General features: G+C 70.5%; 95 protein-coding genes and 3 pseudogenes (1 of these 98 only partly in view). 57 read left to right on the forward strand and 41 right to left on the reverse strand.

The features are described from left to right. Positions 1-11 precede the first annotated feature (11 nt). The 3 genes from ACH4KB_RS11505 to ACH4KB_RS11515 form a co-directional block, all read right to left on the reverse strand. On the reverse strand, positions 12-947 hold the full coding sequence (locus ACH4KB_RS11505; protein ID WP_398065765.1) for a hypothetical protein: 936 nt from the start codon (positions 945-947) through the stop codon (positions 12-14). Positions 948-1,001: 54 nt separating this feature from the next. After that, positions 1,002-2,120: an NAD(P)/FAD-dependent oxidoreductase gene (locus ACH4KB_RS11510; protein WP_398065766.1), complete on the reverse strand. Its 1,119-nt coding sequence runs from the start codon at positions 2,118-2,120 to the stop codon at positions 1,002-1,004. 78 nt (positions 2,121-2,198) lie between these two features. Beyond that, positions 2,199-3,524 carry a class II 3-deoxy-7-phosphoheptulonate synthase gene (locus ACH4KB_RS11515; RefSeq protein ID WP_398065767.1) on the reverse strand — a complete coding sequence of 442 codons (1,326 nt, stop codon included), beginning with the start codon at positions 3,522-3,524 and terminating at the stop codon, positions 2,199-2,201. Positions 3,525-3,782: 258 nt separating this feature from the next. On the opposite strand from ACH4KB_RS11515, the gene ACH4KB_RS11520 reads away from it, so the two are divergent. Both ACH4KB_RS11520 and ACH4KB_RS11525 read left to right on the forward strand, forming a co-directional pair. Then, complete coding sequence (locus ACH4KB_RS11520) at positions 3,783-5,153, forward strand: anthranilate synthase component I family protein (protein ID WP_398065768.1); 1,371 nt, start codon at positions 3,783-3,785, stop codon at positions 5,151-5,153. Next, positions 5,150-5,734, forward strand: a complete 585-nt coding sequence (locus tag ACH4KB_RS11525; protein WP_398065769.1) for an anthranilate synthase component II — start codon at positions 5,150-5,152, stop codon at positions 5,732-5,734. Before ACH4KB_RS11520 ends, ACH4KB_RS11525 begins: the two co-directional genes overlap by 4 nt. Here ACH4KB_RS11525 and ACH4KB_RS11530 read toward each other — a convergent pair. Then, the gene (locus ACH4KB_RS11530) at positions 5,712-7,055 is read right to left on the reverse strand and encodes a PLP-dependent aminotransferase family protein (RefSeq protein WP_398065770.1); all 1,344 of its coding nucleotides are present in this window, start codon (positions 7,053-7,055) and stop codon (positions 5,712-5,714) included. The two genes, ACH4KB_RS11525 and ACH4KB_RS11530, sit on opposite strands and share 23 nt — an antisense overlap. Positions 7,056-7,505: 450 nt before the next feature. Here ACH4KB_RS11530 and trpD point away from each other — a divergent pair, with 450 nt between their 5' ends. Beyond that, positions 7,506-8,600, forward strand: coding sequence for an anthranilate phosphoribosyltransferase (gene trpD, locus ACH4KB_RS11535; protein ID WP_398065771.1), 1,095 nt, complete (start codon positions 7,506-7,508; stop codon positions 8,598-8,600). Positions 8,601-8,712: 112 nt separating this feature from the next. On the opposite strand, the gene ACH4KB_RS11540 is transcribed toward trpD, so the two are convergent. Together ACH4KB_RS11540 and ACH4KB_RS11545 are read right to left on the reverse strand one after the other, a co-directional pair. Then, positions 8,713-9,522 carry an indole-3-glycerol-phosphate synthase gene (locus ACH4KB_RS11540; protein ID WP_398065772.1) on the reverse strand — a complete coding sequence of 270 codons (810 nt, stop codon included), beginning with the start codon at positions 9,520-9,522 and terminating at the stop codon, positions 8,713-8,715. Positions 9,523-9,577: 55 nt separating this feature from the next. Continuing rightward, the gene (locus ACH4KB_RS11545; protein WP_398065773.1) at positions 9,578-10,816 is read right to left on the reverse strand and encodes a CynX/NimT family MFS transporter; all 1,239 of its coding nucleotides are present in this window, start codon (positions 10,814-10,816) and stop codon (positions 9,578-9,580) included. Positions 10,817-10,920: 104 nt separating this feature from the next. Between ACH4KB_RS11545 and ACH4KB_RS11550 the strand changes: the two genes are divergently transcribed. Next, the gene (locus tag ACH4KB_RS11550) at positions 10,921-11,757 is read left to right on the forward strand and encodes a helix-turn-helix transcriptional regulator (RefSeq protein ID WP_398065774.1); all 837 of its coding nucleotides are present in this window, start codon (positions 10,921-10,923) and stop codon (positions 11,755-11,757) included. Positions 11,758-11,806: 49 nt separating this feature from the next. Here ACH4KB_RS11550 and ACH4KB_RS11555 read toward each other — a convergent pair whose 3' ends face one another. Further along, a complete protein-coding gene (locus tag ACH4KB_RS11555) occupies positions 11,807-12,268 on the reverse strand; it encodes an ATP-binding protein (RefSeq protein WP_398065775.1) in 462 nt (153 codons plus the stop codon). Between the two features lie 153 nt (positions 12,269-12,421). Between ACH4KB_RS11555 and ACH4KB_RS11560 the strand changes: the two genes are divergently transcribed. From ACH4KB_RS11560 to ACH4KB_RS11575, 4 genes are all read left to right on the forward strand, one after another. Then, the gene (locus ACH4KB_RS11560) at positions 12,422-13,300 is read left to right on the forward strand and encodes a Scr1 family TA system antitoxin-like transcriptional regulator (protein WP_398065776.1); all 879 of its coding nucleotides are present in this window, start codon (positions 12,422-12,424) and stop codon (positions 13,298-13,300) included. Beyond that, a complete protein-coding gene (locus tag ACH4KB_RS11565) occupies positions 13,297-13,542 on the forward strand; it encodes a DUF397 domain-containing protein (protein WP_398065777.1) in 246 nt (81 codons plus the stop codon). Before ACH4KB_RS11560 ends, ACH4KB_RS11565 begins: the two co-directional genes overlap by 4 nt. A 226-nt stretch (positions 13,543-13,768) precedes the next feature. Then, positions 13,769-15,088, forward strand: a complete 1,320-nt coding sequence (locus tag ACH4KB_RS11570) for an SGNH/GDSL hydrolase family protein (protein ID WP_398065778.1) — start codon at positions 13,769-13,771, stop codon at positions 15,086-15,088. Positions 15,089-15,236: 148 nt separating this feature from the next. After that, the gene (locus ACH4KB_RS11575) at positions 15,237-15,719 is read left to right on the forward strand and encodes a hypothetical protein (RefSeq protein ID WP_398065779.1); all 483 of its coding nucleotides are present in this window, start codon (positions 15,237-15,239) and stop codon (positions 15,717-15,719) included. Positions 15,720-15,941: 222 nt separating this feature from the next. Here the strand turns inward: ACH4KB_RS11575 and ACH4KB_RS11580 are convergent, their stop codons facing one another. Further along, on the reverse strand, positions 15,942-16,409 hold the full coding sequence (locus ACH4KB_RS11580) for a MarR family winged helix-turn-helix transcriptional regulator (RefSeq protein ID WP_398065780.1): 468 nt from the start codon (positions 16,407-16,409) through the stop codon (positions 15,942-15,944). Positions 16,410-16,512: 103 nt separating this feature from the next. On the opposite strand from ACH4KB_RS11580, the gene ACH4KB_RS11585 reads away from it, so the two are divergent. Together ACH4KB_RS11585 and ACH4KB_RS11590 are read left to right on the forward strand one after the other, a co-directional pair. Next, the gene (locus ACH4KB_RS11585; protein WP_398065781.1) at positions 16,513-17,727 is read left to right on the forward strand and encodes an amidohydrolase family protein; all 1,215 of its coding nucleotides are present in this window, start codon (positions 16,513-16,515) and stop codon (positions 17,725-17,727) included. 125 nt (positions 17,728-17,852) lie between these two features. Next, on the forward strand, positions 17,853-18,095 hold the full coding sequence (locus tag ACH4KB_RS11590; RefSeq protein WP_398065782.1) for a hypothetical protein: 243 nt from the start codon (positions 17,853-17,855) through the stop codon (positions 18,093-18,095). 195 nt (positions 18,096-18,290) lie between these two features. On the opposite strand, the gene msrB is transcribed toward ACH4KB_RS11590, so the two are convergent. From msrB to ACH4KB_RS11610, 4 genes are all read right to left on the reverse strand, one after another. Next, positions 18,291-18,698 carry a peptide-methionine (R)-S-oxide reductase MsrB gene (msrB, locus tag ACH4KB_RS11595; RefSeq protein ID WP_398065783.1) on the reverse strand — a complete coding sequence of 136 codons (408 nt, stop codon included), beginning with the start codon at positions 18,696-18,698 and terminating at the stop codon, positions 18,291-18,293. 50 nt (positions 18,699-18,748) lie between these two features. After that, on the reverse strand, positions 18,749-20,149 hold the full coding sequence (murC, locus tag ACH4KB_RS11600) for a UDP-N-acetylmuramate--L-alanine ligase (RefSeq protein ID WP_398065784.1): 1,401 nt from the start codon (positions 20,147-20,149) through the stop codon (positions 18,749-18,751). A gap of 68 nt (positions 20,150-20,217) precedes the next feature. Beyond that, complete coding sequence (locus ACH4KB_RS11605; protein WP_398066061.1) at positions 20,218-20,670, reverse strand: indole-3-glycerol phosphate synthase; 453 nt, start codon at positions 20,668-20,670, stop codon at positions 20,218-20,220. Between the two features lie 163 nt (positions 20,671-20,833). Further along, positions 20,834-21,652: a pyrimidine reductase family protein gene (locus tag ACH4KB_RS11610; protein WP_398065785.1), complete on the reverse strand. Its 819-nt coding sequence runs from the start codon at positions 21,650-21,652 to the stop codon at positions 20,834-20,836. A gap of 37 nt (positions 21,653-21,689) precedes the next feature. Between ACH4KB_RS11610 and zapE the strand changes: the two genes are divergently transcribed. The 4 genes from zapE to ACH4KB_RS11630 all read left to right on the forward strand — a co-directional run bounded on the left by zapE (position 21,690) and on the right by ACH4KB_RS11630 (position 25,848). Next, on the forward strand, positions 21,690-22,781 hold the full coding sequence (gene zapE, locus ACH4KB_RS11615; protein ID WP_398065786.1) for a cell division protein ZapE: 1,092 nt from the start codon (positions 21,690-21,692) through the stop codon (positions 22,779-22,781). Between the two features lie 91 nt (positions 22,782-22,872). Further along, positions 22,873-23,298: an OsmC family protein gene (locus ACH4KB_RS11620; RefSeq protein ID WP_030079687.1), complete on the forward strand. Its 426-nt coding sequence runs from the start codon at positions 22,873-22,875 to the stop codon at positions 23,296-23,298. Positions 23,299-23,437: 139 nt separating this feature from the next. Then, positions 23,438-24,811 (forward strand): alkaline phosphatase PhoX, encoded by a 1,374-nt coding sequence (locus tag ACH4KB_RS11625; RefSeq protein ID WP_398065787.1) that lies wholly within the window; start codon positions 23,438-23,440, stop codon positions 24,809-24,811. 317 nt (positions 24,812-25,128) lie between these two features. Then, positions 25,129-25,848, forward strand: coding sequence for a polysaccharide deacetylase family protein (locus ACH4KB_RS11630; protein ID WP_398065788.1), 720 nt, complete (start codon positions 25,129-25,131; stop codon positions 25,846-25,848). 49 nt (positions 25,849-25,897) lie between these two features. Here the strand turns inward: ACH4KB_RS11630 and ACH4KB_RS11635 are convergent, their stop codons facing one another. Both ACH4KB_RS11635 and ACH4KB_RS11640 read right to left on the reverse strand, forming a co-directional pair. Continuing rightward, positions 25,898-28,825: an ATP-binding protein gene (locus ACH4KB_RS11635; RefSeq protein ID WP_398065789.1), complete on the reverse strand. Its 2,928-nt coding sequence runs from the start codon at positions 28,823-28,825 to the stop codon at positions 25,898-25,900. 342 nt (positions 28,826-29,167) lie between these two features. Further along, on the reverse strand, positions 29,168-30,781 hold the full coding sequence (locus ACH4KB_RS11640) for a S8 family peptidase (RefSeq protein WP_398065790.1): 1,614 nt from the start codon (positions 30,779-30,781) through the stop codon (positions 29,168-29,170). A gap of 449 nt (positions 30,782-31,230) precedes the next feature. Between ACH4KB_RS11640 and ACH4KB_RS11645 the strand changes: the two genes are divergently transcribed. From ACH4KB_RS11645 to ACH4KB_RS11655, 3 genes and pseudogenes are all read left to right on the forward strand, one after another. Next, entirely contained in the window at positions 31,231-31,542 is a 312-nt protein-coding gene (locus tag ACH4KB_RS11645) for a hypothetical protein (protein WP_398065791.1), read from the forward strand. Further along, positions 31,458-32,269: pseudogene (locus ACH4KB_RS11650) on the forward strand (IS5 family transposase). The gene ACH4KB_RS11645 and the pseudogene ACH4KB_RS11650 overlap by 85 nt, the downstream one beginning before the upstream one ends. A 94-nt stretch (positions 32,270-32,363) precedes the next feature. After that, the gene (locus ACH4KB_RS11655) at positions 32,364-32,834 is read left to right on the forward strand and encodes a DUF5959 family protein (RefSeq protein ID WP_398065792.1); all 471 of its coding nucleotides are present in this window, start codon (positions 32,364-32,366) and stop codon (positions 32,832-32,834) included. Between the two features lie 63 nt (positions 32,835-32,897). On the opposite strand, the gene ACH4KB_RS11660 is transcribed toward ACH4KB_RS11655, so the two are convergent. The 4 genes and pseudogenes from ACH4KB_RS11660 to ACH4KB_RS11675 form a co-directional block, all read right to left on the reverse strand. Then, positions 32,898-33,101, reverse strand: a complete 204-nt coding sequence (locus tag ACH4KB_RS11660) for a hypothetical protein (protein ID WP_398065793.1) — start codon at positions 33,099-33,101, stop codon at positions 32,898-32,900. Between the two features lie 8 nt (positions 33,102-33,109). Then, positions 33,110-33,778, reverse strand: a complete 669-nt coding sequence (locus ACH4KB_RS11665) for an ABC transporter (protein ID WP_398065794.1) — start codon at positions 33,776-33,778, stop codon at positions 33,110-33,112. 266 nt (positions 33,779-34,044) lie between these two features. Beyond that, positions 34,045-34,884: pseudogene (locus ACH4KB_RS11670) on the reverse strand (ATP-binding cassette domain-containing protein); the annotation flags it as partial. A gap of 2 nt (positions 34,885-34,886) precedes the next feature. Further along, positions 34,887-35,561 (reverse strand): AIM24 family protein, encoded by a 675-nt coding sequence (locus ACH4KB_RS11675; protein WP_397922039.1) that lies wholly within the window; start codon positions 35,559-35,561, stop codon positions 34,887-34,889. 71 nt (positions 35,562-35,632) lie between these two features. On the opposite strand from ACH4KB_RS11675, the gene ACH4KB_RS11680 reads away from it, so the two are divergent. From ACH4KB_RS11680 to ACH4KB_RS11690, 3 genes are all read left to right on the forward strand, one after another. Next, entirely contained in the window at positions 35,633-36,361 is a 729-nt protein-coding gene (locus ACH4KB_RS11680) for a peptidyl-tRNA hydrolase (RefSeq protein WP_398065795.1), read from the forward strand. Between the two features lie 192 nt (positions 36,362-36,553). Next, positions 36,554-37,858, forward strand: coding sequence for a DUF692 domain-containing protein (locus ACH4KB_RS11685; protein ID WP_398065796.1), 1,305 nt, complete (start codon positions 36,554-36,556; stop codon positions 37,856-37,858). A 166-nt stretch (positions 37,859-38,024) separates the two neighbouring features. Then, the gene (locus ACH4KB_RS11690; RefSeq protein ID WP_398065797.1) at positions 38,025-39,587 is read left to right on the forward strand and encodes an alpha/beta hydrolase; all 1,563 of its coding nucleotides are present in this window, start codon (positions 38,025-38,027) and stop codon (positions 39,585-39,587) included. 163 nt (positions 39,588-39,750) lie between these two features. Here ACH4KB_RS11690 and hemQ read toward each other — a convergent pair whose 3' ends face one another. Together hemQ and hemG are read right to left on the reverse strand one after the other, a co-directional pair. Then, entirely contained in the window at positions 39,751-40,479 is a 729-nt protein-coding gene (gene hemQ, locus ACH4KB_RS11695) for a hydrogen peroxide-dependent heme synthase (RefSeq protein ID WP_359617741.1), read from the reverse strand. Between the two features lie 4 nt (positions 40,480-40,483). Continuing rightward, the gene (gene hemG / locus ACH4KB_RS11700) at positions 40,484-41,995 is read right to left on the reverse strand and encodes a protoporphyrinogen oxidase (RefSeq protein WP_398065798.1); all 1,512 of its coding nucleotides are present in this window, start codon (positions 41,993-41,995) and stop codon (positions 40,484-40,486) included. Positions 41,996-42,121: 126 nt separating this feature from the next. Between hemG and ACH4KB_RS11705 the strand changes: the two genes are divergently transcribed. After that, positions 42,122-43,105: a DUF4349 domain-containing protein gene (locus ACH4KB_RS11705; protein WP_398065799.1), complete on the forward strand. Its 984-nt coding sequence runs from the start codon at positions 42,122-42,124 to the stop codon at positions 43,103-43,105. Between the two features lie 67 nt (positions 43,106-43,172). Then, positions 43,173-44,561 (forward strand): FAD-dependent oxidoreductase, encoded by a 1,389-nt coding sequence (locus tag ACH4KB_RS11710; protein WP_398065800.1) that lies wholly within the window; start codon positions 43,173-43,175, stop codon positions 44,559-44,561. 36 nt (positions 44,562-44,597) lie between these two features. Here ACH4KB_RS11710 and hemE read toward each other — a convergent pair whose 3' ends face one another. Continuing rightward, complete coding sequence (hemE, locus tag ACH4KB_RS11715) at positions 44,598-45,695, reverse strand: uroporphyrinogen decarboxylase (protein WP_398065801.1); 1,098 nt, start codon at positions 45,693-45,695, stop codon at positions 44,598-44,600. 92 nt (positions 45,696-45,787) lie between these two features. Here hemE and ACH4KB_RS11720 point away from each other — a divergent pair, with 92 nt between their 5' ends. The 9 genes from ACH4KB_RS11720 to ACH4KB_RS11760 all read left to right on the forward strand — a co-directional run bounded on the left by ACH4KB_RS11720 (position 45,788) and on the right by ACH4KB_RS11760 (position 59,519). Beyond that, on the forward strand, positions 45,788-46,447 hold the full coding sequence (locus ACH4KB_RS11720; RefSeq protein ID WP_398065802.1) for a DUF3000 domain-containing protein: 660 nt from the start codon (positions 45,788-45,790) through the stop codon (positions 46,445-46,447). Positions 46,448-46,659: 212 nt separating this feature from the next. Next, positions 46,660-47,322, forward strand: a complete 663-nt coding sequence (locus tag ACH4KB_RS11725; RefSeq protein WP_018491682.1) for a response regulator transcription factor — start codon at positions 46,660-46,662, stop codon at positions 47,320-47,322. A gap of 114 nt (positions 47,323-47,436) precedes the next feature. After that, positions 47,437-48,708 carry an HRDC domain-containing protein gene (locus ACH4KB_RS11730; protein ID WP_398065803.1) on the forward strand — a complete coding sequence of 424 codons (1,272 nt, stop codon included), beginning with the start codon at positions 47,437-47,439 and terminating at the stop codon, positions 48,706-48,708. 300 nt (positions 48,709-49,008) lie between these two features. Next, positions 49,009-50,235, forward strand: a complete 1,227-nt coding sequence (locus ACH4KB_RS11735) for a thiolase family protein (RefSeq protein ID WP_398065804.1) — start codon at positions 49,009-49,011, stop codon at positions 50,233-50,235. Further along, positions 50,232-52,361 carry a 3-hydroxyacyl-CoA dehydrogenase NAD-binding domain-containing protein gene (locus ACH4KB_RS11740; RefSeq protein ID WP_398065805.1) on the forward strand — a complete coding sequence of 710 codons (2,130 nt, stop codon included), beginning with the start codon at positions 50,232-50,234 and terminating at the stop codon, positions 52,359-52,361. The genes ACH4KB_RS11735 and ACH4KB_RS11740 overlap by 4 nt, the downstream gene beginning before the upstream one ends. A gap of 145 nt (positions 52,362-52,506) precedes the next feature. Then, on the forward strand, positions 52,507-53,574 hold the full coding sequence (locus ACH4KB_RS11745; protein ID WP_398065806.1) for a signaling protein: 1,068 nt from the start codon (positions 52,507-52,509) through the stop codon (positions 53,572-53,574). Positions 53,575-53,873: 299 nt separating this feature from the next. Further along, positions 53,874-55,889: a hypothetical protein gene (locus ACH4KB_RS11750; RefSeq protein WP_398065807.1), complete on the forward strand. Its 2,016-nt coding sequence runs from the start codon at positions 53,874-53,876 to the stop codon at positions 55,887-55,889. A 92-nt stretch (positions 55,890-55,981) separates the two neighbouring features. Then, a complete protein-coding gene (locus ACH4KB_RS11755; RefSeq protein ID WP_398065808.1) occupies positions 55,982-57,478 on the forward strand; it encodes an SDR family NAD(P)-dependent oxidoreductase in 1,497 nt (498 codons plus the stop codon). Between the two features lie 34 nt (positions 57,479-57,512). Next, positions 57,513-59,519 carry a glycosyltransferase gene (locus ACH4KB_RS11760; protein WP_398065809.1) on the forward strand — a complete coding sequence of 669 codons (2,007 nt, stop codon included), beginning with the start codon at positions 57,513-57,515 and terminating at the stop codon, positions 59,517-59,519. Positions 59,520-59,600: 81 nt separating this feature from the next. On the opposite strand, the gene ACH4KB_RS11765 is transcribed toward ACH4KB_RS11760, so the two are convergent. Further along, positions 59,601-60,740, reverse strand: a complete 1,140-nt coding sequence (locus ACH4KB_RS11765) for a hypothetical protein (RefSeq protein ID WP_398065810.1) — start codon at positions 60,738-60,740, stop codon at positions 59,601-59,603. A 339-nt stretch (positions 60,741-61,079) separates the two neighbouring features. Between ACH4KB_RS11765 and ACH4KB_RS11770 the strand changes: the two genes are divergently transcribed. From ACH4KB_RS11770 to ACH4KB_RS11810, 9 genes are all read left to right on the forward strand, one after another. Next, entirely contained in the window at positions 61,080-62,159 is a 1,080-nt protein-coding gene (locus tag ACH4KB_RS11770; RefSeq protein WP_398065811.1) for an LCP family protein, read from the forward strand. Positions 62,160-62,198: 39 nt separating this feature from the next. Beyond that, positions 62,199-62,594 (forward strand): NTP pyrophosphohydrolase, encoded by a 396-nt coding sequence (locus ACH4KB_RS11775; RefSeq protein ID WP_164269853.1) that lies wholly within the window; start codon positions 62,199-62,201, stop codon positions 62,592-62,594. Between the two features lie 389 nt (positions 62,595-62,983). Further along, positions 62,984-63,106 carry a hypothetical protein gene (locus tag ACH4KB_RS11780; protein ID WP_003965535.1) on the forward strand — a complete coding sequence of 41 codons (123 nt, stop codon included), beginning with the start codon at positions 62,984-62,986 and terminating at the stop codon, positions 63,104-63,106. A gap of 314 nt (positions 63,107-63,420) precedes the next feature. Next, entirely contained in the window at positions 63,421-64,617 is a 1,197-nt protein-coding gene (locus ACH4KB_RS11785; protein ID WP_398065812.1) for a glycosyltransferase, read from the forward strand. Then, the gene (locus ACH4KB_RS11790) at positions 64,592-65,578 is read left to right on the forward strand and encodes a DUF6895 family protein (protein WP_398065813.1); all 987 of its coding nucleotides are present in this window, start codon (positions 64,592-64,594) and stop codon (positions 65,576-65,578) included. Before ACH4KB_RS11785 ends, ACH4KB_RS11790 begins: the two co-directional genes overlap by 26 nt. Beyond that, positions 65,575-66,765: a radical SAM protein gene (locus ACH4KB_RS11795; RefSeq protein ID WP_398065814.1), complete on the forward strand. Its 1,191-nt coding sequence runs from the start codon at positions 65,575-65,577 to the stop codon at positions 66,763-66,765. The genes ACH4KB_RS11790 and ACH4KB_RS11795 overlap by 4 nt, the downstream gene beginning before the upstream one ends. A gap of 2 nt (positions 66,766-66,767) precedes the next feature. Further along, on the forward strand, positions 66,768-67,742 hold the full coding sequence (locus ACH4KB_RS11800; RefSeq protein ID WP_398065815.1) for a DUF6895 family protein: 975 nt from the start codon (positions 66,768-66,770) through the stop codon (positions 67,740-67,742). Continuing rightward, positions 67,727-69,172: an MFS transporter gene (locus tag ACH4KB_RS11805; RefSeq protein ID WP_398065816.1), complete on the forward strand. Its 1,446-nt coding sequence runs from the start codon at positions 67,727-67,729 to the stop codon at positions 69,170-69,172. Before ACH4KB_RS11800 ends, ACH4KB_RS11805 begins: the two co-directional genes overlap by 16 nt. Beyond that, positions 69,169-71,331, forward strand: coding sequence for a prolyl oligopeptidase family protein (locus ACH4KB_RS11810; RefSeq protein WP_398065817.1), 2,163 nt, complete (start codon positions 69,169-69,171; stop codon positions 71,329-71,331). Before ACH4KB_RS11805 ends, ACH4KB_RS11810 begins: the two co-directional genes overlap by 4 nt. 21 nt (positions 71,332-71,352) lie before the next feature. Here ACH4KB_RS11810 and ACH4KB_RS11815 read toward each other — a convergent pair whose 3' ends face one another. The 9 genes from ACH4KB_RS11815 to ngcE all read right to left on the reverse strand — a co-directional run bounded on the left by ACH4KB_RS11815 (position 71,353) and on the right by ngcE (position 83,475). After that, a complete protein-coding gene (locus tag ACH4KB_RS11815) occupies positions 71,353-72,819 on the reverse strand; it encodes an amino acid permease (RefSeq protein WP_398065818.1) in 1,467 nt (488 codons plus the stop codon). A gap of 189 nt (positions 72,820-73,008) precedes the next feature. Further along, the gene (gene dxs / locus ACH4KB_RS11820; protein ID WP_398065819.1) at positions 73,009-74,922 is read right to left on the reverse strand and encodes a 1-deoxy-D-xylulose-5-phosphate synthase; all 1,914 of its coding nucleotides are present in this window, start codon (positions 74,920-74,922) and stop codon (positions 73,009-73,011) included. A 162-nt stretch (positions 74,923-75,084) separates the two neighbouring features. Continuing rightward, on the reverse strand, positions 75,085-76,398 hold the full coding sequence (locus tag ACH4KB_RS11825; RefSeq protein ID WP_398065820.1) for a sugar ABC transporter permease: 1,314 nt from the start codon (positions 76,396-76,398) through the stop codon (positions 75,085-75,087). Beyond that, complete coding sequence (locus tag ACH4KB_RS11830) at positions 76,395-77,183, reverse strand: ATP-binding cassette domain-containing protein (protein ID WP_215110527.1); 789 nt, start codon at positions 77,181-77,183, stop codon at positions 76,395-76,397. The genes ACH4KB_RS11825 and ACH4KB_RS11830 overlap by 4 nt, the downstream gene beginning before the upstream one ends. 280 nt (positions 77,184-77,463) lie before the next feature. Further along, positions 77,464-78,576 (reverse strand): sugar ABC transporter substrate-binding protein, encoded by a 1,113-nt coding sequence (locus tag ACH4KB_RS11835; protein ID WP_398065821.1) that lies wholly within the window; start codon positions 78,574-78,576, stop codon positions 77,464-77,466. A 120-nt stretch (positions 78,577-78,696) separates the two neighbouring features. After that, positions 78,697-79,896 carry an ROK family transcriptional regulator gene (locus tag ACH4KB_RS11840; RefSeq protein WP_274034331.1) on the reverse strand — a complete coding sequence of 400 codons (1,200 nt, stop codon included), beginning with the start codon at positions 79,894-79,896 and terminating at the stop codon, positions 78,697-78,699. Between the two features lie 213 nt (positions 79,897-80,109). Next, positions 80,110-81,060 carry a carbohydrate ABC transporter permease gene (locus tag ACH4KB_RS11845; RefSeq protein ID WP_398065822.1) on the reverse strand — a complete coding sequence of 317 codons (951 nt, stop codon included), beginning with the start codon at positions 81,058-81,060 and terminating at the stop codon, positions 80,110-80,112. Then, complete coding sequence (locus ACH4KB_RS11850) at positions 81,060-81,980, reverse strand: carbohydrate ABC transporter permease (RefSeq protein ID WP_398065823.1); 921 nt, start codon at positions 81,978-81,980, stop codon at positions 81,060-81,062. The genes ACH4KB_RS11845 and ACH4KB_RS11850 overlap by 1 nt, the downstream gene beginning before the upstream one ends. 49 nt (positions 81,981-82,029) lie before the next feature. Next, positions 82,030-83,475 carry an N-acetylglucosamine/diacetylchitobiose ABC transporter substrate-binding protein gene (ngcE, locus tag ACH4KB_RS11855; protein WP_398065824.1) on the reverse strand — a complete coding sequence of 482 codons (1,446 nt, stop codon included), beginning with the start codon at positions 83,473-83,475 and terminating at the stop codon, positions 82,030-82,032. Positions 83,476-83,980: 505 nt separating this feature from the next. On the opposite strand from ngcE, the gene ACH4KB_RS11860 reads away from it, so the two are divergent. Beyond that, the gene (locus ACH4KB_RS11860; RefSeq protein WP_398065825.1) at positions 83,981-87,865 is read left to right on the forward strand and encodes a GH92 family glycosyl hydrolase; all 3,885 of its coding nucleotides are present in this window, start codon (positions 83,981-83,983) and stop codon (positions 87,863-87,865) included. 96 nt (positions 87,866-87,961) lie between these two features. Here the strand turns inward: ACH4KB_RS11860 and ACH4KB_RS11865 are convergent, their stop codons facing one another. After that, positions 87,962-88,579 carry a histidine phosphatase family protein gene (locus tag ACH4KB_RS11865; protein WP_398065826.1) on the reverse strand — a complete coding sequence of 206 codons (618 nt, stop codon included), beginning with the start codon at positions 88,577-88,579 and terminating at the stop codon, positions 87,962-87,964. A gap of 97 nt (positions 88,580-88,676) precedes the next feature. Between ACH4KB_RS11865 and ACH4KB_RS11870 the strand changes: the two genes are divergently transcribed. Next, positions 88,677-89,312 (forward strand): hypothetical protein, encoded by a 636-nt coding sequence (locus ACH4KB_RS11870; protein WP_398065827.1) that lies wholly within the window; start codon positions 88,677-88,679, stop codon positions 89,310-89,312. Between the two features lie 141 nt (positions 89,313-89,453). Here the strand turns inward: ACH4KB_RS11870 and acnA are convergent, their stop codons facing one another. From acnA to ACH4KB_RS11885, 3 genes are all read right to left on the reverse strand, one after another. Then, positions 89,454-92,171 (reverse strand): aconitate hydratase AcnA, encoded by a 2,718-nt coding sequence (gene acnA, locus ACH4KB_RS11875; RefSeq protein ID WP_398065828.1) that lies wholly within the window; start codon positions 92,169-92,171, stop codon positions 89,454-89,456. Between the two features lie 311 nt (positions 92,172-92,482). Beyond that, complete coding sequence (locus ACH4KB_RS11880) at positions 92,483-93,397, reverse strand: aminoglycoside phosphotransferase family protein (protein WP_398065829.1); 915 nt, start codon at positions 93,395-93,397, stop codon at positions 92,483-92,485. Positions 93,398-93,499: 102 nt separating this feature from the next. After that, positions 93,500-93,934, reverse strand: coding sequence for a VOC family protein (locus ACH4KB_RS11885; protein WP_398065830.1), 435 nt, complete (start codon positions 93,932-93,934; stop codon positions 93,500-93,502). A 244-nt stretch (positions 93,935-94,178) separates the two neighbouring features. Here ACH4KB_RS11885 and ACH4KB_RS11890 point away from each other — a divergent pair, with 244 nt between their 5' ends. Beyond that, positions 94,179-94,631 (forward strand): RidA family protein, encoded by a 453-nt coding sequence (locus ACH4KB_RS11890; RefSeq protein ID WP_398065831.1) that lies wholly within the window; start codon positions 94,179-94,181, stop codon positions 94,629-94,631. A 292-nt stretch (positions 94,632-94,923) separates the two neighbouring features. Beyond that, positions 94,924-96,453: a UDP-N-acetylglucosamine 1-carboxyvinyltransferase gene (locus ACH4KB_RS11895; protein WP_018956948.1), complete on the forward strand. Its 1,530-nt coding sequence runs from the start codon at positions 94,924-94,926 to the stop codon at positions 96,451-96,453. A 366-nt stretch (positions 96,454-96,819) separates the two neighbouring features. On the opposite strand, the pseudogene ACH4KB_RS11900 reads toward ACH4KB_RS11895, so the two are convergent. From ACH4KB_RS11900 to ACH4KB_RS11910, 3 genes and pseudogenes are all read right to left on the reverse strand, one after another. Further along, positions 96,820-97,056 (reverse strand): annotated as a pseudogene (locus ACH4KB_RS11900) (SulP family inorganic anion transporter); the annotation flags it as partial. A gap of 139 nt (positions 97,057-97,195) precedes the next feature. Continuing rightward, the gene (locus ACH4KB_RS11905) at positions 97,196-98,035 is read right to left on the reverse strand and encodes a helix-turn-helix transcriptional regulator (RefSeq protein ID WP_398065832.1); all 840 of its coding nucleotides are present in this window, start codon (positions 98,033-98,035) and stop codon (positions 97,196-97,198) included. 1,251 nt (positions 98,036-99,286) lie between these two features. Further along, positions 99,287-100,060: a DUF6008 family protein gene (locus ACH4KB_RS11910; protein ID WP_398065833.1), complete on the reverse strand. Its 774-nt coding sequence runs from the start codon at positions 100,058-100,060 to the stop codon at positions 99,287-99,289. A 515-nt stretch (positions 100,061-100,575) separates the two neighbouring features. Here ACH4KB_RS11910 and ACH4KB_RS11915 point away from each other — a divergent pair. From ACH4KB_RS11915 to ACH4KB_RS11955, 9 genes are all read left to right on the forward strand, one after another. Beyond that, positions 100,576-101,382, forward strand: a complete 807-nt coding sequence (locus ACH4KB_RS11915; protein WP_398065834.1) for a p-hydroxycinnamoyl CoA hydratase/lyase — start codon at positions 100,576-100,578, stop codon at positions 101,380-101,382. Continuing rightward, complete coding sequence (locus ACH4KB_RS11920) at positions 101,379-102,929, forward strand: AMP-binding protein (protein WP_398065835.1); 1,551 nt, start codon at positions 101,379-101,381, stop codon at positions 102,927-102,929. The genes ACH4KB_RS11915 and ACH4KB_RS11920 overlap by 4 nt, the downstream gene beginning before the upstream one ends. 35 nt (positions 102,930-102,964) lie before the next feature. Next, positions 102,965-103,663 carry a DUF899 domain-containing protein gene (locus tag ACH4KB_RS11925; protein ID WP_282685283.1) on the forward strand — a complete coding sequence of 233 codons (699 nt, stop codon included), beginning with the start codon at positions 102,965-102,967 and terminating at the stop codon, positions 103,661-103,663. Between the two features lie 139 nt (positions 103,664-103,802). Further along, positions 103,803-104,540, forward strand: a complete 738-nt coding sequence (locus ACH4KB_RS11930) for an SDR family NAD(P)-dependent oxidoreductase (protein ID WP_398065836.1) — start codon at positions 103,803-103,805, stop codon at positions 104,538-104,540. Between the two features lie 275 nt (positions 104,541-104,815). Beyond that, entirely contained in the window at positions 104,816-105,763 is a 948-nt protein-coding gene (locus tag ACH4KB_RS11935) for an alpha/beta fold hydrolase (protein ID WP_398065837.1), read from the forward strand. A gap of 33 nt (positions 105,764-105,796) precedes the next feature. Then, a complete protein-coding gene (locus tag ACH4KB_RS11940; protein WP_398065838.1) occupies positions 105,797-106,981 on the forward strand; it encodes an acyl-CoA dehydrogenase family protein in 1,185 nt (394 codons plus the stop codon). A 57-nt stretch (positions 106,982-107,038) separates the two neighbouring features. Then, on the forward strand, positions 107,039-107,755 hold the full coding sequence (locus ACH4KB_RS11945; protein WP_103516768.1) for an NADPH-dependent F420 reductase: 717 nt from the start codon (positions 107,039-107,041) through the stop codon (positions 107,753-107,755). Positions 107,756-107,850: 95 nt separating this feature from the next. After that, entirely contained in the window at positions 107,851-108,258 is a 408-nt protein-coding gene (locus ACH4KB_RS11950; RefSeq protein ID WP_398065839.1) for a GFA family protein, read from the forward strand. Positions 108,259-108,362: 104 nt separating this feature from the next. Further along, positions 108,363-108,866, forward strand: a complete 504-nt coding sequence (locus ACH4KB_RS11955; RefSeq protein ID WP_398065840.1) for a pyridoxamine 5'-phosphate oxidase family protein — start codon at positions 108,363-108,365, stop codon at positions 108,864-108,866. A gap of 190 nt (positions 108,867-109,056) precedes the next feature. Here the strand turns inward: ACH4KB_RS11955 and ACH4KB_RS11960 are convergent, their stop codons facing one another. Further along, the gene (locus ACH4KB_RS11960; RefSeq protein WP_096627468.1) at positions 109,057-109,398 is read right to left on the reverse strand and encodes a VOC family protein; all 342 of its coding nucleotides are present in this window, start codon (positions 109,396-109,398) and stop codon (positions 109,057-109,059) included. A gap of 471 nt (positions 109,399-109,869) precedes the next feature. On the opposite strand from ACH4KB_RS11960, the gene ACH4KB_RS11965 reads away from it, so the two are divergent. The 3 genes from ACH4KB_RS11965 (at position 109,870) to ACH4KB_RS11975 (ending at position 112,336) form a co-directional block, all read left to right on the forward strand. Continuing rightward, positions 109,870-110,316 carry an SRPBCC domain-containing protein gene (locus ACH4KB_RS11965; RefSeq protein WP_096627469.1) on the forward strand — a complete coding sequence of 149 codons (447 nt, stop codon included), beginning with the start codon at positions 109,870-109,872 and terminating at the stop codon, positions 110,314-110,316. After that, positions 110,313-110,669 (forward strand): metalloregulator ArsR/SmtB family transcription factor, encoded by a 357-nt coding sequence (locus tag ACH4KB_RS11970; RefSeq protein ID WP_096627470.1) that lies wholly within the window; start codon positions 110,313-110,315, stop codon positions 110,667-110,669. Before ACH4KB_RS11965 ends, ACH4KB_RS11970 begins: the two co-directional genes overlap by 4 nt. A 293-nt stretch (positions 110,670-110,962) precedes the next feature. Continuing rightward, positions 110,963-112,336 carry an MFS transporter gene (locus tag ACH4KB_RS11975; protein WP_282685253.1) on the forward strand — a complete coding sequence of 458 codons (1,374 nt, stop codon included), beginning with the start codon at positions 110,963-110,965 and terminating at the stop codon, positions 112,334-112,336. A 139-nt stretch (positions 112,337-112,475) separates the two neighbouring features. On the opposite strand, the gene ACH4KB_RS11980 is transcribed toward ACH4KB_RS11975, so the two are convergent. Continuing rightward, a complete protein-coding gene (locus tag ACH4KB_RS11980) occupies positions 112,476-113,861 on the reverse strand; it encodes a carotenoid oxygenase family protein (protein WP_398065841.1) in 1,386 nt (461 codons plus the stop codon). Between the two features lie 80 nt (positions 113,862-113,941). Between ACH4KB_RS11980 and ACH4KB_RS11985 the strand changes: the two genes are divergently transcribed. Beyond that, the gene (locus tag ACH4KB_RS11985) at positions 113,942-114,592 is read left to right on the forward strand and encodes a TetR/AcrR family transcriptional regulator (RefSeq protein WP_282685251.1); all 651 of its coding nucleotides are present in this window, start codon (positions 113,942-113,944) and stop codon (positions 114,590-114,592) included. A gap of 47 nt (positions 114,593-114,639) precedes the next feature. On the opposite strand, the gene ACH4KB_RS11990 is transcribed toward ACH4KB_RS11985, so the two are convergent. Next, positions 114,640-115,343 carry the 3' portion of a hypothetical protein gene (locus ACH4KB_RS11990; protein ID WP_322983156.1) on the reverse strand. 265 nt of this gene lie beyond the right edge of the window, so only the last 704 of its 969 coding nucleotides appear in the window; its start codon lies beyond the right edge, outside the window; it ends in the stop codon at positions 114,640-114,642.

Consider the following 115,343-nt stretch of genomic DNA (forward strand, 5'->3'; position numbering starts at 1 on the left):
CCTGGGCGTGGTCAGAGGCGGCGCTCCACCGTGAGCCAGGTGAGCTCCTTCGAGCTGAACGTGCTGTCCCATACGGCCTTTCCGACCTCGGCGAGCCTGTCGGTGTGGCTGTCGATCACCTTGCCGAGGACGGGGCTGCTGAGCGTCTCGGAGGTCGGCCCGTACTGGACGATGACCTTGTTGCCCGTGGCCTGGCTGAACCTGAGCCGACCGACCGGCGCGTCGCAGATGCGCTCCCGTACGGGTGTCGGCGCCACGCTGACCAGGGGCGCCCAGGCGTACATCGACTCACCGCTGACGACCGCGTGATCCTGCAGGACCGTGAACGGCAGGGCCTTGAGGACTTCCATGCAGAGCTGCTGGTTGAAGTCGCAGTAGAGCTCGGCGTCGACTTCCACCCCCAAGGGCTGCCACGTGAGCCGGATCGGGATGCGCTGGAGCGGGTCCTCCTCGACGGTGAGCGGCGCGGGGGTACGCTCCGGCGGCGCCCCGGCCCCGTTCGTGGGGTAACGGTAGTGCTCGCCCAGGTTCCACGGGAAGTAGTGGTGCGACCAGGCCGTGAGGCGGTTCGCGTATTCAGTGAACGTAGCAAGCCTGTCCACGAGTTCGCCGCGGCTGCCCGTGGGCTGTCCGACCTGGTCGGCGTACTTGGCCAGTGTCGGGAACCCGTTGTAGCCGAGGAAGGTGCTGTAGATGGGGTCCAGCGTGCGGAAGACCGTCAGCACGTTGTCGACGGAGAGGCTCTCGTCCGTCGCCATCCTCGTCAACTGGTAGAGGTTCATCGAGTAATCGCGGACGATGCTGTTCGAGAAATCCCAGGCGGTGAAGTACTGTCCGTACGATCCCGGCAGCTCGGGAAGGGTTCCCGTGCGTATCTCCTGGATCTCTGGGGGCTCCTCGGACACGAAGCTCGTGATCAGCTCCCGAAGCTCCGGAAATGCAGACATGTTTCCCTCTCACTCGGTGTGCGGCAATGCCGCGACGTGATGGTGCGAGAACTCTTACGACGCCGTCCTCAATCGGTCGGGAGAGCATCGGGCCCACAGCGGGTGGATCTCCCCGGTGGCGATGTGGGTGGTCAGGGTCCGCCCGATGAACGGGGCGAGGGTGATACCGCTGTTGGCGAAGGCCTCGTAGTAGCCGGAAACAGCGGACAGCGCGCCGACACTGGGAAATCCGTCCCCCGGGAACACGGCGGTGCCGATGCGCACCTGGTCGACGGTGGCCGATTCGAGCGTCGGAATCGTCCGGTACACGCGCTCCAGCAGGTCCTTGACGAGCTCGTCGCCGGGTTCGGACCGGATTCCGGCCGGGAGGCGGGCGTCGATCTGGTCGGACCGCACGCGCACGCGCCCCGGCCCCGCCGACCTGGCGTGGACCTGCGCGCCGCGCAGGACGTGCCGCACCGGGTCGTCGCCGGTGAGCAGGTCGATCACGAGGCTGCTGCGCGTCGCCACGCCCTCGATCGGGGCGGTTCCGAGCATCGCGGCCACCGTGGGCGCCTGTGGCCCGGCAGCGTTGACTACTGCGTCGACCTCGATACGGTCGCCGGCTTCGAGTCGGAGGGCCCGCACTTCTCCGGCGTGGACCTCGATGCCGTCGACCGTGCCGTTCCACAGGGTCAGGCGCCCGGTGTCGTCGGCCGCCGCGAGTATCTCGGAGACCAGTTCCGGCCCATCGACCCAGCCCTCGTCGGGGAACAGCACGGCTGGTGTCCGTTCGTGCGGGAACGCGATGGCCGGCTCCCATGCGTGGGTTCCCCGGGACGCGTCGCGCCAGACCGTCCGATAGCCCCACGAGCTGAGGCGGTGGACCACGTCCGCGAACGGCAGGCCGTCGTCCTCGTCGTCGCCCCAGGCGAGGCTTCCGGTGGGGTGCCACCAGGGGGCGGAGTCGAACTGCTGGGCAAACCGGAGGTGTTCGATCATTCCGGTGTGGCTCAGCTCGAACCTCGCGTACGTCGGCTGCTGAAAGGCGCTCAACCGCGCGAAGCTGACATCGGTGGTCAGGCCGCCGGGCTGCGCTCGCTCCACGCAGTGCACCCGCATTCCTCGTTGGGCAAGGCTGAACGCCACGCAGGCTCCGATGACGCCAGCCCCTACGATCCCTACGGTTTTCACAGTCCCCCTCCATGGGTCGGGCGGGCTTGATCGCGCCAGGGCACCCGGTTCGCACCGGGCGCGCTGCCGGTCACGCGGTCACAGCAGTGCGGCGATATCGAAGGCCAGGTCGAGCGACTGGCTGCGGTTGAGCCGCGGATCGCAGGTCGACTCGTAGCGGTGGTGCAGATCGGCGGCCAGGATTTCGTCGCCGCCACCGATGCACTCGGTCACGTCTTCTCCCGTGAACTCGACGTGAATGCCGCCGGGGTGGGTGCCGAGGGCACGGTGGACTTCGAAGAAGCCGCGCACTTCGTCGAGGATGTCGGCAAGGCGGCGGGTCTTGCGGCCGCTTCGCTCCACGTACGTATTGCCGTGCATGGGATCGCAGATCCACAGAGGTGTGCCGTCCGTGCTCCCCGCGGCGCGGATCAGGCCGGGCAGCCGGTCGCGGATCTCGCGCGCGCCCATCCTGGTGATGAACGTCAATCGGCCCGGCTGCCGCTCCGGGTCGAGCAGGTCGATGTAGGAGCGGACCTCCTGAGGCGTTGCCGTCGGCCCGAGCTTGACCCCGACAGGGTTGGAGATGCTCCTCAGGTAGCCGATGTGCGCGCCGTCGGGAGCGCGAGTGCGCTCGCCGGCCCAGAGCATGTGTCCGCTGGTGGCATAGCTGATCCCGTCGGGGTCGGGACGGGTGAGCGCGTCCTCGTAGTCGAGGAGCAGGCTCTCGTGACTGGCGTAGATGTCGGCCGAGCGCAGCATGTCGAGCTGGACACCGCAGGCGCGCATGAACCGGAGCGCGTGGTCGATCTCGTAGGCCACTTCCTCGTAGTGGGAGCCTGCCGGTGAGTTCACCACGAAGTCCCGGTTCCACCGGTGCAGTTGGTCGAGCCCCGCGTATCCGTCGCGCGCGCAGACCGCCATGATCTCCAGGGTGGACCGCGAAGCCTCGTACATCCGCCACAGCCGGGCCGGGTCCGGCACGCGGGCCAGCGGGTCGAACGCGAAGTCGTTGACCGCGTCGCCCCGGTACACCGGCAGCGTGACGCCGCCCCGGGTCTCGAAGGGACTGGATCGCGGCTTGGCATACTGGCCCGCTATGCGGCCGATCTTCACGACCGGTGTCGCAGCCGCATAGGTGAAGATGACGGCCATTTGAAGCAATGTCTTGATCTTGTTGCGGACCGCTTCCGGTGTCACACCGTCGAACGTCTCCGCGCAGTCGCCGCCCTGCAGCACGAACGCCTCGCCGTTGGCCGCCGCCGCGAGCCGCGACCGCAGACCGTCGCATGCGCTGGGGGTGACCAAGCCGGGCGCGGCGGACAGCTGGGCCACCACGTCCTCCAGAGCGGCGCGGTCCCGCCACTCCGGCTGGTGCGTCGCCGGCGCGTCGCGCCAGGAGACAAGCAGGTCGGAATTCGTCATGAATGCAGACCAACACGAGCCCTGTCCGGGGCGCAATGAATTGCTCAAGTGGTCCGGTCGATCGAGCGACCATTGGTCTGGCCAACCACGACCGGGACGATGACATAGTTTTCGAGCAACAACGCCGGCGATCAGGGGTGTTTAGATTTCATTTACTTTTTCTTCTTACGATGGAGGTGTGTCATCTCCGTGATGACGGAATTTCTGGACGTTACCGTGACCGCGATTCCCGTGGCGACAACCGCGAACGCACTGGCTGTGCGCAGTGAATTGTGCCGACGGCTCGGCGCCGAGGAGGTCTTCCTGCTCGACGACCTGCACCCGGACCGGTCCCATGCGGGCACGGGCACCGTGGTGGGCTTCGGCCGGCTCGCCGAGATCTCGGTGACCGGCGACCGGGTCACCGTGCGCGGCAGCGGCCCGGTGGCCGACCTGCTGCGGACCCGCTGCGGGCCGACAGCGGCCAACCCCTGGGACATGCTCCGCCGGGCCACGCGCCTGTTCCGGGTGCATACCGACGTACGCGGCTTCTCTTTCGGCTTCCTCACCACGGTCGGCTACGACGCGGCGGCGTACATGGAGGAGTTGCCGCCGCGGCGCACCGCACCGGGCGTGCCGGACCTAACCCTCACCCTGTTCCAGCACACCCTGTGGTTCGGTCGCGGGGGCGGGCCGCCGGTGCTGCTCCGCGCCACGGGCCCCGGGCTCCCCGAGTCGCTGCCGCACGAGGCGTTGAGCGACATTCCCGACACCGATCTCGAGGTGCCGCCCGCGGCCGTCCCGCTCGCGGTGCACGACACCGTCGACCGGGAGACGTTTCTCGGCTGGGTCGAACGCTGCCTGGACCACATTCGCGTGGGGGACATCTACCAGATCCAGGTGGGCCATCGCATCGACGTACGCAGCGAACTGACGCCGGAAGAGGCCTACCGGCGCCTGAGCGACCGCAACCCGTCGCCGTACATGTACCTGCTGACGCAGTGCGGGACCACACTCATTGGCGCGAGCCCGGAGATGCTGTTCCGTCTCGACGAGGGCCACATCACCATGCGGCCGATCGCTGGGACCACGCGCCGCGACCCGACCGGAGCTGACAACGAGCGGCGGATCGAGGAACTGCGGGCCGACGTCAAGGAGCGGGCGGAGCATGTGATGCTCGTCGACCTGTGCCGCAACGACATCGGCAGGGTCTGCCGCCCCGGCACCCTCGCGGTGGCGGACCTGATGATCGTCGAGGCGTTCTCGCACGTGTTCCACCTGGTGTCCACGGTGACCGGCACGCTGGACGCCGGCCGAGACGTCTGGGACGTGCTGTGCGCCACGTTCCCCGCCGGGACCATGACGGGGGCGCCGAAGCTGCGGGCCATGGAGATCATCGACGAGATCGAGGCCGAACGTCGCGGCCTCTATGCGGGCGCCGTCGGTCTCGTGGACGTCCAGGGGTGGGCCGAGTTCGCCCTGTGTATCCGGACCATCTCGCATCACGAACCCTCCCCGGGCGACCACCGCTACGCCACGCAGAGCTGCGCGGGAGTGGTCGCCCTGTCCGAGCCGAAGCGGGAGTGGGACGAGACCTTGGCCAAGATGGGGGCCGCCCACTGGGCCCTCACCGGAGAGGAGCTGGCGTGAGAGTGCTGGTGGTGGATGCTCTCGACAGCTTCGTCCACGTCATCGACCAGTACCTGCGCGAACTGGGGGCGGACACCGAGGTCGTCCGTTCCGGTGCGCGCACGGCACAGGAGCTGTCCGCGTGGCAGCCGGACGCCGTGGTCCTGGGGCCGGGGCCCGGTCACCCCGCCGACTCCGGTCATGTGGCGCTGGTCCGCCACTTCGCCGGTGCCGTGCCGCTACTCGGCGTGTGCCTCGGGCATCAGGCCATCGCGTTGGCGTTCGGTGGCGCGGTCCGGCTCGCGGACAACCTCATGCACGGCCGCACGAGTGTGATCGACCACGACGGCCTGGGCGTGTTCGCCGGCCTGCCCGGTCGGCGCACGGTCACCCGGTACCACTCGATCGTCGTGACCGAGCCCTTGCCGGCGGAACTCGTGTGCACGGCACGGTCGACCGACGACAGCTATCCGATGGGGCTGCGTCACCGCGAACTTCCGGTCGAAGGTGTGCAGTTCCACCCGGAGAGCATCACCACCGGCGACGGCCGCACGATGCTGGCGAACTTCCTTGCCGGCGTCAGGTCTTCGGCTTCCTGGTGACCTGGCCCATGGCCCGGGCAAGTACAGCGACCGCCTCCGGGAGCACGCTGCGGCGCACCGCGCCGTAGCCGAGCACCAGCCCGGGCGAGGGCGACCGGCGGCCGAACTGGAAGTGCCTGCTGGGTTGTACGAGAACCGACTTCGCCCGTGCGAGGGCGGCGAGGCGGACGTCGTCGACGCCCTCGGGTAACTGGACGTAGGCGTGGGTGCCCGTCGGCTCGCCGGATATCCGGGCGCCCGGCATGTGCTCTTCGACGGCCTCCTGCAGCGCCGCGCGCCGTGCCCGCAGAATGGTCCGGATCCCCCGGATGTGCTGGTCCAGCAAGCCGGACGAGATGAAGTGGGCGAACGTCAGCTGGGTGAGCGGGTCCGGGGCGCCCAACGGTGTCCGGTCGAACCGCTCCGCCATCGCGTCGGGCGCCGCCACCCAGCCGAGCCGTAGGCACGGACCGAGCATGGCCCCGGTGGTGCCGGCGTAGATCACCCGCTCCGGACGGTGCCGTTGCAGGGCGAGGGGACCGCTGCTGAGGCCGAACCACAAGTGCCCGTCCCGGTCGTACTCGATCACCCAGCCGTCCACGTCGGCGGCCCAGCGCAGCAGGGCCTCCCGGCGTCCCGGCGACAGCACCGCGCCCGTCGGCACCTGTGACACCGGGGTGACCAGCACGGCGCGCGCCCCGGAGCGGGCGAGGCCGTCCACGTCGATGCCCTCACCGTCCACGGGTATTCCGCTGACCCGCAGTCCCGCCCGCTCAGCGATCCTGACCCGCCAGGGCACACCGGGATTCTCCACGGCGATGTGGTCGGTACCGAGGTCGCGCAGGACATCGCACACCACGTGCAGGGTGTGGTCGAAGTCCGCGGTGACGGCGACCCCGGCGGCGGTCGTCAGGAGCCCTCTCGAACGGCCGAGGTAGGCCGCGAGTCTCTCCCGGAGCTCCGGAACACCGAGGGGGTGCCACTGGGGGCCGACGCCTCCGATCGACTGCCCCACGCACTCGTAGGACCGCAGCCACTCACGGGACGGGAACAGCGCGGAGCTGGTCGCGCCGACCCGCAGGTCGTGGCGGGCCTCCGCGCACCGGGCCGGCTCGGCCGTACCGCGATCGAGACGCGACAGGTGGGTCGCCACCCTGGTGCCCGAGCCCTGAGCGGACCGCAGATACCCTCCGGCGACCAGCTGCTCGTAGGCCTGGACCACGACACTGCGCGAGACCCCGAGATCCTCGGCGAGATTCCGGCTCGATGGCAATCGGACACCTGGATGCAGGGTGCCGTCTTTTATTCGTTCGCGGATGGCGGCCTGAATCTGCGTGGTCATGGACAGTGGAAATTTTCGGTTTATGGCGATCGGCAGCATTCTTCCCCCATTGGCTGCGGCCTTCCGGCCAGTGCGAAGGTGGATCCGGCTTCTTGCGCGCGGGCCGTCGGTGAGCGATGGGTTTCTCTTCCATCCGGAATTGGCCTGCTCGCGGAAGAGTGGAATGGACTGGGCCGACGCCGTTGTCGGCTGCGACACTCCTACTGGCTACGTAGACGGAGAGCGGAAGCCGTCCCCACGAGACTTCGGGAACCACCGGCGGCTCGGGCCGTCATTCGAGAAATCGGCCGGTTCTGGAGCCACACGGAGCCTCCGCGCCGCGCGCGGGGTAGCTCCTGGTCTCACGTACACGGTTCCGCACGATCACGTACTGGTGCCCGCGCTGACGTACATCCGGCACGCAGAGTCACGGACAAAGCCACATGACGAACAACCAGTGAAGGAGTAGCGATGACCGGCCAGGCGACCGCATCCGACACGGCTCGGAAGCGATGGGCTGATATCTTCTCGGCACTCACGGACCGCCGCGACCTCACCGGAGTCGACACGGAGTGGGCCATGGGCGAGGTCATGCGTGGCGACGTTGACGATGCCAGGCTCGGTGGCCTGCTGGTGGGGCTGCGGTCCAAGGGAGAGTCCGTCGCCGAGCTCGACGGCCTTGTCCGTGCCATGGACGCGCACGCGGTCAGGGTCCGGGCCGAGGGGCCGCTCCTGGACATCGTCGGCACGGGCGGAGACATGGCCCGTACGGTGAACATCTCCACCGTCTCGGCGATCGTGGCCGCGGCAGCGGGCGCGCGCATCGTCAAACACGGCAACCGGTCCGCGTCCTCGGCCTGTGGATCGGCAGACCTGCTCGAAGAACTGAACGTGGTCATCGACCTGCCGGCGGTGACGGTGGAGCGAGTGCTCGCCGAAGTGGGCATAGCCTTCTGCTTCGCCCCGGTGTTCCACCCTGCGATGCGCCACGCCGCCGCGGTACGGAGGCAACTCGGTATGCCGACGGCCTTCAACGTGCTGGGCCCCCTGACGAATCCCGCGGCGCCCGACGCGGCCGCCATCGGCGTCGCCGACGCCCGGATGGCCCCGGTCATCGCCGGAGTGCTGGCTCGCCGGAACCGCTCAGCGCTCGTCTTCCGCGGCGACGACGGGCTTGACGAACTGACGGTCACCACGACGTCCCGGGTGTGGACGGTGCACAGCGGGACCGTACGCCCCGAGACCTTCGACCCGAAGGACCTCGGCATCCCGCAGGCCTCGCTGGACTCCCTGCGCGGCGGCAGCCCGGAGCACAACGCGGAGATCACCCGGAGGATGCTCGCAGGCGCACTCGGCCCGGTCCGCGACGCCATCCTGCTGTCCGCCGCGGCAGGGCTCGCCGCCGCGGCCCCCGACACCGCGCCCGTCACGGAGCGACTGGGGGCCGCCATGACGCGGGCCGCCCGCGCCGTCGACAGCGGCGACGCCGCGGAACTCCTCGACCGGTGGGTCAAGGTGACGGCCGGGCTCGCCGAGGCCGAGAGCGCGACATCCCTGGCCGGGTGAACGGACCTCCGACGGCCCCACGGCGGTCGGCTTTGCCGTAAGGGGTCGACTCGGCCCGGGAGTTCGTCCGCGAACGCGGAGGCCACCCCGGGCCGGTCGACCACCCGCCCGGTCACGCCAGGCCCTCCCGCCGCCCCGCCATCAGCATCGCGGCCACCGCGTCGGCCGGCCGGGCGTCGGCGACGAGCGCCGAGCCGACGAGCACCGCGTCGGCGCCAGCCTGTGCATAGGCCCGTACATCGGCCGGGCCCCGCACCCCGGACTCGGCCACGGTGACCACCTCGCCCGGTATCCGGGCGGCAAGCCCGGCATACACGTCACGGTCGACGCGCAGCGAGGCCAGGTCCCGTGCGTTCACCCCGATGATCCGGACCCCGGCGGCCAACGCCCGGTCCACCTCTTCCCCGGTATGCGTCTCCACCAGCACGGCCAGGCCGTACTCCCCGGCCTGCCGCACCAGGATCTCCAGCCCCGCCCGGGACAGGGCCGCGACGATCAGCAGCACCAGGTCGGCCCCGGCGACGGCGGTCTCGGCGAGTTGGTAGGGGTGCACGACGAAGTCCTTGCGCAGCAAGGGAATGTCAACTGCCGCACGCACGGCCCGCAGATCGTCCAACGAGCCGCCGAAGTACCTCGGTTCGGTCAGCACACTGATCGCGGCCGCACCACCGGCCGCGTACTCGACAGCGAGAGCCCCCGGTCGGTCGATCGCCGCGAGCCGCCCGCGGGCCGGGCTGACGCGCTTCACCTCTGCGATCAGCCGTACTCCGTCGGCGCCGCGCTGTGCGGCGCCGACGGCCTCGGGAGTCATCCGGGCGTCGCACGACTCGGCCCTGCGCCGCAGAACCTCCGGGCTCACCTCGGCCATGCGCTCCCGCAGGTCCGCGCGGACTCCGGCCACGATCTCGGTCAGCACGCTCATCCGACAACGCCCTCCCCCTGTTTGTGGTGCACGGTGTCCCCCGGCCTCCGGTCGATCAGTGCTCGGGTGACGAGGCGTGCTCCGGTGCCGAAGGTCCCCGGTCAGGCTCCTCGGCCTCAGCCCGCAGCACCGTGCCACGCCCGGCCACCAGCGCCACCGCCGTCTGACCGGCCGCAGCCACACACATCAGCACCAGAGGCACCTGCCAGCCGGAACTGACGGTGTGCAGCAGCCCGAAGACCACTGGGCCAACAGCGGCAAACAGATAGCCGATCGACTGCGCCATCGCCGACAGCGCGCCCGCCCCGGCCGCGTCCTGGGCACGCATGCCGAGGAACGCCAGCGCGAGCACGAGACAGGCCCCGCCGCCCAGGCCGAGAACGATGCTCCACAGCAGCGCCAGCTCCGGGGCCACCAGGAGCCCGAGGTAGCCAAGGAACAGAATGGCCGAGCAGATCGCCGCCAGCGCCCGCTGGTCACGCGCCCAGCGCAGCGCGCCCGGCACCGCCAGGCTGGTCAGCACCGCGACCGCCTGGAACAGGAACAGCAGCCATCCGGCCTTGGCCGCACTGACGCCGTTGTCCTGGAAGACCTGGGGCAGCCACGTCACAACCACGTAGAAGCCGAGAGACTGCAGCCCCATGAAGGCCGCGACCGCCCACGCGAGGCCGGACCTCCAGGGCAGCCGGTGCTGCCCGCGCGCCGCCTGCGGGGCGGACGGCGCGGCGCGCATCTGAGGAAGCCACAACAGCACGGCGATCAGCGCGATCAGCACCCAGCCCCCCAGCGCGGTGGACCAGCCACCGGGAGCGACCTCGCTGATCGGCACCGCCACCCCGGACGCGACTGCGGCGACGCCTCCCATCACCGTCGCATAAGCGGCGGTCAACAGCCCTACCTTGGTGGGGAAGTCACGCTTGATGAGGCTCGGCAGCAGGACGTTGCCCACAGCGATACCGGCTCCGATCAGCACGGTTCCCCCGAACAGACCGACCGCCGAGGGCACCCACCGAACCGCGATCCCCAGGGTCAGCACGGCGAGCGCAGCGCCGAGGAGCCGCTCGTCTCCCCACCGAGCGGCAAGCCGGGGCACCATCGGGGACAGTGCGGCGAACGCCAGCAACGGCAGTGTGTTCAGCAGGCCGAGCAGCGCCGGAGCCAGCCCCAGGTCGTCCTGGATTCGATCCAGCAACGGCCCGACACCCGTCAGACTCGCCCGGAGGTTGGCTGCTGCCACGAGCAACCCCCACAGCAGCAGTGCCTGTCCGGAACGCCGTCTCGATGTGTTCTCCATGACCGTCATCATCGAGCTTCACCTGGCGCTCTACGAGGCCGTGCTGAGGCTAGCCCCCGCAGGGCCACCCTCGGCCCACCCGGCGACACCGGTAACCTGGCGGCATGGGGACTCCGTTGGGGAACTTCATCCGGACCAAGCGCGACAGCATCCAGCCAGAATCTCTTGGCCTGCACAGACACGGCCGCCGCCGATCGCCTGGGCTGCGCCGCCTTGACCTCGCCACCCGAGCCGGTATAAGCGTCGAATACCTGGCCCGCATCGAGCAAGGGCGCGACCACAACCCATCGCCCGCGGTCGTCAACTCACTCGCCGACGCGCTCTGTCTCGACCCCTCGGAACGCAACCATCTGCGCTACCTCGCCAAGATCTCCGGTGACCAGTGCTCGGTCCAGATCACACCCGTGCCACCGCCCCGGCGGGTGCGCCCGGCCGTCCTGCGGACGCTCTGTCTCCTGGAACCCGGCGTCGCCCTCGTGACCAACCGGCTCGGCGATGTCCTCGCCCACACCACGGGCTTCCAGTCGATCACCAGCGGCACCGGACTGCTCGACGCCGCCGAGCCGAATCTCAACCGCTATCTGTTCACCGACCCCCGTTCCCGGGCATTCTTCGTCGACTGGGACGACATCGCGGACGAGCACACCTTCGACCTCTGGCAGGCGCCGTCCCTGGAGAACCTCGAGTGGCTCACCTCCGAGCTCACCCCCGTCGCCGGGCCCGAGTTCACCAACCGCCTGTCCCGCCACGTCGTACCGCGCCGCGACGTACTCAGGCTCGACCACCCGGACGGGCACCAACTGAGGCTGCTCCGCGAGACGCTAGAACTGCCCATGGATGCCCAGCAGCTCGTCATCTTCCTGCCCGAGTGCGACCAGACGGCCCAGGCCATCGACCAGCTCCGGCGCCAGTCCCATGGACGGCTGCGGTCCATTTCGTAACGCGGACGGCCACGGCGACAGCGCGTAGCGGGGGCGGCGCCGAGAGCCCTCAGTACAGCAGGTCCAGCTCCGCCCGGACCGTCTTGCCCGGGTCGCGGTCGAGGACCTCCCAGCGGTCGGCCAGGGCGTCCACGATCAGCAGCCCGCGCCCGCTGTCGGAGCTGTCCTCCGGCGCGGTGATCTCGCCGGGTCCCGGCGGCCGGCACTCGCCCCGGGTGTCGGACACCTCGATCCGCAGGAGGCCGGGCGTCTCCGGGTCGCCGAGCAGGAACGACAGGCGCAGTTCGAAGTCGCGGCCGGGGACGCGGCCGTGGGTCGCGGCGTTGGCCGTCAGCTCACCGATGATCAGGGCGGCCGACTCCGAGGCGTCACTGAGGTACGGGATGCCCCAGGTGTGCAGCTTGTGCAGCCCGACGCGGCGGGCGAGCCGGGCACCGCGTGGATCGGCGTCGAATTGACGCTTGAACACACGTACGGTTACGGGAGGTTGGGTCGTCGTGAGTGCTTCCATGCCCCCAGATTCCAGGCCTCGGCCCCCCTCCACCAGGCCAGAAACCCGTACGCTGAGTCAGCGTACGGGTGCGAAGGGTAGACGGTACGGGTCACGTTCCGTGAACATGGACGCGTTGCGGACCAGGACAGGCGCATGGGGAGGTGGCCGTACATGACGCACGGCACGGACGGCATCGACAGCATCACGTACGGGACCTTCGGCAACGGCGGCGCACGCAGCGCCGAGCCCGAACCGCAGTACATCCTCAAGATGTTCGGAGAGGTGGTCAAGACCTTCCGCAAGCGGGCGCGGCTGACACAGGAGCAGTTCGCGCCACTCGTCGGGTACTCACTGGAGACCGTCGCCTCCATCGAGCAGGGCCGCCGCCTCCCGCCGCCGGACTTCGCGGAGCGCGCGGACAGCATCCTCGACGCGTTCGGGGTGATCCTGGCGGCGGCGAAGCATCTGACCCGGCGGAAGGGGCTGGCGAGCTGGTTCCGGCAGTGGGCGGAACTGGAGCTGTTGGCGCTGAGTCTGTACACGTACGAGTGCCGGTTGATTCCGGGGCTGTTGCAGACGCCTGCGTACGCGCGGACGCTGTTCACCGACCAGTTGCCGCCGCTCGGTGACGAACAGATCGAGGCCCAGCTCGCGGCCCGGCTGGAGCGTCAGGAACTCCTGCGCAACCGACCCAACACCGCATTCAGCTTCATCCTCGAAGAGCACCTGTTCCTCAGGGACTTGGGCGGCGAGGAGGTCACCAGGGAGCTGCTCGACCACATCCTCGACCTGTCCGAGCTGCGCAACGTGGACGTCCAGATCATGCCGCTCGTACGGCATCACCATGCGGGCCTGCACGGGCCGATGCAACTGCTGGAGACGCAGGATCACCAGTGGTTCGGCTATCTGGAGGGGCAGGAGCACGGACAGTTCGTCTCCGACCTCAAAGTGCTCAGCGCGCTCCAGATGCGGTGTGCCAGTATGCGTTCACAGGCTCTCTCGTTGGACGACTCCAAGAGCCTGATGCGGCGTATGCGAGGAGCGAGATGAGCACCACACCCCTGGCCTGGTTCAAGAGCAGCTACAGCAGCGGCTCCGGCGACTCCTGCGTGGAGGTCGCCCTGGAGTGGCACAAGTCGAGCTACAGCGGCGGCTCCGGGGACTCCTGTGTCGAGGTCGCCGCCTGCCCCTCCACCGTCCACGTCCGCGACTCCAAGCTCGACGAGAGCCCTCAGCTCGCCCTCGCCCCGACCGCCTGGTCGCACTTCCTCGGGTACGCGGCCCAGGGCTGAGCGACCCTGGGCGCCCGCCAGTCGTCCTCTTGCGCCCGGGTGGGCCGAAGCCGGGCCGAAGCCGAAGGCAGCGAGCACGGTGAGGCCGGCCGTCGCCGAACAGACAAGCGCGGCTGCGGCCTCTGCTGGGGCTAACCCGAGGACCGACTCCGGGGCCCGCCGTGGTGTGCTGCGGCTCGAAACACGGTGAGATCTCCTCATCACTCATTTGCCGAGGAGATCCCTGATGCGTTCGGAAAAATCTCGACCGTGGAAGAAGTCGGGACGACGAGGCCTGCTCGCCGCCACCGCAGCCGTGTGCACCATGCTCGTCGTCTCGGCGGCAGCCGTGGCGCACGACGCTGGACCGCAGAAGTCCCGCGCCGCAGCGGGCCCGGCGTGGACCGGGGCGTGGGGCACCGCCGTGCAACAGCCCGTCGAGGGCAGCGAGGACTGGGGGCCCAACTGGTCGCGCCAGGGGTTCGCCGACCAGTCCGTACGCCAAGTGGTCCGCGTCGCGACCGGCGGCTCCGCCTTGAGGATCAGGCTGTCCAACGCGTACGGCACCGCACCACTGCGGATCACCGGAGCGACGGTCGGCCGGTCCGCCGGCGACGCCCAGGTCTGGCCCGGCACGGCACGGAAGCTGACGTTCGGCGGGGCCGAGGGTGCCACCATCGCCCCGGGGCGTGACCTCGCGAGCGACGCCGAGGCCCTGAGCACCTCACCGCTGGAGAAGCTGACCGTCACCCTGTACTTCGCCGGCCGCAGCGGCGCGGCCACCTTCCACCGGTTCACCACCGCCACCTCGTACCGCGCCCCCGGGCGCCATCTGACCGACCCCGGCGGCGACGCCTTCACCACGTCAACGAACGCCTGGTACTTCCTGAGCGGGGTCGAGGTGTCCGGGTCGGCCTCCCCTCGGCGCGGCACCGTGGTCGCCTTCGGGGACTCGCTCATGGACGGGGCAGGGGCGACCCCGGGCGCCGACAACCGCTTCACGGACAAGCTCGCCGAACGCATCGTGGCCGGCCGCCGGCCGTTGGACGTGGTCAACGCCGGCATCAGCGGAAACCGGATCCTCAACGACTCCCCCTGCTACGGGGACAAGGCCACCGACCGCTTCCGGCGCGACGTACTCGACCGCCCCGGCGTGCGCACGGTGATAGTCCACTTGGGCGGCAACGACATCGCCGCGCCCGAAATGGGCGACCCCTGCATGGGCGACGCACCCCGGGTGACCGCTCACCAGATCATCGCCGCCCACAGAGAGCTGGTCCGGGCCGCCCACGCCCGAGGCGTCAAAGCCGTCGGCGCGACCATCCTGCCCATGAAGGGCGCCCTCTTCCCGCTCTACAGCGAGCAGGGCGAGAAGGTCCGGACCGCCGTCAACCACTGGATACGCACCAGCGGCGTGTACGACTCCGTCCTCGACGTCGACCGCGCCCTCGCGAGCCCTGCCGATCCCGCTCTGCCGCGCCCCGGCTACGTCTTCCAGGACGGTCTGCACCCCAACGAAGCCGGGTCCCATGCCGTATCCGCCGCCGTGGACCTCAACGCGCTCTGAGCCCTCGCTCCGGGCGACGGCGGGTCCGCCTTCGCCTGGGTGGAAGCCCGCCCGGTCCGCGCGCCGGTGCCGGGCGGGTAACGTAAAGAGGTACGACTGATCGACTCATGGGCCTCCTGGCGGGCTGCGTGAACCCAGGAGGAGCAACATGACGACCAACCGTGGACGCAAGGACGTCATCCGTGACCGGATGGCCGCCACCGGCGAGTCGTACAACGTCGCCGCCCGCAACCTCAAGGCCATGAAGGACATGGGCGCGACCCGCGAGGCCGTCCTCGTGCAGCGCTGGAAGCCCGCCGACAGCTTCGACGTGCCGTGTCCGTGCGGCGGGACCTGCGAGCCGGGCGAGACCTGCGACCACTGCCACGCCCGCCACCGCCATGTGAAGCGTTACCCGGGCTCCACCACCGAGGTCGAGACCTGGGCCGACCGCTACGAGTGCACCGGCTGCTCCGCCTCGTACACCCTGACCATCCACCTGGCCGGGCGGCCCTGGGGCGTCGCCGAGACCGTCGTCCAGGGCGGGTCGGCCGAGGAGATCGTGCGGGCCCGGGTCTTCCCCGGCGTGATCCACCCGCTGCTGCGGTCGGAGGCGGGCGAGGCAGGCCGGAGCGACGACGACGCAGAGTGAGCCTCCGCCCACTCGAACTCGCAGGTCAAAGGGCTGGTGCGAGCGGTCCTCGGGGCACTCGTGCTGGTCGTGGGCGGGAGTCTGCGGAGAAGATCGTCTGCCAGCGGTTGACTTCGCGGTTCGCCAGGACGAGCAGAGCGTGAAGGACTCGGGTGGCGCACTCGTCGCCTGCCCCCCGAGGAAGGGTTTCCCGCCGTGATGCAGTGTCGGGGCACCGCTCTCTCAGTCGCGGTCGGCTACCTGTTTTCTGGACCACGCAGTGGCGTCAGCTCCGTATCGAGACAAGAGGTGTGCGAACTGGATCCGCTCCTCCGGTGACCAGGCAGCGGTGATCTCCTCGAACGCTCTGCGCTGTTCGGCGGCGAAGCGGTCGCGTTCGGCCTCGCCGTGTTCGGTGAGTTCGAGCACGGTGCGGCGTCCGTCGGCCTGGGACGCCGTCCGGCGCAGCAGACCGTCCGTGATGCAGGCGGCGACGGTCCGGCTGGCCACCGGCTGGGCGACGCCCATCTCAGCGGCGAGGCCACCGACGGTCGTCTCGCCCGGCGCATCGGCGATCACGTTGAGTACGAGGTTGCGGGACAGGTCCTTGTTCGATGCCGGTGCACGGCGGCGCAACCGTGACAGCGCCGGGCCGATCTGATTCAGCGCCAGGTCGTCGGAAGGCTGTTCGGAGAAGGACACACTGCTCATGTGACTGAGTCTAGGCCCGGTCCGCACATTTGCATACCGTCAGGCAACTGCATAGCTTTAGGTATGTAAATTATGGACGAGTGAGGAAACGAGGCCGACCGCTATGGCGCTCACCGCGATCACAGGCGCGCAGATCTTCGACGGGGAGAAGACGACAGGCGTGCAAACCGTGGTCATCGACGGCGGGCGGATCGCCCGTGTCGGTGGCGACGCTCCTCAGGGCAGCGAGATCGTCGACGGCAGCGGCGCCACGCTGCTGCCGGGGCTCATCGACGCCCATGTCCACTCCGCCCCGGGTTCCCTGGCGCTCGCCCTGAGGTTCGGGGTGACGACCGAACTGGAGATGCAGGGGATGAACACCCGGGAGAACCGGGGACCCATCGCCGGCGACGACACCCTGGCTGACGTGCGCTCTTCAGGATTCGCCATCACGCCGCCCGGCGGCCACCCGAGCGAGCTGATGCCCGAAGGCTTCCGGCCGAAGTGGGATCTCCCCCCGGTGATGCCCCTGATGCCGTTCTCCAGCACGCCTGCCGAAGCGGCCGCATTCGTGCCCCAACTCCTCGGTCGTGGCTCCGACTTCATCAAGTTCATGATCGACGACGGCAGCGTGGAGGGGCATCCCGGGCTGCCGTCGCTCGACCAGGCCACCGTGAACGCCGGTGTCGCCGAAGCCAAGAAGTACGGCGCCCTCACCGTGGCCCACGCGCTGACCGCGGAGGCCACCAGGATGGCAGCCGAAGCCGGCATCGACGGCGTCACCCACGTGTTCATGGACCAGCCGCACACCGCCGAGATCATCAGCATCATCAAGGACGCAGGCATGTTCGTCATTCCCTGCATCACCCTCAATGCGTCGATGATGGGGATCACCGGCAGCGAGCTCGCCGACGACCCCCGGGTTGCCGCACGCCTCGACAGCGAATGGGACAGGACCCTGCGCTCCAGCTACAACCGCTACCCGCAGGGCAAGCTCGACGACGTGTACGCCACCGTGCACGCCCTGGACGCCGCCGGCGTCGATGTGCTGGCCGGCACCGACGTCTCCATGCCCGAGACGTTCTTCGGGGGTCTGGCACACGGAGCGAGCCTGCACCACGAACTGCAGTACCTGGTGGCCGCCGGCCTCACGCCCGAACGGGCCCTGCGCGCAGCCACTGCCACCACAGCCCGCCGCTTCCGGCTCAGCGACCGGGGCCGCATCGCCGAGGGGCTCCGCGCCGACCTCCTGCTGGTCGACGGAGACCCGACCCACAACATCAGCGACACCCTCAACACCCGCGCCGTCTGGCGACGCGGCACCCGCCTGGCGGCATGACCGCAGCACTTCCCCTTGAGAGAAGGAGTCACCTGTCCGGTTCTCGCTCGCCGCGGTACGGCGGCCTTCCACGATCCGCTGCATGCTGTATGCCGGCGCACGGGCAGGTGGGTGGACGGGCGGTGATGCTGATCCCGCACCGCGGGTCCGGCGCGGGCGAAGGCATGCTCCCGCCGGACTACCAGCGCATCATCGCCGCCGTGCGGCAGGCCGCCGGACCGGTCATGGCCCGTGAGGTCGGCGAGGTGGTGGGGGTGGACGTCAGCGTGAAGGCCAGGCTGGAACCGCCGCGTAGCAGGCTGGTCGGACGCGTCGATCGCGGCTGGCCGCGGAGACTGCCTGACGGCCGGTTCAACACCCGCCTGTGACCAGGAGCACCGCCTGAAGGCGATTCGGTCAAGGTGGCGGATCCTGCCGCCGGGGAAGATCGCGGTGATCGTCCTGGCTGTGCTGCGGCACGACCTGCGCCGCCATCGGGTATCGCCGCGGGGCGTGACTGACAGCGCGGTGCCCCCGCCCTCCCGCGTAGGCAGGGAGGCGGGGCACACGCGGGCCGTCCCGGCTCAGCTCTCGTCCGGCGCCAGGGTCAGCGAGATCGAGTTGATGCAGTAGCGCTGGTCCGTGGGGGTCGGGTAGCCCTCGCCCTCGAAGACGTGGCCCAGGTGCGAGCCGCAGCGGGAGCAGCGCACCTCGGTCCGGACCATGCCGTGGGCGCGGTCCTCGACCAGCTCGACCGAGTCGGTGTCCTTCGGGTCGTAGAAGGACGGCCAGCCGCAGTGCGACTCGAACTTGGTGTCGGAGCGGAACAGCTCCGCCCCGCAGGCCCGGCAGGAGTAGACGCCCGCCGTTCTGGTGTCGGTGTACTCACCCACGAAGGCGGGTTCGGTGCCGGCCTGGCGCAGTACCGCGTACTCGGCGGGGGTCAGCTCTTCCCGCCACTGCTCGTCCGGCTTCTCGACGTCGTACGACACGTACCGCTCCTCAGCTCGACAGGTGGTCGCTCGATCCGGTCGCCACTCGGCTACCGGCCGCTCGACAGGTGGTCCAGGATGCGCGGGCCGAGGTCGGTGACATCGCCCGCTCCCATGGTGAGAACGAGATCGCCGGGCTTCGCCATTCCCGCGACGGCGGCGGGGACGTCGGCCTGGTCGTGGACGGCGGTGACCTCGGCTCCGGCCTCCTTCGCCGCGTCGATGATCAGGGCGCTGGTGATGCCGGGGATCGGGTCCTCGCGGGCCGGGTAGATGTCCAGGACCACGGAGGCGTCGGCCAGGGCGAGGGCCTGGCCCATCTCGGTGCCCAGCTCCTGCGTACGGGAGAACAGGTGCGGCTGGAAGACGACCAGGATGCGGGCGTCGGCGGCCGCGCCGCGCATGGCCTCCAGGTCGGCGGTCATCTCGGTGGGGTGGTGCGCGTACGAGTCGATGACCTGCACGCCCGCCGCCTCGCCCTTGAGCTGGAGGCGGCGCTTGACCCCGGTGTACGAACCGAGGGCCGAGGCCAGGTTGTGCGCGGGGATGCCGAGGGCCACCCCGGCGGCGAGGGCGGCGACCGCGTTGTGGGCGTAGTGGCTGCCGGGGACCGAGACGGTGAAGGTCAGGAACTTGCCGTTGAGCAGGACCGTGACCTCGCTGGTCAGGCCGCGCGGGGTGACCTTGTGGACGCGTACGTCGGCGTTCTCGGCGGAGCCGTAGGTGACGACCTTGAGGTCGGAGAGGTCGCGGACCCGGCGGGTCAGCTCGATGGCGCCGGGCTGGTCGGCGGAGACGACCAGGGTGCCACCGGGGACGACCTTGCCGACGAACGTCTCGAAGGAGTCGTAGATCTCGTCCATCGAGGCGTAGTTCGCGTGGTGGTCCAGCTCGACGTTGAGGACGATCGCGACCTCGGGGTCGTACTTCTGGAAGCTGCGGTCGCTCTCGTCCGCCTCCGCGACGAAAATGGACCCTTCGCCGTGCGTGGCGTTGGTGCCGGGGCCCTCCAGGTCGCCGCCGATGGCGTACGAGGGGGCCAGGCTCAGCGAGGAGAGGGCGACGGCCAGCATCGACGTCGTCGTCGTCTTGCCGTGGGTGCCGGCGACCGCGATGGCGCGCAGGCCGTTCATCAGGGAGGCCAGCGCGTCCGAGCGGTGCACCACGGGGATCGCCAGCTCGTTCGCGCGGAGCAGCTCCGGGTTGTCGGCGCGGATGGCGCTGGAGACGACCACGCAGGACGCGTCGTCGGCCAGGTGGCCCGCCGCGTGTCCGATGTGCACGGTCGCCCCCAGCGCCCGCAGGGACTCGGCGGTGGCGGATTCCTTGGCGTCGCTGCCCGCCACCTTCGCCCCGCGCTGGGCGAGGATCTTCGCGATGCCCGACATTCCGGCGCCGCCGATGCCGATGAAGTGGGGTCGTTCCATGGCGGCGGGAATGCCGGGTGCCATCTGTGCTCCTGCGGTTCGGGTGCGGTTTCGAGTCGCGGCCGGGGGCCGACCCGGACCGCGCGCCCAGCCTATTCGCTGTGCGCGAAGAGCTTGAGCACCGGGACGCCGACCTTGTGGCGGGCGCGGGAGGCCCAGTCGCGGTGGAAGAACTCCTCCACGTAGTGCGGGGCGGTCAGGACGATGACCTCGTCCGCGTTCGCCTCCTCGACGACGGTCGTCAGTCTGTCCAGGGGGTGATCCTCGATCACCTGTCCGATCGCTGCGGAGCCCGCGTCGCGCAGGGCCCGGAGGGAGTACTCCAGGCCGACCCGGGCGGTCTCGCGGGCCTCGTCGCCCTCCGGCTCCTCCCCCTCCCGGACCGCTTCCTTCAGCTCCCCCATCGCCACGTCGTCGATCGCGCGCAGCAGGACATCGGCCTGGTCACCGCGCGGCTGCAACAGAACGACGAACGAGATCCGCTCCTCGCCGTGGAGGGTGGTGACGAACTCCACGTCCTCGGGAGTGAGCGGCTTCTCGATCATCAAAACGCTTGTGAACACGACAGGCGCCCTTCCGCTTCTTCGTCTCGTCGACTGCCGGCTCGACCGTCGACGGTCGTTTGCTGAAACCATCCTTCCCCGTGCTTCCACGGGGACCGCAGGGGTAAGTGTGCCCAGCCGGAGCTAAGCGGAACGGGAAATTCCGCTATCTGTCGGTCCGACGGTACCGAGTGAAGAGGAACCCGGCCTCTTCCAGCAGCGATGCCAGGAAAAAACGTTCCGGCACGGTGACCCCGGGGCCCCCCGCGATCCGCTGGGCGTCCCCGGCGGTCAGCATCGGGGACACCGTCAGGCACAGCTCGTCCAGCACGCCGGCCGCCACGAACTGGCCGAGCAGCCGGGGCCCGCCCTCGGTGAGCTGCCGGGTCAGCCCCCGGTCGGCCAGCTCGCGCACGACACGGGCCAGGTCCACCCGGGCGCCCTCGCCCGCGATCACCACCTCGGCGCCCGCCTTCCGGGCCGCCGCGATCCGGTCGGCGGGGGCCCCGGCCCCGGTCACCACGAGCGTCGGGACGAGCGGCTCGGTGAACAGCGGCAGCGAGAAGTCGAGGTCCATCGAGCCGGTCACCACCGCGACGGCGGGAGCGGGGCCCTGCCCGGCGGCGGCCCGCCGCGCGGCGAACACCTCACGGGCGCGGGCCGGACGGTACCCCTCCAGCCGTACGGTCTCGGCCCCCGCGATCACCACGTCGGCCAGGCCCCGCAGGGTGCCGAAGATCCGCATGTCCGCCGCGCAGGAGATGGGCTGCGAGCGGCCGTCGTGCTGGGCGGCCCCGTCGAGGGTGGAGACCATGTTGGCGCGCAGCCAGGGGGTCCCGGGCCCTTCGGCCGGGAGGCCGGTGGGGTAGGCGTAGGCGTCGGCCAGCTCGTCGAGGCTCCACTCGCGGTCGGTGAGCGGCCCGGACGGGCCCTCCGCTCCCGCTCCGCTTTTTGTCAGGTCCGTCACAGGGAACAGGCTTCGCATGGGTTGCAGTCTGGCATGAGCCTTAGGGTGGAGAGTTGTGTCGTCATCCACCGCGTTTCCGGGGCAGAGCCCCCTTGCCGAAACGGCCCCGCTGTCCCTGTGCGCCCGTGAGCCGCACGTTCCCGCAGACCGCCTGGTCGCCGAGATGGTGCCTCCGCCGCGCTTCGACTCGGTGCGCTTCGACACGTACGTCCCCGACCCGAACCAGCCCAGCCAGAGCGAGGCGGTCACGGTCCTGGCGGGCTTCGCCGCCGGCCTCGGCGGGGCGCACGCGACGGGCGCCGGGCGGCGCAAGTGGTTCAGCAAGAAGCCGGCCGCTCCGACCGGGCCGCGCGGCGTGTATCTCGACGGCGGCTACGGCGTCGGCAAGACCCACCTGCTGGCCTCCCTCTGGCACGCCACGCCCGCCGAGCCGTCACTGAAGGCGTTCGGCACGTTCGTGGAACTGACGAACCTCGTGGGCGCGCTGGGCTTCCAGCAGACCGTGCGGACCCTCAGCGGGCACCGGCTGCTGTGCATCGACGAGTTCGAGCTCGACGACCCGGGCGACACCGTGCTGGTGTCCTCGCTGCTCAGCCGGCTCGTGGAAGCCGGGGTGGCGCTCGCCGCCACCTCGAACACGCTGCCGGGCAAGCTCGGCGAGGGCCGGTTCGCCGCCGCCGACTTCCTGCGCGAGATCCAGGGCCTGTCCGCGCACTTCCGCCCGCTGCGCATCGACGGCGAGGACTACCGGCACCGCGGTCTGCCCGAGGCCCCGCCGCCGTACGACGACAAGCAGGTCACCCGGGCCGCGTACGCCACTCCGGGCGCGTCCCTCGACGACTTCCCCGGGCTCCTCGACCACCTGGCCCGGGTCCACCCGAGCCGGTACGGCGCGCTGACCGACGACCTCCGCGCGGTCTGCCTGACCGAGGTGGGCGCGGTGCCCGACCAGTCGACCGCGCTGCGCCTGGTGGTGCTGGCCGACCGGCTGTACGACCGGGAGGTCCCGGTGCTCGCCTCGGGGCTGCCGTTCGACCAACTGTTCAGCGAAGAGATGCTGAACGGCGGGTACCGGAAGAAGTACTTCCGGGCGATCTCCCGGCTGACAGCACTGGCGCGTGACGCGAAGGGGCTGGTGGCGCAGTAGGTTCGGGGGCGTAACGCGACGGGGCAGCGCACGCTGTGGGGTGCCCCGTTCTATCCCGTACAACCGCGCACACCTTTCGAAGGGGTCCAGCATGGCTACGACGCGTCAGGCGCACACGAACTGGGAAGGCAACCTGATCGAGGGCAAGGGGGTCGTCACCTTCGACTCCTCCGGCATCGGCGACTACCCCGTCTCCTGGCCCGCCCGCTCGGAGCAGGCGAACGGGAAGACGAGCCCCGAGGAGCTCATCGCCGCCGCCCACTCCAGCTGCTTCTCGATGGCGCTCTCCCACGGTCTCGCCGGGGCCGGAACCCCGTCGACCCGGCTGGAGACCAAGGCCGAGGTGACCTTCCAGCCCGGCACGGGCATCACCGGCATCCACCTCACCGTCGTGGGCGAGGTGCCCGGCCTCGACGAGGACGCCTTCCTGAAGGCCGCCGAGGACGCCAAGGCGAACTGCCCGGTCAGCCAGGCGCTCACCGGTACGACGATCACCCTGTCGGCCTCGCTCGCCTGACCTTCCGCGTACGGCCGCTCCCACCGGGGCCGCCACAGCGGCACCACGGGGCGCGGGGGCACGCATGGTTCCCCCGCGCCTCTGTGCGTGCTACACACGTGCGGGTCACTTCACCTGTCCGCCAACAGGGAGTCGCCTCATGTCATCCGCACCCCGCTCCACCGCGACACGACGCCAGGTCCTGGCAGGCAGCGGCGCAGCCGCCGCGATCGCCTTCACGGGAGCCTTCTCCGAACTCTTCGCGGGCACGGCCGCCGCACGCGGCCACGACGGCTACGGCCCGCTCGTCCCCGACCCCGACGGCCTGCTCGACCTGCCGAAAGGTTTCCGCTACCGGGTGCTGTCCCGGGAGGGCGAACCGCTGCGCTCCGGTGAGGGGCCGGTGCCGGGCAACCACGACGGGATGGCCGCGCTGCCCGGCCGCAACGGCCGGGTCCACCTCGTCCGCAACCACGAGAACCGGCACACCGCCAAGCTCGGCGTACCGACCGTCGAGGGGCTGACCTACGACCCGGCGGCCAAGGGCGGCTGTACGTCCCTGGAGCTGGACGGCCGCAACAAGGTGCTGGGCGAGCGCGTCGCCATCGCCGGTACGGCGGTGAACTGCGCGGGCGGGCCCACCCCTTGGCGCACCTGGCTGACCTGCGAGGAGAACGAGGACAAGGCCGGCACCAACGGGTACACCAAGGACCACGGCTTCATCTTCGAGGTGGACGGCGCCGATCCGCGCCGCACCGGGGCCGTCCCGCTGACCGCGATGGGCCGCTTCCAGCACGAGGCGATCGCCGTCGACCCGAAGTCCGGGATCGTGTACGAGACGGAGGACGCGTTCGACAAGCCGTTCGGGCTCTTCTACCGCTTCCTGCCCGAGAAGCCGCTCGGCGGCACCGGTTCGCTCCGGGCGGGCGGGGCGCTGGAGGCGATGCGGGTGCCGGGCGTGCCCGACCTCTCCTCCGTCCAGGAGACCGGTACGAGCTTCGACCGGATCGAGTGGGTCCCCGTACCGGATCCGCTGGCCTCGGAGACTCCGATCCGCTTCCAGGACTTCGGCCCGAAGGGCGTCACGCACGCCCAGAAGCTGGAGGGCTGCTACTGGGGCGGCTCGTCCGTCTACTTCGTCTCCAGCTTCGCCCGCAGCGACGAGGGTTCGGCGGCCGACCACTACGGCCAGGTCTGGCGTTACGAGCCGAGGAAGCGCCGGCTCACCCTGGTCGTGATCTTCGGCCCGAACACCGACATCCAGCTGCCCGGCGAGTCCCCCGACAACATCTGCCTGGCGGGTGACGGCGGGCTGATGGTCTGTGAGGACGGCGGCGGCGCGCAGCACGTGCTCGGGGTGACCCGGCGCGGCGAGGTGTACACGATGGCGCGTGGGCGGCAGAACATCGGGACGCCCGAGGAGCCGGAGTGGGGGGAGTTCGCGGGGGTCGCCTTCTCCCCGGACGGCTCGACGATGTACGTGAACTGCTACACGCCGGGGACGACGTTCGCGGTGACGGGGCCGTGGTGCTGAGGTAGCCGGGTCGGCGATCCGGAGGTAAGACCGGAGGTAAGAGGGGTGGCGCTCCGCCGGACATCGGAGCGCCGCCGCCCGATATAACCCGATTATCGGACATTTTCCGTTATTTTCCGTGAGTGATCGCTGCTGCACGGAATAAGCGGAAGACAGGAAATACGCGGAAGACGCGGAAGACGACGACTCTGACGGTCGCGGGCGTACTGACCGGCGCCGCCCTGGCCGGGTGCGGGGGTCCTGCCCCCGCACCCGCTCGCCCGCCCACCCCGGCGGCCTCCGCCCCTGCCTCCGCCGCCCCGGAGAAGCCGCCCACGATGGCCCCGGGTCCGGCGGGCCGCACCCCGGTCTTCGAGCGGAGGCCGACGGGCGGGGGCGCGGCCGGGCGCGCGGCGGAGAAGGTCGTGGCGCTGACGTTCGACGCCGACATGACGGCCGACCAGGGCCCCCGGGCGGCCTCCGGCGAGCGCTTCGACAACCCGGAGCTGGTCGCGCTGCTGCGCCGGCTGAAGGTGCCCTCCACCGTCTTCATGACCGGGCGCTGGGCCGAGGAGTACCCGGCGCAGGCGAAGGCCATCGGCACGGACCCGCTGTTCGAGATCGCCAACCACTCCTACAGCCACCACGCCTTCAGCTCCCCCTGTTACGGCCTGCCGGTGGTCGGCGAGGACACGATGGCCCGCGAGGTGGAGCGTGCCTTCGCCGCGTTCCGGAAGGCGGGGGCGCGGAACGTGGTGCCGTACTTCCGTTTCCCCGGCGGCTGTTACGACGACACGGCGCTGCGCGCACTGGCCCCGGCGAACGTGACGGCCGTGCAGTGGGACGTGGTCAGCGGCGACGCCTTCGCCACGGACGCGGACGCGGTGGCCGAGCAGGTGCTGGACGGGGTCCGGCCGGGCTCCCTCGTGGTGATGCACTGCACCCGCAGCGCGGCCCCGGCCACCGAGGCGGCCGTACGCCGGATCGTGCCGGAACTGCGCGAGCGCGGCTACCGCTTCGTGAAGGTGTCGGAGCTGATGGACGACGGCGTCCGGTAGGCGGAGCGGGGACCGGCGGCCCACGAGGGCGCGCTCCGCACGCGTCGTGTCACCGTCCGAGCTGCGAGCCGATCTCGGTGCGGGACGAGACTCCCAGCTTCCGCAGGGCACGTGCCACGTGGTGCTCGACCGTGCGGTGCGAGAGAACCAGCTCGCGCGCGATCTCACGGTTCGACAGGCCGAGCGAGGCCAGCCGGGCCACCGCTCTCTCCCGGGGCGAGAGGTGGTCGCCGTATCCCAGCGCGCCGGGCCTGCGGACGGTGACCTGGCCGTGCTCCCGCAACCCGCGCTGACAGCGCAGCACATCCCATACGGCACCGAGCTCCTGGTAGGCCGCGAGCGCCTCGTGCAGCACCGTGCGCCCGCCCGCCGCCCCGGCGGTCAGCAGGCGGAGCCCCCACGCCTCCCGCACGTACGCGGCTTCGCGGGGTCGCTCCAGCTGCGTCCAGGCGTCGGCGGCGGCCACGTACAGCGTGTCGTGCGTACCGCTTCCTGCCTGTGGGCCGTTTCCTGCCGGTGGGCCGTTTGCTGGCTGTGGGCCGTCCGTGGCGGTGAGCAGGGCCCGGCCGGTGAGCAGGGCGGCGCGGGCGGCCGGCGCGTCCCGGTCGGCGATGCCTGCGGCCAGCTCCTCGACGAGGCGGTGTGCCTCGCCGGGGCGGCCGTCCCGGATCAAGGCGTCGACGGCCGGCGGCACGAGGGCCGTCGCCCATACCCACGCGCCCGTACGGCGGACATGACGCAGCGTCCCCTCCACCGCCTGGACGGCCTGCGACGGGCGGGCGGCCGCCAGATGGATCCGTGCCACGGCGGCCGCGGCGGAGGTCAGCACGACACCGGTGTCCAGCGCGGTCGTGTGCACGGCCCGCTCCAGAAGACGACGCGCCACATCCGTCTGTCCTTTGGTGTGCAGGCGGAGCAGTCCGCAGACCAGCAGGGCCTCCGCGTGGAAGTCGGGCACGTTCCGGTACTGCTCCTCGGCGCGCTCGGCCCGCTCCAGGAGCCCCTTCCACCGGCCACTCGTGAAAGCGGCGACCACGTCCGTGGTCTCGACGAACGCTTCGAGATACGGGGCGTGGTTCGTCCGCACCGCCTGCCACGCCCGGGCCTGGCAGACACGGGCCCGCTCCAGGTGTCCCAGGGAACTCGCGGCGCCCGCGAGATTGGCATGCACTCTCGCCGCCGCGTCACCGGTGAGAGTGTCGGGCAGGTCGGCCACCGCCGCCCACGCCGACGGGTCGCCCATCAGGGCCAGGGCGGTGGCACGGTTGGCCAGCACGGCCGACCGCAGGTCCTCCTCCTCGACCTCCGGCAGCAGCCGCTCCGCTTCGGCCAGCAGGCGCCGGTGCTCTCCGACGGGCCAGCCCTTGAGGGAGGGGATCGCGGTGATCGCCAGCGCACGTGCGGCCTGCCCGGTGGAGACGCTGAGCAGATCGGGAACCGCCCGCGCTATCTCCTCCAGCGCCTCCAGCCCGGAACCCGACTGGTTGCGCAGCAACAGTCCCAGAAGCAGCCGGATCTCACCGCTCGGGCCGGGGCCGAGGGAGCGCTCGTCGAGCACCTGACGCAGGGCGGCGGGCACCTGCGGGCCGGGCCGGGCGTTCAGCGCGACGCGGGCCAGCTTCAGCGCGACCCGGTCGCGGGCGACGGGCGCGGGCCCGCCGCGCAGGGCATCGAGATAGTGGGCGGCCGCCGTCCCCGCGTCGCCGCTTCCGGCCGCCCGGTCCGCCGCAGCCTCCAGCCAACGCGCCGCCTGCGTGGGGCGGTGGGCGCGCCGGTAGTGTTCGGCGATCCCCGCCAGGGGAAGGGGGTGCCTGTGCCGGGCCAGGGCGCGGGCCGCCCGCAGGTGCAGGACGGGCCGTTCCGGTTCGGCGACCGACTCGTAGACGGCCCGGCGTGCCAGGTCGTAGGGGAAGACGTAGGAGTCGCCCGCCGCCCGGATGACGCCCTCTCTCAGTGCCGCGGCGAGCGCACGACGGGTCTCCGGATCGTCCGACCCCGCGACGGCCGCCAGCAGTTCCACGGGCGCGGGGTCGCGGAGGACCGCCGCCGCGGCGACCACCTGGCGCGCCGCCGGTGGGAGGCGCCGCAGCCGCTCGACCACCACACGGCGTACGGACGGCGGCAGGGGCGGTTCGGGCGCCCCTGCCACCTCGGTGCGCAGCTCCGTGGCGGCGGGTTGCCGGCGCAGTACCTCCTCGACCACGTAGGGCAGGCCGCCCGTCCAGCGGTGCAGGCGGTCGGCGAACTCCTCCGGCACCGCCTGCGCGCCGAGCAGGCCGGCGGCCAGCGCACCGGTCTCCGACACCGACAGCGGTGCGAGGTGACGCTCGACCACGGTGACGCCGGGTGGTGTGCGCAGAGGGAACGGGAGCCCGTCCGCGCCCTCGGCATCGGTGTGGGGGACGGTGTGGCTGCGGGCGGTGAGTACGAGTCCCAGGCGTGGCGGCGGGTCGGCGACGACCGTACGCAGGAAGGCGCGGGTGGACGCGTCGGCCCACTGGAGGTCCTCCACGACCAGCACGGCCTCCCCCAAGGACGCCGTCAGCGCGTACAGGGCCCGCAGGACACGGTGGTGTTCGGCATGCCGTTCTCCCAGAGGAGGCGGCGCGGGCGGGAGGCGAACCGCGAGGTCGGACAGCAGCCCGCGCAGGGCCCCGGTCACCGGGGGAAAGTCGGCCGTGAGGGTCGCCGGGAGGTCCGTCGCGAGGACTCCGGAGGCGCTCAGCGCCTCGACGATCGGTGCGAACGGGACGGAGGGTGCGTCCGGCTCCTGGCAGCGGGCGACCAGGGTGACGACACCCGGTGAGGCGGTCCGTCGGAGGATTTCCTGTACGAGCCGGCTCTTCCCCACCCCTGCCTCTCCCGTGATCACCACGACGGCGGGTCTGCGGTCGAACTCCGGGCAGACGTCGTCCAGCAGGGCGGATCGTCCGATCAGGACACCGGAGGCGGTGGGCGGCGGTGGCTCGGTGTTCACGGCTTCCTTCGGCCCCCCTGGGCGGCATCGGCATGAGGGGCGGGCCGGTGGGCGATTCGGCCCGGGCCGCCGGACGGCCTCATGATGGCCCGTCGCGGCGGTGGTGGAAAGAGGAGTGACGTCTGCGGCGCATGTGCGGGCGCCGCAGACGCCCCCCATCCGGCCGACGAGTTCGCGGAGAGGCTCGCCGGCCGGGTTTGCCGTAATCCACCGGGGTTCGGGACGTGGATCACGGCAGCCCGGGTGGGCCGGTCCCGGCAGCGGTCACCGAGGTGGGTGACGCTCGCGGCGCCGGCCGCGCTTCAGCAGGGAATCACCTGGTTCAGTACCGGGGTGGCCGGATCAGAACTGGAGCGACCAGGCGTTGACGTAGCCGGTGTCGTTGACCCAGTTGTCGGTGACGCGGAGCTTCCAGACCCCGTTGGCGAGCTTGCTGGAGGCGTCGACCGTGAACGTGCCCTGGACGTTGTCGGCGCTGTCGTTCGCGTTGTAGTTCTTCAGGACGGCCACGCCTCCGTCCGGGGTCAGCAGTTCGACCTTGAGGTCACCGCGGAAGGTATGGCGGATGTCGACGCTGACCGACAGGTCGGCGGGGGCGTTGCCGTCGACGCCGGTCACGGTGATGGGAGACTCGACGGTGGAGTTGTCGCGAATCTGGACCTGGCCGACGCTCTCGAACTTCTTGCCGGGGGGATCGGTGGGGTCCTCGCCGCCGCCGGTGCCGGTGAAGAGCAGGCGGTTGGGGGAACCGGTGCGGGCGTCGCTGATCTTGTCCGGGGTGGCGGTGGAGACCAGCTTGTCGCGGACCTGGGCCGGGGTGAGCGACGGTTCGGCGGCCAGGAGCAGTGCGGCGGCCCCGGCCGTGTGCGGGGACGCCATGGAGGTGCCGCTCATCGACTGGTTGGCGTTGTCGCCCGAGTTGGACGTGGAGATGATCCTGTCGCCGGGCGCGAAGATGTCGAGGCAGGTGCCGTAGTTGGAGGCCTGGCCGTTGTTCCAGCCGGTGGCCCGGGCGTCCGAGCTGTTCGTGGCGCCGACCGTGATCGCCGCCGGGGTGGACGACGGCGAGTACTGGCAGGAGTCTGCGTTGTTGTTGCCCGCCGCGACGACCCAGGTGATGCCGGAGGCGATGGAGTTGTTGACCGCGTCGTTGACGGACTGGGTCCTGCCGCCGCCGACGCTCATGTTGACCACTGCGGGCTTCTTGGCGTTCTTGGTGACCCAGTCGATACCGCGGAGGACCGGGTCCCAGGTGCTACCGGACGTGCCCTGGCAGTTCAGCACGCGAACACTGACGATCTTGGCGCCCTTGGCGACTCCGTAGGAGCTGCCCGCGGCGGTCCCGGCGACGTGAGTGCCATGCCCCTGACAATCGGAGGCGTTGGAGTCGTTGTCGATGAAGTCGTAACCGCTGACGGCGCGGCCGCCGAAGTCGCCATGGCTCATGCGTACACCGGAGTCGACCACGTAGACGGTGACGTTCGAGGCGTCGCTGGGGTAGGTGAAGCTCCTGTCCAGCGGGAGGTTGCGCTGATCGATACGGTCCAGGCCGTAGGAGGGCGGATTGGGCTGGGTGCCGGTGGCGTAGGCCGCTCCGTCGGCTTCGACCCGGGCCACCGAGGGGTCGGCGGCCAGTCGCTGGGCCGCCTTCTCGCTCATCTTCACCGAGAAGCCGCGCAGGGCGGTGGTGTAGGTGCTCCTCACTTCGCCCGCGTGGCGCTTGGACAGGGACTTCGCGACGGAGGATATCTCCGTGCGGGCCACGGAGTCCTTGAGCGTGACGATGTAGGAACCTTCGACCGCGCCGGGGCGGTCCGCACCGACGATGCGGCCTTCGCCCCCGCCCGGCGGCACGGGCGCGGCCGTGGCCCCGGCGGTCGAGGCAACACCGACGAGCAGGGCGGCACTGGCGCCGATGGCGAGCAGTCTCCGCACAGTACGAACGGGACGATCCACAGCTTCTCCTCTTGACGCGTCACAGGCCCGGACGGGCCTGGTGGGGGTGGCCCGGCGGCGTGGAGTGCCCTCGGAAGTAGGCAGGGTGACCGAGAGCCAGGCCGGGCGGCCGGTGGGACGACCGGTGATGGAGCGTGCCGCGCGGTGAGACCGTCGCCCCTCCGTACGGTCCTGCCGCATCACGTCCGACGGCGGGGCCGAGGCAGCCGTACACCCGCATGCGCGGTGGGTGTCGGGCTGGTTGGCTTCCGCCTGCCGGTCGACGTTCCGGTCGACGTTCCGGCCACCCAGAGTGTGCGGCGCTCTGACTGCGCCTATCAATGCGTAGCGCTACCTAAAGGAACAGGGGGGTGTGCCGCACAGGTGAAGGAGGCAGGATGCTGGACTCGACAGTGGTGAGCCCCCTCGGAACGGGCAGGCACACAGCAGTACGACATCAGAGGAACCCGATGACTTTCGACGAGAACGAACCGCAGTGTGTTCGCGAGGAGCGTTTCGCCGCGGAGCGAGCTGCGCGCAGGGCCAAACGCAAGGCCGCGAAACTCGACTCGCGGGAAGCGCATCTCGGCGCGGCCATCGTGACCGTGGCCCTGGTACTCCTCGGCCTGTTCGGCCAGTTGGTCGCTCTCGCCATCGTGAGCGGGGTGTTTCTGCTCTGGTTCACCGCTGCCCTCGCATGGGCCTACGCCGACGGGGACCACGGCCGTCACGCACTTCAGCGCGCGTACAACGTCACGTTCGGATGGGCCGACGGGTTCTGAGGTCCAAGGGCGTGTCAGGGAGACCATGGCCGGTCCCGGGGGCTCACCGGGCGTTGACCGGTCTCCCATGGCGATATCTGCCGCACGACTTCGCCCCATGGGGGGACGGTGTACGGGTACTGCGCGGCCTGGCGGAAGGACGCCGTGTTCGACCAACTCGACGGACTCCTCCGCCGACTCGTGAGCGAGGCCGAGGGGGGCCGGGGCGCCGAACCGAGTACGTGCGTCCTCGACGCACAGAGCATCAAGGCCTCCGCCGACGCCCCGGCCACCAGCCAGGGCATTGACGCGGACAAAAAGACCGCAGGCCGCAAGCGTCACATCGGCGTGGACACCCTCGGCCTCCTCTGGCCGTCTGGGTCACCGCTGCCAGCGTCTCCGACAACGCCGGCGGCATCCATCTGCTGTCGGACATCGCCGAGGCTCACCCGCGCGTCACGAAGGCGTGGGCCGACAACGGCTACCGGACCAAAGCCATCGATCACGGCGTCCGCCTGGGCATCGACGTCGACGCCGTCCGTCGCGACCCTGATCAGAAGGGCTTCAAGGTCATCCTCAGGCGCTGGGCCGTGGAGAGGACATTCGGCTGACTCATGCACCATCGCCGCCTCGCCCGTGGCTACAAGACCACCTCCACCGCTCAGAGGCCATGATCCGCCTCGCGATGATCGATCTCATGAGCCGCAGGCTGACCCGAGAATCCGCCCCGAACCGGAAAGACGCATAGCCGACCCAGCGAGAGGCAGCCCCGGCCAGGCGGGCACGCCCAGCCAGTGATGCGAGAGGATGCATATCCGACCATCACGAGAGAGGGGCCGGCGGTGACCGAACCGAAGGCGGTGGACCTGATCCATCTGGAAGACGCAGACGGCAACCGCTGCGTCGTCCGAGTGACCGGCCGCTACCAGCCCGGAGTGCTGACCGGCCACGACATCCTGCGGGCCGATGTCCTGGCCTCCGCCGACTTCGTTGACGCCCGGCTTGAACTCTTCCTGCTCCAACGGGACCTCGACGCCTGGCAGCACGACCTGGCCCGGCTCGCGCCGGGCTCGGACGCGAGCATCGGCGGCGACCGCGGACTGAGCCTCCTCCTCCGCATGCACGAGGACCGCTCCTTGTCCGTGGCCGTTGACGACCCCGACCGCCTCACCGCACTGCTCTGGCTCCAGCCGAAGGAGACCTGGGTCCCGGAGCATCACCAGCGACTTGAGCACGTTCGAGAAACCTGGCCGAGTGAAGTCGTAGAGACGACTCCCGGAGCCTACGAGTGGAGTCCCAGCCGCAAGCGTTGAACCATGCTGTCCGCCCGCGAACGCCCTCACTTCTCAAACAGCCCTGACGGGACAACACGCCCTTCAACCGGAACACGCCGAACGCCCCGCCTCCTGCCAGGCGCAGACCGGGCACAGCGTGGCGCCCTTCGTCGACTCCGGGTATTCGGTCGGCTCGCGGCACAGCACGCACTCGGCGTACGGAGGGCCTTCGGCGGCACCGGCGGGCGGGACCGGTGCGATCGGCCCCGGGGTCGCGCAGTACGGGTCATCGGTGTCCACGCCCACGAGCCTACTCACCCGCGCCGGGCGGCCATCCGGCAGACGAGGAACGCCACCGCCGCGGCGAGGACCGCCGCCCCCAGCAGGGGCAGGACGGGCGGCTGGACCGTCCCGGTCCGCGACCCCGTGACCAGGGAGGTGACCGCGTGGCGCGCCGGGGATCCGGTGGTCACGAGGGCGAGGAGCGACCCGAGCACGGCCGCCGCGACGGACCAGCCCCGGCGGAGCGGCACCGGACGGGTGCTCAGCGCCCCCACGGCCGCCCCCAGCAGCACGCAGCACAGGACGGCGAGCAGTCCGGCGAGCGCGGCGGCCGGCCGGGACACGGCGCGGGCCCCGTCGTCGGTGACCGGGTCGCTGATGAACAGGACGGCGGCGGTGGTCACCACGGCGAGCGCCGCCGCACAGCCCGCGGCGGTGAGCAGCGCGGCCAGGTGGACCCGCCGGGGTCCCGCGGCGGCCGACGCCACCGTCCGGGCGGCGGGCGGCTCCTGGGTCACGCAGAGGTGTACGGCCCACGCGGTGACGGGCAGCACGGCGGTGGCCGCGACGCCGAGCGAGCCCAGCACGGGCTGCCCGCTCCGCACGCCGACGGCGAGGACGGCCGCGTACAGCAGGAGGGGCGCCAGCCAGCGCTGGGAGCGGGCGAGCAGGGCGGCCTGGTAGCGGAGGAGGGCGGTCATGGCGCTTCGGACACCTCGGGAGCCTCGGAGTTCCTGGCCCGTACGGACGCCTGCCCGGGCGCCCGTGCGGACACCTGGGGTGAGGCCTGCCCGGACGCCTGCCCGGACGCCTCAGCTTCGGCCGGGCCGGTTGCCGGGTCCGGGCCGGTTGCCGGGTCCGGCCCGGGTGCCGTGGCCGGGCCGGTAGCCGTGCCCAGCCCGGTAGCCGCGTCCGGGCCGATTGCCGCGTCCGGGCCGATTGCCGCGTCCGGCCCTGACACCTCCGCCGGGGCCACCCGCCGGATGTGCCAGGGCGGACGGGCCGTGAGCAGGGCCGCCAGGAGCGCGTCGGAGTACGGCGTGGGGACGGTGAGGCGTACGAGGCCGGGGGGCGCGCCGGTCGGCCGTTCCCGGACCGGGTCTCCCGGAAGCGCCGCGGGCAGCGGTGCGCCGGGCGGGCCCTCGGCCTCGACCAGGACACGGGGGCCGGCGACGGGACCCGTCGGCGTCGGGGCCGTCGCGCGGTGGACCCCGCCACCCCCGGCCCGCAGCGTGAGGCCCGCCGCCCCGGCGAGCCGTCGCGGGTCGTGGTCGACGAAGACGACGGTGGCGCCCGCCGCGACGCGTTCGGCCACGGCGCGGTCCAGTTCGCCTCGGGCGGCGGTGTCGAGTCCGGTCCAGGCCTCGTCCAGGACCAGCAGATCCGGTTCGGCGAGCAGCGCCTGGGCGACGGCGACCTTCTGGCTGGTGCCCTTGGAGAGTTCGGCGAGCGGGGTACGGGCGTGGTCCGCGGCCCCGAACCGGGTCAGCCACTCCCCCGCCCGCCGCTTCGCCTCGGCGCTCCGCAGCCCGTGGATCCGGCCGAGGTGGACGAGGTAGCCGGTGGCGGTCAGGGGCAGCGCCGCCGGGAAGCGCTCGGGGACGTACGCCGTGCGGGCCCGGCGGCCGGTGATCCGGCCCTCGGCGGGAGCGTCGACCCCGGCGAGCAGCCGCAGCAGGGTGGACTTTCCCGCGCCGTTGCCCCCTTCGACCCGGACCAGCGTCCGCTCGGGCAGCGTGAGATCGACCCCGCGCAGCACCCAGGCGCCCCGAAGGCCGTACCGGTGGCCCACGCCCTTGAGTTCCACGGTCAGTTGGAGGTCTTCTCCGGCCTGGCCTCGCTCGGCCGCACGATGACGAAGCCCTCGCCCTGGAGCATCAGCTGGACGGCCTCGCCGGATCCGCCGCGCACCATCGAGCCGACGCTCTGCGAGCGGTTCAGGCTGGTCGTGAGCTGCTGGCTCCAGCCGACGACCGCGTCCGTGTCCACGTACACCGGCTGGGCGCCGGTCACGGGGATCACGATCGGGGTGCCCTCGCACATCAGGCCGAGCTTGCCGTAGCCCGTGAACACGCTGTTGAAGAGGCCGCCGCCGACCATTCCGGCGCCCTTCACGGTCTTGATCTCGTAGGAGAGGGTGGGGTCGAAACAGAGGACGTTGCGACCGTTGATGGTGATGGAGTCGCCCTGGTCCAGCTCGACGATGAAACAGTTCGCCGCCTCGTGCGCGAACCACGCCTCGCCCTGACCCCGCACGGCCATGAGCGCCAGGCCCTCGCCCGTCACCGCGCGCTTGAGCATGCCGCCGATGCCCTGGCCCTTGCGCTCGAACTGGAGGTTGCCGCGGAAGGCGATCATCGAGCCCTGGCGGGCGTGCATCTCGCCGTTGACGGCGTACTTGATCGATTTGGTGTTCTGCAGGGTCATGCCGGGGGCGGTGGCCGGCTGGGCCAGGTGGTCGCTGGAAAAGAGGTCGCTCTTCATGCGGAGCATCCTCACCCGGACCCGGTCGTTCCGCCAAGCAGGTGACGGGACCGGCCTGGCAGACTGGGACGGTGACCAGCGATGACACCCCCGCCCCCGCCCCCGAGAGCCCGTTCGACGACGGTCAGGCCGACCGCGACCAGGCGCGGCAGTTCGTGCTGCCGCTCGTGCTCCACCTGGAGAAGACGGACCCGCCCGCCCGCACCGACGCGCTGCGGAGCGCCGCCCGTGCGGTGCTGACGATCCTCTCCGACGAGCGGTCCCTGGGCGACGGCGAGTGGTCCGGGGCGATGCGGGACTGGCAGGACGCCCGGATCCGCAAGGTCGTGCGGCGGGCGCGCGGCGCGGAGTGGCGCAAGGCAGCGGTGCTCGACGGCATCACGGTGACGGGTGAGAACGGCGCGGAGGTACGGGTGTTCCCGCCGATCCCGCTGGACGGCTGGCCCAAGGAGCTGGCCAAGCTCCAGGTGACGGGCACCGATCTGGAGGACCCCGAGCCGCCCGCCGACCCCGATCCCTCCGGCCCGGTGCTGTGGCTCAGCCCGGAGCTGGACATGTCGGCGGGCAAGACGATGGCGCAGGTGGGACACGGGGCGCAGCTCGCCTGGTGGGAGCTGTCCGACACCGAGCGCAAGGCGTGGCGCGAGGCCGGTTTCCCGCTCTCCGTCGCCACCCCCGGTGCGGAGCGCTGGCGGGAGCTGACGGTGAGCGGGCTGCCGGTGGTGCGCGACGCGGGGTTCACCGAGATCGCCCCGGGCTCCTGCACGGTGGTCGCCGACCACCCGGCGCTGCGCCGCTGACCCTTCCTCGTTCCTTCTCCGTACCTCCCGGCCTCCCGGTGCCGCCCACGATGATGCCGACGCCCTGACGAGGGCGGCGGTCCGGGAACCTCAAATCCAGCTCTGAACGTCTCCCAGGTCGGGTTCATCGCCGCGTGACGGGGCCATGACCCCTGAACAGAACGAGGTGAGCAGGGGGACGGGGGAACCGCCATGGAACTGGGCATCGGCATCGGCTGGCGGCCGGAGATCGCGGACGAGGTGGAGGCGCTGGCGGGGATCGACTGGGTCGAGGCCGTCGCGGAGAACCTCTGCGCCGACCATCTCCCGGACTCCCTCCTACGGCTCCGGGAGCGCGGCGTGCGGGTCGTGCCGCACGGGGTGGCGCTCGGGCTCGGCGGCGCCGAGCGCCCGGACCCCGCGCGTCTCGCCTCCCTCGCGGCGCGCGCCGAGCTGCTGGGGACTCCGCTGGTGACCGAGCACATCGCGTTCGTACGGGCCGGGGGGCCGCTGACCGCGTCGCCGAGGCTGGAGGCGGGGCATCTGCTGCCGGTGCCGCGCACCTGGGACATGCTGGACGTGCTGTGCGAGAACGTACGGATCGCGCAGGACTCGCTGCCGGTGCCGCTCGCCCTGGAGAACATCGCGGCGCTGATCACCTGGCCGGACGAGGAGCTGACCGAGGGGCAGTTCCTGGCGGAGCTGGTCGAGCGGACCGGGGTGCGGCTGCTGATCGACGTGGCGAACCTGCACACCAACCACGTCAACCTGGGCCAGGATCCGGCGAAGGCGCTGGACGAGCTGCCGGTGGAGGCGATCGCGTACGTCCATGTGGCGGGCGGGGTCGAGAGGAACGGCGTCTGGCACGACACGCACGCCCACCCGGTGACCGCTCCGGTCCTGGAGGTACTGGCCGAGCTGCGCTCCCGGGTCGACCCGCCGGGCGTGCTGCTGGAGCGCGACGACGCCTTCCCGCCGGCCGCGGAGCTGGCAGGCGAACTGGACGCGATCCGGGCGACGCTGCGGAAGGCCGCTCCGCGTGAGGTCCCCGGCCCGGCGCGTGACGGGGGCGGGGACGGAGGCCGTGCGCCCGCGGCCCCGGTGCCGGCCGGAATCCGCGACCGTACCGCCGTCGCGCAGACCGCGCTGCTCTCCGCGCTGGTGGCGGGTACGCCCTCCCCCGAGGGCTTCGACCGCCGACGGCTGCGGGTGCAGAGCCGGGCGCTGGCCGCCAAGCGCGCGGACGTCGTCGCGAAGGTCGCGCCGGAGCTGCCGGAGATCCTCGGCGACGGCTATCGCGCCGCGTTCCTCACGTACGCCGGGGGCCGCCCGATGTCCGGCGGGTACCGGCGCGACGCCCTGGACTTCGCGGAGCACGTGCTCGTCGCGGGCGGTCCCGCCGATCCGGTGGCACGTCGCCGGCTGACGTACTGGTGGCAGGACCGGTCGGGCGCCCGGCCGCCACGTCGTACGACCCGTCTGGTCCGGGCGGCCCGTGCCGCCCTCGCAGGGAAGTGACCGCTGCTCCTGAACCGGTCCCCGTGCCACGGCGGCTGACCGCCCATCAGGGTCACGATCACGGACATGCTCGGGCGGTGCTGGACTTCACGTCCCGCCCGCCCGACCATCCCTCTCCGCATCCGCAGAGAGGCACCGCCTCCGCATCCGCAGAGAGGCACCGCGCGTGAGAACTGCTGCGCTGTACACATCGATCGGCTCCCTGGTCCTGTCCGCACTGGCCGCCGCTCCCGCCGGGGCCTGGGAGGGCCGGGGCTCCGCCGAGGCCCGGGGCACCGCGATCGCCGCCGCCCGCGCCACGGCCGCCGGGATCGATTTCGTCTCCTGCCCGGAGAAGGAGATGCTCCCCGACTCGCTGAAGTGCGGCACGGTGAAGGTGCCCCTCGACTACGCCGAACCGGACGGGAAGCAGCTCGAACTGACCGTCAGCCGCACGCCCGCCACCGGTCCGGCCGAGGAGCGGCAGGGCGCGTTCGTCTACAACCCGGGCGGGCCCGGCGCCTCCAGCATCACCTTCCCGATGGCCGGGGAGCTGCCGGAGTGGAAGGAGATCGCCGAGGCGTACGACCTGGTCGGCTACGCCCCGCGCGGGGTGAACGGCTCCTCCGCCCCGCTGACCTGCCAGGACCCGGCGGCGTACACGAAGGGCCCGACCGACGCGCCGACGCACCCGACGCGGGAGTACAAGGAGCGGCGCGTCGCCCGGGCGAAGGCGTACGCGGAGGGCTGCGCGAGCCACGCGGGCGAGGCGCTGCGGCACTACACGTCACTGAACAACGCCCGTGACCTGGACGTCCTGCGGGCCGCGCTCGGCGAGGAGCGGCTGACGTTCATGGGGGCGTCCTACGGCACGTACTTCGGCGCGCTGTACGCGACGCTGTTCCCCTCCCACGTACGGCGGATGGTCTTCGACTCGGTGGTCGACCCGGACCCGGAGCAGATCTGGTACCGCTCCAACATGGGTCAGTCGCTGGCCTTCGAGGCGCGGTGGGAGGACTTCCGCCGCTGGGTGGCCAAGCACGACGACGTCTACCACCTGGGGACCAGCCCGGAGTCGGTGCAGCAGCACTACGACGAGGTGCGCGCCGAGCTGGCGGAGAAACCGGCGGGCGGGAAGGTCGGGCCGGGGCAGCTGCACGCGGCGTTCCTGGGGGCCGGTTACTACGACGACTACTGGGCGATGCGGGCGACGGCGCTCTCCGAGTACGTCCGGGGCAATCATGAGCCGCTGGTTGCGCAGGCCTCCCCGCGTGCGGTGGCGGCCAAGGACAACGAGAACGCGCGGGCGGTGTACACGGCCGTCGAGTGCAACGACGCGCCCTGGCCCGAGGACTTCGCGGTGTGGGACCGCGACCACACGGAGCTGGCGCGCGTCGCCCCGTTCGAGACCTGGGACAACGCCTTCGCGAACCTGCCGTGCGCCTTCTGGCCCGCGCCCCGGCAGCGGCCGCTGGAGGTCGGGACGCGGTGGGGCGAGCTGCCGCCGGTGCTGATCCTCGCGGCGGAGCGGGACGCGGCGACCCCGTACAAGGGGGCGCTGGAGCTGCGGAAGCGGCTGCCCGGGTCGTCGCTGGTGACCGAGCGGGACGCCGGGACGCACGGCATCGGCGGGGCCGGGAACACCTGCGTCGACGATCATCTGCGCCGGTATCTGCTGACCGGTGAGGTGCCGGGGCGGGGTGCGGACTGTGCGGCGCACCCGGAGCCGAACCCGGTGTCGCTGGACTGAGTCCGGCGGTCGGCGGGGCGGTACGGAGCGGGGGCCGCCGCACCATGACGGTGCGACGGCCCCCGAAGCCGAACCCGGTGTCGCTGGAGGAGCGGACGGCACGATCGGTGCCCGGTGCCCGCCCTTCTGATCTTCCGGGTTGGGGTGGTACGGGACTCGCTGGTTATGCGAGCCCGGCCACCAGGTCTGCGACGCTCTTCCTGCGGCCCGTGTAGAACGGGACCTCCTCGCGCACGTGGAGACGTGCCTCGGAGGCGCGCAGGTGACGCATCAGGTCGACGATGCGGTGCAGCTCGTCCGCCTCGAAGGCGAGGATCCACTCGTAGTCGCCGAGCGAGAACGAGGCGACGGTGTTGGCGCGGACGTCCGGATAGCCCCGGGCCATCTTGCCGTGGTCCGCGAGCATGCGGCGGCGGTCCTCGTCGGGCAGCAGGTACCAGTCGTAGGAGCGGACGAAGGGGTAGACGCTGATGTAGTCGCGCGGCGTCTCGTCGGCGATGAACGCCGGAACGTGCGACTTGTTGAACTCGGCCGGCCGGTGCAGCGCCATGTTCGACCAGACCGGGTCGAGAGCGCGGCCGAGCTTGGTGCGCCTGAAGAGGTTGTACGCCTCCTGGAGCTCGTCCGAGGTCTCGGCGTGCCACCAGATCATGAGGTCGGCGTCGGCCCGCAGCCCGGACACGTCGTAGGTGCCGCGGACGGTGATGTCCTTGGCCGCGAGCTGGTCGAACAGCTCCTGGACCTCGTCGGCGTATCCCGCGCGGTCCAGCGGGAGCACGTCGCGCAGTTTGAAGACCGACCACAGGGTGTAGCGGATGACCTCGTTGAGGTCCTTGGCCTTCTTGCCGGCGTTCGGACTCTTGCTTGATGTCACAGTCTCAGGAGCACTCATACGGCTATTGTCCCGCCTCGCTCCCCGTGCCCCGAACCAGGGTCGACGTGGCGATGATCTCTCCCGTCGTCCCGCCCGTCGTCCCTCCCGTGATCTTCCCCGTGAGCTCCCCCGCGATCTCGTCGGCCGCCCGGCGCGCGCTCGCGACGCAGGCGGGAATCCCGACCCCGTCGTAGACCGCGCCGCAGACCCGCAGGGCCGGCAGCTTGGCGACCTCGTCGCGGATCCGGGCGACCCGGGCGAGGTGCCCGACCGGGTACTGCGGCAGGCCGCCGATCCAGCGGGTGACCTCGGAGTCCACGGGCCGGGCGGTGAGCCCGGTGGCCGCGGCGAGGTCGCGCAGGGAGACGGCGACGAGCTCCTCGTCCTCGCGGTGCAGATGGTCCTCCTCGCCGTACCGGCCGACGGAGGTGCGGAGCACGAACAGGTCCGGGGCGCTGTCCGCGACCCACTGCCATTTGTTGCTGGAGAAGGTGGACGCCTTGATCGTGTGCCCGTCGACCGGCGGTACGAGGAAGCCGGAGCGGCCGCGCAGGGCTTCGTACCGCTCGATGTCGGTCCGCCGGAAGGCCAGGGTGACCAGGGCCATCGAGGCGTACTCGACGCCGGACAGCTCGGCGGACGCGGCCGGGGACTCGGCGGCCAGCAGGGTGCCGGCGGACCAGGCGGGGGTGGCCAGGACGATGCCGTCGGCGGCGATGGTCCGGGTGTCGGTGCGGACGGCCCAGCCCGAGGCCGTACGGGTGAGGCCGAGGACGGGGGTCCGGTCGAGGATCTCGCCGCCACCGGCCCGTACGGCGTCGGCGACGGCGGCCGGGAGGGTGCCGATGCCGCCGTCGACGCCCTGGAAGACGGGTCCGGTCTGCTGCCGGGCGGCGGCCCGCTCCTGGATGCGGCGTACGCCCTCCAGCAGCGGGCCGCCCTCCTTCACCGCCTCGAAGAGCTGGGGGACGGCGGCGCGCATCGAGATCCGGTAGGCGTCACCGGCGTAGACCCCGCCGAGAAGGGGCTCCACCAGCCGGTCCACGACCTCGCGGCCGAGCCGGTCGGCGACGTACGCGCCGACCGCGACGTCGTCGCCGACGGAGGTCGGGGTCAGATCGCGCTCCTCGGCGATCCGGGCCAGGCCCTCGGGGGACAGCACCTCGCCGAGCACCGCCGGGTCGCCGGGAACGCCCATGACGTGCCCCTTGGGCATGGGGCGCAGCGCGTCGCGCGTCCACAGCGAGGCGGTGGCGGTGGCGGGGGGCTGGAGTCGGTCGGCGAGGCCCACCTCGCGAGCCAGGGCGACCGCCTCGGGGCGCCGGGCGAGCATCGACTCGGCCCCGAGGTCGACCTGGACGCCCGCGACCTCGCCGGTCATGAGCTTCCCGCCGAGCCGGTCCGTCGCCTCCAGGAGGGTGACCCGCAGTCCGGTGGTGACCAGGCGGTGGGCGGCCGCCAGGCCGGCGATGCCGCCGCCGATGACGACGACGTGGCCCGGGGGCGTTTCCGCACGCTGTTGAGAACGCTGCATGGGTCCACTCTCTCAAACCCGTTCCGCGTCCTGACCGTGACCACTTCGAAACCGCCCGTCGGCAACCGGTCCCGGAGCGGCCGCGTCGAACCGGCACGATCAACCAGCGTCCTGGGGGGACCCGTTATGGAATGGCACAGCAGAACCGATCGATCCTTCGCCCGCAGGCGGGCGGCGCTCGTGGCCGGGGTGCTCGGCCTCCTGCTCGCCGTCGGCGGCTGCGGGGCGTCGGGCGACGCCTCGGGCAGCAACGAGAAGGCCGCTGACGGCAAGTACGCGCCGTCCGGGAAGCGGGCGGGGGCCGGCACGGACGCCGACGGGGCCGCGTCGTCGGCCGAGGACCGGGCGGACGGGAAACCGGCCGGGTCGAAGGCGGCGCCGAAGCCGGGGGCGGCGGCCACGCACGTCATCCGCACGGCCACGCTCTCCGTCGAGGTGAGGAGCGTGCCGAAGGCCGTCGCCGCCGCGCGCGGTGTCGCGGAGGGCGCGGGCGGCCTGGTGGCGACGGAGAACACCGAGCGGCTCGACGACACCCACGAGACCTCGCACCTGGTGCTGCGGGTTCCGCAGGACCGGTTCCAGGAGGTGCTGCGGGAGCTGGCCGGTTCCGGGAAGCTGCTGTCGCGCACCTCGAACGCGAAGGACGTCACCGACCAGGTGGTCGACGTGGACAGCCGGATCGCCACGCAGCGCGCGAGTGTGGCGCGGGTGCGGGAGCTGATGGACCGGGCGGAGAAGATCAGCGATGTGGTCGCCCTGGAGGGCGAGCTGAGCAGCCGTCAGTCCGACCTGGAGTCGCTGCTGGCCCAGCAGTCGAGCCTGAAGGACCGCACGTCGCTGGCGACGATCACCCTGGACCTGACGCCGCCGGACGCCCCGGACGACGACGGGCGGGACGAGGACACCGGGTTCCTGGACGCGCTGGGCGGCGGCTGGGACGCGTTCGTGACGATGCTGCGGTGGATCGCGGTGGCGTTCGGGGCCGCTTTCCCGTTCCTGCTCACCGCCGCTCTGGCACTGATGGCCGGACGGGTGCTGCGGGCCCGGCGGGCGGCCCGCAGGGCCCCGGCGGCGCCCCCGTCGGAGGCGGAGGGCGCTCCGGCCCCCTGACCGCCGTAGCGTGGGGCTCCGACGTGGTGATGCGCCGAGCCGGCGCATCGGCGAAAGGGGACCCGGCATGGCAGCGGAGCGACTGGTGGTCATCGGCGGTGACGCGGCGGGCATGTCCGCCGCGTCACAGGCCCGCAGGCTGAAGGCGGCGGACGCGCTGGAGATCGTCGCCTTCGAGCGCGGCCACTTCGCGTCGTACTCCGCGTGCGGCATCCCGTACTGGGTGAGCGGCGACGTCGAGGCGCGCGACGACCTGATCGCCCGCACCCCCGAGGAGCACCGGGAGCGGGACATCGATCTGCGGATGCGGACCGAGGTGACGGAACTCGACGTGCCCGGGCGGCGGGTGAAGGCGGTGGACCGGGAGAGCGGGAAGACGTACTGGACCGGCTACGACAAGCTGGTGATCGCCACCGGGGCCCGTCCGGTGCGCCCGGCGCTGCCCGGGATGGACGCGCCCGGGGTGCACGGGGTGCAGACCCTGGACGACGGGCAGGCGCTCCTGGACTCGCTGGACGCCCTGGGCGCGCGGGAGAGCCGCCGGGCGGTCGTGGTGGGCGCGGGGTACATCGGCGTGGAGATGGCCGAGGCGATGCTCAAGCGGGGCTTCGAGGTGACCGTCCTCAACCGGGGCGAGCAGCCGATGGCGACGCTCGACCCGGACATGGGGCGGCTCGTCCACGACGCGATGGACGGGCTGGGCATCACCACGGTCAACGGGGCCGCCGTGACCGAGATCCTCACCGGTCCGGACGGGCGGGTGCGCGAGGTGGCGACGGACGCGCGGACGTATCCGGCGGACGTGGTGGTCCTCGGCATCGGCGTGGAGCCGGAGACGGCGCTGGCGCGCGAAGCCGGGCTGCCGGTGGGTCCGCACGGCGGGCTGCTGACGGATCTGTCGATGCGGGTGGTGGGCCACGAGAACATCTGGGCGGGCGGCGACTGCGTGGAGGTCCTGGACCTGGTGGCGGGCCGGACCCGGCACATCGCGCTGGGCACGCACGCCAACAAGCACGGCCAGGTGATCGGTTCCAACGTCGGGGGCGGCTACGGCACGTTCCCGGGCGTGGTCGGTACGGCGGTGAGCAAGGTCTGCGACCTGGAGATCGCCCGGACCGGGTTGCGGGAGAAGGACGCCCGCGCGGTCGGGCTGCGCTACGTCACGGCGACCATCGAGTCGACGCAGCGGGCGGGCTACTACCCGGGGGCGAGGCCGATGACGGTGAAGATGATCGCGGAGCGCCGTACGGGCCGGCTGCTCGGGGTGCAGATCGTCGGCCGTGAGGGGTCGGCGAAGCGGGTCGACGTGGCGGCGGTGGCGCTGACGGCCGGGATGACGGTGGAGCAGATGACGGCGCTCGACCTCGGCTACGCCCCGCCGTTCTCGCCGGTCTGGGATCCGGTGCTGGTGGCCGCCCGCAGGACGGTGACGGCGGTGCGGGGCGCGGGGAGCTGACGGGGGTCCCGGGGCGCGGGCCCCGGGACCTCTCGCTCAGCGCGCGGTCTGCGTGTGCACGTACTCCACGAGCCGGGTCAGCGCGTCCGGGTCCATGTTCGGCATGACGCCGTGGCCCAGGTTGAAGATGTGGCCCTCCAGACCGGCGGCGGCGTCCAGCACCTCGCGGGTCTTCTCCTCGACGGCCGGGGTCGGCGCGAACAGCACCGCCGGGTCGAGGTTGCCCTGGAGCGCCTTGCCGGGGCCGACGCGGCGGGCGGCCTCGTCCAGCGGGACCCGCCAGTCGACGCCGACGACGTCCGCGCCGGCCTCGCCCATCAGGCCGAGCAGTTCACCGGTGCCGACGCCGAAGTGGATGCGGGGGACGCCGTAGGGGGCGACGGCGTCGAAGACCTTGGCGGAGGCGGGCAGTACCGCGCGGCGGTAGTCGGCGGGGGCCAGTGCGCCGACCCAGGAGTCGAAGAGCTGGACGGCGGAGGCGCCCGCCTCGATCTGCACCTTGAGGAAGGCGCCGGTGATCTCGGCGAGCCGGTCGACGAGGTCGGCCCAGAGCCGCGGGTCGCCGTACATCATGGCCTTGGTGCGCTCGTGGTTGCGCGAGGGGCCGCCCTCGACGAGGTAGCTGGCCAGCGTGAAGGGGGCCCCGGCGAAGCCGATGAGCGGGGTGGCGCCCAGCTCGGCGGTGAGCATCCCGATGGCCTCGGTGACGTACGGGACGTCCTCGGGGGTGAGGTCGCGCAGCCGGGCCAGGTCGGCGCGGGTGCGGATCGGCTCGGCGATGACGGGGCCGACGCCGGGCTTGATGTCGAGGTCGATGCCGATGGCCTTCAGGGGCACGACGATGTCGCTGAAGTAGATCGCGGCGTCGACCTTGTGGCGGCGTACGGGCTGGAGGGTGATCTCGGCGACCAGCTCCGGCATCATGCAGGAGTCGAGCATCGCGATGCCCTCGCGGACCTTCAGGTACTCGGGCAGCGAGCGCCCCGCCTGGCGCATGAACCAGACCGGCGTGTGGGAGACGGGTTCGCGGCGGCAGGCCCGGAGGAACGCCGAGTCGTGGGTGGCGTGGCGGACCGCGTCGAGGCTGGCGGAGGTCGTCGTCTGCTGGCCCGAAGGGCTGTCGTTGGCACTCACGCACAGAATCTTCGCACGCGCGCCGAAGGAGCCCGGCCCCGCACGGGTGTCTCTCCCTGCGCGGGGCCCGGCTTCCGCCTACTCTTCCCCGCATGGCTCCGGCTCAGGGACAATTTTCCGATCATTCCGACGGCGTTGAAAGCAAGGACCACGCGGAGGGACCTCCCGTGCCGCCCGCGTTCCTGGCGGCGGTCGACGCGCTGCGCTCCGCGCGGCTCCGCCCGGAGCTGGAGGTGGAGGTGACCAGGCCGCCCCAGCGGCTCGCCCCGCACGCGTACGCCATGGAGGCGGCGGTGGTGGACGGCGAGGACGATCTCGCGGACGGCAGGCTGGTCCTGCTGCACGATCCGGCGGGGCACGACGCCTGGCAGGGCGCGTTCCGGCTGGTGACGCTGGTCCGGGCGGAGCTGGAGCCGGAGATGGCGGCGGACCCGCTGCTCCCGGAGGTGTGCTGGTCCTGGCTGACGGGTGCGCTGGACGCGCGGGGCCTGTCGTACGGAGAGGCCGGGGGGACGGTGACGCGCGCCGGATCGCACTACTTCGGTGCGCTGTCCACGCGCCGGCCGGCGACGCAGATCGAGATCCGGGCCTCGTGGACGCCGAGGGAGTCGCGCGGCGGTGTGCCGGACACGGCGTCGCACCTGATGGCCTGGGGTGATCTGCTGTGCCAGATCGCGGGACTCCCGCCGTCGGATCCGACGGACGCGGCGGTGGTGACGCTGCCGCAGCGGCGCGGGCCGCAGGTTTCGTAACACTCCGTCACCCGTTTCGCACAAGTGCCGACGCTCTTTTCGTACAATCGATCGCGCGTCCTATTTGCCCGAATTGTTACTCACCAAATAGCGATCTTTCCCTAAAGGAGGACGGGTCCGCTGCCGAAGAGGTCAATGACCCTTCAAGCACGGTTCGCCCCCGGCTTCACCCCCCGAGCCGGCCCGTCCCGCCACTCCCCCCAGGAGGCCTGGTGTCCGTTCTCCTTGAGCAGCCCGCAAGCCTGGTCGCCTACCGCCCGAACAAGCCGACGGCCATGGTCGTCGTGGCCGACCCGCGCGTCCGTTCCACCGTCACCCGCCATCTGTGGGCCCTCGGAGTACGTGACGTCATCGAAGCGTCGTCCATCGCGGAGGCACGCCCCCGCGTCGGCAACCCGCGCGACATCTGCATTGCCGACGTCCACCTGCCCGACGGTTCCGGGCTGACCCTGCTGTCCGAGACCCGCGCCGCAGGCTGGCCCAACGGTCTCGCCCTCTCCGCCGCCGACGACATCGGCGCCGTTCGCAACGCCCTCGCGGGCGGCGTGAAGGGCTATGTCGTCACCGGCACCCGAACCAACATCGGCCACCCCGGCCGCCCCGGCGTCGCCCCCATCGGCGCCAACGCGGCCCGTATGCACCGCAGGCCCCCCGGTTCCCCGAGCCACCCGGGCGGCTACCGCGAACTGTCCGGACGTGAGGTGGAGGTGCTCCGCCTGGTCGCCGAAGGCCAGTCCAACAAGGCCATCGGCGTCTCGATGGGCCTCTCCGCCCTGACCGTCAAGTCCCACCTCGCCCGCATCGCCCGCAAGCTCGGCACCGGAGACCGTGCCGGCATGGTCGCGGTCGCCCTGCGGACGGGCATCATCCACTGACCGCACCCCGCCGGGACGTGCACCGATGCGCCTCCGGCTGGAATACGCGCATGGCCGCCCGTCGACGGAACGTTCCGTCGACGGGCTCCGTGCATACACAGATACCCTTGACACGTGACCGACGCCCAAGAGACCGCAGCAGACACCTCACTGCGAACCACCGGGGGCGCTCCCCCGGACGACGTCGCCCCGGCGCCGATCCCCTTGCTCGAACCTCGCGAGGGCATTCCCCCGGTGGTGACGTCCGACGACGCCCTCGCCCGGGTGATCGCGGCCTTCGCCGCGGGCACCGGCCCGGTGGCCGTCGACGCCGAGCGCGCCTCGGGATACCGCTACGGCCAGCGCGCCTACCTCGTACAGCTGCGCCGCGAGGGCGCGGGCAGCGCCCTGGTCGACCCGGTCGGCTGCCCCGACCTCTCCGGCCTCGGCTCCGCGCTGTCCGGCACGGAGTGGATCCTGCACGCGGCGACCCAGGACCTGCCGTGCCTGCGGGACATAGGCCTGACCCCGACCTCGCTGTTCGACACCGAGCTGGCCGGACGGCTCGCGGGCTTCCCGCGCGTCGGCCTCGGCGCGATGGTGGAGAACGTCCTCGGATACGCCCTGGAGAAGGGCCACTCCGCGGTCGACTGGTCCACCCGCCCGCTGCCCGAGCCCTGGCTGCGCTACGCCGCGCTCGACGTGGAGCTCCTGATCGACCTGCGCGACGCGCTGGAGGAGGAGCTGGAGCGGCAGGGCAAGCTGGAGTGGGCCCGGGAGGAGTTCGACGCCATCGCCTCCGCCCCGCCCGCGCCGCCCCGCAAGGACCCCTGGCGCCGCACGTCGGGCATGCACAAGGTGCGCCGCCGCCGTCAGATGGCCGTCGTCCGGGAGCTGTGGACCGCCCGTGACCAGGTCGCCCAGCGCCGCGACGTCTCCCCGGGCAAAGTGCTCGGCGACGCCGCGATCATCGAGGCCGCGCTCGCGCTGCCGGTCGACGTACAGGCCCTGACCGCGCTGCCGGGATTCGGCCACCGCATGGGTCGCCGTCAGCTGGAGCAGTGGCAGGCCGCCGTGGACCGGGCCAAGGCACTGCCCGAGACGGCGCTGCCCCAGCCCGGTCAGCAGCCGGCCGGACCGCCTCCCCCGCGCTCCTGGGCCGACAAGGACCCGGCCGCCGCCGCCCGGCTCTCGGCCGCCCGCACCGCCGTCTCCGAGCTGGCCGAGCGGCTCCACATGCCCCAGGAGAACCTGATCACCCCGGACACCGTGCGCCGGGTCTGCTGGGAGCCGCCGAAGAACCCGACGCCGGGCGCCGTCGAGGACACCCTCGCCGGATACGGGGCGCGGAACTGGCAGATCCAGCAGGTCGCCCCCCTCCTGGTGCGGGCGCTGGACGCCTCCTGATACACCGCCGTTCCCGTGACACAGCGAACACCCCCGGTCACCGACCGGGGGTTTTCCGCTTCTCCGGCCCTGTCCACGGACCGAACCCATGGTCGAAATCACGCCAGGTTCAGGGCCCGTTCTCCCGCCGCACGGCCGCCGGGGGCGGCCGGTACCGGGCACCCGGGGCGGTGTGACCTTCGACGCTCCGCCCGCGAGGGGTGGGCAGTCTGGTTACCCGCAAGTAGCATGAGGGCAGGCGGCGCGCCCCCGTGGCGCGCCCCGCAGCAGTGCCATCCCGCACCCTGGAGGAGAGCCACCGTGCCTCGTACCATCCGGGACGTCGTCTTCGTCGACGGCGTCCGCACCCCGTTCGGCAAAGCGGGCCCCAAGGGCATCTACCACGAGACCCGCGCCGACGACCTCGTCGTGAAGGCCATCCGGGAGCTGCTGCGCCGCAACCCGGACCTGGACCCCAAGAAGATCGACGAGGTCGCCATCGCCGCGACCACGCAGATCGGGGACCAGGGCCTCACGCTGGGCCGTACCGCCGGAATCCTGGCCGGTCTGCCGCAGTCCGTCCCGGGCTACTCGATCGACCGCATGTGCGCGGGCGCGCTGACCGCCGTCACCTCGACGGCCGGTTCCATCGCCTTCGGCGCGTACGACGTCGTCGTGGCCGGTGGCGTCGAGCACATGGGCCGCCACCCGATGGGCGAGGGCGTCGACCCGAACCCGCGCTTCGTGTCGGAGAAGCTGGTCGACGAGTCCGCCCTGTTCATGGGCATGACGGCGGAGAACCTGCACGACCGCTACCCCACGATCACCAAGGACCGTGCCGACGCGTACGCGGTGCGTTCGCAGGAGAAGGCCGCCAAGGCGTACGCCAACGGCAGGATCCAGCAGGACCTGGTGCCGGTCTCGGTGCGCCGCACGAACGCCGATGTCGGGGAGACGGGCTGGGGCCTGGTCACCGCCGACGAGCCGATGCGCCCGGGCACCACCATGGAGTCGCTGGCCGGTCTGAAGACCCCGTTCCGCGCCCACGGCCGCGTGACGGCCGGTAACGCCGCGGGTCTCAACGACGGCGCCACCGCCTCCCTGCTCGCCGCCGAGGACGTCGCCCGCGAGATGGGCCTCCCGGTCAGGATGCGCCTCGTCTCCTACGCCTTCGCGGGCGTCGAGCCGGAGGTCATGGGCTACGGCCCGATCCCGGCGACCGAGAAGGCGCTGGCCCAGGCCGGTCTCTCCATCGAGGACATCGGTCTCTTCGAGATCAACGAGGCGTTCGCCGTGCAGGTGCTCGCCTTCCTGGAGCACTACGGCATCGCCGACGACGACGCCCGCGTCAACCAGTACGGCGGCGCGATCGCCTACGGCCACCCGCTGGCCTCCTCCGGTGTCCGGCTCATGACGCAGCTGGCCCGGCAGTTCGAGGAGCAGCCCGAGGTCCGCTACGGCCTGACGACCATGTGCGTCGGCTTCGGCATGGGCGCCACGGTCGTCTGGGAGAACCCGCACTTCAACGCTGACGGAGGCAACAAGTGAGCTCCACCACTGAGCTTCTGAAGGGTGCGGCCGAGCTGTTCCCCGGCGAGGTCGTCACCCAGGCGCACGTACGCCACCTGGACCTTCCGGCCGGTGCGGGCAACTTCGCCCTCATCACGCTGGACAACGGCCTGGACCACACCAAGCCGACCACCTTCGGACCGCAGTCGCTGGCGAACCTGAACGCCGCGATCGACCAGGTCGAGAAGGAGGCGTCCGAGGGCACCATCACGGGCGTCGGCATCACCGGCAAGCCGTTCATCTTCGCGGTCGGCGCCGACCTCAAGGGCGTCGAGCTGCTCGGCCGCCACGAGGACGCGCTGGCCATCGGCAAGGGCGGCCACGACGTCTTCCGCCGCCTGTCCGCCCTCGCGGTCCCCACCTTCGCGTACTACAACGGCGCGGCCATGGGCGGCGGGGTCGAGGTCGGTCTGCACTGCACCTACCGCACCGTCTCCCAGGCGCTCCCGGCGTTCTCGCTGCCCGAGGTCTTCCTCGGTCTGGTCCCCGGCTGGGGCGGCTGCGCGCTCCTGCCGAACCTGATCGGCGCGGACCGCGCGGTCTCGGTGATCATCGAGAACTCGCTGAACCAGAACCGTCAGCTCAAGGGCAAGCAGGTCTTCGAACTCGGCATCGCGGACGCGCTGTTCGAGGGCGCGGACTTCCTGGAGCAGTCGCTGCTCTGGACCGCGAACGTGCTGAAGGGCACGGTCACGCCTCAGCGCGCCGAGGTCGACCGCGGCGAGGCCTGGGACCAGGCTGTCGCCCGCGGCCGGGCCATCGCCGACTCCAAGGTGCACGGCGCGGCCCCGGCGGCGTACCGCGCGCTGGACATCATCGCGGCGGCGAAGGACGGTGACCTGTCCGCCGGCTTCGACGCCGAGGACCAGGCGCTGGCCGACCTGATCATGGGCGGCGAGCTGCGCAGCGGCATCTACGCCTTCAACCTGGTCCAGAAGCGCGCCAAGCGCCCGGCCGGCGCCCCGGACAAGAGCCTGGCCCGCCCGGTCACCAAGGTCGGTGTCGTCGGCGCGGGCCTGATGGCCTCGCAGCTGGCGCTGCTGTTCCTGCGCCGCCTGGAGGTCCCGGTCGTCCTGACGGACATCGACCAGGAGCGTGTCGACAAGGGCGTGGGCTATGTCCACGCCGAGATCGACAAGCTGCTCGGCAAGGGCCGTATCAACCAGGACAAGGCCAACCGCCTCAAGGGCCTGGTCTCGGGTGTCCTCGACAAGGCCGAGGGCTTCGCGGACGCGGACTTCATCATCGAGGCCGTCTTCGAGGAGATCGGCGTCAAGCAGCAGGTGTTCGCGGAGGTCGAGGCGGTCGCCCCGGCCCACGCGATCCTCGCCACCAACACCTCCTCGCTGTCGGTGACCGAGATGGCGTCGAAGCTGAAGAACCCCGAGCGGGTCGTCGGCTTCCACTTCTTCAACCCGGTCGCGATCCTCCCGCTGCTGGAGATCGTCCGCGGCGAGCAGACGGACGACGCCTCGCTGGCGACGGCGTTCGGCGTGGCCCGGAAGCTGAAGAAGACCGCGGTCCTGGTGAAGGACGCCCCGGCGTTCGTCGTCAACCGCATCCTCACCCGCTTCATGGGCGAGATCCAGAACGTCATCGACGAGGGCACCCCGGTCGAGGTCGCGGAGAAGGCCGTCGAGCCGCTCGGCCTGCCGATGTCCCCGCTGGTGCTCCTGGAGCTGGTCGGCCCGGCCATCGGTCTGCACGTCTCCGAGACCCTGAACCGCGCCTTCCCGGAGCGCTTCACGGTCTCCGAGAACCTCGCGGCGGTGGTGAAGGCGGGCAAGCGCGGCTTCTACGTCTATGACTCCGGCGCGCCGGTCCTGGACCCCGAGGTCGCCGCCCTCCTCCAGCAGGGCGACACCGTCCTCACCGAGGAGCAGACCCGCGACCGCGTGCTCGACGCGGTGGCGCAGGAGATCGGCCTGATGCTGGACGAGGGCGTCGTCGCCGAGGCCCAGGACATCGACCTGTGCCTGATCACCGGCGCGGGCTGGCCCTTCCACCTGGGCGGCATCACGCCGTACCTGGACCGTGAGGGCGTCTCCCAGCGGGTGAACGGCAAGCCGTTCCTGGCGCGGGGCGTGGCGAGCGTGCCGGCGTAACGCCCGGTTTCACGACGGACCGCGAAGGGTGCGACTCGGCGACGGGTCGTACCCTTCGTGCCTGCCCGGACCGGTCCCGGTGGAGTGATGACAGAATGACCTGATCTCATCCCCGAGCAGCCCCGGAAGTGGACGGTCGCCGTCCATGGGCAGGACGGCGTTCACGCACGGTATGACGGGCACCAGGAATCACATCGGCCGCAGAGCGGTCCTCTTCGCGGGCGGTGGCGCGGCGATCGCCGCGACGGGTGGCGTGCTGGCCTGGGTGAGCGGGCGCGAGGACCGTGTACCGCCCCCGACGGTCGGGATGTTCGCCGTGGACGAGGCGGTGGCGCTGCTGCCGCCGAGTCCGTTGCGCACCGTCAGCGGGCCCCAGTCGTTCGCCTTCGACGCCGCGGGCGACCGGGTGTACGCGCTCCAGGTGATGGCGGACGGGCTCCGGCTCCCCGACGAGGAGGGGCCCGTCTCCGGTCGCGACCGGAAGATGGCGGGCGATATGTGCGTCTCGGTGCTGTCCCTCTCGGGGAGCGCCGCCGGGCACATGTACCTACGGGGGTTCGGCCACGGGGTCTCGATGGGCGTGGAGTCCTCCGGCGGGGACGTGCTGCTGTGGGTGGAGTCCGATGTGGACGAGCGGACCGGTTACGGCCGGGCCGTCGCCCGGGTCCCCTTCCGCGACGGGGCCGTCCTGGACAGTTCGTCGCCGGCCGTGCGGCATCACCGGCCGCTGCCGGGCAGCCGCCAGCTCCATCCCGCGTTCGACCCGGTGGACGGCCGCGTCCTGGTGAGTCACTGGATCGGCGAGGCACACCACTACGCGGTCTACCGGACGGACGACTTCCTCGACGGACGGTACGAACCCCTGCACACCGTCGCCGACGGCGCCCTGCGTGACGGCGAGTGGGTCCAGGGGTGCGTGCTGCACGGGAACCACATCTACCAGCTGACCGGAAAGGGCTACACGGACGAAGCCGGCGCCAACCCTCCGTCGGGCGGGGGCGACACCTTCGTGTCGGCGCTCGATGTGCGCACCGGCGAGGTCGTCGGCCGCCGCAAGGTGACCGTGGCGCCCGAGCTGGAGTACCGCGAGCCCGAGGGGATAGCGGTGCGGGCCGCGCCGGAGCCCCAGCTCTGCGTGGGTTTCTCCGTCAAGACGCCGGAGCGTCGGCGTCTGGCCATCTACGCGTGCCCGGCTCCGACCACCACGACCTGAGCCGGCATCTCCGCCATCACATAGGGCGCAAATCCCCGCGATTCGATCACGTGACAGCCAACCGTTCATAACTGTTCGGTATCCAGACGACAATTGTTCTACTTTTAACCCTTGAAAGTTCTCTGTTGAGTCCGAGCAGTGTCTAAAGTTTGATCGGATGCTTCACAAGTTTCTTACACACCGTCCGCGTCGGAGTCTCATCGCGGCACGGCCCCCACTGTGACGTGCGGCAGTCCCTGTTCTGGCCGGCACCGTAGCCAGCGCCGCACAAGATCATCTGAGGAAGGGGTCGGCAGCCCATGGGCAAGCAAAAACGTCAGGCCGTGCTGGGGGTCCTGATCACCGCTGCTCTGGTGCTGAGCTTCGTGACCATGATGGCCGCGGTCGTGATGGTGTCGCTGCCCGTCTTCGCCGGCGCGGCGGCCGTCAGCTATCTGGCCGACCTGCTCCTGCACACCGCCGAGTCCTCCACCCTGGACCGGCTGCGGGACTCGCGTTTCGGGCTCACCATCCGCTTCCTGATCCGTCAGTTCCTGCTGCTCGCGCTCTGCGGCGCCATCATCGACCTCGACTCGTTCGTCATCCAGATGACGGCGGTGGGGCTGCTGCTGCTCTTCACCCTGCAGCTCGTCTACGGGGCGATGATCAAGCGGGTCAAGTCCGAGCGCGCGGCGCTGCCCTTCACCACCCGCGGCCTGGACCTCGAAGCCCTCGGCATCCGCCGCCTGCCGCATCCGTTCCTGACGAGCAAGCACGTCCGCAAGATGCTGCACCTCGACGTCCCGCTGGTGGCCGGCGCGATCGGCACCGTCGCCACGGACGACTGGAAGTACGTGACCTTCGGCGGGATCGCCACGGTCTGGCTCGCCTTCCTGGCCGTGCTCGTCCTGCTTCCCGGCGCCCGGAACGCGCTGGTCCTGCCCACCCACGACGAGGCTCTCGAAGAGCTGAACTGGCAACTCGAGCAGTACCGGCCGCAGGTCGCCCTGTACTTCACCTTCGCCGCCGTCTCCCGGGACTTCATGTACCAGGTGAACATGTGGCTGGAGTCGCTGGAGGAGCTGGACCTGCGCCCCATCATCGTGCTGCGCGAGCGGGCCACCCTGCGCTTCCTGGACGCCACCTCCGTACCGGTCATCTGCGTCCCGAAGGCCGAGTACCTGGCCCGTGTCGAGATGCCCGAGCTCCGCGTCACGCTCTACCCCGGCAACGCCGGAAAGAACGTGCACATGCTCCAGCGGCACGAGGTCAAGCACGTCTTCATCGGCCACGGCGACAGCGACAAGCTGGCCAGCAGCAACCGGGTCAGCAAGGTCTTCGACGAGATCTGGGTGGCCGGACGCGCCGGACGCGACCGCTACGAGCGCATCAAGCACGCGGTGACCGCCCACCAGATCGTGGAGGTCGGCCGCCCGCAGCTGATGCCCCTGCGCCGCTGGACGGGTTCGGTCGACAACGAGATACCCACCGTCATCTACGCGCCCACCTGGGAAGGCTGGACGGACGACGCCTGCTACACCTCCGTCATCCCGGCCGGCGAGCACCTCATACGCACCCTGCTCGCGTACAAGGAGCAGCTGCGGATCATCTACAAGCCGCACCCGCTGACCGGCACCCGCTCCCCCGCGGCCGCGACCGCGCACCGGCGCATCATCGCGCTCCTCCAGGAGGACAACACCCGCCGGTTCGGGCGCAAGGTCCTCGACTCGAAGACCGCGGGCCGGCGGCTGGCCCGGATCGACAAGCGTCTCGCCGCGCTCCAGGAGCGGGGGGTCCGGTCGAAGTACCCGGACCTGACCGAGTCGGAGCGGACCACCCGTATCCGCAAGTTCCGCCATCAGGCCGGCGCGCTGTACTGGGACTCCCTGCCCGTCGACGCGCACCATGTCGTGACCGACAAGGTGCCCACGCTGTACGACTGCTTCAACCACTCCGACCTGCTCATCGGGGACATGTCGAGCGTGGTCTCGGACTTCGTGGCGACCCGTAAGCCGTACGCCATCTTCAACCTCGAAGGACTCCCCGACGCGGAGTTCCGCAACGAACAGCGCACCGCGTACGCCTCGTACCTCCTCGACGCCGAGTGCAACGGTCTGGAGACCGCGCTCACCGCGATGCTCTCCGTGGACCAGGACGTGATGGCCCCGTACCGGGAACAGCTCAAGGAATACCTGCTGGGTCCGGACAATCCGCCGTCGACCATCCGCTTCGCCGAGGCCGCGAACGCTCTGTACCGGTCCGGGATCCGGGACTTCCCCGTCGAGCACCCGGACCAGCCCGACTTCCCCGGTCAGCAGCCGCGCCAGCCGGCCTGAGCGCATACGGCCGCCGAGCACCCCGCTTCGCCCGGACGCTCCGCGTCCGGGCCGCTTCGCCACCCTCACCCTCGACAGGAAGCAGGCTCCACTTGACCACGCTCGCCCCCCGTCGCCGCACCGTCGCCGTCGTCCTCGCCGGTGGCACGGGGCAGCGCATCGGGCTCGCCATCCCGAAGCAGCTCCTGAAGATCGCGGGGAGGCCCATCCTGGAGCACACCCTGCGGGTCTTCGAGAACGCGCCGGACATCGACGACGTCATCGTGCTGATGACGCCGAGCCACGTGGCCGAGGCCGAGAAGATCGTCGCCGGAGCGGGGCTGCGCAAGGTGTCGGCGGTGCTGGCCGGCGGAGGTACCCGCAGCGAGACGACGAACATCGCGATCGCGGCGGTGTCCGGGCGGTTTGGCGCCGACGAGGACTGCAACCTGCTGTTCCACGACGCCGTGCGCCCGATGCTGTCCCAGCGCGTGGTCAAGGAGTGCGTGGACGCGCTGGAGCGCTACAGCGCCGTCGACGTGGCCATCCCGTCGGCCGACACCGTGATCGTCACCCGGACGCACGGGGACGACGGGGAGTTCATCACCGAGGTGCCCGACCGCGCCCGGCTCCGGCGGGGGCAGACCCCGCAGGGCTTCCGGCTCTCCACCATCCGCACCGCGTACGAACACGCCGCCGCGGACCCGTTCTTCCAGGCGACCGACGACTGCTCGGTCGTCGTGAAGTACCTGCCTGACGTCCCCGTCCACGTGGTGGCCGGCGACGAGTACAACATGAAGGTGACCCAGCCGGTCGACGTCTTCATCGCCGACAAGCTGTTCCAGCTCGCCTCCACGACGGCTCCGGCGCACAGCGGCGACGAGTTCTACCGGGACCGGCTGGCGGGCCGGACCATGCTCGTCTTCGGCGGCTCGTACGGGATCGGCGGCGACATCGCCCGGATAGCGCGGGGGTACGGGGCGAACGTCTACGCCCTCGGGCGCTCCACGACCGGCACCCACGTCGAGAACCCCGACCACGTGGACGAGGCCTTCGCCGCGGCGTACGCCGAGACCGGCCGGATCGACTTCGTCGTCAACACGGCGGGCGTGCTGCGCATCGGCCGGCTCGACCAGGCCGACGACGCCACGGTCCGCGAGGCGATGGAGGTCAACTACCTCGCGCCCGTGAACATCGCCCGCACCTCGTACAAGTACCTGGCCGAGAGCGCCGGGCAGCTGCTGCTCTTCACCTCCAGCAGCTACACGCGCGGCCGCGCCGAGTACAGCCTCTACTCCTCCACCAAGGCCGCCATGGTCAACCTCACCCAGGCACTGTCGGACGAATGGGCCGAGGACGGCATCCGGGTCAACTGCGTGAACCCGGAGCGCACCGCGACCCCGATGCGGACCAAGGCGTTCGGGCAGGAGCCGGAGGGTTCCCTGCTCTCGTCCGAGGAGGTCGCGCGCAGCTCGCTCGACGTGCTCCTCTCCGCCATGACGGGGCATGTGATCGACGTACGGCGGCAGGACCCGACGTCGGCGCCCGACTCCGCCTTCGAATCCGCGCTCTCGCAGGTCCTGAACCACTCCGAGAGTCAGACCGACTGAGCCGCGCCGCACGGCCACTGATCCAGGGGGACCTGTGAAGATCGCATTCCTGATGTACAGCGCGTACGGGCAGGCCGGTACGTCCGTCGCCACGCAGACCCTCGCCAACTCCCTCGCCGCCCGGCAGCACGAGGTCGAGCTGGTGAGCACGTTCCAGTACCACGACACCCCGCCGCTGCGGTTCGACCCGGGCATCACGCTGCGCACCCTCATCGACACCCGTGACGGCTCGCCGGACCTCACCCATCCGCTGCACCAGGTCGCCACCGAGCGCTGCCCCGGCGCCGGCTGGAAGCCCGACGACAAGAACCGCTACAGCCGCCTCATGGACGAGCGCGCCGCCGAGTACCTGAAGAGCGCCGACGCCGACGTCGTCATCGCCACCGCGCCCAGCGCCATCGCGCTCGTGGCCGCCCTGGGCACAGGCAGGTACGTCACGCTGGGCCAGGCGCACACGCATTACCACCACCAGAGCCGCGCCTCACGCCAGATGCTGGACCTCGCCATCCCGCAGCTGGACGGGTTCGTCACGGTGACGTCGAAGGACGCCCAGACACACCGGGACGCCTACGGCGCGGTCGGCACCGACTTCCACGCCGTGCCCAACGCGGTCACCAGCACGTTCATGCGGTCCGACGTACGTGAGTCGCGCATCGTCACCGCGTCCGGCCGCATGGTCGACTGGAAGCGGTTCGACCTCCTCATCGACGCGTTCGGGCGGCTCGGCGCGAAATATCCCGACTGGACGCTGCGCATCTACGGAAGCGGCGTGGAGAAGCCGAAGCTCCGCAAGCAGATCGACGACCTGGGCGCGACCGAGCGCATCCTCCTCATGGGGCACACGAAGCACCTTCGCGAGGAACTGGCCAAGTCGGCACTGCACACCTCGACCTCGACGGACGAGACCTTCGGACTGACGATCGTGGAAGCCATGACCTGCGGCGTCCCGGTGCTCAGCACCGCCGGCCCGCACGGCCCTTCCGAGATCATCTCCGACGGTGTGGACGGCGCGCTGTCCCCCGTGGGCGACGCGGAGACGTTCGCCAAGAACCTCGACTGGCTCATGGGCGATGCCGAGACACGGGCGCAGATGGGCGCCAACGCCGTCGAGAAGGCCCACAGTTACAGCAACGAGTCGCAGGCCATCACCTACGAGTCGTACTTCGCCAGGCTGCTCACCGCCCGCGACTACCGCCCCGAGGCACTCTGCCGGGCCACCTCCTCCGGCGACCTCGAACTCGTCGTCGACCCGACCCGGGCCGCCGGCCACCGGTTCACCGTCCTGTGCGTGAACGCGGCGGACGGCCGGCAGGCCCTCATGACGGGTCCCGCGGAGCAGACGGCCAACGGGCACTACGCGGCCATCCCCGGGCAGCTCCGGCTGGCCACCGGGACCTGGAACGTCCTGCTGCGCCGCGAGGACGACGGAGTGATGCGCCGGATCAAGGTCAAGGAACTCCAGCAGTCCGCGAACTCGCTCATATCCCAAGCGGGCTCCTCCCCGGTGCGGTTCCGGTCGTTCACGCGCTCGCCCGACGGCGGGTATCTCCAGATCGTCTCCCGCGAGGTTCCCGCGCACGCGGAGGTCCTCGGGATCGAGACGGCGGGTTCCCATCTCAACGTGCAGATGTTCGCCCTGGGAGTCGCCGCCGCGCAGGGCGGTCCGCAGGTCGACGCCGACGGGCACGGCGCGCACATCATCGCGCAGAGCCGGAAGAACAAGGAGTCGTTCTTCACGATTCCCTGCGCGTTCTCGAACGGTGGCGCCAGCTTCACCATCGATCTCCTGCAGTACGGCGACCGCATGATCGAGCTCGACTCCATCTGGGACCTCTCCCTGAGCGTCCCGGCCAATCTGACGGTCTCGGGGACGGCGCACCGGCTGCGGATCGGCCGTTTCGCCGACGACATCGTGCAGCGAAAGCCCGTGAACGTCTTCCCTCAGCGGGTCGTCGCCACGCCGCAGGGCCGGTCGGTGCGGTTCCACCCGTACTACACGGACAGCAACTACCTGTCGATCGGGCTGAAGCTCCTCACCTGAGCCCGTAGGGCAGAGGCCCGGCCCGGGTCCGGGCACACGAACGGCGGGAGCGCCCCTCGGGGTGCTCCCGCCGTCGCCGTCTCACACGCGTACGGAGGGCTCCAGAGCGAGTCCGGGCTCGCGCCGCTGGCGGGCGACGCGCAACGCCCCGTCCTCGCCGATCATGGCCAGCACCACACGCCCGTACACGTCGTGCGCGAGCGCGGGGCCCCCCGCACAGCTCTCCCCGGTGGGCGACCACCACACGCCGCCGCCCTCGTTCTCCGTACCGCAGGCCGCCAGCATGACCTGCCCGTCGTGGCCGCGGTGGGCGAGCACCGTGCAGTCGTAGCCGTCGAGCACGGCGCGCAGGGCGGCCACCGGGTCGTTCGAGGCCGAGCCGCCCAGGGAAATGGCCCAGGTGCCCGGACGGTACGCCACGACGCCTCCTGTGCCCTCGTCCGCCCAGTAGAACGTCATCCGTTCCGGCGCGGTCTCCAGTGCGACGGCGCTCCCGGGGGCGTGGCCGAACGGGATGTCCTGCTCGCGCCGGAAGGCGCCGCCGGGCTCGCTCTGGGTCCAGCGCATCGTCAGACCGTCCCCGGGGGCGACCAGCTCGACGCGACCGGTCGAGGTGGCGGCCACGGCCGCTCCGTCCCGGACTCTTCCGACCTTCAGGTCCTGCCATCCCTTCCAGCCGCCGGCGGCGGTCTCGCGCCGCAGGACGAGACTGCCGTTCGCGTTCCGTACGAAGACGTGGAGCGCACCCGACTCACCCACCGCGGCGGCCGGGACGCCGATGCGCGCCGCCTTCTCGGGTTCCTTGTGCTGGTTCCCGAACGACCGCCACTCGGTGAGGGGGCGCCCGGACTGGAACTGGGTGGCGCTCACCAGATCGACGGTCTGGCCGTGGTCCCCCTCGACGGCGCGACGGCCGACGAAGTGCACGAAACCGTCTGAGCCCTGGGCCACGGACAGCTGCGTGAGATGCGGAGCCGGGAGGAGCACCGGGCCGGTCCACCGAGGCCCGCCGGGGGACTCCTCCGTCCAGCGCAGGAGTCCCCGCGCGGCCGTCGCGTAGGCGGTCAGCCTGCCGTCCTTGCCCAGGACGAGCCACCGGCCGCCGGCGGTGGACCGGGCACGCGGGGACTCGGAAGCGTCGTACTGTACGCGGGCGTCGTGGTCCTCGGCACCCGGGTGCGGGGCCCCTCTCCGGGCAGCGCGCTTGGATCTGACCGGCATGACGTGAGGTCGTCCTTCCCAGAAGTTCCCCGGCCCCGCCCTGGACAACGCGTTGGCGTCCCGACAGGCGGCAGACCGATACGCACCCATCATAGAATCTCTGTTCGGCCCGCAGTGCAGCGCTCCCCCGGCGCGACGACGTGGCGTCGGGTCCACGGCGACATCGGGCCACGTGTGACGTTCCGTGCACGGCACCCGAAGAGCGCGTGAAGAATTACATAACATTCGAAAATCTGTCTATAGTGCACGCTCAGCCCCCCACGCGCGTGGACCGGCCCCACCCGAGTCCCCAACTCCACACCGCCCTTCCGGGCCAAGAGAACAAGGGACTCCTGCAGGATGAGCAACGACGTCATACCTCCGGGCCCCCGCGCCTCCCGACGCTCGGCCAAGCCCCGCAAGCGCCGCCGCGGACTCAAGATCACACTCGGTGTCCTGCTCGTCCTGCTGCTCGCCGCCGGGGGCACCGTGTACTGGCTCTACAGCCAGCTCGACGGGAACATCAAGGGCGTCGACATCAACAAGGCGCTCGGCGAGGACCGCCCGGAGAAGCTGCCCACCAGCGGGCAGAATCTGCTGGTCCTGGGCTCGGACTCGCGAGCCGGGGCGGAGAACAAGGAGCTGGGCGGCGGCGGGGGCGTCAGCGGTGCGCGCTCCGACACCGCGATGGTGGTGCACATACCCGAGGGCCGGTCGAAGGCCGTCGCCGTCTCCATCCCGCGCGACACCCTGGTGACCCGGCCCGAGTGCGTCGGGGACAACGGCTCCACGGTGTCCGCCAAGGAACGCGTGATGTTCAACTCCGTCTACGCGCAGGTCGGCCCGGCCTGCGTGGTGAAGACGGTGGAGAAGATGTCCGGGGTCCGCATCGACCACTACCTGGAGATCAACTTCGCCGGGTTCAAGGACCTGGTCGACGCCATCGGCGGGGTCACCGTCGACGTACCGAAGGACATCGAGGACAAGGCCTCCGGGCTGAGCCTCACCGCGGGCCCCCAGAAGCTGAACGGCACCGAGTCCCTGGCGTACGTCCGGACCCGGCACGGCATCGGCGACGGCAGCGACCTCGGCCGCATCGGGCTCCAGCAGCAGTTCATGATGGCCCTGCTGAGCGAGGTCAAGTCGCAGGACCTGCTGGGCAGTCCGGCCAACTCGTACAAGATCGCCAAGTCGGCCACCAAGTCGCTCACCACCGACTCGGGGCTCGCGTCGCTCACCTCGCTGGCGGAGTTCGCCCGCTCGATGAACGGCGTCGACCCTGCCTCGATGGAGACGATCATGCTGCCGGTGGCGTACGACAAGATCGACAAGAACCGGGTGATCGCGGCCGAGCCGCAGGCGGGTCAGCTGTGGAAGGCGATCCGCGAGGACACCACCATCCCCGAGGAAGCGAAGAAGTCCCCCGCCACCGGGGGCTGAGGACCCGTCGTGCCGCACCGCCCGTGACACCCTGCCGGGATGAGCGAGGACGATGCGGTGCTGGTGATCGTGGACGCCGCCAACGTGGTCGGTTCCGTGCCCGACGGGTGGTGGCGGGACCGGCGCGGGGCGGCGACCCGGCTGCGTGACTCGCTGGTCCCGTACGCGGCGGCCGGGCTGCCGGGGCTGCCCGGCCCCGTCGAGCTGGTGCTCGTCGTGGAAGGGGCCGCCCGGGGCATCGCCTCCGTGGCCGGGGTGCGGGTCGACTCGGCCCCCGGCAGCGGCGACGACCTGATCGCCGAGCTGGCGGCCGGGGCCGCCCCGGACCGGGACTGCGTCGTCGTCACCGCCGACCGGGGACTGCGGCAGCGGGTCGAGGCGTACGGGGCACGCTGCGTGGGACCCCGTACGGTACGGCCTTCGCCGGACGCGTAGCACTCCGCCGGGCGCCGGGCCTCCTCAGGCCTCGGCCTCGGCCCGTACCTCCTGGGGCGGCTCCCCCTGCCCGTACCTGACCCCCGGTCCGTACCTTCCGGGGCCGCTGCCTCCGGCCCGGGGGCGCGGCCGCCCTCGTCCCGCGCGGCCCGTCCGAACCCACCGCGCCCGACCTCTCGTCGCGGCCTTCCGGCCGTGCACCGGCGTGCGCCGAGCCCGGCACGATCCGAGCGGGACACCCTGGCCCGCCGCACCGGATTCCGATGCTGCCCGCCCCGTGCCATGGGCCGTATACCGCCGTCGGGTCGGCGATCAGGCGTTTCCATACCACGCATCCGTACGTTCCTTCTCAGCCGGTGCAACCGACACCGTCGACAGAGGAGAAGAACATGCCTGAGAACCAGAGCCAGGAGCCGACCGAGTCCGAGGAGTTCGAGGTCGTCGCGCACAGCGAGGACGGCGAGGACGAGGCGGGCAACTGCCTCACCAACAACAGCGACATGCTGCAGTAACTCGCCCGTCGAGTCCTGTGCACGGCGCGGGCCTCCGACGCTCGGACTGATCGTTCCGAGCGACGGAGGCCCGGCCGCCGTCAGGCCCGCCGGCTTCACACGCCCGCCCCCTGCCGGTCCTCCCGCCCGTTCAGGACCGCCACCGCCCGCCACGCCCCGAGGGAGCACCGAGTGACCCCCGCCGTCCTACCGGCACAGCTCCGGCGCCCGCACCGCGCCCCGGCGCACGCGGTGTGGGAACTCCCGGCACCAGCCTCTCCGCTTTTGCACGCGTCGTCCGGCATCCGGTCGGCGCGTCCCCGCCAGGGGGTGTCGTGAGGATCCTCCTGTGTCCGCTCAGCGACGGCGGTTACCTCTACCCGACGGTCGCGGCCGGTCGTGAACTCCGGCGGCGCGGCCATCACGTCAGCGTGCTGGGCAGGTCCGGCGCAGCCTCGGTCGCGGCCGACGCCGGCCTGCCGTTCGCGGCGGCGGAGGACTTCGGCGAACGGCGCGCGTTCTCCGTCGCGTGGTGGGGAAGCTCCGCCATGGCGCAGTACCGGGCGACCGTGCGCGCCGCTCGCGCGGACCGGGCCGACCTGCTGATCACCTCCGTGCTGTGCCACGGCACCCTGCTCGCGGCCGAAGTGCTCGGCCTTCCCGTGGTGGTGGTCGGGCTCTCGGTCCATCTGTGGGACTACCGGGCCGGCGGGGACGACGAGCCGCCGCTCGGCAGACCACGGTGGAACCGGACCCACGAGATGCGTCAGCAGTACGCCGATGTGCGGGAACAGGCCGGGCTGCCAGCACGTGGGTCCCGGTGGGGGGACGACCCGCTGCCGGGCGACGCCCTTCTGCTGCGCGGCGACCCGGCGCTGGAGTACCCCGGCGCCGAACTGCCCGACCGGGTCGTGCACGTGGGGCCGCTGCGCTGGGAGCCGACACCCGGACCGGGCGAGGTCGAGGCGGTCAGGGACCGGGTGGCGCGGGCCGGGAAGCCCGTGGTGTACGTGCACCTCGGGCGCGTGTTCGAGGGTGGCAGCCGGTGGCCCCACCTCAACGAGACCTTCACCGGCGGCCGGTTCCAGGCCGTGGTCGAGCAGGGCCGCTCCCCGCGCCCCGAACCCGCCCCGGACGCGGACATCCTGACGGTGCGCAAGCCGTGGATGGGCCCGCTGATCGACCTGGCCGACCTGGTGCTGACCAGCGGCACCTCAGCCCCCGTACTCGCCGCCCTGCTGCGCGGCCGCCCCCTCGCGGCCTCGCCCAACGGCTCCGAGCAGCCGCTGCTCACCGGTGCCTGCATGCGCGCCGGCGTGGGCGTTCACCTGCCGAAATCCGCGCCGTCGGACTGGCCGACGCTGCTCGACTCGGCCTGGCGGGACGAGGCCCTGCGAGGCCGCGCCCGGGCCCTCGGCCGGAGGCTGGCCGCGGTGGACGGCGCAGCCCGGGCGGCCGATGTCGTCGAGCGAGTGGCCCAGCACTCCGTGATCCCGAAGGAGGACCATGACTACGCGAACGTCAGCCCCTGACACGGACGGCGGGACAGCCGCCGCCGAGGAGACCGTCGCGACCCTGGCAGCGGATACGGGGCGGTGGCTGGGGCTCCACGCGGGCCGCCTGGACTCCCTGGCCGGCCGTGCCGAACTGCCCGTGACACCGCGAGTGAAGGCCCTCCTCCAACTCGCGCTGCTCTGCCGCTGCTGGCAGAGGGCCGCGCCGGACGACAACGCCCTGAAGCCCGTGCTCTCGGTCGTGGAACAGGCGTGGCGCCGACCGGACTTCCCGCTCCTGCTCACCCATTCCCCCGACAGTGCGAGGCCGTTCGGTCTGGTATGGGCCGCGTTGGCACCGGCCGGGACCGTCACCGACGCCCGACGCGGTGTGCTCGACCGGCTGTCCGCCGACGGCTATCTGACACCGCGCCGCAAGTCGCCCTACCTCCACCTGGGCACCCGGTTCTACGCCGAACTCGCGGGCATCGCGCACCAACTGGCCTCGTACGAAGAGCTGTACGCGTGCAGCATGCTGGCGCGCGCCGACGGTGTGCCGGTGGCCGAACTGGACGTCTGCCAGGTGACGGACACCGTGTTCTACCTCTCCGACTACGGCTTCCGCGACACCGGCCTGGACGCGGAGGCCCGGGAGCGGGCGTCGTGTGTGGTGGAGCGGCTCACCGACCACTGCGTGCGCGAGGACGCGTGGGAGTACGCGGCCAAGCTGCTGCTCGCCCAGCACTGTCTGGGCTCGGACCCGCTGCGAACGCCTTCGGGGACAGCTGCCCTCGGGATGCTCGCGGGGGCCCGGTCGCCGGACGGTTCCCTACCCGGTAAGACCGCCCGGGGACGGGCCCCGGCGTCCGCTCCTCCTCAGCAGTACTTCCGGTGGGCCTATCAGCCGACGCTCGTCACGGCGCTGACGACGCTGCTGCTCGCCAACGCCCGCCGCCCCGTTCCGGTCTCGGCATCACCCACAGCTCGGAGGACGCGATGAGCCTGCAACAGGTCCAACTCCCGGATGGAGCGCGCCTCCTCGAAGGCAAGCGCAACTGGTGGTTCCTCGGCCGGGGCGGGGTCGTCCGCCTCGGCGGCCGGCACGTCACCCCCGAAGGGGGCCTGCGGCCCGGCACGGAGCTCCGGCTGCGCGAGCGCGGCATGTTCGCCGCCCCGCCGGTCCGCTCGTACGCGTTGACCGTCCTCACCAGCACCAACTGCAACCTGGGCTGCGGATACTGCTTCCAGAACACCGCCCAGGACGCCACGGACGGCAGCCGTCCGCCCAGGATCGCCCGGACCCGGCTCACCTCCGAGACCATCACCTCGATCCTCGGGTTCACCGAGCGGCAGATGGCCGCGGCCGAACTGGACAGACTGCGGATCCTCCTCTTCGGAGGGGAGCCCTTGCTGAACCCGCGCGGCTGCCTGGAGCTGCTGGAGCGCGCCGCGGGCATCGGGATGACGTCGGCCTGGATGATCTCCAATGCCACACTGCTCTCCCCGCGGCTAGCACGGCAGCTCTCCGCCCTCGGGCTCGATTCCGTCCAGGTCACCTTCGACGGCGACCGCGCCGACCACGACCGCATCCGGGTCAACAGGGCCGACACCGGCGGCACTTTCGACAAGATCGTCCGCAACATCGTCGCGGCGGGCGAGGTCACGCCGATCCGGTGGACCCTGCGGGTCAACGTCTCCCAGGAGACCTTCGACGGCGTCGACGCGCTCGTCGACCGGCTCGCGGCGGAACTGGACCCCTCCCGGTGCGCCCTGTATTTCGCCCGGGTCGGCGACGTGGGCATCGGATACGCCAACGACCTGCTGCACACGGGCGAGCTCTCCGCCCACTTCACCCGGTGGCAGCGTCGGGCGCTGGAACTCGGCTTCAGGGTGAGCCGTCCGGGCGCGCGACGGCCCTGCCTCACCTGCGGCCACACCGAAGGCCGCTACGGCGCGGTGATCAGCGCGGACGGGACCCTGGCCAGCTGCTGGGAGACCGCGGGCAAACCCGACTGGGAAGTCGGCACGGTGGCCGACGGATACCGGCCCGCGGAGGCGACCCGCGACCGCTGGATCTCCTGTGAGGACCTCTACCGCTACGACGAGGACACCCGCGTCCTCACGCGGTTCCGCGACGACGTGGACGCCACCCTGCTCGACTACCTCGACGAGACGGAGCGCATGTAGCCATGCCGTCATCTCTCGACCAGCTCTCCGCCGGCACGCTCGACTGGTTGGGAGCGAACCTGGACCACTTCGACCCGTACGCGGCCGACGCGGGGACGCCGGCGCACCGGCAGGCCAAGGCCCTACTGGAACTGGCGCTGCTGTGCCACTGCTCAGCGCGGGCCGGCGGAGCCCACGACGAGCGGCTGGACGGAGCGACCGCCCTGCTGCGCAAGCTCTGGCAGCGCCCGGAGTTCCCGCGGCTCTTCGACACCCACCCTCCTTCCGCCCCCACCTACGGACTGGCCTACGCCGCGCTCGCCCCCGACGGGATCGACGACACGGTGTGCCGGGCCACGCTCGGGCGGCTCTCTCCCGGCTTCCTCGCGCCGGCCGGCAAGTCGCCGCTCAAGCGCATGGAGATCCGCTTCTACGCGGACAAGGCGGGTGCGGACCACACCATGGAGCCGTACGCCGAACTCGTCGGACAGAGCCCGCTCGTCACCCTGGCGTCCCCGGTGCCGGGGAGCGCGGAGCAGGAGGACGTGGCGGCGGGGGACGTGGCGGCGGGGGACGTGGCACCGCTCACCGACTCCGAGGGATACTCCCTCACCCACGCCGCGTTCTTCCTCGGCGACTACGGGGGGACCGCGACCGGTCTGGCCGGGGACGCCCTGGCACACGCGCGGAACCTGGTCCGCAGGATGCTGGACCACTGCGTCCGGCAGGACCGGTGGGACCTGGCCGCCGAACTCGTCATCACCCAGTTCATCCTGGGTCTCGAGCCGCTGCGCACCCCTTCGGGGGCCGCGGCCGTGGAGTGTCTGGTGCGGGCCCAGCGGTCCGACGGGGCGATTCCCGGGCGGTCGGCCGCGCTCATGGCGTCCGCGTCGGCGCCAGCCGGGGAATTCTTCCGGAAGGCCTATCACACGACCCTGGTGACCGCCCTCATGACACTGGTCCTCTCCTCGGGGAGGCCGTCATGGCACCACGGCTGACCCTCATCAGCCCCGACTTCACACGGCTCTGGTTCGGACAGGCCGTCTCGTCCATCGGGGACATGGTCTTCAGCACCACCCTGATGCTGTGGGTGGCCACCGTACTGGCGAAGGACGAGAGCTGGGCCCCGGCGGCGGTCAGCGGCGTCCTGGTGGCGGGCGGCACCGCCGTGCTCGTCGTCGGTCCCATCGCGGGCGTCTTCGTCGACCGCTGGGACAAACGCCGCACGATGCTCGGTACCGAAGTGCTGCGGGGCGGGCTGGTGGCCCTGCTGGCCGTCGTCTCCTTCCTGCCGGCCGACGCACTGCCGGCCGGGGTGTGGCTCACTCTCGTCTACGGCACCGTGCTGCTCCTGCACGCGGCCGCCCGGTTCTTCGCACCGGCCCGCTTCACCATCATCGCGGACCTGGTGACCGGGGACGCCGACCGCGCCAGGGCGGCCGGCATCACGCAGGCGACCAGTCAGACGGCGCTGATCGTCGGCCCGCCGCTCGCGGCGCCGCTGTTCTTCACGCTGGGCGTGCAGTGGGCCATGCTCTTCAACGCACTCTCCTACCTGGTGTCGTACGTCGCCATCGCCTCGGTCCGGGTGGCCCCCGCCGAGAAGGCACCGGCCGACGGGAGCGGCACGGGGAAGTCCGCCGGTCACCGCTCCGGCGTGCTCCGGGAGTTCGTGGCGGGCCTCCGCTTCTTCGGGCGCAGCAAGTTCCTGGTCGCGCTGTTGGTCTTCGCCGTGATCGGCCAGTTCGGGGTCGGGGCGCTGAACACGCTCAACATCTTCTTCACGACCGAGAACCTGGGCATGTCGGCCAAACTCTTCGGCTACGTCGGCATGGCCATCGGAGTGGGCGGCATCGTCGGCGCGCTGTGCGCCGGCCGGGTGGTGCAGTGGATCGGGACGCGGCGGACGACGTGGGTCGGTTTGCTGGTGAGCGGCGCCCTGCTGATCGCCTACTCCCGGCAGACAGGATTCGTCGGCGGCATCATCCTGCTCGTCCTCTTCACCATTCCCCTCACCGTGCTGAACACCGCGATGGCCCCGCTGCTGCTCTCGGCGGCGTCCGCCGAGTACCGCGGGCGGGTGGTCGCCGTGTTCCAGCCGATGACACAGCTGGCGGCGATGGTCGCGGCGGCGCTGTCCGGCTGGCTCGCCGGCACCCTGCTGCGGGACTTCGACGGCTCGGTGGCGGGCCTGCGGTTCGGCCCCATCGACACGATCATCGCCGTGGCCGGGCTCTGCATCCTGCTGGCCGGCCTCTACGCCCGCGGCGCCCTGCCCGCCCCCGAGACCGCCGAGGACGGCGGACCCGGCGGAGGACCGGCCAGGGAGGAAAAGCCCGGTGAGCCCGCCGGAGGGGCCGAGGCGCCGGCCACTCGGCCCGCCGCCGTCCGAAGTCCCGCTCCACCACGACGAGGGAGCACCGAGTGAACTCCGACACCCGACCGGCACCGCACGAGTACCCCCGCACGGCCCGGCAGGACGTCGTGGACGAGGTGCACGGGGTGCCCGTCCCCGACCCGTACCGCTGGCTGGAGGACGCGAAGGCGGACGCGGTGATCCGCTGGGACGCCGAGCAGGAGGCCTTCTACACGGCGGATCGGGCGACCTGGCCCGGGCGGGAACGGTGGGAGGCGGAGGTGGCGGCGCTCACCGCCGTCGACCGCGCGACACCGCCCAGGGTCTGCGGCGGCAGGGTCTTCTGGCTGCGGCAGGACGCGGGTCAGGAGCATCCCGTGCTCATGGTGGCGGAGCGCGGAGCGGACACGGAAGCGGACACCGGAGCGGATACCGGGCGGGTGCTGCTGGACACCCAGGCCCTGGACCCGTCCGGGCGCACCGCCCTCGACGCCTGGCAGCCGTCCCTGGAGGGTGATCTGCTGGCCTTTCAGATCTCCCGGGACGGCACCGAGGACTCGCGGCTCCACGTGATCGACGTGGCGACCGGGAAGGTCGTCGACGGGCCGGTGGACCGGGTGCGGAGGTCGTCGGTCGCCTGGTTGCCCGGCGGCGAGGCCTTCTACTACGTCCGGCGGCTGGACCCGCGGCTGAACCCCGGCGAGGAGCAGTACCACCGCCGGGTCTGGCTGCACCGGGTCGGGACCGCCCCCGGCACCGACGCCCTGGTCTTCGGCGAGGGCCGGGACAGGACCCAGTTCTACAGTGTCTCCGGGTCCGCCGACGGCCGCTGGCTCGGGATCAGGGCCACGCTCGGCACCGGCCGCCGCACCGACCTCTACCTGGCCGACCTGACCGCGGGACCGCTGGAGCGGCCGCTGCTGGTGCCGGTCCAGGAGAACATCCCGGCCGCCACCCATCTGCACGTGGCGCCCGGCACCGGTCCGCAGGACCCGGTGTGGCTGCGCACCGACCACGGCGCCGCTCGCGGCCACGTCGTCGCCTGCCCGCCGGACGCGCTGCACCGGGGCCCCGAGGCGTGGCGGGAGGTGGTCGCGGGCCGTCCCGACGCGGTCCTCACCCACTTCGCGGTGGTCTCGGGACCCGAGCTCGACCATCCGCTCGGCCTGGCCGCCTGGACCCGCCACACGGTGGCGGAGGTGACCGTGCACGATCTGACGGACGGCAGGCAGGTGGCCTCGGTACCCCTGCCGGGCAGCGGCACCGTCGACGGCTTCGCGCCCGGGCCGGCCGGCAGCCACGAGGCCTGGTTCACCTACACCGACTTCCAGACGCCGACGCGCGTCCTGCGCTTCGACGGGCGGACGTGCCGCGTGACGCGCTGGGAGCGGGGCGCCCGGCACGCGCCGGAGGCCGAGGGGGCGGTCACCCGGCAGGTCGCCTTCCCGTCCCGGGACGGGACGACGGTACGGATGTTCGTGATCTCCCCCACCGGCCGCCCGGACGTGCCGCGCCCCGCCCTGCTCACCGGGTACGGCGGCTTCGGCCAGGTCATGTCGCCGCGGTACCGGCCCCAGGTCCTCGCCTGGGTCAGGGCGGGCGGCGTCTTCGCCTGGGCGGGGCTGCGCGGCGGCGGCGAGGAGGGCGAGGAGTGGCACCTCGCCGGCAGCGGGGCCAGCAAGCAGAACACCTTCGACGACTTCGCCGCCGCCTCCGACCACCTGCTGGCGGCCGGCTGGACCGAGGAGGGCCGGGTCGCCGTCATGGGCTCCTCCAACGGCGGGCTGCTGGTCGGCGCGGCCCTGACCCAGGAGCCCGAGAAGTACGCCGCCGCGGTATGCCGGGTCCCGCTCCTGGACATGGTCCGCTTCGAGGCGTCGGGGCTGGGGCCCAGCTGGGTGCCGGAGTACGGCAGTGTGCGCGACCCCGCGCAGGCCCGGACGCTGCTGGGCTACTCCCCGTACCACCGCGTCACGCCCGGCGTCAGCTACCCGGCGGTACTGCTGGCCGCCTCGGACGGCGACACCCGGACCGATCCGCTCCACGCGCGCAAGATGTGCGCCGCTCTGCAACATGCCACGTCCGGCGCGGGGCCGGTCCTGCTGCGGCTGGAGCGCGGTGCCGGACACGGCGTCCGCGCGCTCTCGCGCGTGGTGGCGCTGGAGGCCGAGTGCCTCGCGTTCCTGGCCGGGCAGGTGGGCCTGCGGGCGCCCGGCGGGGCCGCTCAGTGAGGACCCCGCCCGGCACGGACGTCAGCGGCCCTCCTTGGCCATGCGGCTGTGGGAGCGCCCGTACACGAAGTAGATGATCACCCCGAGGACCATCCAGACGCCGAAGCGGACCCAGGTCTCCACCGGCAGGTTGAGCATCAGCCAGACCGAGGCGGCCACCGAGGCGATCGGGAGCACCGGCACCCACGGGGTACGGAACGCGCGGGGCAGGTTCGGCTGGGTGCGGCGCAGGACCAGGACGCCGAGGGCGACGACGACGAACGCGAAGAGCGTGCCGATGTTCACCAGGGTGGCCAGCTCCTCGATGCTCGTGAACCCGGCGATGACCGCGATCAGCACGCCGAGCAGGATCGTCGGGCGGTAGGGCGTGCGGAAGCGCGGGTGCGTCTTGGAGAAGAAGCGCGGGAGCAGGCCGTCGCGGCTCATCGCGAAGAAGACCCGGGTCTGGCCGAGCAGCAGGATCATGCAGACCGTGGTGAGACCGACCGCCGCGCCGAAGCTGATCAGCCCGGCGTAGAAGGGGTGGCCGGTGGCCTTGAAGGCGTCGGCGAGCGGCGCGCTGACGGAGAGTTCGCGGTAGTTCTGCATGCCGGTGACCACGATCGAGACCGCGACGTAGAGCACGGTGCAGATGATGAGCGAGCCGAGGATGCCGCGCGGCATGTCGCGCTGGGGCAGCTTGGTCTCCTCGGCGGCGGTGGCCACCACGTCGAAGCCGATGAAGGCGAAGAAGACGATGGAGGCGGCGGTGAAGATGCCCATCACGCCGAAGTTCGTGGGTTCGTAGCCGAACAGCAGCTGCACAAGCGGGGCGTCCCAGCCCGAGCCGGCGGGCTGTTTCTCGGCCGGCGGGATGAAGGGCTTGTAGTTCTCGGCCTTGATGAAGAACAGGCCCGCGATGATCACCATGAGGACCACCGCGACCTTGATCGCCACCACGACCGAGGTGACCCGGGCGGACAGCTTCATGCCGACGACCAGGATGACGGTCAGGAGCAGCACCAGGGCGAAGGCCAGGATGTCGAAGCCGAATCCTTCCGCCACGTCCGTGCCCGAGAGCACCTCGGGCATCGTCCAGTCGACGTTGTCCATCAGGGAGCGGACGTAGCCGGACCAGCCGACGGCGACCACCGCGGTGCCCAGCGCGAACTCCAGCACCAGGTCCCAGCCGATGATCCAGGCGACCAGTTCGCCCAGCGCGGCGTAGGCGAAGGTGTAGGCGGAGCCGGCCACCGGGACGGTGGAGGCGAACTCGGCGTAGCAGAGCGCGGCCAGCGCGCAGACGACGCCCGCCACGGCGAACGCGATGGCGGTGGCGGGGCCCGCCGTCTCCTTGGCGACCTGTCCGGTGAGGACGAAGATGCCGGTGCCGATGATGACGCCGACGCCGAAGACCGTGAGGTCCAGGGCGGAGAGGGACTTCTTGAGCGCGTGTTCCGGCTCCTCGGTGTCCAGGATCGACTGTTCGACGGACTTGGTGCGGAACATGCCGTTTCCGCGGGGTGGTGTGACCTGCGCGCTCACCTGCGATACCTCCACGCGTTCGTTGTGAACGCCATGATGGGGACGCTGCCGCAGGTGAACGCGCCATCTGGCCCGTTTCATGCGAATGGGCCGGGACAACCACCCGTACAGGGGCGGCTCTCCCGGCCCATCGGCCGTACGGAGGCGAGCGCGTCAGTCGCGGGCGGGCTCCACCGCGCGGCTCTCGAAGCGGCCGTCGAGCTTGGCGACCAGGCCGGTGACCTGCCGGGCGATGTCCGGCGCGGTCAGTCCGATCTCGGCCATGACCTCGCCGCGCGAGGCGTGGTCGAGGAAGACCGGCGGGATGCCGAAGTCGCGCAGCGGTACGTCGACCCCGGCGTCGCGCAGGGCCTGGGCGACGGCGGATCCGACGCCTCCGGCGCGGCTGTTGTCCTCGACCGTGACGACGACGCGGTGGCGCTCGGCGAGCGGTGCGAGCGCCTCGTCGACGGGCTTGACCCAGCGGGGGTCGACGACGGTGCTGGAGATGCCCTGGGCGTCCAGCAGGTCGGCGATCTCCAGGCACATCGGGGCGAGCGCGCCGACCGAGACGATCAGGACGTCCGGGCGGGCGGCCTTCGGCTCGCGCAGCACGTCCATGCCGCCGACCCTGCCGACCGCCTTCACGGCGGGGCCGACCGCGCCCTTGGAGAAGCGGACCACGGTGGGCGCGTCGTCGACGGCGACGGCCTCGCGCAGCTGGGCGCGGACCTGGTCGGCGTCGCGCGGGGCGGCGATCCGGAGCGTGGGCACGCACTGGAGGATCGACATGTCCCACATGCCGTTGTGCGAGGCGCCGTCCGTGCCGGTGATGCCGGCCCGGTCCAGGACGAAGGTCACACCGCACTTGTGCAGGGCGACGTCCATCAGGACCTGGTCGAAGGCGCGGTTGAGGAAGGTGGCGTAGACCGCGAAGACCGGGTGGAGTCCGCCGGTGGCGAGGCCGGCCGCGGAGGCCGCGCCGTGCTGCTCGGCGATGCCGACGTCGTAGATCCGGTCCGGGAAGGCGGCCTCGAACTTGCCGAGGCCGACGGGCTGGAGCATGGCGGCGGTGATCGCGACGATGTCCTCGCGCTCGTGGCCGAGCCTGACCATCTCCTCGCCGAAGACGGAGGTCCAGTCGAGGCCGGAGGTGGCGATCGGCAGACCGGTGTCGGGGTGGATCTTGCCCACCGCGTGGAAGCGGTCGGCCTCGTCCTGGAGGGCGGGGGTGTAGCCGCGGCCCTTCTCGGTGAGGCAGTGCACGATGACCGGGCCGCCGAAGCGCTTGGCGCGCTGGAGCGCGGATTCCAGGGCCTCGATGTCATGGCCGTCGATCGGGCCGACGTACTTCAGGCCGAGGTCCTCGAACATGCCCTGCGGGGCGATGAAGTCCTTGAGGCCCTTCTTGGCGCCGTGCAGGGTCTCGTACAGCGGGCGGCCGACGACGGGCGTGCGCTCCAGGATGTCCTTGCCACGGGCCAGGAACCGTTCGTAACCGTCGGTCGTACGGAGGGTGGCGAGGTGGTTGGCCAGGCCGCCGATGGTCGGGGCGTAGGAGCGCTCGTTGTCGTTGACGACGATGACGAGGGGGCGGTCCTTGGCGGCGGCGATGTTGTTCAGCGCCTCCCAGGCCATACCGCCGGTGAGGGCGCCGTCGCCGATGACCGCGACGACGTGGTCGTCCTTCTTCAGGACCTCGTTGGCCTTGGCGAGGCCGTCGGCCCAGCCGAGGACCCCGGAGGCGTGGCTGTTCTCGATGACGTCGTGGTCGGACTCGGCACGGGAGGGGTAGCCGGAGAGGCCGCCCTTGCTCTTGAGCCGGGAGAAGTCCTGGCGGCCGGTGAGCAGCTTGTGCACGTAGCTCTGGTGGCCGGTGTCCCAGAGCACCCTGTCCCGGGGCGATTCGAAGACCCGGTGCAGGGCGATGGTGAGCTCGACGACGCCGAGGTTGGGGCCGAGGTGTCCGCCGGTCTTGGAGACCGCGTCCACGAGGAAGGTGCGGATCTCCTCCGCGAGCTGGTCCAGCTCACCGAGGCTGAGCCGGTCCAGGTCGCGCGGTCCCTTGATGCGGGTCAGCAGATCCACCCGTGCCTCCTTGCGTTTGAGCCGATCGAGCGTGCCGATCCGATGAGTCTAATGTTCCGCTCGCGGCGGCGGGCATCGGGCGGCCCTGTTCGAACACGGAACGCCGGACACGCGCAGGTGCCCGGAGCCCCTGGGGCACCGGGCACCTGCGCGGTTGTGCGGTCAGGCGCGGCCCGCGGTCTTCTGGGTCCTACGGGTGACGGAGTCGATGACGACCGTGGCGAGAAGCACGGCTCCCGTGACCATGTACTGGATCGGGGTGGCGATGCCCTCCAGCGACAGGCCGTACTGGATGGAGACGATCACCATGACGCCGAGCAGCGCGTTCCAGGTGCGTCCCCGGCCGCCGAAGAGGCTGGTGCCGCCGATGACGGCCGCCGCGATGACGTTCATCAGGAGGTCGCCGGTGCCGGAGCCCTGGTTGGCCGCCGCGATCTTGGAGGCCCAGAACAGGCCGCCGATCGCCGCGAAGGTCCCCGCGATGGAGAAGACGGAGATCCGGATCGCGGTGACGTTGATGCCGGCGCGCCGGGATGCCTCGACGCTGCCGCCGAGCGCGAAGATCTTCCGCCCGTAGGCCGTACGGCGCAGCACGAAGTCCGTGCCGACCAGGACGATCAGGAAGAGGACGAGCGCGAGCGGCAGGCCGCGGTACTGGTTGAACATGTACGCGGCGGCGAAGCCGAACACGCCGATGACCGCGGTGCGCACGAGGATGTCGGCGAGCGGGCGGGCCGGGATGCCGGCCGCCTCGCGGCGGCGGGTGTCCAGGAAGGCCGCGGCGAAGTAGCCGACGACCGCGATGGCGGCGAGCCCGTAGGCGGCGGCGACGTCGGTGAAGTAGTACGTGGTCAGCTTGCCGACCACCCCGTCGCCGTCCAGGTTGATCGTGCCGGAGTCGCCGAGCAGCTGGAGCATGAAGCCGAGCCAGAACAGCAGGCCCGCCAGGGTGACGGCGAAGGCGGGCGCCCCGACCCGGGCGAAGAAGAAGCCGTGGATCGCGCCCATCACCGCGCCGCTGACGATGGCGACGAGGATCGCCAGCCATTCGTTCATGCCCTGGGTGACGCTGAGCACCGCGACGAGGGCGCCGGAGACACCGGAGACGGAGCCGACCGAGAGGTCGATCTCGCCGAGCAGCAGGACGAAGATGATGCCCACGGCCATCATGCCGGTGGCGACCATCGTGGTGGCGATGTCGCTGATGTTCTTCGCGGAGAGGAACTCGGAGTTCATGCTCTGGAAGACGATGGCGATGATCGCGAGGCCGACGATCACCGGGATCGAGCCCAGGTCGCCACCGCTGATCTTGCGCTTGAACTCGGTGACGTAGCCGCCGAGGCCCTGCTCGCGGACGAGCAGGCGGGGGTCGGTCGCCGTGGCGGCGCCCTCGGCCGCGTCCGGGTTGCCGACCGGCGGCGCGTCGGCCGGGGTGCCGGCCTTGTCCAGCGAGGTGGCGGAGTTGTCGGTGGTCACTTGGAAACCTCCGCGTTGCGCGCCGCACGTCGGGTCACGGCGTTTTCCGTGGCGCCGGTGATGGCGGAGATGATCTCTTCCTGGGAGGTGGTCTTCACATCGAAGACACCGTTGTTCCGGCCCAGCCGGAGCACGGCGACCTTGTCGGCGACGGCCTTCACATCGGCCATGTTGTGGCTGATGAGGATGACCGCGTGGCCGCGCTCGCGCAGCCGCTCGACGAGGTCGAGGACCTGGGCGGTCTGCTCGACGCCGAGGGCGGCGGTCGGCTCGTCGAGGATGACGAGCCGGGGCTCGCCGAGCATCGACCGGGCGATGGCCACGGTCTGGCGCTGGCCGCCGGAGAGCGAGGCGATCGGGATGCGGACGCTCGGGATGCGGATGGAGAGCGTGGACAGCAGTTCGCGGGAGCGGCGCTCCATCTCCACCTCGTCCAGGATGCCGAACCTGCGCAGCTCCCGGCCGAGGTAGAGGTTGCCGACGACATCGATGTTGTCGCACAGCGCGAGGTCTTGGTAGACGGTCGCGACGCCGAGGTTCTGGGCGTCGTGCGGCTTGGTGATCTGCACGGCCCGGCCCTCCCACTCGATGACGCCGTCATCGATGGGGTGCACTCCGGCGATCGTCTTGACCAGCGTTGATTTACCGGCGCCGTTGTCGCCCACCAGGGCGACCACCTCGCCGGCGTGGACCTCAAGCTCTACATCGGTGAGTACCTGGACGGCACCGAAGCGCTTGGAGACCCCTCGCAACGCCAACACGGGCGTAGCGGACACATGAACCATCTCCTTCGCCGCCTGACCGGCGGGGATGCCGCGCCCGGGGGAAGGCGCGGCGGTGTCGAGCACAGAGGAAAATCGGGGGTGAAGCGTTCCGTCCGACGCCCCGCCCGGTAGCGGGACGGTTGGTGTGCGGGGCGCCGGACAGGCTTCGTGACGCGCGTGCGGGCCGGGGTGCGGCGGGCACGTGCGCGGGCGGTGGGGCCGCCGGCGCCCTCGCGGCATCGCGGCGGGCGTGGCGGCGGGCGGGACCCGGCGGCTCGGGGGCGGGCCGGGTCCCGGGAGGCTACTTGAGACCGATCTTGTCGCAGGCGGCCTTGTACTTGGCCGAGCAGATCTCGTCCAGCGTCCAGATGCCGTCCTTGATGACGGTGTCCTTGATGTTGTCCTTGGTCAGCGAGACGACCGGGACGAGGACCGTCGGGATGCCCTTCTGGCTGGCGTTGTCGACCTTGGAGGTGGCGATGGAGTCGAGCTTCTCGCCCTTGGCGAGGGCGACGGCCATCTCCGCGGCGACGATGCCCTCGGCGGGGTAGGACTTGTAGACGCTCATGAACTGCTCGCCGGAGACGATGCGCTGCACGCCCGCCAGCTCGGCGTCCTGGCCGGTGACCGGCGGGAGCGGCGAGATGCCGGCGGCCTTGAGGGCGGTGATGATGCCGCCCGCCATGCCGTCGTTGGCGGAGTAGACGCCGTCGATCTTGTCCTTGCCGAGCGCGGTGATCGCCGCTTCCATGTTGGCGTTGGCGTTCTCCGGCTTCCACTCCTTGGTGTCGTACTCCTTGCCGTACTTCACCTTGCCGTCGAGGACCGACTTGGCGCCGCTCTTGAAGAGGGCGGCGTTCGGGTCGGTGATCGCGCCGTTCATCATCACGATCGTGCCGCCGTCGGCCTTGTCGCCCAGGGCCTCCAGCAGGGCGGTGCCCTGCGCGCGGCCGACCTCTTCGTTGTCGAAGGAGGTGTAGGCGTCGATGGGGCCCTCGGCGAGGCGGTCGAAGGCGACGACCGGGATGCCCGCGTCCTTGGCCTTCTTGACGCTGTTCTCGATCGCCTTGGCGTCCACCGCGCCGATGATGAGCGCGTCGACCTTGTTGGTGATCATCGTGTCGATCTGCTGCGACTGGGTGGTCGCGTCCTGCTTGGCGTTGTTGTAGGTGACCTCGGCCTTGCCGTCGGTCAACTCGCTGATCTTCTTCTCGATGATCGGCCGGTCGAACTTCTCGTAACGGGCCGTCTGGTTCTCGGGAAGGAGCAGACCTATCTTCAGGTCGTCGCCCTTCTTCTCCGAGCTCTTCTCGGCCTTGTCGCCGGACTCCTTGGCGCTCCCGCAAGCGGCCAGTGAGACCGCCATCGTGGTGGCGGCAACGGCAACGGCGGCACGACGCATACGCGTGTTCATTCTCGAACCTCCCTGACGAGGCCGCGACGTTGCGGCCGAGGTGGCTGGAAGTCAACTCGGCCCCAGCGTCAGCGTCAAGGAGTAAATCCTTAACGAGATGACAACGGTGCCATTCGTTATCTAAGTGAAGGCAGGAGTCGCTGCGGGGAGGGTGCTCTCCAAAAGGGTCGAATCCCCCATCTCGCTGAGCACGAGGGCGAGTGCGCCCAGGACTTCGGCGCGTCCGCCGAGCGCGCCGGGCAGCACCGAGAGCTGCCGGGCGGCGCTGGGGATCGCGTAACGCGACACGGAGTCCCGTATGGGCCCCAGGACCAGCTCCCCGGCCTCCGCCAGCGAGCCGCCGAGCACGACACGGCTGGGGTTGAGCAGATTGCACAGGTTGGCCACGCCACTGCCTATGTGGCGGCCCACGTCGCCGATCACCCGTCGGCACCCCGGATCGCCCTCCCGGGCCAGCTGGACCACCCGTTCCATGGTGAGCCCCGGGCCGTGGCTGGGCTGGAGCAGCGGCAGGACGTAGCGGGCCGCCGTGAAGGTCTCCAGGCAGCCGCGGTTGCCGCAGCGGCACACCGGACCCGACTCGTCGAGCGTGATGTGCCCGATCTCGCCGGCCGTGCCGCCTGGGCCCCGGTAGATGGTCCCGTCGATCACCAGACCGGCGCCGACGCCGCTGGCCACCTTGATGTACGCGAGGTCCTTGACGCCCCGCCCGCTCCCCCAGACCAGCTCGCCCAGCGCCCCGAGGTTGGCGTCGTTGTCGACGTACACGGGCACGCCGAGGCGGCCGGAGAGCTCCTCGCTGGGGTTGATGCCCGTCCAGCCCGGCAGGATCGAGGTGGAGCCCAGGGTGCCGGACTCGACGTCGATGGGGCCCGGCACGCCGAGGCCGATGCCGATCACCTTGTCCGGGCCGATCCCCGTGGCCGCGATCAGCCTCTTGACCAGCACTTCCGCCCGGTCGAAGCCCTCGGCGGACGAGGCGTCCACATCCAGCGGCTCGGACTCCTCGGCGAGCACCTGGTGGGCGAGGTTGCCGACGGCGACGCGCAGATGCGTATGGCCGAAGTCGACGCCGATGACGATGCCGGCGTCACCGCTGAGCGAGACGCTGCGGGCCCGCCGGCCGCCCGCCGAGGTGGGGGTGACCTCGACCGTTCCGCCGTCCTTCAGCTCCCGGACGATATTGGAGACGGTGGCCGCGGAGAGGCCGGTGCTCCGGGCGATCTCCGCCTGGGTGAGCGATCCAGCCATCCGTACGGCGCGTACGACCCGCTCCAGATTGGCCCTGTGCAGCGATGTCTGCGACCCGGGAGTCTCCATCGACTCATCCACTCCTGCCCTTGGCGGGCAGTCCCTGAGGACCGCCCCGGCCGGGGCCGCAGCGATGAGACCCCGGCTTCCTCCAACATGTGAACTCCAAGCTGACCGTTTGGGGGTGCCTCCCGTCAAGACCTGAGCACGCGCACACCCACAACGGCCCGGTGCCCCGGCGGAGGATTCCGCCGGGGCACCGGGCCGTACGCGCGTCGCGGGCTACTTCAGGGCGCCCGCCGTCAGACCGGAGACGACCTGGCGCTGGAAGATGATGTACGCCGCCAGCACGGGCAGCATCGCCATCACCAGACCGGCGAAGAGACCGGAGTAGTCGCCCTTGTAGCCCTGGCTGGCGGCCAGCTCCACCAGGCCCTGGGCCAGGACCCGCTTCTCCGGGTCGGTGTTCAGCACCGTGGGCAGCATGTACTGGTTCCACTGCCCCAGGAAGTTGAAGATGCCGACGCTGATCAGGCCGGGCTTGGCCATCGGCAGCATGACCTGGAAGAACGTGCGGGTGTGCGAGGCCCCGTCGATGATCGACGCCTCCGCCACCGAGGTCGGCAGCGTACGGAAGAACGAGGTCAGGAAGAACACGGTGAAGGGCAGCGAGTACGCGATGTACACGAGGATCAGGCCGTGGATCGTGTTCAGCAGCCCCATGTTGTCCATGACGTAGAACAGCGGGACCAGCGCCAGCATGATCGGGAAGCTCATGCCACCGACGAACAAGAAGTAGATGAACCGGTTGCCCGGGAACTCGAAGCGGGCGAGCACATAGGCGGCCATGGCCCCGAGGACCAGGGTGCCCGTGAGCGACCCGCCCACCACCAGGATGGTGTTCAGGAAGTACTCGCTCATGTGGGCCTGGCTCCAGGCCCGGCCCCAGCTGTCGAAGTTCAGCGAACTGGGCAGCGACCACGGGGTGTTGAAGATGTCCGAGTCGGACTTGAACGAGGACATCACCGCCCAGAGCAGCGGCAGGACGACCATGATCGCCCACAGGATCAGCACCCCGTGCGAGAAGACGTTGAGGACCTGGCCCTCGCCCTTCTTCGCGGGGGCCGACGGGCCCTTGCCCACCGGCCCGGTGCGCTGGGCCGGAACCTTCGCCGCTTCGGCCTCGGAGGGGGACCCGGAGGGCCCGGAGGGAGGGGTGTCAGTGGTCTTCATCAGAACTCCAGCCGCTCGCGCCGGCCCACCCGCATGACGATGGCGGCGAACGCCAGCGTCACGAGGAGCAGGGCGACACCGATCGTGGTCGCGTAGCCCGCCTGTCCGTCACGGAACGCCGACTGGTAGACGTACAGCGGCAGGACGGTGGTCGAGTAGTCGGGCCCGCCGGGACCGACGCTCATGATGTGGACGACCGCGAAGCCCTCGGCTCCGAGCGCCAGGATGCCCATGTAGACCCACCCGGACTGGACCGTGTCCCACAGCAGGGGCAGCGTGATCCGGAAGAAGGTCGTGAAGCGGCTCGCCCCGTCCAGCAGGGCGGCTTCGTAGAAGTCCTTGGGGATGGAGGCCATGCCCGCGGAGAACAGCACCACGAAGAAGCCGGTCGTGGACCAGACGAGGACCGCCACGATGACCCACAGGGCCAGCTGCGGATCGCCCAGCCAGACCGGCAGGTCCTTGACGCCGACGGCCTTGAGCGTGCCGTTGATCATGCCCTGGCCCGGGTCGAAGGCGAACTGGAACAGGATGGCCACGATCGCGATCGAGAGCACCTGCGGGAAGAAGTACGCGATCTTGTAGAAGCCGGAGCCCCGTACGCCGGCGATGGCGGCGCCCTTGCGGCGCCGCCCGCCCACGTTGAGCATGAAGGCGAAGAAGAGCGCGAGCCCCAGCGTCACCAGCGGCAGCAGAACGGCCAGCAGCACACTGTGCTGCAAGGATTTCCAGAAGATGTCGTCATCGAGCATCTTGGTGTAGTTGTCGAACCCGACCATCTTGAAGTCGGGGCTCAACCCCGTCCAGTCCGTGAACGAGTAGTAGATGGACTGGATGAAGGGCCAGATGACGAAGATGACGTACAACGCCATCGGGACCACCAAGAACCCGACTATGAACCGGTATTTACCGTGTTGCATCGCTACCGACTCCGACCTTCCCGTGCCGCCCGCCGCTGGTGACGCGTGGTCACTGGTGCTTGAAGTGCTTGATGGACTGGTCCTTGGCGGTCGCGTCGGCGAAGGCCTGGATCTTCTTGATGGTCTCGGCCGGCTTGGCGCGGCCGGCCATCATCTCGCCGATCGCGGCGACGCCGATCTGCTCCTTCTGGAGCTTCACGTACCAGTCCTGCAGGCGCGGGTTGACCACGTTGGTGCCGGCCTTCTCCAGTGCGGCGACACCGGACTTCAGACCGTCGGACAGCTCGATGCCGTCCGTTCCGCCGTTGAAGGCGGAGAGCGACTTGGTGCTGGTGGTGAAGGACTTGGAGGAGGCCTCACTGAGCATGATGCGCAGCTGCTCCAGGCCGCCCTCGGGGTTCTTCGCCTTGCTCGGGACGATGAACGGCTCGCCGCCGGACGCCCAGATGGTGCCGAAGGGCAGCTTGTCCGAGGCGTCGAGGCTGGAGGGGGCGCCCACGGCCAGCTTGAAGTCCTTGGGGATGATCGCCGCTTCCTCGTTCTCGACCCAGGAGCCGTTCGGGATGAACAGCGCCTTGCCGCGGGCCCACGCGCCCTGGGAACCGCGGTGGTCCATACCCGCGGAGCCATCGAGGATGTAGTCGTTGGCGACGAGCTCGTAGTACGCCTCGAAGGCCGCCTTGACTGCGGGGTGCTCCCAGGCCTTCGGCTCCAGGTTGTCGATCGCGTCGAGGACCTCGACGCCGCCGATCTTGCCGATGAAGGGGTACAGCGAGAAGGGGACGTAGTAGGGGTACTTGCCGGGGTAGGTCCAGCCGGCGATGCCCTGCTTCTTCGCCTTCTTGCAGAGCGCGAGCATCTCGTCCCAGGTCTCCGGGTACGTGGCGTCGAGCTTCTCCAGCGCGGTCTGCGAGTACCAGGCGCCGTAGACCGTGTACGCGTAGTACATGATCCAGACCGGGTCGCCGTCGAACTGGCCCATCTCGACGATGCCCGGCCGCAGGGTGTCGCGGACCTTCTTGGCGGGGTCGTCGATGGAGGGGGCGTCGAGCAGCGGGGTCAGGTCGGTGAGCTGCTTCTTGCCGACCAGCACGCCCATGTCCATCTGCTGGGCACCGGAGTTGTCGATCAGGTCCGGCGGGGTACCACCGTTGAACCGCGGCTGAAGAACCGACTGGATCTTCTGCGTCGCGGAGAACTTGACCTTCGCCTCGGGATAGGTCTTCTCGTAGACGGCCTTGGCGTCCTCGGCGTACTTGGTGCCGAAGCCACCGTCGAAGATGACGATCTCCAGCGGTGCGCTGCCGTTGACGGCCAGCGGGTTCTTCTCGGTCTTTTCGCCCTTTTCAACCTTGTCGTCGCTGCTGCTGTCGCCGCTCGCGCAGGCGGACAGGAAGCTCATCGTCGGAACAGCGATCAGGCCGAGTGCGGCAGAACGCTTGATCAGATCGCGACGGCCAAGGCCCTCATTGTTGTGGGCGGAGGTGGATCCCATGCTCAAGTCCTCGCCTTCTCCAGGACTCAGGCGGTGTACCGGTCACCCGTCGAAAATTCGCCTCAGGCGAAGGGCCCCGCCACCGCGGTCAGTTGCGCTTGGGTTGTGCGGATATGCAGATGTACCGGACGGGCCGGTGCAGTGGGGATGCCGGAAGACCGTACAGCGAGGACACCCGTGGCGTCCTCGCAACCGTCCCTGTTCCCCCCGCGCGCACGTCCGCGTGAAGGCGGCCGTGCAGTGCCGACAGGTATAGTCCACTTGTCGCCAACTGAGCAAGATCGAACGCAGGTTTGGACGACAGTCTTTCCCGAGTTGAGACCTCACGGACACCTCGGCACCCCGCGCCCTCTTCCCGCGGCGACTATTTCCCCATACCGGCCGATTCGCCGGGGGCCCTCCCACCAACACCCTTGACACGTCCCGTCACTTGGATCCCTACTGGACCTTGCATCCCGCTATGACAACGTTGTCCATGCATTTTCCCGGGGAGGAACGGCTCGGCATGCAGCCACCACGCGGCATCGATCACGGATCAGACAAGGCCCCTCAGGGGGTCCCCCGCCCGGCTCGTCGCCGGAGACGGACCCCCACAGCAGCCGCCCTGGCGGCCTCCCTCGCCCTCGTGGTGATCGCCCCCGCGGTCGCCACCGCCCAGCCCTCATCGCCGGACCGGAAGCCTTCCGGCGACCGCACCTTCAGCACCTCGTTCGAGGCGGACGAGAAGCAGCCGGACTGGCGCAACAGCGTCGAGGAGGGCCCCGACGGCAAGAAGCGCTCATCCGGCGTCGACGGGGGCTTCTCCTCCGGAATACCGGGCAATGTCACCGACCGGGTGACGGAGCTTCGCGCGAGCGCCGAGAACACCGCCGGCGGGGAGGTCAAGGAGAACCTCGTCGACGTCGAGCCGGGCTCCAAGTGGCTGACGTTCAAGCCCACCGGCTGGGTCGAGTTCGATCTGGACGAACCCGTCAAGGTCGTGACGTACGCCCTCACCTCCGCCAACGACCACGCCGAGCGCGACCCGAAGGACTGGACGCTCAAGGGCTCGGCGGACGGCGAGAAGTGGACCGACCTCGACACCCGCACCGGCGAGAAATTCGCCAAGCGGCACGAGACGAAGACGTACGACTTCGCGGGTGACACCGCCTACCGGCACTTCCGCCTGGAGATCACCGCGAACAACGGCGCCTCGGACGCCCTCCAGCTCGCCGACGTTCAGTTCTCGAACGGTGACACCTCCGCGCCGGTGCCCGACGAGATGCGCAGCCAGCCCGACCGCGGCCCCTCCGGGTCCCCCACCGCGAAGTCCGGCGCGGGATTCACCGGAAAGAAGGCGCTGCGTTACGCGGGCACCCACACGCCCGAAGGACGCGCCTACTCGTACAACAAGATCTTCGACGTGAACACGGCCGTCACCAAGGACACCGAACTGTCCTACCTGGTCTACCCGCAGATGGGCGAGACGGACCTGAACTACCCCGCCACGCACGTCGCGGTGGACCTGGCCTTCACCGACGGCACGTACCTGAGCGAGCTGAAGGCCACCGACAGCCACGGCGGGCTGCTCACGCCGCAGGGCCAGGCGGACGCCAAGCGGCTCTACGTCAACCAGTGGAACAAGGTCGCGGCCCGTCTCGGCACGGTCGCCGCGGGCAAGACGGTCGACCGGATCCTGGTGGCGTACGACTCCCCCAAGGGGAAGGCGAAGTTCCAGGGCTGGATCGACGACATCACGATCGCCCCGAAGAAGCCCGAGAAGCGCAAGGCGCATCTGTCGGACTACGCGCTGACCACCCGCGGCACCAACTCCAGCGGCGGCTTCTCGCGCGGCAACAACATTCCGGCCACGGCCGTCCCGCACGGCTTCAACTTCTGGACGCCGGTCACCAACGCCGGCACCACCAGCTGGCTGTACGACTACCACCGGGGCAACAACGCGGACAACCTCCCCACGCTCCAGGCCTTCGCCGCCAGCCATGAGCCGAGCCCCTGGATGGGCGACCGGCAGACCTTCCAGCTGATGCCGTCGGCCGCGAGCGGCACCCCGGACGCGTCCCGCACGGCCCGCGCGCTGCCGTTCCGGCACGAGAACGAGACGGCGAAGCCGCACTACTACGGCGTCACGTTCGAGAACGGCCTCAAGGCCGAGATGACGCCGACCGACCACGCGGCCCGGATGCGGTTCACCTACCCGGGCAAGGACGCGAGCCTGGTCTTCGACAACGTCACGAACGACGGCGGCATCACCCTCGACCCGAAGACCGGCTCCTTCTCCGGCTACTCGGACGTCAGGAGCGGCCTGTCCACCGGGGCGACCCGGATGTTCGTGTACGGCGTCTTCGACGCGCCGGTCACCGACAGCGGCAGGCTGAAGGGCGGCGGTGGCGACGACGTCACCGGGTTCTTCCGCTTCGACGCGGGCAAGGACCGCACGGTCAACCTGAGGCTGGCCACCTCGCTGATCGGCGTCGACCAGGCGAAGCAGAACCTGGCCATGGAGATCCCGGAGTCCACCTCCTTCGAACGCGTCCAGCGCAAGGCCCAGGGTGCCTGGGACGACATCCTGCGGACGGTCGAGGTCGAGGGCGCCAACGCCGACCAGCTGACGACGCTCTACTCCAGCCTCTACCGGCTCTACCTCTACCCGAACTCCGGCCACGAGAAGGTGAGGGGCAAGAACAGGTACGCCAGCCCCTTCTCCAAGGCGGTCGGTGAGAACACCCCGACGCGGACCGGCGCGAAGATCGTCGACGGCGAGGTGTACGTCAACAACGGCTTCTGGGACACCTACCGCACCACCTGGCCCGCGTACTCCTTCTTCTCCCCGAAGAAGGCCGGCGAGCTGGTGGACGGCTTCGTGCAGCACTACAAGGACGGCGGCTGGACCTCGCGCTGGTCCTCCCCCGGCTACGCGGACCTGATGACCGGCACCAGCTCGGACGTGGCGTTCGCCGACGCGTACGTCAAGGGCGTGAAGTTCGACGCCGAGGCGGCGTACGAAGCGGCGCTCAAGAACGCCACCGTGGCCCCGCCGTCCTCGGGCGTCGGCCGCAAAGGCCTTCAGACCTCGGTCTTCACCGGCTACGCGGACACCGCCACCCACGAGGGCCTGTCCTGGTCGCTGGAGGGTTACGTCAACGACTACGGCATCGCCCGCATGGGCCAGGAGCTGTACAAGAAGACGAAGAAGGCGCGGTACAAGGAAGAGTCCGAGTACTTCATGAACCGGGCCCAGAAGTACGTCAAGCTCTTCGACGACAAGGCCGGGTTCTTCCAGGGCAAGAAGCCGAACGGCGACTGGCGTCTGCCCTCCGGGGAGTACGACCCGCGCGTCTGGGGTTACGACTACACCGAGACCAACGGCTGGGGCTACGCCTTCACCGCCCCGCAGGACAGCCGGGGCCTGGCCAACCTGTACGGGGGCCGCGACGGTCTCGGCAAGAAGCTGGACACGTACTTCTCCACCCCGGAGACGGCGGGCCCGGAGTTCGTCGGCAGCTACGGCGGCGTCATCCACGAGATGACCGAGGCGCGTGACGTGCGGATGGGCCAGTACGGGCACAGCAACCAGGTCGCCCACCACGCCACGTACATGTACAACGCGGCCTCGCAGCCGTACAAGACGCAGGAGAAGGTCCGCGAGGTGCTGGGCCGGCTGTACGTCGGCAGCGAGATCGGGCAGGGCATCCACGGCGACGAGGACAACGGCGAGCAGTCGGCCTGGTTCCTCTTCTCCGCGCTCGGCTTCTACCCGCTGGTCATGGGCAGCGGGGAGTACGCGATCGGCTCGCCGCTCTTCAAGAAGGCGACCGTCCGCATGGACAACGGACGCAAGCTGACCGTGAAGGCCCCGAAGAACAGCGACAAGAACATCTACGTGCAGGGCGTGAAGGTCAACGGCAAGAAGTGGACCTCCACGGCGCTCCCCCACGACGTCCTGGCCAAGGGCGGCACGCTGGAGTTCGCCATGGGCCCGAAGCCGTCGGCGTGGGGCACGGGCGAGGACGCGGCCCCGGTCTCCGTCCAGAAGGACGACAAGGTGCCGACGCCCAAGGGCGACGCGCTCAAGGGCGACGGCGCGCTCTTCGACGACACCTCGGCCACCTCGGCGACGGTGGAGCAGGTGGAGCTGCCGGTGCCCTCGGCGACGAAGGGCGTCCAGTACACGCTGACCTCGGCGGCGGCCGACAAGGCCCCGGAGGGCTGGACGCTCCAGGGGTCGGCGGACGGCGAGCAGTGGACGGACGTCGACCGACGCTCCGGCCAGTCGTTCGCCTGGGACAAGCAGACCCGGGTGTTCTCGGTGGCGAAGCCCGGCTCGTACACGAAGTACCGGCTGGTGCTGACGGGTTCGGCGACGCTCGCGGAGGTGGAGCTGCTCTCCTGACCCGTACGCGACGTGCGTCGGCGGCCGGTACCCCGCAGGGCGGGGTGCCGGCCGTCGGCGTTCACGTCTCCTGGAGGCGATCGGGCGGGGCGGGATTCAGTGCGGCTGGAGGCTTTCCGGCAGGGCCACGTTGAGCGCGGCGACGACCGGCCGGCCGTGTTCGGTGCCGAGCCTGGAGAGGGCGCCGGTGGCGAGCTGGAAGAGCCGTCCCTCGGCCGGGGTCAGGCCGAGGTAGCGGGCGGTGAGGACGCGCAGGAAGTGCGAGTGCGCGACGAGTGCGATGTCCGCGTTGCCGATGCCGTCGGCGGCGGACCGGACGCCCGCGAGAACCTGGTCGGCCCGCTGCCCGATCTGTTCGGGGCTCTCGCCGGGGTGCTCGTCGGAGCCGGGGTCGACGCCGTCGGTCCACAGGTTCCAGAAGGGCCGGGTGCGGCGGATCGCCGGGGTGGTGACGCCCTCGTAGCCGCCGTAGTCCCACTCCCGCAGCTCGGGGGTGACCCGGGGGTCGGGGAGCCCGGCCAGTTCGGCGGTGCGGCGGGCCCGGATCATCGGGCTGACGAGGGTGAGCCCGATGTTCCGGTCGGCCAGCAGCGGGACGAGCGCGCGGGCCTGGCGTTCCCCGACGTCGGTGAGCGGGAGGTCGGTGTAGCTCGTGTGCTGTCCGGAACGGGACCACTCGGTCTCGCCGTGCCGGATGAGGATCAGCTCGCCCATGGGGTCCGTTCGCTTTCTGTACAGGTGGTGCCGGTGGTGCGGGTGGGGCCCCGTACCGTAAGTCCCTCACCTGATCCTTTTCCCGTGGGGGGACCGCATGTCCGACTACTTCCCGCCTCCTCCGCCCGAACAGCCGCAGCCGGAGCACCGGGCTCCGGTGGGTGCGACGCCGCCTTCGCCGTGGGCGGCCCCCGCGGCGCCGCCGGGCAAGCGGCGTACGGGGCTGATCGTGACGCTCGCCGTGGGCGGCGGGCTGGTCGTGGCGGGGGCGATGGCGGCGCTCGTCTACGCGTTGATGGACTCGGTCTCGGACTCCATCGCGCTGCCGCCCGAGCGGTCGGACGCGCCCTACTCGGAGCCGTACGAGGAGGAGCCGTACGAGGAGGACCCGTACGGGGAAGACCCGTACGACGGGGGCCCGGCGGAAACCGCCCCGGAGCCCGACATGAAGAAGGACGTCACGATCACCGCGTGCACGCGCGATCCGCAGATCGGCTGGCAGTCGGCGAAGGTGAAGGTCGTGAACGGCTCGTCCACGACGGCGAGCTACACCATCATGATCGAGTTCCTCGACAAGGAGGGCGTCAGGGTCGCGGAGGGCGGAGCGGGGGTGGTCGACCTGGAGGCTGGTGCGAGCGCTGTGAAGAAGGCGCAGGGCGTGGGTGAGGTACCGCCCGGCACGACCTGCCGGATCAGCGAGGTCTGGCGCACGCCGTCGGGGTCCGCGGACTGAGGCGGGCCCGGGGCCACGGCCGCGGAAACGGCGCGAGGGCCGCGCCCCGGGATTCCCGGGGCGCGGCCCTCGCGTTGTGGCGCCCACCGTTCAGCGGCGGATCAGGCGGATCAGCTGCGGATCAGCTACGGATCCGGGTGATCAGCTGCGGATCAGGCTGCGGAGCACGTACTGCAGGATGCCGCCGTTGCGGTAGTAGTCCGCCTCGCCGGGGGTGTCGATGCGCACGACGCCGTCGAACTCCACACCGGTGTCGGTGGTGACCTTGACCGTGCGGGGGGTGGTGCCGTTGTTCAGCTCGGTGACGCCGGTGAAGGAGAAGGTCTCCTCGCCGGTGAGGCCGAGGGTCTCGGCGGTCTGGCCCTCGGGGAACTGGAGCGGGAGGACGCCCATGCCGATGAGGTTCGAGCGGTGGATGCGCTCGTAGGACTCGGCGATGACGGCCTTGACGCCGAGGAGCGCGGTGCCCTTGGCGGCCCAGTCGCGGGACGAACCGGAGCCGTACTCCTTGCCCGCGAGGATCGCGAGGGGGGTGCCGGCGGCCTGGTAGTTCTGCGAGGCGTCGTAGATGAACGACACCGGGCCGTCGGCCTGGGTGAAGTCGCGGGTGTAGCCGCCCTCGGTGCCCGGCGCGATCTGGTTGCGCAGGCGGATGTTGGCGAACGTGCCGCGGATCATGACCTCGTGGTTACCGCGGCGCGAGCCGTAGGAGTTGAAGTCACGACGCTCGATGCCGTGCTCGGTGAGGTACTTGCCGGCCGGGGTGTCGGCCTTGATGGCGCCGGCCGGGGAGATGTGGTCGGTGGTGACCGAGTCGCCGAGCTTGGCGAGCACGCGGGCGCCGGTGATGTCCTCGACCGGGGACGTCTCCATCGTCATGCCCTCGAAGTACGGGGGCTTGCGCACGTAGGTGGACTCGGAGTCCCACTCGAAAGTGTTGCCGGTCGGGATCGGCAGCGCCTGCCACTGGGCGTCGCCCGCGAAGACGTCCTGGTAGGACTTGTTGAACATGTCCTCGCCGATGGCGTTCGCCACGACGTCGTTGACCTCTGCCTCGGAGGGCCAGATGTCGGTCAGGTAGACCGGCTTGCCGTCCTGGTCGACGCCGAGGGCGTCCTTGGTGATGTCGACCTTCATCGAACCGGCGATGGCGTACGCGACGACCAGCGGAGGGGACGCCAGGTAGTTCATCTTGACGTCGGGGTTGATCCGGCCCTCGAAGTTACGGTTGCCGGAGAGCACCGAGGTGACCGCGAGGTCGTTCTCGTTGACCGCCTTGGAGACCTCGTCCGGCAGCGGGCCGGAGTTGCCGATGCAGGTGGTGCAGCCGTAGCCGACGAGGTTGAAGCCGACCTTGTCGAGGTACGGGGTCAGACCCGCCTTGTCGAAGTAGTCGGTGACGACCTTCGAGCCCGGGGCGAGGGTGGTCTTGACCCACGGCTTGCGGGTCAGGCCCTTCTCGACCGCCTTCTTCGCCACGAGCGCGGCGGCGACCATGACGTAGGGGTTCGAGGTGTTGGTGCAGGAGGTGATCGCGGCGACGGTGACGGCGCCGTGGTCGATCTCGTACGTCGAGCCGTCGGGGGCCGTGACGGTGACCGGCTTGGACGGGGCGCCGTTCGGCGTGTTGGCCGGGGCGTCGGAGGCCGGGAAGGACTCCTTGCTCGCCTCCATGTCGTCCGTGACGTAGTTGCGCACGTCCTGGGTGAACTGCTGCGCGGCGTTCGCGAGGACGATGCGGTCCTGCGGGCGCTTCGGGCCGGCGATGGAGGGGACGACCGTGGAGAGGTCGAGCTCCAGCTTCTCGGAGAAGTCCGGCTCGGCGGCCGGGTCCAGCCAGAGGCCCTGCTCCTTGGCGTACGCCTCGACGAGGGCGACCTGCTGCTCGTCGCGGCCGGTCAGACGGAGGTACTTCAGCGTCTCGTCGTCGATCGGGAAGATCGCGGCGGTGGAGCCGAACTCCGGCGACATGTTGCCGATGGTGGCGCGGTTGGCGAGCGAGGTGGCGGCGACGCCCTCACCGTAGAACTCGACGAACTTGCCGACGACGCCGTGCTTGCGGAGCATCTCGGTGATGGTCAGCACGAGGTCGGTGGCGGTGGTGCCGGCCGGGAGCTCGCCGGTCAGCTTGAAGCCGACGACGCGCGGGATGAGCATGGAGACCGGCTGGCCGAGCATCGCGGCCTCGGCCTCGATGCCGCCGACGCCCCAGCCCAGCACGCCGAGGCCATTGACCATGGTGGTGTGCGAGTCGGTGCCGACGAGGGTGTCGGGGTACGCCTGACCGCCCCGGACCATGACGGTGCGGGCCAGGTGCTCGATGTTCACCTGGTGGACGATGCCGGTGCCCGGGGGGACGACCTTGAACTCGTCGAAGGCGGTCTGGCCCCAGCGCAGGAACTGGTAGCGCTCCTTGTTGCGGCCGTACTCCAGCTCGACGTTCTGGCCGAAGGCTTCCTTGGTGCCGAACTTGTCGGCGATGACGGAGTGGTCGATGACCAGCTCGGCCGGGGCCAGCGGGTTGATCTTCGCCGGGTCCCCGCCGAGCTCCTTGACGGCCTCACGCATGGTGGCGAGGTCCACGACGCACGGCACGCCGGTGAAGTCCTGCATGATCACGCGGGCCGGCGTGAACTGGATCTCCTGGCTGGGCTGCGCCTGGGAGTCCCAGCCGCCGATGGCCCGGATGTGATCGGCGGTGATGTTCGCGCCGTCCTCGGTACGGAGCAGGTTCTCCAGCAGGACCTTCAGGCTGTACGGGAGGCGCGCGGAGCCCTCTACCTTGTCCAGCTTGAAGATCTCGTACGACTCGTCACCCACGCGCAGCGTGCTGCGGGCGTCGAAGCTGTTCGCCGACACGACAGTCTCCTTCTTCAATGTGCGCGTATCTCCGCGCCGCGCCTCATTGGCAGTCGGCGCCGCGTTTTGCCGTCTACTGCTCCGACCATCCGCTAAGGTAAGGATTAGTTAGGTAACCCTTACCGGGCGGCGGCTGCGGTGCGCCCCGGCAGATATCTCGATGTCGAGATAACTCTAGTACATAGCCGCCGCCCGGTCATGCCCAGGTGCCCCCACCGCGCCGCCGGACACGCCGTCGCACCCCGGTCGCGAGGGGCCGCCCCGCCGGTGGAGTCCGGGTGAGGACGACATCACTGGGCCACGCCGTACGCTTAACGGGGTACTCGGACCACACCCGTACGCAGAACGCGGTCGAGTGCTGTCCGGCCGGCGGGCCCCCAGGTCGGCTTGCCTCCGGGAAGCCCCCGGTCCCCGTTCCGTCCCATGATCATGAGGACCAGGCTCTTCATGGCGGCCAGCCCGCGGGCACGCCGGATCATCGCCTCGTCCGCACGCTCGTACGCGTCGAAGAACCGTGAGGCGGCGCCCGCGGGGAGGACTACCCTTGCGGCCGCGAGGTCCCACGCCGGATCACCGGCGAACAGGTCACCGAAGTCGATCACGCCCGAGAGCGTCCCGTCCGACACGACGACGTTGGCGGGGTGGAGGTCGCCGTGCACCCATACCGGCGGCCCCGCCCACTCCGGGGCCGCGACGGCATCGTCCCAGACGGCCCGGACCTCGTCGGCGATGCCGCCGGGGACGACGGCGTGAAAGAAGTGGTCGAATCCCTCCGTGTGCGCACGGGGATGACCGCCGCGGTCCGAGCCGGCCGGCGCGTCGACGGGCGCCTCCACGTGAAGTGCCCGGAGGAAGTCCGCCAGAGCACCGGCCGCATGGTCGCCGCTCCTGATCGAGGTGCGGTCCAGCGGCTCACCGGGGACCCACGTCATGACCGTCCAGGGCTTCGGGAAGCGTACGGACGGTTCGCCGGCCCGCACGGGGTTCGGCACGGGCAGCGGCAGGCGAGGAGCGAGGACCGGCAGCCACCGGCGCTCCTTGAGCTGAAGTTCCGGGGCGCGTTCCGTACGCGGCATACGGACGGCCAGCTCGTCCCCGAGGCGCCACTGCTGGTTGTCCCATCCGCCCTCGACCTCGCGGACGGCCAGCCGCGCGAGGTCCGGGTGCTGCTCCTGGAGCAGGCCGCGGACCAGGTCCGCCGTGCTCTCGGTCTCGAAGTCGGTCATGCGGAGCCACGGTAGTGCGGTGAACCCCGCCGGACGGGCCGGGGCCCGGGCCTCGCGGACCGGGCCCGGTCGTGTCAGCCGAGACAGAACTCCCCGGGTGTGTCAGTCGAGACAGAACTCGTTGCCCTCGATGTCCTGCATGTTGAGGCAGGACTCGTTCTCCTCGTCGGCGAGCAGCAGTTGTCCGCGCACCGCGCCGAGCGGGATCAACCGCGCGCACTCGGCCTCCAGCGCGGCGAGGCGCTCCTCGCCCACGAGGCCGGTGCCGACGCGCACGTCGAGATGCACCCGGTTCTTGACGACCTTGCCTTCGGGAACGCGCTGGAAGTACAGCCGCGGGCCCACACCCGAGGGGTCCTGGCAGGCGAAGCCCGCGTCCCGCTTCTCGGGCGGCAACGAGAGGTCGTAATCGCCCCACGTGGCGAACCCCTCCGGCGGCGGCGGAACGACGTACCCCAACACCTCGCACCAGAAATATGCGACGCGCGAGGGCGACGCGCAGTCGAAGGTGATCTGTACCTGCCTGATCGGAGCCATCGGGCCACCCTAGTTGCACACCCGTGCGTCGGCCTTCGGTTTTCGCCGCCGCGGGGGTCGCGGTACGGGTCGCCGCCCGGCGGATCGCCGAGCCGCTGACGCCCCTTCGCCACATGCTCGGCCCAAGTGGGCGGCGTGGGGCCCGCGTTCGGCTCGGAAGAACAATGAGGAAGCGGAACGCGGAGCACGCTGCGAGGATGACGTACTCCAGGGCCGGCCCCCAGCACCAGGAGACGCACCCATCGTGACCCGCACCAGCGCCGTTTCACTGATCCGTTCCCGTTCCCTCTCCGACGTGGCCGAGTACGCCTACGCGGCTACCGCGCCCGCCGAGGCCAGGCTCATCTTCCTCGCCGGTGCGTGTCCGCTCGACGAGCACGGCGACACCGTGGCCGTGGGCGACTACGCGGGCCAGGCGGCGAAGGTCGTGGAGAACCTGCGGACGGCGCTCGCCGACGCGGGCGCCTCGGTCGAGGACGTCGTCAGCACCCGGGTCCTCGTGGCGTCGGCCCGGCAGGAGGATCTCGTGGCCGCCTGGCAAGTGGTCCGGGACTCCTTCGGCGACCACGACGTGCCCAGCACCCTGATGGGCGTCACCGTGCTCGGCTACGCGGACCAGCTCGTCGAGATCGAAGCCGTGGCCGCCGTCCTCGACGCCCCGACGCACCGCGAACCGGCCGGCCCCCCGTCGGCGTAATGACGGTGTGAACCGCCGCGCCCCCGCACGCCGAGGCGAGTGACGGGGGCGCGGCGACAGGCGTTGGTCACGCAGCTCGTACGGACGCGGGCCACGCAGCTCGCACGGACGCGGGTCACGCAGCTCGTACGGACGCGGGTCACGCAGCTCGTACGGACGCGTCGGCCGCGCCCTTCGCTCCGGCGCGGGCCACTATGGGAGGAGGCCCCCTCTGCGGAGCCGGTACACACCCGTCACTCGAACGGCACACCCCCACAGCAACCTCATCTCATATCTGAGATAACCTGCCGTCATGTCAGACGACTACCTCGTACGCATCGGCAAGCTCATCCGTGACGCCCGTCAGCACCGGGGCTGGACACAGACGCAGCTGGCCGAGGCGCTCGCCACCAGCCAGAGCGCCGTCAACCGCATCGAGCGCGGCAACCAGAACATCAGCCTTGAGATGATCGCCCGCATCGGCGAAGCCCTCGACAGCGAGATCGTGTCGCTCGGTTACGCCGGGCCCATGCATCTGCGGGTCGTCGGCGGCCGGCGGCTCTCCGGAGCCATCGACGTCAAGACCAGCAAGAACGCCTGCGTCGCGCTGCTGTGCGCCTCGCTGCTCAACAAGGGGCGGACGGTCCTGCGCCGGGTGGCCCGGATCGAGGAGGTGTTCCGGCTCCTGGAGGTGCTGAACTCCATCGGGGTGCGCACCCGCTGGGTCAACGACGGCGTGGACCTGGAGATCGTGCCGCCCGCGCAGCTGGACCTGGAGGCGATCGACGCCGACGCCGCGCGCCGCACCCGCTCGATCATCATGTTCCTGGGTCCGCTGCTGCACCGGACGGAGCAGTTCACCCTGCCGTACGCGGGCGGCTGCGACCTCGGCACCCGCACGATCGAGCCGCACATGATCGCGCTGCGCCGGTTCGGCCTGGAGATCGCCGCCACGGAGGGCCTGTACCACGCGCAGGTCGACCGATCCGTCTCCCCGGACCGGCCCATCGTGCTGACCGAGCGCGGCGACACCGTGACCGAGAACGCCCTCCTGGCGGCCGCCCGTCACGACGGCACCACCGTCATCCGCAACGCCTCCTCCAACTACATGGTCCAGGACCTGTGCTTCTTCCTGGAGGCGCTGGGCGTACGGGTCGACGGCGTCGGCACGACGACGCTCACCGTGCACGGGGTCCCGCAGATCGACGTGGACGTGGACTACTCCCCCTCCGAGGACCCGGTCGAGGCGATGAGCCTGCTGGCCGCCGCGGTGGTGACCGAGTCCGAACTCACCATCCGCCGGGTGCCGATCGAGTTCCTGGAGATCGAACTTGCGGTCCTGGAGGAGATGGGCGTCGACTGCGACCGCACCCCGGAGTACGCCGCCGACAACGCGCGCACCCGCCTGGTGGACCTGACGGTGCGGCCCTCCAAGCTGGAGGCCCCGATCGACAAGATCCACCCGATGCCCTTCCCCGGCCTCAACATCGACAACGTCCCGTTCTTCGCGGCGATCGCCGCCGCCGCGCACGGCCAGACCCTGATCCACGACTGGGTCTACGACAACCGCGCGATCTACCTCACCGACCTCAACCGCCTCGGCGGCCGCCTCCAACTCCTCGACCCCCACCGGGTCCTGGTCGAGGGCCCGACCCGCTGGCGCGCCGCCGAGATGATGTGCCCGCCCGCCCTGCGGCCCGCCGTGGTGGTGCTGCTGGCGATGATGGCGGCGGAGGGCACCTCCGTACTCCGCAACGTCTATGTGATCAACCGCGGTTACGAGGAGCTGGCCGAGCGGCTCAACTCGGTGGGCGCGCAGATCGAGATCTTCCGGGACATCTGACCGGCGCGGTGTCGTGCCCCTTGAAGGCAAGGGGCACGACACCTAAATATCCCAGCTGACCTGCGGTACTCACCTTCACGACCCTCCATTGACCACTGTTGTTTTTCAGCGCCTTGTGCAACACATGTGCAAGATGATCTTGAATCGTTGACGACACGTCAGAGATGTCTGAGCATCCGTCATCCTTCACGGAGAGTTGTCGCCGGAGTGGCCTCGCAACGTCCGAGGAGCGGCGGTGACGGTGGCGTCCCACGTCCCCGTCGGCACCCCGCAAGTGCGGTTCGTGTCCATGCATTCGCCGCCCACGAAGTATCGGGCCATGTTCGATCCGCACCTGGACCTGGCCACCACCACAAAGGTCGTCACGATGATCGGCGGGTAGACGGCCCACGGGACGCCCCGCATCTCCGGGACCTGTGCCATGAAGATCAGGTCGGCCAGGGCGTTGACGAAGCCGACCATCACGCTGCGCGGGACGAACCGCATCAGCTTCCCCACCCCCAGAGCGCCCAGGGCGATCTGGATGAGACCGCCGAGGATCACGGCGGCGATCAGGTAGCCGAGGCCGTACTCATGGTTCACGGGTGCGATGACCAAGGCGGCGTCCGGCGGGGTCCGTGCGGCGGCAACCGGTCCGGCGAGGCCACCGCTTCCTCGCCGGACCGCTCGGCCGGGCCCCGGGCCGCCCGGCCGGCTCGCGTCCGTTGTTGCCCGTTTCCCAGGGGCCGGGCGCAGGTTCCGCCTATGGTGAGCCCTCCTGCACGGCCCGCAGCCGGTGCGCTCCGGCCCGACCCCACGGATCCGCCTGCCAGTCGCCCGTGCAGGGAGCCCGACCGAACCCGCTGTCGGCGACCCCGGCCTCGCCGGACGGGGCGGCGTGCAGCGGCCGGTGGTACGGGCCGTCCAGTTCCGGCAGAGCCAGCAGGATCGGCAGGTCGAGCTGGGTGGCCGCCCGCAATTGCACATCGGCGTTGTACATGCGTCCTCCGCGGGCGCGGACCGCCCACCCAGAGCCGATCAGCCTCGGCAGGCGGACCTGCGGGCCAGGCGCGCCGTCGTGCAGCATCACGGCGGCCGCCCGGATGAACCACAGCCCGTCGGGGACGTTCAGGCGGTACGGGCGGCACTCGTCCAGAATGTCACAGGAGCGCGGCAGTCCCTCCATGATCGGGGTGCTGAACGCGCCCACATAGACCCGGACCGGGCCGACGTCTGCCGGGAAGTGCAGTCGTCCGGCCACAGTGGACAACCCGTGACGGGTCTGGGCGGCCGGCAGGGCGAGCGGTGGCATGCCGCCGCGAGCCAGGAACCGGTACCTGGTCGGCGCGAGGCCGACGCTGCGGGTGAAGCGGCTGGTGAATGTGCCCAGGCTGTTGTAGCCCACCCGGTGGGTGATGTCCGAGACGCTGGCCGCGGTCTCCAGCAGGTGCCGCTTGGCCATGAACAGTCTGATCGCGGCGAGGAACCGGCCCGGCGACGTCCCGGTCACCTCGTTGAACATCCGTGAATAGTGGAACTTGCTGTAAAAGGCAGTGTCCGCCAGTTGTCCCAGGGAGAGCGGGTCGGCGTGGTGATTCCACATGGCTCTTATGCTGCGCTCGATCGCTGCCTCTGTGGCCATCCATATCCCCCGGCTTTGGATGCTAATAATGCATTCGGATGTGCATGAAATCGCCAATTGCCTGTCGGGAATTTCGGAATCCCGATCGGGTTTGTTCCGGTGAGCGGTCGCAGCGCACCTCGACCCACCGACGCGTTCATCACAGCGAGTTACCTTGCAGGTCGACGGCTTCGCTTTGGGGTGCCTGCTCGTTCTGCACCGGTCGCGCGGCGGCTCCCTCATGTGGCGGTACACCTTCCCGAACGTTACGAACCGGGCCTGCGCCGGGGCGGCCGAGTATGGCCGACGGATATCGTTTAACTGTTCGAAACCTTCCGCATCTTCAAAATTGCGGTTTGAGATGGATGTCGAGAGAAGATGGCCGAAAATCGCGTTTACAGTACCGCTTCCGATGGCGGTGTTCAGCGCGATGCGGAATAAATCTCCGGCCCCGAACGGGTTTCACCGGCTTCACCTGCTGGTGGAGCCGGGGGCCGTTCGCGGGTGTTCGAGGGCGGCCCGGCAGAACCGGGACGCGTCCACGCGCTCCCGGCTCCGATCACCACCGCATCGTCGTGGCCGTGATGAGGTGGTTCCTCAAGTCCGGATTTCTGACCGAAGTTGGGGGCCGGAGCTCTTGTCGGCACCGGAACGTCGCGGTGCGGTGGCCTGTCTCCGCCGCTGTTCGACACAGCCACGTCGGCGCTCCGCCCGACGTCGTAGCGTCGGCCGGCGGTTCTCGTGGTCCCGCCGTCCGTCCACGACCCCCTGCCCACGCTCATCGAGCACGGCTTCGTGGTGCTTGTGCACGGCTCTCGCGACGACGCCGAGAATGTGCAGCACAAAATCGCTGAAGTGCTCGAACCACCAGGGCCGCGGCTTTCACGGGCCAGGACCCGGATCGCGCCCATGAGTGAGCAATTCGCAGTGGCCACGGATGAGGTGACGGTGCGGAGGCGCAGCGCACGAGGCGCCCGTGCGTCGAGGAGACATCCGAAGTCTCAACTCATCAACACGGGCGCCCTATTGGTTACCCGTCATGCTCATCGCACTCCACAGGGGCCACCACCGCCGGTGCAAGGGTTCCCGAAGTACGCACTCGACCCCAGGGGGCGGAGCCCCATCGAGGAGCGCGGCTACCCTGACCGGGCCGGATCGCACTGCGAAAGCTCGGCTTCGAACTGGCCCGGCCACACGCTCCGCGCGATGACCGGGCCCGGGAGCCACCGCCCGTCAGCGGCGCCCCAGAGGTTCGAGTGCGCTCGCGGAACCCTCCTCGGAGCCGGCCGGGGCAGCCGCGGTTTCCACATTCCTCAGGAGACCGAAACTCTCCTTGACCGCCCGCTTCTCCTTCCAGAGGTGATAGACGGCGATGCCGAGGACGACCGTGCCCACCGCGTTGGCCACAAAGTGCCACCACACCCGGTACGTCACCAGTGCCGGGCCCGGTTCGATGGCACCGAACCAGGTGGACAGCCCGATGGCCCGGCTCGCGCCCAGAGCCACGGAAGCCGTCAGCACGACGTGCTCGATGCCGTGGATGCCCTGCATCCAGACGCCCATCCTGGCCCACTTGCGTGCCTTCAGCTGCCCGGTGACCCGGCGCGTAATCTGCACGATGCCGACCAGTCCGGCAAGGAAGATGAAGTTGCCGACCAGGTGCAGGATCTCCATCCCGAGGGCGGGCTTGCCGGCGTCGACCTGGCCCATCCCACGGGCAAAGCTGTCAGCCCACGGAGTCATCCACGCCGGGGCGTAGGGATGGGCGATCCAGTAGCCCGCCTGTGTGACATGTTCCTGGAAGTGGCCGATCTGGCCCACCACGCCAACGCCCACAAGCCCTACGGCGAGTTTGTACAGCCACGGCTTCACCGCCTTCCGGTTCCCGACCGCGAGCACGGCGACGGCGGCCCACATCGCGACGGCCCAGCCGATGAAGAGAACAGCGCCGACGGTGTCCACCGTCGAAACGGTGGGTGCCATCCCAGGCATGCCGGAGTGATCCATAGGAAGTTCCTCCCTGATTGTTTCTCGACTGTGCGGAAAGAGCACAGAAACAGTTGTCGGCGTGCGGCAGCACCCTGAGGCAGCGACCGAAATCCGAGACCAGCGAGAAAGCACGTTCTGAGTTCCCCCGGCACGAGCAGAACCAGCACTCTCCCGCTGCTCACGATCTGGAACTGGCCCGCCTACGTGCCTCCCACGCAACAGACTGCCCCCAGCCCGCCGAGCTCGCCTCTTCCCAATTGCTCTCTTCAGTTCTCGGCAAGGCGCGCTGGGATCTCGCCGGTGGCAAGGCCATCCGCGCGCGTGCGACCCCGGAGAGGCACCTTGGCCGCCGGCACCGCTTCGGAGCGCCCCGCAGCGATTCACGGCAAAGCACATTGGGAGAAGTCGACCCGCTACAGAAAGTGTGATGCTCGGATCCGTGGCCGGAGCCACGGACGGTGGACTGGTGAATTGCTGTGCGCGTGCGCACTTCGTCTGGAGAAGAGGCCAAAAAAATGATCACGCTGGACACGGTGAACGTCGAGATCGACGGACCGAAGGCCACGATCTACCTGAACCGGCCGGGCAAGAAGAACGCGATGAATCCGCAGATGCACCTGGATATGAATGAGGCCCTGGACGCGATCGAGGCAGCCGGAACGGTAAAGGCGGTCGTCGTAACCGGCAGCGGTGACAGTTTCAGCTCCGGAATGGACCTCGAAGAGTGCTTCCTGCAGCCTTTCGATGACCCGCAGTTGTTCTACCGGACCAATCTGGTGGCGCTCAATTGGTTCAAGCGGCTGAAGGCCTTTCCCGCGGTGACCATCGCCAAGGTGAACGGGTACGCCTTCGGCGGTGGGTTCCTGGTCGCGGGGATCTGCGACCTGGCCATCACGACGGAGACCGCGAAGTTCGGACTCTCCGAAATCAACTTCGGCATCTTCCCGGCGGGTGGAGCCACCTGGGCGGCCACCCACAACCTGCCGCGCAAGCAAGCGCTGTACTACATCCTCACCGGGGACACTCTCACCGGGCGGCAGGCGGAGACGTACGGGCTGGTGAACAAGGCCGTGCCGGCGGATCAACTGGACGCGGAGACCGACCGGATCGTCGGACGGATCATCAACAAGAACCCGATCACCCTGGAACTGGCGAAGCAGGTCTATGAGCGCACCACGACCATGGACCTCCCGGCGTCGATCGACTACGACCAGGCGAAGCTCTGGGAGCTTTCCCGTCTCAGCGGCAACGAGTGGATCAACGTGGCGCTCAAGCAGTTCGAAAAGCGCGACTACCAGCCCGGCCTGAGCACGTACAGCCGGGTGGAAGCCGCGTCGTGATTTTCACCGGCCCACGTCCACGCGTCCACGTCCCCGAGACCACGTTCACCGCCTACATACTGCGACAGGCGGAGCAGTACCCGGACCGCCTGGCGACGGTCGACATCAACGGGGAGAACGGTCACACCTACGGCCAGCTCGCATCGGCGGTGCGCCGCGCAGCCACCGGGCTTCATGCCCGCGGCTTCGGCAAGGGCGACGTGCTGGCCATCCTCGCGCCGAACGTGCCCGCGTATCCGATCGCGTTTCACGCCGCCGCCCTGGCGGGCGGCACGGTGGTGGTGCTCAATCCCCTCGACACGGCGGACGATCTCACCGCCCACCTGAACGACACCGGCGCGCGCCTGCTGGTGACCATGCCGTCCGAGGTGGTCAAGGCCGCGGCAGTGACCGCGCGAACGAAAGTCGAAGAGATCATCGTTTTCGGTGAGGCGGAGGGCGCCACGTCGTTCTCCGCGCTGCTCACCGACGGTGTGCCGCCCGAGCCGGCCGTCGACCCGGCGCACGACGTGGTGGCCGTGCTCCACTCCAGCGGTAGCACCGGCTACCCCAAGGGGGTGCTGCTGACCCATCGGAACATGATCGCCAACGTCCTCCAGACCAGTCTGGTCGCGCCCCTCGATGAGCACGAGACGGTGCTCGCCGTCCCACCCTTTCACCACGCGTTCGGCCTGATCATGACGATGAACGCCAGTCTGCTCCAGGGCGCGACACTCGTGACGATGCCGCGCTTCGACCCCGAGGCCTACCTCAACGCGATCCAGGACCACCGCGTCACACGCCTCTACGTCGTGCCGACCATCGCCGTCCTCCTCGCAAAGAGCCCGCTGGCGGACCGGTACGACCTCTCCTCGCTCCGCTCGATCGTCTCCGGCGGCGCCGCGCTCGACCCCGGGACGGCCGAGCTCTGCCGGCGGCGCCTGGGCGTGAGCATCGGCCAGGGATACGGGCTCACCGAGGCACTGGTCTCGTTCATGCAGCTCGCCGACCCGGTGGCATCTGGGTCGGTCGGCCCCAACTCCCCCAACATCGAGTGCAAGATCGTCGACATCACCACCGGCAACGAACTCGGGCACAACCAGGACGGCGAGGTCCTCATCCGCGGCCCGCATGTGATGAAGGGCTACCTCAATGCCCCGGAGGCCACCGCCAAGGTGCTCGAACCGGACGGTTTCCTGCACACCGGCGACCTCGGCCATGTGGACGAGAACGGAGAGCTCTTCCTCGTCGACCGCATCAAGGAACTCATCAAGTACAAGGGCCAGCAGGTGTCCCCTGTCGAACTCGAAGCGGTCCTGATGTCGCACCCGAAGGTCACGGACGCGGCGGTGATCGGCGTGCCCGACGAGGAGGCCAGCGAGATCCCCAAGGGATTCGTGGTGACCGGCGAACCGGTCACGCCGAAGGAAATCATGGCCTTCGTCGCCGAACGGGTCGCCCCCTACAAGAAGATCCGGCGGATCGAGTTCATCGATCAGATCCCCCGCACGCCGGTCGGCAAGATCGAGCGCCGCAGTCTTCTGGCCCGCGAGCGGACCGGCCGGTAATCGCAACTCTGAAGCAGACCCCCCAGGGAGAACCGATGAACCTTCCGAAGATAGTTTCCCGATCGGAGTGGCTGGAGGCCCGCAGGGCGCTCCTGGAGAAGGAGAAGGAGGTCACCAACGCCCGCGACATGATCGCCGCGGAGCGCCGGAAGCTGCCGATGGTCAAGGTGGAGAAGGAGTACCTCTTCGAAGGGCCGGACGGCACAGCGACGCTGCTCGACCTGTTCGAGGGCCGCCGCCAGCTCATCGTCCGGCACTTCATGTTCGGCCCGGACGATGACGAGGGCTGCATCGGCTGCTCCATGCAGACGGACAGCGTCGGCGAACTCGCCCACATGTGGGCCCGGGACACCAGCTTCACCCTGGTCTCCCGGGCGCCGCTGGCGAAGTTCGCACCCTTCAAGGCCCGGATGGGCTGGAAGTACCCCTGGTACTCGTCGTTCGGCAACGACTTCAACTACGACTTCGAGGCCGCCACCGAGATGGGCGAGTCGCCCGGGGTGAGCGCGTTCATCCGTGACGGCGACGACGTCTTCCACACCTACTCGGTCTTCGACCGGGGCGGGGACATCTTCAAGAACTTCTACAACTACCTGGACATCACCGCCCTGGGCCGGCAGGAGGACGAGCTCGAGCACCCCTGGGACTGGTGGCGCTACAAGGACAGCTACGACAGCGAGGACGCAGCCGTGCCCGGCAACAACTGGTGGAACGGGACACGCTTCAAGTCGTAGCTCGTCGACTACCCCCTTCCGGCGACAGCCGGGAGGGCCCGTGACTCCGGCTCCGGGACCTGCTGCCTCCCCGCGACAGGTCCCGGTCCGGAGTTCTCGACCGTCCGCGACCGGACACGCCCATCACCTGGAGGACATCATGAGCGACCTGTCCGGCAAGACCACCATCGTCGTCGGCGCGAGCCGCGGCCTGGGCCACGGGATCGCCACGGCCTTCGCCGAGGCCGGTTCCCGAGTGGTCGCCGTCTCGCGCACCGCGGCGCCGATCACCGATCCGGCCGGCAACACCGTTCCCGAACTCGCCGACGCCGGCGACCCCACAGTGGCAGGCAGCCTCCTCGACCGATACCGGCCCGAGGTGGTCGTCCTGGCGGCCGGCGCGAGCCCGCACATGCGTCCGCTGCAACACCAGACCTGGGAGACCTTCTCGGTCAACTGGCAGACCGATGTCAGAATCGCGTTCCACTGGCTGCGCGAGGCCCTGCTCACTCCGCTGCGGCCCGGCAGCAGGGTGATCGTGGTCAGCAGCGGTGCCGCGATGGCGGGTTCGCCGCTCTCCGGGGGCTACGCCGGCGCCAAGGCCACCCAGCGCTTCATCACCGGATACGCCCAGGACGAGGCGAAGCGCGCCGGACTGGACATCACGTTCTCCGCGGTGCTTCCCCGGATCACCCCGGTGACCGAGCTGGGCAGGTCGGCGGCCCGCGCGTACGCGGCTCGCGACGGCCGGTCCGAGGAGGAGTACCTGAAGCAGATGGGGCCGCTCCTCACCCCGGAGATCGCCGGCTCAGCGATGGTCGAGCTGGTTCGGACGGAGGCGGCCGCGGTCGCGCCCGGCTACCTCCTGACCGAGACCGGACTGAAGAAGCTGCCCTGACTCGGTTCCACGTCATGGGTACGGGGCAGGGCCGCTGATCGGCCCTGCCCCGTACGTCGTCGCGCCTCCCGGATACGGCAGGGCAGGGAGAACAGGCCTGCCGAGCCGTTGAGCACGCATGCCCCGAACCCGACGTCCGCCCACCCGGGAACGAGGGAGGGCACGTAGGAAGAGGCCGGGGGGATTCCCATCTTCGATGATGGCTGAGCAGCACCGAGCCCGTGGGCCGGTCCTTCGCACACCTGTTTCGGCCACGACGACGAGGAGTGGGAACAGTGACGACGAACAGCAGCAGTACGAGCACACCGGACACCGGCGGGGAAGCCCCGGGCGTCCCGACCGATGCCGAACTCGCGAGCTCCCTGGACGGCGGCTTCAGCAGCGAATACGCCACCGTGAACGGTCTCCGCCTCCACTACGTCGCCGGCGGCGAGGGCACTCCGCTGGTCCTGCTACCCGGCTGGCCGGAGACCTGGTGGGAATTCCGCAAGGTGATGCCCGCCCTCGCCGCGGCCGGCCGCAGGGTCATCGTGCTCGACCTCCCCGGCATGGGCGGCTCGGACAAGCCCGCCACCGGATACGACAAGAAGACGATGGCCGGGGTAGTCCATGGATTCGTCCGCGCCCTCGGCTACGACCAGGTGGACATCGCGGGCCACGACGTCGGCGCACAGGTCGCCTTCAGCTTCGCGGTCAACCACCCGGAGGCCACCCGCAGGGTCGCCCTGCTCGATGTGCTCCACCCGGACGCGTCGATGTACCAGATCCCCGTGCTGCCTGCCCCGGGCCTGCCCTTCTTCCCGTGGTGGTTCGCCTTCAACCAGGTCGTCGGCCTGCCCGAACAACTGCTGGCCGGACGCGCCCACTTCCTCATCGCCTGGGTCTTCGACAACTTCCTGCTGGACCCGGGCGCGGTGACCCCGGCGGACCGGGCCGTCTACACCCGGGCCTACGACACGGCGGACGGGATCCGCGGCGGCAACGGCTGGTACCAGACGTTCGGCCAGGACATCGCCGACCTCGGCACCTACGGGCAGGTGAGCGCGCCCATGCTCGGCCTGGTTTCCAACCTCGCCGACGGCATGTTCGCCAAGCAGATGGAGGCGACGCTGCCCACCCAGGGGAGCGACGTGCGGGTCGTGCTGGTGCCGGACGCGGGCCACTACTTCGTCGAGGAGGCGCCGCAGGCCGTCATCGACGCGTTCAACGCCTTCTTCGTCTGATCTCTGATCCCACAAGCCCGTTAAGGAGAAGTCATGTCAACTCCCGTCATCCCGACCCGGGAACAGCTGGTGCGGCAGGTGTCCGCGATCGCGCCCGTGCTGCGGGCCAACACCGCGTGGTCGGCAGAGAACCGCCGACTGCACTCTGACTCGGTAGACGCCCTGCGCGACGCGGGTGTCTTCCGGATGCGTATCCCGCTGCGCTACGGCGGGTACGAGAGCGACGCGCAGACCATGGTGGCGGTGGCCGAGGAGATAGCCAAGGCCGACGGGTCCGCCGCATGGGTGGTGGCCAGCTCCTGGATCGCCGGCTGGAGCGTGGGTCTGTACCCGGACGAGGTCCAGGACGAGGTGTTCGCGGAGTCCGGCACAGGGCTCTGCGCCACCATCGGACCCGGGACCGCGACGGCCGTCCCCGTTCCCGGCGGCGTCCTGGTCAACGGCTCGTGGCCGTTCATCAGCGGCGCTCTCAGCAGCACCTGGCAGCAGGTCGCGGCGATATTCCTGGACCCGGACGGGCAGCCGTACCCGGTGATGGGCCCGGTCCCGGTGTCGGAGCTCGAGATCGTCGACGACTGGCACACCGGCGGCCTGCGCGGAACCGGGAGCGTCACCACAACCGCGAAGGACCTGTTCATCCCGCAGGAACGCATTCTGCCGGCGCCCATGGTGCTCGGTGGCCAGTCGGTCTCCAAGTTGAACGCCGACTCGCCGATGTACCGCGCTCCGCTGATCACGGTGGGAGCGGCGTCCACGGTCGGGGTCGCCGTCGGCATGGGCAAGGCGGTGCGGGACCTCTTCTTCGAGCGGCTCCCCGGCCGCAAGATCACCTACACCGAGTACCCGAGCCAGAGCGAGGCCCCGGTGACCCATCTGCGGGTCGCCGAAGCGGCGATGAAGCTCGACGAGGCGGAGTTCCACGCGACCCGGCTGGCCGCCCAGCTGGACGCCAAGTGCGCCTCGGCCGAGCCCTGGGAGATGTCGGATCGCGGCCGCAGCCGCGCGGACGAGGGCTCGGCCGTGCGGCTGACCCGGGAAGCGGTGGAGATCCTCGCCTCGTCCAGCGGCGGCTCCGCCGCCTACACCAAGGTGCCGGTGCAGCAGATAGCCAACGACCTCCAGACCTTCGGCCTGCACGCGATGATGAATCCGGATGTCAACGCCGAGACCTACGGCCGGATCCTCTGCGGCCTGGAGCCCAACACCTACTACATCTGACCGGTGCCGAGCCGTCCCCGGCACGAGAGAGTCCACCAAAAACCCTGAGGAGTCGTCATGTCCACCCTTGGAATCATCGGCAGCGGAGTCATGGGTACAGTGATCGCCCGGCTCGCCGTCGGGAACGGCATTCCGGTCGTGATGTCCAACTCCCGCGGCCCCGAGAGCCTCGCCGGCCTCGTCGCGGACCTGGGCCCGCTGGCCACGGCCGGTACCGTCGAACAGGCCTCACGAGCCGGTGACTTCGTCGTGATGGCCCTGCCGGTCACCGACTACCGGTCCGTCCCGGCGGCGCCGTTGCGGGGTCGGACCCTGCTGGACACCAGCAACTACTACCCGATCCGCGACGGCCGCATCGAAGAGCTGGACTCGGAGAAGCTGACCACCAGCGAACTGATCCAGCAGCACTTCGACGGGGTCCACCTGGTCAAGGCGTTCAGCGGCATCCTGGCCCACCACATCACCCAGCTCGCCCGTCCCTCTGGCCATCCGGAGCGCAGCGCCGTGGCCATCGCCGGCAACGACGCGTCCGTGAAGTCCGGAGCGTCGGCGCTGATCCACACGATCGGCTTCGACACCGTCGACGTGGGCTCGCTGGCGGACAGCTGGCGCATCGAACCGGAGACCTCCGCCTACACCTGGCTCTACATGGCCGACAAGAACACCGCCTTCGAGGACCGGACCGAAGCCCTCGGGGCTCCCCTGCCGGCCGCCGCGCTGCGGGCCGCACTGGAGAACGTCGAGAGGGTCCGGGTGGCGGAGCGCACCTTCTGACCCCTGCCCGACGCCCCGAGAGAACAGGGAAGCCCGCCGACGACGGCGGGCTTCCCGCAGCACAACCGACGGACCGAGAGCCTGGGGACACCAAGATGAGCGAGATCGACCAGCAGCAGACCCGTACCGGCGGCTGCTTGTGCGGGAAGATCCGGTACAGCGCGAAGAGCCAGCCGTTCTATCCCCATGTGTGCAGCTGCTCGCATTGCAGGAAGCTCTCCGGCGGCCCGATGATGGCCTATGTGGGCCTCCCTCTGTCCGCCTTCGTCTGGGACGGTCCGGGCGGCGAGCCCACCTGGTACGCGACCTCGCCGGGCGCCGGGCGCGGGTTCTGCGGCGACTGTGGCTCCCGGGTGTGCGCGCTCGACGACGGCTCGGACGCCGTCTTCGTGACCATCATGAGCCTGGACGACGACGCTGTGTTCGTTCCGCGGAACCAGCACTTCCGCGACGACGCCGTGTCCTGGCTCCCGCAGGTACCGGAGCCCACAGCCGCCGTGTGACCGCGGCCCGCCCCCTTGTGGCCGGGCACGATGACAACAGCGGGCGTCCACGACGCCCAAGAGACAGGACCGAGAGTTCCGCCCGGCGAGAAGGAGCGGTATCCATGAACTACGCCGAGATCCTGCACCTGATGGAAACTGACCCGGTGATCCGGACGCTGATCGAGGCACCGATCCCGATGCGGCTCGGTTACGTGGGGCTGGACGGCCACCCAAGAGCGGTGCCGGTCTCCTACATCTGGAACGGCAAGGCCTTCGTCTTCGCCACCCCGACCGGAGCGTACAAGGTCAAGGCTCTCACGGCGCACCCGCAGGTCGCCTTCACGGTCGACACCACCACCTACACACCGCTGATCATGAACGTACGCGGAACAGCCTCGGTCGAGATCCGGCAGGGGATCCCCCAGGAGCACATCGACGCGTCCCGCCGGAGCATCGGCGACGAGGCGCGGATGGAGGAGTGGATGCGGGTGAAACGGGAGAGCACCAGCGAGATGGCCGTGATCACCATCGTCCCCACTCATGTCGTCGTGTGCGACTTCGTCACCCGCTTCCCGCCACCGCGGACTGTGGACTACGCCCACGCCTACGGCGCGGAGCAGGACTGAGGCCGGCCGGAAACCGGACGCCCCGGCGGCCTCCACCGCCGTCGGCACGAACCGGCGCCGCACGGCTCCGAGGGAAGCGCCGCTGTCTACGCACGGACGCGGCGTGGGGAGCAGCGCACACGGGGCAGCCCCTCTTCCGGTCCGTGTCGGACCGGAAGAGGGGCTGCGAGAACACCCGGCCTCGGGCGTCCTACTTCCACTGGATGATCTGAAGGTAATTCCCGTCGGGGTCGGAGAAGGTACCGAACTTGCCCGGCTCCCGGTCGTCGACCGAGATCCACTCCGCGCCGGCCGCGCTCAGCTGGGCCTCCACCGCGTCGAAGTCGTCGACATGGAAGTTGACGATGGAGCGACCCGGCTGGTCGTTCTTCGCGTCGATGTCGTCGCGCTCGCAGACGACCAGGTGGAAGCCGCCCAGGTCGATCGGGCCTTCGCCGGTGAACCCCGGAGCCAGCGCCTTGATGTACCAGGCCCGCAGTTCCTCGGGACGAGTCGAGCCGACCAGCATGCTTCCGGGCTTCAGTGTCGCCATGTCGAATCTCCTTGATGTGTGATCCGAGGTCACGGCAGCGGCTGTCGCCACGCCACGCCTCTCGGTGCTGTGTGAAGTCGTCCGCCTCGGCGGCGCGCTCGACGCCCACCGCCCGATGGCACCGGCCGGCCGCGGAGACCTCCACCGTAAGGTGCCGTCCGGCCGGGAAGCCGCAGGTTGCCTCACCGCGCGCCCGACCCGTCGCCGAGGACCAGCCGGCCTGCCCGGCGGCTGGTCCGTCGGATTCCGCAACCAAAGTGTTGCACGTGGCCCGACCCTTACGCAACCCAACTCTTGCGCGACGCGCCACCGCTGTCGAAAGCGCGGCAACACGCGTACCCAGACCTGACGAAGCACCCCCTCCGCGGCAGTACCGCGCCCCGCCCACTGAACGCAACCTTTCGATTGCGCCTGACGATCCGATGTGCAACCATCGGGTTGCTGGCAAGAGCACCAATGAAGGAGTCCCTCATGAGCGAACGGTTGATCGAACGCGAAACCCTGATCGCAGCCCCCGTCGGCCGGGTGTGGTCACTGGTGACCGAGCCGGGGTTCTGGGTCGCCGACCCGGCCAGTGCGTCCGGCACCGTGGCCGTCGAGGGCGAATCGACGGTGGCCGAGAACCCCGAGCACGGCAGCTTCCCCGTGCGGGTGGAGAAGGTGGAGCCGCAGACCTACGTCGCGTACCGCTGGGCCAGCGCGTTCCCCGGTGAGGAGCTGAGCGACAACAACAGCACTCTGGTGGAGTTCACGCTCACCGCCGAGGGTGACAAGACGCGGCTGCGCGTCGTCGAGAGCGGGTTTGCGGCGCTGGCCGGATCCGAGGATCTGCGTGCCAAGGCGCACAGCGACAACGCCGACGGCTGGCCCCAGGTGCTCGACGCGGTCAGGACGCGCGTCGAGGCGTCGTCCGTGTGACGGACGAACGCCAGGGCTCCGTCGGGGTGGTGGACAGCGTGCTGGTCGCGCTGGCCGACAACACGCGACGCGAGCTGTTGCAACTGCTCGCCGCACAGGGCGAGGCCACGGCGACGACGCTTGCCGAGAGTCTTCCCATATCACGACAGGCGGTGGCCAAACACCTCGCCGTCCTGGACGCCGCCGGACTGGTCTCCGGCAGCCGGGTCGGACGCGAGGTGCGGTACGCGGTGAAGCCGGCGACCCTCGACGCGACGGCGCGGTGGATGACCATGCTCGCCGCCGACTGGGATCGGCGTCTGGCGAAGATCAAGCACATCGCCGAGGCAGCGGAACGGCAAGACACCCCTTAGCCCCTGTCGTCCGGTTCCCGTCCGTCGCACGGCCTGCCCGCCGGGCGAACGACGGGAACGGGGCGGCAGTTCCCAGCACTCCCCAGCTCCAGGTCACCCCGGCAGGGGCACCGGGCTGACGGCCTATCAGGCGTCGGCCCGGCGCTCGGTGACGCGTGCCGCCGGGCGGCACGGTCGGCCGACGCGGTGACCGTTCACGAAATCGGACTCTCGATCGAGGGAACCATCTCATGACGACCGATGCAGGCAAGAGCGAAGCGAGCTCAGTTCCACGTTTCACCAGCAGGGAACGGATGATCTTATTCCTCCTGCTCGGGTCCGGATTCATGCTGTCCGTCGACTTCTCGATCCTCAACGTCGCGCTGCCCGAAGTCGGCGCGGGCGTCGGGCTGGGGCTGTCCGGGCTGCCCTGGGTCACCTCGGCCTACGCCCTCCCCGCAGCGGGCTTCGCCCTCCTCTTCGGACGGATGGGCGACCTGTTCGGCCGCCGCCGGCTCTTCATCACGGGGCTGGCGCTGCTCGGCGCGGCCTCACTGCTCGGCGGGTTCGCCCAGAACGCCGAGGTACTGCTGGCCGCCCGCGCACTGCAGGGCTTCGCCACCGCGATGGCGATCCCCGCGTCACTGTCCCTGCTCACCAGCACCTTCGCGGAAGGCGCGCAGCGAGACCGGGTCCTCGGCCTCAACGGTGCGCTGCTCTCCGGCGGCTTCACGGTGGGCGCGCTGGTCGGCGGAGTCCTGGTCAGCCTGCTCAGTTGGCGAGCCGCGTTCTTCATCAACGTCCCGGTGGTGGTGGTCATCCTGGCGTTCACCCCATCGCTGATCAGGGAGAGCAGCGTCCCCGACCGGGTGAAGATGGACGTGCCCGGGGCGGTGACCGCGGCCGGCGGTCTGCTCGCCGTCATCTACGCGATCATCGAGACGAACATCTACTCGGCCGTCATCGGCGTGGTTCTGCTGGCCTCGTTCTGGATGATCGAGCTGCGTTCGCCCGCGCCGCTCGCCCCGGTGCGCATCCTCAAGCGGCCGACGGTGAAGTGGGGCAACTACGGGGGTCTCGTAACCTTCTCCATGGGCACCGCCATGATCTTCCTGATGACCCTCTACCTTCAGAACGTCCTGCACTACTCCCCGCTGATCACCGGCCTGGTCTTCGGCGTCCCGGGCCTGGCGGCCATGGTCGCCGGGGTCATCGCCGGGCGCTCCATCGGACGCCACGGCAGCCGGAAGGTGCTGGCCGTGGGCATGTCCGTGCAGGGCCTGGCGATCGTTCCGCTGATCTTTCTCGGTACCGACCGGATGGCGATCGCTATCGTGATCCCCGCGCTGTTCATCGCGTTCTTCGGGCATGTGACCTCCATCGTGGCCTACACCGTGACCGGAACCTCGGGCCTGCCCAATGAGGAGCAGGGCCTGGCCACGGGCATGACCGCGATGACCCAGCAGGTGGCCGTCACGGTCGGCATCCCGATCCTGAGCGCGGTCGCCGCGACCCAGGCGGTGGAACTGGACGGTCTCCACCGCGCGCTCATCGTGAACGTCGTGGTGACCCTGGCGAGCGTGGTCCTGATCTGGTTGGGGTTGCGTGCCCGCGGCGCGGACGCTCCGGCGGCGGTCGTGCCGCTGCCGGGGAAGGCCGACGAGGCGCTGGCCCGTCCGCTGGACTGACACCAGGCCCCACGGAGTCGCACTCGGCCGAGTGCGACTCCGTGGCGTTTCGGGCCGGATCCGCCGAGTTCATACCGGTGGGCCCGGATGATTGCCCGGTGGCCGTCCCCGGCGGGGTCTTCGTGGACCTCCGCGCCGCTCACCGCTCCCCCGGCACCCACTGCGCGTGGAAGCCGTGCGGCACCCGCACCGGCAGCGGGACCACGGCCACGGGCGGCCCGGTGAATTCGGCGGTGTCCAGGACCACCAGTTCACTGCGGTCGGTGGCGGGGTCGTACACCAGGGTCAGCAGCCAGCCGTCGGCCTCCGCGGCTCGCGCCTCGCGCGGCAGGAAGACGGGTTCGCCGGTCAGCCGTCCGCCGGCGAAGACATGACGTTCCGAACGGCCGGTGACGAGGTCGTGCCGCAGCAGTGCCGGGCCGCAGAGCGCGGCGCCCTGGCCCGCGTCGAGTTCGACGGTGAAGGCGTACCGGTACGGCAGCCCCGTGTACCGCTCGTCGATCAGCGGGAACTCCTGCACCCGGCTGTCCAGTTGCCGCTCCGTCACGGCGTTCTCACGCGGATCGAGGGTCCAGCGCCACAGGGTGGGCGCCGACTCGCTGGCGTGCAGCCGGTCACGGTCGAAGGCCCGCTCGTGGCGGATCACATCCACGGTGATCCGGCCGTCTCCCACTTCGTGGGCGTTGACCGGGTGGAAGACGAAGCAGGGTGCGACGTCGAGCCAGGTCGCGGCCGCCTCCGTGCCGCCGCGGGGCACGATCCCGATCCGGGCGCCGTGGTCGTGCTGCCAGGAGTAGGGCACGGGCGAGCCGGCCCGCGCCTCGGCGGGGTCGTGGGTAACCGGCAGGTCGAAGAGGACCGCGTGGCGTTCGGTGAGGGCGAAGGAGTGCATCCAGGGGCGGCCCTTGACCGGGACCGGCAGTGTTTCGCGGACCCGGCCCGCGGCGTCGAGGGTGAGCAGGACCGCCTCGTCCCTCGCGTGGTCGGTCGCGACCGCGAGGAGTTCGCCGGTGACCGGGTCGATGAGGGGGTGCGCGCACAAACCGCCGGGGAGGGTGCCGTCGAAGTCGGTGCGGGCACGGGTGGCGAGGCCGGAGTCGATGACGAGCGGCAGGGCGGTGGCGGCGGCCACGGCCAGGGTGCGGCCGGCGTGCCGGACCAGGTTGGCGTTGACGTTGTCGTCCGGTCCGTTACGGGGTCCGGGGGTGGGCAGCTCGTTGAGCGCACCGCTGATCGCGTCGGTCCGCAGCCAGCGGTTGCGGTACGAGAGCGCCCGGCCGCCGCCCAACCGGATCGCGTGCACCATGCCGTCACCCCCCAGGGCGTGGTCGACGGCGGGGTCGTGGGGGCCCCGGGTATTGGGCCCGATCCGCAGGAAGGTTCCGTCGAGCTGAGACGGCAGCGTGCCGCGCACCGTCAGTCCGGTGTGGTCGGTCTCGGCCGGCACCGGCTGGTAGCCACGTCCGAGAAGGTGCACCGTGCTGTACGGGAGTGTGCCGCGGGCAGGGTCAGTGGTGCGAGGCATGGCCGCCTCCTCCGTTGAGTATCAACGTTACGTAACGCTGTCACGTAATAGCGTCACAGCCGCCCGCCATACTGTCAACGGTGAGCCCACGACCAGTTGACCCGAATCTCCGTCCCCAACTCATCGACGCCGCAGCGAAGCTGCTCGGCGAGGAGGGGCCGGCCGCACTGTCCACCCGCAAGCTGGCAGCCATGGTGGGCACCTCGACCACGGCCGTCTACACGTACTTCGGCGGAATGGACGACCTGGTGCGCGCGATGGTCCATGAGGGGTTCAGGCTGCTCGGCGACCGGATGAGGGCGGTCGAGGAGAGCGACGACCCGGTCGCCGACGTGCTCGCACTCGGCTGGGCGTACCGGGACAACGCCCGGGAGCACTGGCACCTGTACAACGTGATGTTCGGCGGGTCGGGCCTCAGCGGCTTCTCCCTCACCGACGCCGACCGGCAGCACGGCCGCTACACCCTGGACATCCTCGTCGGAGCGGTCAAGCGCTGCGCCGCGACCGGCCGCTTCCGTCCCTTCGACCCCGAACTGTTCGCCCACCAGCTGTGGATCGCCCTGCACGGGCTAGTCACCCTGGACCTCGGCGGCTACCTGGTCGAGCCCAACACCGCGGACGTCTGCTTCGAGGCACAGGTGGGCGCAATGATCCTGGGCGCGGGGGACGACCCTCAGCGCGCCCAGGAGTCCCTGGCCAGGGCCACACAACGGCGGCTCCGGACCCAGTAGGGCCCGGAGCCGCCGTTGGTGGTTCCGCCGGGGTGGAGAGAAACCCGCTACGCATTCCAGGGAGCCGTCGGGAACCATATGTAATCGAGCCTGCCCAGCATCCGGATGTCCCAGTAGATGACCGTGAACGCGCCGGCCACCAGGAACGCGGACGCGGTCAGTGTCGCCACCCGGCCAGGCTTGGTGGCCAGCCAGCGCTGGACGGGCCGGCTGAGGGTGTAGGACAGGAGCAGGAAGAGCACCGCCATCACCACGAAGTTGCCGATGGACTGGAGCGAGAAGGCGACTGCTCCGTAGAGCGGGTTGTGTTCCTCGGCGGCCTGCCGGAACAGGTCACGGAACAGCGGGTAGGGGCGGCCGATCAGGAAGGCGCCGACCATGGCGCCGATCAGCACCAGCGGAGCGTTCGGGTGCCGGCGCGAGACTGCCGCCAGCGGGTCGGGGATCAGACCGGCCGCGGCCAGCCCGAGCGCCAGCATGAACAGGCCGAGCACCCCGTACACGATCATGGCCTGGGCGATCCGGGGTGAGATGCCGTGCGTCTGCGCCGTCGAGAACTGCGGCATGTGGGTGCCGACCAGACCGACCAGCACCCCGTAGGCGGCCGAGACCGGCAGCATGCCGGCCGCCATCCAGCCCAGCGGCCGCAGCGCGTGTGCCAACCGCTGACGGCGGGTCAGGCTGATCTGCCCGACCAGCGGTCCCACCGCTCCGAAGACGGCCACGTTGCAGGCCGTGAAGGAGCCTGCCA

Origin of the sequence: Streptomyces sp. NPDC017520 (assembly GCF_044329855.1) — a bacterium.
GTDB lineage: Bacteria > Actinomycetota > Actinomycetes > Streptomycetales > Streptomycetaceae > Streptomyces.

Excerpts from the sequence above, each read along its gene's own strand:
- ACH4KB_RS11505 (WP_398065765.1), bottom strand. The coding sequence starts at position 947 with ATGTCTGCATTTCCGGAGCTTCGGGAGCTGATCACGAGCTTCGTGTCC.
- ACH4KB_RS11515 (WP_398065767.1), bottom strand. The coding sequence starts at position 3,524 with ATGACGAATTCCGACCTGCTTGTCTCCTGGCGCGACGCGCCGGCGACG.
- ACH4KB_RS11530 (WP_398065770.1), bottom strand. The coding sequence starts at position 7,055 with ATGACCACGCAGATTCAGGCCGCCATCCGCGAACGAATAAAAGACGGC.
- trpD (WP_398065771.1), top strand. The coding sequence starts at position 7,506 with ATGACCGGCCAGGCGACCGCATCCGACACGGCTCGGAAGCGATGGGCT.
- ACH4KB_RS11540 (WP_398065772.1), bottom strand. The coding sequence starts at position 9,522 with ATGAGCGTGCTGACCGAGATCGTGGCCGGAGTCCGCGCGGACCTGCGG.
- ACH4KB_RS11545 (WP_398065773.1), bottom strand. The coding sequence starts at position 10,816 with ATGGAGAACACATCGAGACGGCGTTCCGGACAGGCACTGCTGCTGTGG.
- ACH4KB_RS11550 (WP_398065774.1), top strand. The coding sequence starts at position 10,921 with ATGGGGACTCCGTTGGGGAACTTCATCCGGACCAAGCGCGACAGCATC.
- ACH4KB_RS11555 (WP_398065775.1), bottom strand. The coding sequence starts at position 12,268 with ATGGAAGCACTCACGACGACCCAACCTCCCGTAACCGTACGTGTGTTC.
- ACH4KB_RS11560 (WP_398065776.1), top strand. The coding sequence starts at position 12,422 with ATGACGCACGGCACGGACGGCATCGACAGCATCACGTACGGGACCTTC.
- ACH4KB_RS11565 (WP_398065777.1), top strand. The coding sequence starts at position 13,297 with ATGAGCACCACACCCCTGGCCTGGTTCAAGAGCAGCTACAGCAGCGGC.
- ACH4KB_RS11570 (WP_398065778.1), top strand. The coding sequence starts at position 13,769 with ATGCGTTCGGAAAAATCTCGACCGTGGAAGAAGTCGGGACGACGAGGC.
- ACH4KB_RS11575 (WP_398065779.1), top strand. The coding sequence starts at position 15,237 with ATGACGACCAACCGTGGACGCAAGGACGTCATCCGTGACCGGATGGCC.
- ACH4KB_RS11580 (WP_398065780.1), bottom strand. The coding sequence starts at position 16,409 with ATGAGCAGTGTGTCCTTCTCCGAACAGCCTTCCGACGACCTGGCGCTG.
- ACH4KB_RS11585 (WP_398065781.1), top strand. The coding sequence starts at position 16,513 with ATGGCGCTCACCGCGATCACAGGCGCGCAGATCTTCGACGGGGAGAAG.
- ACH4KB_RS11590 (WP_398065782.1), top strand. The coding sequence starts at position 17,853 with ATGCTGATCCCGCACCGCGGGTCCGGCGCGGGCGAAGGCATGCTCCCG.
- murC (WP_398065784.1), bottom strand. The coding sequence starts at position 20,149 with ATGGCACCCGGCATTCCCGCCGCCATGGAACGACCCCACTTCATCGGC.
- ACH4KB_RS11605 (WP_398066061.1), bottom strand. The coding sequence starts at position 20,670 with ATGATCGAGAAGCCGCTCACTCCCGAGGACGTGGAGTTCGTCACCACC.
- ACH4KB_RS11610 (WP_398065785.1), bottom strand. The coding sequence starts at position 21,652 with ATGCGAAGCCTGTTCCCTGTGACGGACCTGACAAAAAGCGGAGCGGGA.
- ACH4KB_RS11620 (WP_030079687.1), top strand. The coding sequence starts at position 22,873 with ATGGCTACGACGCGTCAGGCGCACACGAACTGGGAAGGCAACCTGATC.
- ACH4KB_RS11625 (WP_398065787.1), top strand. The coding sequence starts at position 23,438 with ATGTCATCCGCACCCCGCTCCACCGCGACACGACGCCAGGTCCTGGCA.
- ACH4KB_RS11630 (WP_398065788.1), top strand. The coding sequence starts at position 25,129 with ATGGCCCCGGGTCCGGCGGGCCGCACCCCGGTCTTCGAGCGGAGGCCG.
- ACH4KB_RS11645 (WP_398065791.1), top strand. The coding sequence starts at position 31,231 with ATGACTTTCGACGAGAACGAACCGCAGTGTGTTCGCGAGGAGCGTTTC.
- ACH4KB_RS11665 (WP_398065794.1), bottom strand. The coding sequence starts at position 33,778 with ATGACCGCCCTCCTCCGCTACCAGGCCGCCCTGCTCGCCCGCTCCCAG.
- ACH4KB_RS11675 (WP_397922039.1), bottom strand. The coding sequence starts at position 35,561 with ATGAAGAGCGACCTCTTTTCCAGCGACCACCTGGCCCAGCCGGCCACC.
- ACH4KB_RS11685 (WP_398065796.1), top strand. The coding sequence starts at position 36,554 with ATGGAACTGGGCATCGGCATCGGCTGGCGGCCGGAGATCGCGGACGAG.
- hemQ (WP_359617741.1), bottom strand. The coding sequence starts at position 40,479 with ATGAGTGCTCCTGAGACTGTGACATCAAGCAAGAGTCCGAACGCCGGC.
- hemG (WP_398065798.1), bottom strand. The coding sequence starts at position 41,995 with ATGCAGCGTTCTCAACAGCGTGCGGAAACGCCCCCGGGCCACGTCGTC.
- ACH4KB_RS11705 (WP_398065799.1), top strand. The coding sequence starts at position 42,122 with ATGGAATGGCACAGCAGAACCGATCGATCCTTCGCCCGCAGGCGGGCG.
- ACH4KB_RS11710 (WP_398065800.1), top strand. The coding sequence starts at position 43,173 with ATGGCAGCGGAGCGACTGGTGGTCATCGGCGGTGACGCGGCGGGCATG.
- ACH4KB_RS11720 (WP_398065802.1), top strand. The coding sequence starts at position 45,788 with ATGGCTCCGGCTCAGGGACAATTTTCCGATCATTCCGACGGCGTTGAA.
- ACH4KB_RS11745 (WP_398065806.1), top strand. The coding sequence starts at position 52,507 with ATGGGCAGGACGGCGTTCACGCACGGTATGACGGGCACCAGGAATCAC.
- ACH4KB_RS11750 (WP_398065807.1), top strand. The coding sequence starts at position 53,874 with ATGGGCAAGCAAAAACGTCAGGCCGTGCTGGGGGTCCTGATCACCGCT.
- ACH4KB_RS11765 (WP_398065810.1), bottom strand. The coding sequence starts at position 60,740 with ATGCCGGTCAGATCCAAGCGCGCTGCCCGGAGAGGGGCCCCGCACCCG.
- ACH4KB_RS11770 (WP_398065811.1), top strand. The coding sequence starts at position 61,080 with ATGAGCAACGACGTCATACCTCCGGGCCCCCGCGCCTCCCGACGCTCG.
- ACH4KB_RS11775 (WP_164269853.1), top strand. The coding sequence starts at position 62,199 with ATGAGCGAGGACGATGCGGTGCTGGTGATCGTGGACGCCGCCAACGTG.
- ACH4KB_RS11780 (WP_003965535.1), top strand. The coding sequence starts at position 62,984 with ATGCCTGAGAACCAGAGCCAGGAGCCGACCGAGTCCGAGGAGTTCGAG.
- ACH4KB_RS11790 (WP_398065813.1), top strand. The coding sequence starts at position 64,592 with ATGACTACGCGAACGTCAGCCCCTGACACGGACGGCGGGACAGCCGCC.
- ACH4KB_RS11795 (WP_398065814.1), top strand. The coding sequence starts at position 65,575 with ATGAGCCTGCAACAGGTCCAACTCCCGGATGGAGCGCGCCTCCTCGAA.
- ACH4KB_RS11800 (WP_398065815.1), top strand. The coding sequence starts at position 66,768 with ATGCCGTCATCTCTCGACCAGCTCTCCGCCGGCACGCTCGACTGGTTG.
- ACH4KB_RS11805 (WP_398065816.1), top strand. The coding sequence starts at position 67,727 with ATGGCACCACGGCTGACCCTCATCAGCCCCGACTTCACACGGCTCTGG.
- ACH4KB_RS11815 (WP_398065818.1), bottom strand. The coding sequence starts at position 72,819 with ATGTTCCGCACCAAGTCCGTCGAACAGTCGATCCTGGACACCGAGGAG.
- ACH4KB_RS11830 (WP_215110527.1), bottom strand. The coding sequence starts at position 77,183 with ATGGTTCATGTGTCCGCTACGCCCGTGTTGGCGTTGCGAGGGGTCTCC.
- ACH4KB_RS11835 (WP_398065821.1), bottom strand. The coding sequence starts at position 78,576 with ATGAACACGCGTATGCGTCGTGCCGCCGTTGCCGTTGCCGCCACCACG.
- ACH4KB_RS11840 (WP_274034331.1), bottom strand. The coding sequence starts at position 79,896 with ATGGAGACTCCCGGGTCGCAGACATCGCTGCACAGGGCCAATCTGGAG.
- ACH4KB_RS11845 (WP_398065822.1), bottom strand. The coding sequence starts at position 81,060 with ATGAAGACCACTGACACCCCTCCCTCCGGGCCCTCCGGGTCCCCCTCC.
- ACH4KB_RS11850 (WP_398065823.1), bottom strand. The coding sequence starts at position 81,980 with ATGCAACACGGTAAATACCGGTTCATAGTCGGGTTCTTGGTGGTCCCG.
- ngcE (WP_398065824.1), bottom strand. The coding sequence starts at position 83,475 with ATGGGATCCACCTCCGCCCACAACAATGAGGGCCTTGGCCGTCGCGAT.
- ACH4KB_RS11860 (WP_398065825.1), top strand. The coding sequence starts at position 83,981 with ATGCAGCCACCACGCGGCATCGATCACGGATCAGACAAGGCCCCTCAG.
- ACH4KB_RS11865 (WP_398065826.1), bottom strand. The coding sequence starts at position 88,579 with ATGGGCGAGCTGATCCTCATCCGGCACGGCGAGACCGAGTGGTCCCGT.
- ACH4KB_RS11870 (WP_398065827.1), top strand. The coding sequence starts at position 88,677 with ATGTCCGACTACTTCCCGCCTCCTCCGCCCGAACAGCCGCAGCCGGAG.
- ACH4KB_RS11880 (WP_398065829.1), bottom strand. The coding sequence starts at position 93,397 with ATGACCGACTTCGAGACCGAGAGCACGGCGGACCTGGTCCGCGGCCTG.
- ACH4KB_RS11885 (WP_398065830.1), bottom strand. The coding sequence starts at position 93,934 with ATGGCTCCGATCAGGCAGGTACAGATCACCTTCGACTGCGCGTCGCCC.
- ACH4KB_RS11895 (WP_018956948.1), top strand. The coding sequence starts at position 94,924 with ATGTCAGACGACTACCTCGTACGCATCGGCAAGCTCATCCGTGACGCC.
- ACH4KB_RS11905 (WP_398065832.1), bottom strand. The coding sequence starts at position 98,035 with ATGTGGAATCACCACGCCGACCCGCTCTCCCTGGGACAACTGGCGGAC.
- ACH4KB_RS11910 (WP_398065833.1), bottom strand. The coding sequence starts at position 100,060 with ATGGATCACTCCGGCATGCCTGGGATGGCACCCACCGTTTCGACGGTG.
- ACH4KB_RS11925 (WP_282685283.1), top strand. The coding sequence starts at position 102,965 with ATGAACCTTCCGAAGATAGTTTCCCGATCGGAGTGGCTGGAGGCCCGC.
- ACH4KB_RS11930 (WP_398065836.1), top strand. The coding sequence starts at position 103,803 with ATGAGCGACCTGTCCGGCAAGACCACCATCGTCGTCGGCGCGAGCCGC.
- ACH4KB_RS11940 (WP_398065838.1), top strand. The coding sequence starts at position 105,797 with ATGTCAACTCCCGTCATCCCGACCCGGGAACAGCTGGTGCGGCAGGTG.
- ACH4KB_RS11945 (WP_103516768.1), top strand. The coding sequence starts at position 107,039 with ATGTCCACCCTTGGAATCATCGGCAGCGGAGTCATGGGTACAGTGATC.
- ACH4KB_RS11950 (WP_398065839.1), top strand. The coding sequence starts at position 107,851 with ATGAGCGAGATCGACCAGCAGCAGACCCGTACCGGCGGCTGCTTGTGC.
- ACH4KB_RS11955 (WP_398065840.1), top strand. The coding sequence starts at position 108,363 with ATGAACTACGCCGAGATCCTGCACCTGATGGAAACTGACCCGGTGATC.
- ACH4KB_RS11960 (WP_096627468.1), bottom strand. The coding sequence starts at position 109,398 with ATGGCGACACTGAAGCCCGGAAGCATGCTGGTCGGCTCGACTCGTCCC.
- ACH4KB_RS11965 (WP_096627469.1), top strand. The coding sequence starts at position 109,870 with ATGAGCGAACGGTTGATCGAACGCGAAACCCTGATCGCAGCCCCCGTC.
- ACH4KB_RS11975 (WP_282685253.1), top strand. The coding sequence starts at position 110,963 with ATGATCTTATTCCTCCTGCTCGGGTCCGGATTCATGCTGTCCGTCGAC.
- ACH4KB_RS11980 (WP_398065841.1), bottom strand. The coding sequence starts at position 113,861 with ATGCCTCGCACCACTGACCCTGCCCGCGGCACACTCCCGTACAGCACG.